Source organism: uncultured Desulfovibrio sp., from assembly GCF_944324505.1.
In the GTDB taxonomy this organism is placed as follows: domain Bacteria; phylum Desulfobacterota; class Desulfovibrionia; order Desulfovibrionales; family Desulfovibrionaceae; genus Desulfovibrio.
This window is the reverse complement of record NZ_CALUWO010000002.1, coordinates 168,291-281,914: the sequence shown is the minus strand read 5'-3', so window position 1 is coordinate 281,914 and position 113,624 is coordinate 168,291. Positions and strand designations below refer to the sequence as shown.

General features: G+C 65.5%; 98 protein-coding genes and 2 tRNA genes (1 of these 100 only partly in view). 69 read left to right on the top strand and 31 right to left on the bottom strand.

The window, feature by feature from the left end; genetic code table 11:
• The 7 genes from Q0J57_RS03905 to gcvPB all read left to right on the top strand — a co-directional run.
• On the top strand, positions 1–2,071 hold the 3' portion of the coding sequence (locus Q0J57_RS03905) for a heavy metal translocating P-type ATPase (RefSeq protein ID WP_297217281.1). Its footprint begins 302 nt before the window's first position; the window shows 2,071 of its 2,373 coding nt (coding positions 303–2,373); the start codon falls outside the window, past its left edge; the stop codon is at positions 2,069–2,071.
• A gap of 75 nt (positions 2,072–2,146) precedes the next feature.
• The gene (locus Q0J57_RS03900; RefSeq protein ID WP_297217278.1) at positions 2,147–3,364 is read left to right on the top strand and encodes a bifunctional 3,4-dihydroxy-2-butanone-4-phosphate synthase/GTP cyclohydrolase II; all 1,218 of its coding nucleotides are present in this window, start codon (positions 2,147–2,149) and stop codon (positions 3,362–3,364) included.
• 117 nt (positions 3,365–3,481) lie between these two features.
• The gene (locus Q0J57_RS03895; RefSeq protein WP_297217276.1) at positions 3,482–4,468 is read left to right on the top strand and encodes a lipoate--protein ligase; all 987 of its coding nucleotides are present in this window, start codon (positions 3,482–3,484) and stop codon (positions 4,466–4,468) included.
• Positions 4,469–4,636: 168 nt separating this feature from the next.
• Positions 4,637–5,725 (top strand): glycine cleavage system aminomethyltransferase GcvT, encoded by a 1,089-nt coding sequence (gene gcvT / locus Q0J57_RS03890; RefSeq protein ID WP_297217274.1) that lies wholly within the window; start codon positions 4,637–4,639, stop codon positions 5,723–5,725.
• Positions 5,726–5,809: 84 nt separating this feature from the next.
• Positions 5,810–6,193: a glycine cleavage system protein GcvH gene (gcvH, locus tag Q0J57_RS03885; protein ID WP_297217272.1), complete on the top strand. Its 384-nt coding sequence runs from the start codon at positions 5,810–5,812 to the stop codon at positions 6,191–6,193.
• Between the two features lie 118 nt (positions 6,194–6,311).
• Positions 6,312–7,643, top strand: a complete 1,332-nt coding sequence (gene gcvPA / locus Q0J57_RS03880) for an aminomethyl-transferring glycine dehydrogenase subunit GcvPA (RefSeq protein WP_297217270.1) — start codon at positions 6,312–6,314, stop codon at positions 7,641–7,643.
• Positions 7,640–9,091: an aminomethyl-transferring glycine dehydrogenase subunit GcvPB gene (gene gcvPB / locus Q0J57_RS03875; RefSeq protein ID WP_297217268.1), complete on the top strand. Its 1,452-nt coding sequence runs from the start codon at positions 7,640–7,642 to the stop codon at positions 9,089–9,091. The genes gcvPA and gcvPB overlap by 4 nt, the downstream gene beginning before the upstream one ends.
• Positions 9,092–9,291: 200 nt before the next feature.
• On the opposite strand, the gene panB is transcribed toward gcvPB, so the two are convergent.
• The 4 genes from panB to Q0J57_RS03855 all read right to left on the bottom strand — a co-directional run bounded on the left by panB (position 9,292) and on the right by Q0J57_RS03855 (position 12,748).
• Positions 9,292–10,116, bottom strand: a complete 825-nt coding sequence (panB, locus tag Q0J57_RS03870; RefSeq protein ID WP_297217266.1) for a 3-methyl-2-oxobutanoate hydroxymethyltransferase — start codon at positions 10,114–10,116, stop codon at positions 9,292–9,294.
• Between the two features lie 136 nt (positions 10,117–10,252).
• Positions 10,253–11,143 (bottom strand): agmatinase, encoded by an 891-nt coding sequence (gene speB, locus Q0J57_RS03865; RefSeq protein WP_297217264.1) that lies wholly within the window; start codon positions 11,141–11,143, stop codon positions 10,253–10,255.
• A gap of 346 nt (positions 11,144–11,489) precedes the next feature.
• Complete coding sequence (locus Q0J57_RS03860; RefSeq protein WP_297217262.1) at positions 11,490–12,152, bottom strand: class I SAM-dependent methyltransferase; 663 nt, start codon at positions 12,150–12,152, stop codon at positions 11,490–11,492.
• Positions 12,152–12,748, bottom strand: coding sequence for a hypothetical protein (locus Q0J57_RS03855; protein WP_297217260.1), 597 nt, complete (start codon positions 12,746–12,748; stop codon positions 12,152–12,154). Before Q0J57_RS03855 ends, Q0J57_RS03860 begins: the two co-directional genes overlap by 1 nt.
• A gap of 122 nt (positions 12,749–12,870) precedes the next feature.
• On the opposite strand from Q0J57_RS03855, the gene Q0J57_RS03850 reads away from it, so the two are divergent.
• From Q0J57_RS03850 to Q0J57_RS03840, 3 genes are read left to right on the top strand one after another with little or no spacing between them, the layout of a single operon-like run.
• Positions 12,871–15,147, top strand: a complete 2,277-nt coding sequence (locus Q0J57_RS03850) for an ATP-dependent helicase (RefSeq protein ID WP_297217258.1) — start codon at positions 12,871–12,873, stop codon at positions 15,145–15,147.
• On the top strand, positions 15,147–16,190 hold the full coding sequence (gene thiL / locus Q0J57_RS03845) for a thiamine-phosphate kinase (RefSeq protein ID WP_297217256.1): 1,044 nt from the start codon (positions 15,147–15,149) through the stop codon (positions 16,188–16,190). Before Q0J57_RS03850 ends, thiL begins: the two co-directional genes overlap by 1 nt.
• Positions 16,190–16,837, top strand: coding sequence for a class II aldolase/adducin family protein (locus Q0J57_RS03840; protein WP_297217254.1), 648 nt, complete (start codon positions 16,190–16,192; stop codon positions 16,835–16,837). Before thiL ends, Q0J57_RS03840 begins: the two co-directional genes overlap by 1 nt.
• A gap of 87 nt (positions 16,838–16,924) precedes the next feature.
• Here Q0J57_RS03840 and Q0J57_RS03835 read toward each other — a convergent pair whose 3' ends face one another.
• Both Q0J57_RS03835 and Q0J57_RS03830 read right to left on the bottom strand, forming a co-directional pair.
• A complete protein-coding gene (locus Q0J57_RS03835; protein WP_297217252.1) occupies positions 16,925–17,314 on the bottom strand; it encodes a rhodanese-like domain-containing protein in 390 nt (129 codons plus the stop codon).
• A gap of 8 nt (positions 17,315–17,322) precedes the next feature.
• Complete coding sequence (locus Q0J57_RS03830) at positions 17,323–18,510, bottom strand: pyridoxal phosphate-dependent aminotransferase (protein WP_297217250.1); 1,188 nt, start codon at positions 18,508–18,510, stop codon at positions 17,323–17,325.
• Positions 18,511–18,601: 91 nt separating this feature from the next.
• Between Q0J57_RS03830 and Q0J57_RS03825 the strand changes: the two genes are divergently transcribed.
• The gene (locus tag Q0J57_RS03825; protein ID WP_297217248.1) at positions 18,602–19,084 is read left to right on the top strand and encodes an MbtF; all 483 of its coding nucleotides are present in this window, start codon (positions 18,602–18,604) and stop codon (positions 19,082–19,084) included.
• Positions 19,085–19,201: 117 nt separating this feature from the next.
• On the top strand, positions 19,202–19,735 hold the full coding sequence (locus Q0J57_RS03820) for a nitroreductase family protein (protein WP_297217247.1): 534 nt from the start codon (positions 19,202–19,204) through the stop codon (positions 19,733–19,735).
• Positions 19,736–19,829: 94 nt separating this feature from the next.
• Here Q0J57_RS03820 and Q0J57_RS03815 read toward each other — a convergent pair whose 3' ends face one another.
• Complete coding sequence (locus Q0J57_RS03815; protein ID WP_297217245.1) at positions 19,830–21,515, bottom strand: 3-phosphoshikimate 1-carboxyvinyltransferase; 1,686 nt, start codon at positions 21,513–21,515, stop codon at positions 19,830–19,832.
• A gap of 152 nt (positions 21,516–21,667) precedes the next feature.
• Positions 21,668–22,777, bottom strand: a complete 1,110-nt coding sequence (locus tag Q0J57_RS03810) for a TOBE domain-containing protein (RefSeq protein WP_297217243.1) — start codon at positions 22,775–22,777, stop codon at positions 21,668–21,670.
• Between the two features lie 151 nt (positions 22,778–22,928).
• Here Q0J57_RS03810 and modA point away from each other — a divergent pair, with 151 nt between their 5' ends.
• The 5 genes from modA to phnX all read left to right on the top strand — a co-directional run bounded on the left by modA (position 22,929) and on the right by phnX (position 28,433).
• Complete coding sequence (modA, locus tag Q0J57_RS03805) at positions 22,929–23,702, top strand: molybdate ABC transporter substrate-binding protein (protein ID WP_297217241.1); 774 nt, start codon at positions 22,929–22,931, stop codon at positions 23,700–23,702.
• A 128-nt stretch (positions 23,703–23,830) separates the two neighbouring features.
• Positions 23,831–24,571: a molybdate ABC transporter permease subunit gene (modB, locus tag Q0J57_RS03800; RefSeq protein WP_297217240.1), complete on the top strand. Its 741-nt coding sequence runs from the start codon at positions 23,831–23,833 to the stop codon at positions 24,569–24,571.
• Complete coding sequence (locus Q0J57_RS03795) at positions 24,568–25,308, top strand: ATP-binding cassette domain-containing protein (RefSeq protein ID WP_297217238.1); 741 nt, start codon at positions 24,568–24,570, stop codon at positions 25,306–25,308. The genes modB and Q0J57_RS03795 overlap by 4 nt, the downstream gene beginning before the upstream one ends.
• Before the next feature lie 297 nt (positions 25,309–25,605).
• Positions 25,606–27,348 carry a sulfoacetaldehyde acetyltransferase gene (gene xsc, locus Q0J57_RS03790; protein WP_297217235.1) on the top strand — a complete coding sequence of 581 codons (1,743 nt, stop codon included), beginning with the start codon at positions 25,606–25,608 and terminating at the stop codon, positions 27,346–27,348.
• Between the two features lie 245 nt (positions 27,349–27,593).
• Complete coding sequence (gene phnX / locus Q0J57_RS03785; protein WP_297217233.1) at positions 27,594–28,433, top strand: phosphonoacetaldehyde hydrolase; 840 nt, start codon at positions 27,594–27,596, stop codon at positions 28,431–28,433.
• A 466-nt stretch (positions 28,434–28,899) separates the two neighbouring features.
• Here phnX and Q0J57_RS03780 read toward each other — a convergent pair.
• A tRNA-Ser gene (locus Q0J57_RS03780) sits at positions 28,900–28,994 on the bottom strand.
• Between the two features lie 173 nt (positions 28,995–29,167).
• Between Q0J57_RS03780 and Q0J57_RS03775 the strand changes: the two genes are divergently transcribed.
• Positions 29,168–30,880 carry a glutamine--tRNA ligase/YqeY domain fusion protein gene (locus Q0J57_RS03775; protein WP_297217231.1) on the top strand — a complete coding sequence of 571 codons (1,713 nt, stop codon included), beginning with the start codon at positions 29,168–29,170 and terminating at the stop codon, positions 30,878–30,880.
• 168 nt (positions 30,881–31,048) lie between these two features.
• A tRNA-Lys gene (locus Q0J57_RS03770) sits at positions 31,049–31,124 on the top strand.
• Positions 31,125–32,234: 1,110 nt separating this feature from the next.
• Here the strand turns inward: Q0J57_RS03770 and Q0J57_RS03765 are convergent.
• Genes Q0J57_RS03765 through Q0J57_RS03745 form a run of 5 tightly spaced genes read right to left on the bottom strand, consistent with a single transcriptional unit; the run spans position 32,235 to position 37,451 of the window.
• A complete protein-coding gene (locus Q0J57_RS03765) occupies positions 32,235–33,101 on the bottom strand; it encodes a prephenate dehydrogenase/arogenate dehydrogenase family protein (protein ID WP_297217229.1) in 867 nt (288 codons plus the stop codon).
• Positions 33,098–34,486, bottom strand: coding sequence for a 3-phosphoshikimate 1-carboxyvinyltransferase (locus Q0J57_RS03760; RefSeq protein WP_297217227.1), 1,389 nt, complete (start codon positions 34,484–34,486; stop codon positions 33,098–33,100). Before Q0J57_RS03760 ends, Q0J57_RS03765 begins: the two co-directional genes overlap by 4 nt.
• Positions 34,479–35,666, bottom strand: a complete 1,188-nt coding sequence (gene pheA, locus Q0J57_RS03755; RefSeq protein WP_297217224.1) for a prephenate dehydratase — start codon at positions 35,664–35,666, stop codon at positions 34,479–34,481. Before pheA ends, Q0J57_RS03760 begins: the two co-directional genes overlap by 8 nt.
• Positions 35,667–35,668: 2 nt before the next feature.
• Positions 35,669–36,652 (bottom strand): 3-dehydroquinate synthase II family protein, encoded by a 984-nt coding sequence (locus Q0J57_RS03750; protein WP_297217223.1) that lies wholly within the window; start codon positions 36,650–36,652, stop codon positions 35,669–35,671.
• Position 36,653: 1 nt separating this feature from the next.
• Positions 36,654–37,451 (bottom strand): 2-amino-3,7-dideoxy-D-threo-hept-6-ulosonate synthase, encoded by a 798-nt coding sequence (locus Q0J57_RS03745; RefSeq protein ID WP_297217221.1) that lies wholly within the window; start codon positions 37,449–37,451, stop codon positions 36,654–36,656.
• A gap of 442 nt (positions 37,452–37,893) precedes the next feature.
• Here Q0J57_RS03745 and Q0J57_RS03740 point away from each other — a divergent pair, with 442 nt between their 5' ends.
• Positions 37,894–39,132 (top strand): dicarboxylate/amino acid:cation symporter, encoded by a 1,239-nt coding sequence (locus Q0J57_RS03740; protein ID WP_297217219.1) that lies wholly within the window; start codon positions 37,894–37,896, stop codon positions 39,130–39,132.
• 88 nt (positions 39,133–39,220) lie between these two features.
• On the opposite strand, the gene Q0J57_RS03735 is transcribed toward Q0J57_RS03740, so the two are convergent.
• Positions 39,221–40,288, bottom strand: coding sequence for a DHH family phosphoesterase (locus Q0J57_RS03735; protein WP_297217217.1), 1,068 nt, complete (start codon positions 40,286–40,288; stop codon positions 39,221–39,223).
• Between the two features lie 229 nt (positions 40,289–40,517).
• A complete protein-coding gene (locus Q0J57_RS03730) occupies positions 40,518–43,439 on the bottom strand; it encodes an insulinase family protein (RefSeq protein ID WP_297217214.1) in 2,922 nt (973 codons plus the stop codon).
• 869 nt (positions 43,440–44,308) lie between these two features.
• Here Q0J57_RS03730 and rpsB point away from each other — a divergent pair.
• The 10 genes from rpsB (at position 44,309) to tsaB (ending at position 54,495) form a co-directional block, all read left to right on the top strand.
• Complete coding sequence (gene rpsB, locus Q0J57_RS03725) at positions 44,309–45,064, top strand: 30S ribosomal protein S2 (RefSeq protein ID WP_297217212.1); 756 nt, start codon at positions 44,309–44,311, stop codon at positions 45,062–45,064.
• A 152-nt stretch (positions 45,065–45,216) separates the two neighbouring features.
• Entirely contained in the window at positions 45,217–46,074 is an 858-nt protein-coding gene (tsf, locus tag Q0J57_RS03720) for a translation elongation factor Ts (RefSeq protein WP_297217211.1), read from the top strand.
• 151 nt (positions 46,075–46,225) lie between these two features.
• The gene (locus tag Q0J57_RS03715) at positions 46,226–47,779 is read left to right on the top strand and encodes a transporter associated domain-containing protein (protein WP_297217209.1); all 1,554 of its coding nucleotides are present in this window, start codon (positions 46,226–46,228) and stop codon (positions 47,777–47,779) included.
• A 265-nt stretch (positions 47,780–48,044) separates the two neighbouring features.
• Complete coding sequence (pyrH, locus tag Q0J57_RS03710) at positions 48,045–48,761, top strand: UMP kinase (protein ID WP_297217206.1); 717 nt, start codon at positions 48,045–48,047, stop codon at positions 48,759–48,761.
• 143 nt (positions 48,762–48,904) lie between these two features.
• Positions 48,905–49,465, top strand: a complete 561-nt coding sequence (frr, locus tag Q0J57_RS03705) for a ribosome recycling factor (RefSeq protein ID WP_297217204.1) — start codon at positions 48,905–48,907, stop codon at positions 49,463–49,465.
• Positions 49,466–49,534: 69 nt separating this feature from the next.
• Positions 49,535–50,257: a polyprenyl diphosphate synthase gene (gene uppS / locus Q0J57_RS03700; RefSeq protein WP_297217201.1), complete on the top strand. Its 723-nt coding sequence runs from the start codon at positions 49,535–49,537 to the stop codon at positions 50,255–50,257.
• Positions 50,247–51,053, top strand: coding sequence for a phosphatidate cytidylyltransferase (locus Q0J57_RS03695; RefSeq protein ID WP_297217200.1), 807 nt, complete (start codon positions 50,247–50,249; stop codon positions 51,051–51,053). The genes uppS and Q0J57_RS03695 overlap by 11 nt, the downstream gene beginning before the upstream one ends.
• Positions 51,054–51,228: 175 nt before the next feature.
• A complete protein-coding gene (gene dxr, locus Q0J57_RS03690) occupies positions 51,229–52,551 on the top strand; it encodes a 1-deoxy-D-xylulose-5-phosphate reductoisomerase (RefSeq protein WP_297217199.1) in 1,323 nt (440 codons plus the stop codon).
• Positions 52,545–53,654 (top strand): RIP metalloprotease RseP, encoded by a 1,110-nt coding sequence (gene rseP / locus Q0J57_RS03685; protein ID WP_297217198.1) that lies wholly within the window; start codon positions 52,545–52,547, stop codon positions 53,652–53,654. The genes dxr and rseP overlap by 7 nt, the downstream gene beginning before the upstream one ends.
• A gap of 4 nt (positions 53,655–53,658) precedes the next feature.
• On the top strand, positions 53,659–54,495 hold the full coding sequence (tsaB, locus tag Q0J57_RS03680) for a tRNA (adenosine(37)-N6)-threonylcarbamoyltransferase complex dimerization subunit type 1 TsaB (protein ID WP_297217197.1): 837 nt from the start codon (positions 53,659–53,661) through the stop codon (positions 54,493–54,495).
• Between the two features lie 176 nt (positions 54,496–54,671).
• Here the strand turns inward: tsaB and hisG are convergent, their stop codons facing one another.
• Together hisG and hisI are read right to left on the bottom strand one after the other, a co-directional pair.
• Positions 54,672–55,565: an ATP phosphoribosyltransferase gene (hisG, locus tag Q0J57_RS03675; RefSeq protein ID WP_297217196.1), complete on the bottom strand. Its 894-nt coding sequence runs from the start codon at positions 55,563–55,565 to the stop codon at positions 54,672–54,674.
• A 65-nt stretch (positions 55,566–55,630) separates the two neighbouring features.
• Positions 55,631–56,017, bottom strand: coding sequence for a phosphoribosyl-AMP cyclohydrolase (gene hisI, locus Q0J57_RS03670; RefSeq protein WP_297217194.1), 387 nt, complete (start codon positions 56,015–56,017; stop codon positions 55,631–55,633).
• Positions 56,018–56,311: 294 nt separating this feature from the next.
• Here hisI and Q0J57_RS03665 point away from each other — a divergent pair, with 294 nt between their 5' ends.
• The 4 genes from Q0J57_RS03665 to Q0J57_RS03650 are packed head-to-tail and all read left to right on the top strand — an operon-like array spanning position 56,312 to position 60,384.
• Positions 56,312–58,069 (top strand): DEAD/DEAH box helicase, encoded by a 1,758-nt coding sequence (locus Q0J57_RS03665; protein WP_297217192.1) that lies wholly within the window; start codon positions 56,312–56,314, stop codon positions 58,067–58,069.
• 5 nt (positions 58,070–58,074) lie between these two features.
• Positions 58,075–58,593 (top strand): hypothetical protein, encoded by a 519-nt coding sequence (locus Q0J57_RS03660; protein ID WP_297217191.1) that lies wholly within the window; start codon positions 58,075–58,077, stop codon positions 58,591–58,593.
• Positions 58,594–58,615: 22 nt separating this feature from the next.
• A complete protein-coding gene (locus Q0J57_RS03655; RefSeq protein WP_297217189.1) occupies positions 58,616–59,557 on the top strand; it encodes a bifunctional riboflavin kinase/FAD synthetase in 942 nt (313 codons plus the stop codon).
• 11 nt (positions 59,558–59,568) lie between these two features.
• Positions 59,569–60,384, top strand: coding sequence for a histidinol-phosphatase (locus Q0J57_RS03650; protein ID WP_297217187.1), 816 nt, complete (start codon positions 59,569–59,571; stop codon positions 60,382–60,384).
• A 121-nt stretch (positions 60,385–60,505) separates the two neighbouring features.
• Here the strand turns inward: Q0J57_RS03650 and Q0J57_RS03645 are convergent, their stop codons facing one another.
• The 3 genes from Q0J57_RS03645 to Q0J57_RS03635 form a co-directional block, all read right to left on the bottom strand.
• Positions 60,506–60,751: a DUF4911 domain-containing protein gene (locus tag Q0J57_RS03645; protein ID WP_297217185.1), complete on the bottom strand. Its 246-nt coding sequence runs from the start codon at positions 60,749–60,751 to the stop codon at positions 60,506–60,508.
• A gap of 139 nt (positions 60,752–60,890) precedes the next feature.
• A complete protein-coding gene (locus Q0J57_RS03640; RefSeq protein ID WP_297217183.1) occupies positions 60,891–61,232 on the bottom strand; it encodes an AzlD domain-containing protein in 342 nt (113 codons plus the stop codon).
• Entirely contained in the window at positions 61,229–61,948 is a 720-nt protein-coding gene (locus tag Q0J57_RS03635) for an AzlC family ABC transporter permease (protein ID WP_297217181.1), read from the bottom strand. Before Q0J57_RS03635 ends, Q0J57_RS03640 begins: the two co-directional genes overlap by 4 nt.
• Positions 61,949–62,071: 123 nt before the next feature.
• Here Q0J57_RS03635 and Q0J57_RS03630 point away from each other — a divergent pair, with 123 nt between their 5' ends.
• The 14 genes from Q0J57_RS03630 (at position 62,072) to Q0J57_RS03565 (ending at position 78,228) form a co-directional block, all read left to right on the top strand.
• Entirely contained in the window at positions 62,072–63,385 is a 1,314-nt protein-coding gene (locus tag Q0J57_RS03630; protein ID WP_297217179.1) for an MFS transporter, read from the top strand.
• Between the two features lie 35 nt (positions 63,386–63,420).
• Complete coding sequence (locus Q0J57_RS03625; RefSeq protein ID WP_297217177.1) at positions 63,421–64,008, top strand: flavin reductase family protein; 588 nt, start codon at positions 63,421–63,423, stop codon at positions 64,006–64,008.
• 209 nt (positions 64,009–64,217) lie between these two features.
• Entirely contained in the window at positions 64,218–64,934 is a 717-nt protein-coding gene (locus tag Q0J57_RS03620) for a ribosome maturation factor RimP (RefSeq protein WP_297217175.1), read from the top strand.
• Between the two features lie 81 nt (positions 64,935–65,015).
• Complete coding sequence (gene nusA, locus Q0J57_RS03615; RefSeq protein WP_297217173.1) at positions 65,016–66,341, top strand: transcription termination factor NusA; 1,326 nt, start codon at positions 65,016–65,018, stop codon at positions 66,339–66,341.
• Positions 66,328–66,582 (top strand): YlxR family protein, encoded by a 255-nt coding sequence (locus Q0J57_RS03610; RefSeq protein ID WP_297217171.1) that lies wholly within the window; start codon positions 66,328–66,330, stop codon positions 66,580–66,582. Before nusA ends, Q0J57_RS03610 begins: the two co-directional genes overlap by 14 nt.
• Complete coding sequence (gene infB, locus Q0J57_RS03605) at positions 66,575–69,559, top strand: translation initiation factor IF-2 (RefSeq protein ID WP_297217169.1); 2,985 nt, start codon at positions 66,575–66,577, stop codon at positions 69,557–69,559. Before Q0J57_RS03610 ends, infB begins: the two co-directional genes overlap by 8 nt.
• A 155-nt stretch (positions 69,560–69,714) precedes the next feature.
• Entirely contained in the window at positions 69,715–70,005 is a 291-nt protein-coding gene (locus Q0J57_RS03600; protein WP_297217432.1) for a DUF503 domain-containing protein, read from the top strand.
• Complete coding sequence (locus tag Q0J57_RS03595; protein ID WP_297217167.1) at positions 69,992–71,017, top strand: bifunctional oligoribonuclease/PAP phosphatase NrnA; 1,026 nt, start codon at positions 69,992–69,994, stop codon at positions 71,015–71,017. The genes Q0J57_RS03600 and Q0J57_RS03595 overlap by 14 nt, the downstream gene beginning before the upstream one ends.
• Before the next feature lie 550 nt (positions 71,018–71,567).
• Positions 71,568–71,861 carry a hypothetical protein gene (locus tag Q0J57_RS03590; protein WP_297217165.1) on the top strand — a complete coding sequence of 98 codons (294 nt, stop codon included), beginning with the start codon at positions 71,568–71,570 and terminating at the stop codon, positions 71,859–71,861.
• A gap of 39 nt (positions 71,862–71,900) precedes the next feature.
• Entirely contained in the window at positions 71,901–73,235 is a 1,335-nt protein-coding gene (locus Q0J57_RS03585; protein ID WP_297217163.1) for a PqqD family peptide modification chaperone, read from the top strand.
• Between the two features lie 137 nt (positions 73,236–73,372).
• Positions 73,373–74,284 (top strand): tRNA pseudouridine(55) synthase TruB, encoded by a 912-nt coding sequence (gene truB, locus Q0J57_RS03580; protein ID WP_297217161.1) that lies wholly within the window; start codon positions 73,373–73,375, stop codon positions 74,282–74,284.
• A 29-nt stretch (positions 74,285–74,313) separates the two neighbouring features.
• Positions 74,314–74,577 (top strand): 30S ribosomal protein S15, encoded by a 264-nt coding sequence (rpsO, locus tag Q0J57_RS03575; RefSeq protein ID WP_297217430.1) that lies wholly within the window; start codon positions 74,314–74,316, stop codon positions 74,575–74,577.
• Positions 74,578–74,763: 186 nt separating this feature from the next.
• Positions 74,764–77,025, top strand: coding sequence for a polyribonucleotide nucleotidyltransferase (gene pnp, locus Q0J57_RS03570; RefSeq protein WP_297217159.1), 2,262 nt, complete (start codon positions 74,764–74,766; stop codon positions 77,023–77,025).
• A gap of 117 nt (positions 77,026–77,142) precedes the next feature.
• The gene (locus Q0J57_RS03565) at positions 77,143–78,228 is read left to right on the top strand and encodes a hypothetical protein (RefSeq protein WP_297217157.1); all 1,086 of its coding nucleotides are present in this window, start codon (positions 77,143–77,145) and stop codon (positions 78,226–78,228) included.
• A 227-nt stretch (positions 78,229–78,455) separates the two neighbouring features.
• Here Q0J57_RS03565 and Q0J57_RS03560 read toward each other — a convergent pair whose 3' ends face one another.
• Positions 78,456–79,331 (bottom strand): MarR family transcriptional regulator, encoded by an 876-nt coding sequence (locus tag Q0J57_RS03560; protein WP_297217156.1) that lies wholly within the window; start codon positions 79,329–79,331, stop codon positions 78,456–78,458.
• A gap of 261 nt (positions 79,332–79,592) precedes the next feature.
• Complete coding sequence (gene serS / locus Q0J57_RS03555; protein ID WP_297217154.1) at positions 79,593–80,870, bottom strand: serine--tRNA ligase; 1,278 nt, start codon at positions 80,868–80,870, stop codon at positions 79,593–79,595.
• Between the two features lie 239 nt (positions 80,871–81,109).
• Between serS and Q0J57_RS03550 the strand changes: the two genes are divergently transcribed.
• Entirely contained in the window at positions 81,110–81,691 is a 582-nt protein-coding gene (locus tag Q0J57_RS03550; RefSeq protein ID WP_297217152.1) for a hypothetical protein, read from the top strand.
• An 88-nt stretch (positions 81,692–81,779) separates the two neighbouring features.
• Positions 81,780–82,124, top strand: a complete 345-nt coding sequence (locus Q0J57_RS03545; RefSeq protein ID WP_297217150.1) for a hypothetical protein — start codon at positions 81,780–81,782, stop codon at positions 82,122–82,124.
• Positions 82,125–82,189: 65 nt separating this feature from the next.
• On the opposite strand, the gene mutL is transcribed toward Q0J57_RS03545, so the two are convergent.
• A complete protein-coding gene (gene mutL / locus Q0J57_RS03540; protein WP_297217149.1) occupies positions 82,190–84,274 on the bottom strand; it encodes a DNA mismatch repair endonuclease MutL in 2,085 nt (694 codons plus the stop codon).
• Here mutL and Q0J57_RS03535 point away from each other — a divergent pair.
• Entirely contained in the window at positions 84,257–84,718 is a 462-nt protein-coding gene (locus tag Q0J57_RS03535; RefSeq protein ID WP_297217147.1) for a hypothetical protein, read from the top strand. The two genes, mutL and Q0J57_RS03535, sit on opposite strands and share 18 nt — an antisense overlap.
• A gap of 71 nt (positions 84,719–84,789) precedes the next feature.
• Here the strand turns inward: Q0J57_RS03535 and Q0J57_RS03530 are convergent, their stop codons facing one another.
• On the bottom strand, positions 84,790–86,121 hold the full coding sequence (locus tag Q0J57_RS03530; protein WP_297217145.1) for an RsmB/NOP family class I SAM-dependent RNA methyltransferase: 1,332 nt from the start codon (positions 86,119–86,121) through the stop codon (positions 84,790–84,792).
• 152 nt (positions 86,122–86,273) lie between these two features.
• Here Q0J57_RS03530 and Q0J57_RS03525 point away from each other — a divergent pair, with 152 nt between their 5' ends.
• The 4 genes from Q0J57_RS03525 to Q0J57_RS03510 all read left to right on the top strand — a co-directional run bounded on the left by Q0J57_RS03525 (position 86,274) and on the right by Q0J57_RS03510 (position 91,179).
• Positions 86,274–87,962 (top strand): VCBS repeat-containing protein, encoded by a 1,689-nt coding sequence (locus Q0J57_RS03525; RefSeq protein ID WP_297217143.1) that lies wholly within the window; start codon positions 86,274–86,276, stop codon positions 87,960–87,962.
• Between the two features lie 189 nt (positions 87,963–88,151).
• Positions 88,152–89,447, top strand: coding sequence for a phosphoribosylamine--glycine ligase (purD, locus tag Q0J57_RS03520; RefSeq protein ID WP_297217141.1), 1,296 nt, complete (start codon positions 88,152–88,154; stop codon positions 89,445–89,447).
• Positions 89,448–89,455: 8 nt separating this feature from the next.
• Entirely contained in the window at positions 89,456–89,956 is a 501-nt protein-coding gene (gene purE / locus Q0J57_RS03515; protein ID WP_297217139.1) for a 5-(carboxyamino)imidazole ribonucleotide mutase, read from the top strand.
• Positions 89,957–90,507: 551 nt separating this feature from the next.
• Positions 90,508–91,179 (top strand): outer membrane beta-barrel protein, encoded by a 672-nt coding sequence (locus tag Q0J57_RS03510; protein WP_297217138.1) that lies wholly within the window; start codon positions 90,508–90,510, stop codon positions 91,177–91,179.
• 363 nt (positions 91,180–91,542) lie between these two features.
• Here the strand turns inward: Q0J57_RS03510 and hypF are convergent, their stop codons facing one another.
• Positions 91,543–94,035 (bottom strand): carbamoyltransferase HypF, encoded by a 2,493-nt coding sequence (hypF, locus tag Q0J57_RS03505; RefSeq protein ID WP_363315452.1) that lies wholly within the window; start codon positions 94,033–94,035, stop codon positions 91,543–91,545.
• A 192-nt stretch (positions 94,036–94,227) separates the two neighbouring features.
• On the opposite strand from hypF, the gene Q0J57_RS03500 reads away from it, so the two are divergent.
• The 3 genes from Q0J57_RS03500 (at position 94,228) to sppA (ending at position 97,882) form a co-directional block, all read left to right on the top strand.
• On the top strand, positions 94,228–94,818 hold the full coding sequence (locus Q0J57_RS03500) for a cupin domain-containing protein (RefSeq protein ID WP_297217136.1): 591 nt from the start codon (positions 94,228–94,230) through the stop codon (positions 94,816–94,818).
• 138 nt (positions 94,819–94,956) lie between these two features.
• Entirely contained in the window at positions 94,957–96,636 is a 1,680-nt protein-coding gene (locus tag Q0J57_RS03495) for an AMP-binding protein (RefSeq protein ID WP_297217134.1), read from the top strand.
• A 265-nt stretch (positions 96,637–96,901) separates the two neighbouring features.
• Positions 96,902–97,882 carry a signal peptide peptidase SppA gene (sppA, locus tag Q0J57_RS03490; protein ID WP_297217133.1) on the top strand — a complete coding sequence of 327 codons (981 nt, stop codon included), beginning with the start codon at positions 96,902–96,904 and terminating at the stop codon, positions 97,880–97,882.
• Positions 97,883–97,924: 42 nt separating this feature from the next.
• Here the strand turns inward: sppA and rdgB are convergent, their stop codons facing one another.
• Entirely contained in the window at positions 97,925–98,584 is a 660-nt protein-coding gene (gene rdgB / locus Q0J57_RS03485; RefSeq protein ID WP_297217132.1) for an RdgB/HAM1 family non-canonical purine NTP pyrophosphatase, read from the bottom strand.
• Between the two features lie 15 nt (positions 98,585–98,599).
• Positions 98,600–99,502: a DMT family transporter gene (locus Q0J57_RS03480; protein WP_297217131.1), complete on the bottom strand. Its 903-nt coding sequence runs from the start codon at positions 99,500–99,502 to the stop codon at positions 98,600–98,602.
• Between the two features lie 260 nt (positions 99,503–99,762).
• Between Q0J57_RS03480 and Q0J57_RS03475 the strand changes: the two genes are divergently transcribed.
• Together Q0J57_RS03475 and Q0J57_RS03470 are read left to right on the top strand one after the other, a co-directional pair.
• Positions 99,763–100,893 carry a tetratricopeptide repeat protein gene (locus Q0J57_RS03475; RefSeq protein ID WP_297217129.1) on the top strand — a complete coding sequence of 377 codons (1,131 nt, stop codon included), beginning with the start codon at positions 99,763–99,765 and terminating at the stop codon, positions 100,891–100,893.
• Between the two features lie 119 nt (positions 100,894–101,012).
• Positions 101,013–102,725, top strand: a complete 1,713-nt coding sequence (locus Q0J57_RS03470; protein ID WP_297217127.1) for a 30S ribosomal protein S1 — start codon at positions 101,013–101,015, stop codon at positions 102,723–102,725.
• Between the two features lie 216 nt (positions 102,726–102,941).
• On the opposite strand, the gene Q0J57_RS03465 is transcribed toward Q0J57_RS03470, so the two are convergent.
• Positions 102,942–103,943 carry a DMT family transporter gene (locus Q0J57_RS03465; RefSeq protein WP_297217125.1) on the bottom strand — a complete coding sequence of 334 codons (1,002 nt, stop codon included), beginning with the start codon at positions 103,941–103,943 and terminating at the stop codon, positions 102,942–102,944.
• 125 nt (positions 103,944–104,068) lie between these two features.
• Positions 104,069–105,238 (bottom strand): MFS transporter, encoded by a 1,170-nt coding sequence (locus Q0J57_RS03460; RefSeq protein WP_297217123.1) that lies wholly within the window; start codon positions 105,236–105,238, stop codon positions 104,069–104,071.
• 214 nt (positions 105,239–105,452) lie between these two features.
• Here Q0J57_RS03460 and hcp point away from each other — a divergent pair, with 214 nt between their 5' ends.
• The 9 genes from hcp (at position 105,453) to Q0J57_RS03415 (ending at position 113,033) form a co-directional block, all read left to right on the top strand.
• A complete protein-coding gene (hcp, locus tag Q0J57_RS03455; RefSeq protein WP_297217121.1) occupies positions 105,453–107,042 on the top strand; it encodes a hydroxylamine reductase in 1,590 nt (529 codons plus the stop codon).
• Positions 107,043–107,097: 55 nt separating this feature from the next.
• Positions 107,098–107,796 carry a Crp/Fnr family transcriptional regulator gene (locus tag Q0J57_RS03450; RefSeq protein WP_297217119.1) on the top strand — a complete coding sequence of 233 codons (699 nt, stop codon included), beginning with the start codon at positions 107,098–107,100 and terminating at the stop codon, positions 107,794–107,796.
• On the top strand, positions 107,789–108,460 hold the full coding sequence (locus Q0J57_RS03445) for a flavodoxin family protein (RefSeq protein WP_297217118.1): 672 nt from the start codon (positions 107,789–107,791) through the stop codon (positions 108,458–108,460). Before Q0J57_RS03450 ends, Q0J57_RS03445 begins: the two co-directional genes overlap by 8 nt.
• The gene (locus Q0J57_RS03440) at positions 108,423–108,869 is read left to right on the top strand and encodes a pyridoxamine 5'-phosphate oxidase family protein (RefSeq protein ID WP_297217117.1); all 447 of its coding nucleotides are present in this window, start codon (positions 108,423–108,425) and stop codon (positions 108,867–108,869) included. Before Q0J57_RS03445 ends, Q0J57_RS03440 begins: the two co-directional genes overlap by 38 nt.
• Before the next feature lie 353 nt (positions 108,870–109,222).
• Positions 109,223–109,423: a sulfur carrier protein ThiS gene (gene thiS / locus Q0J57_RS03435; protein ID WP_297217116.1), complete on the top strand. Its 201-nt coding sequence runs from the start codon at positions 109,223–109,225 to the stop codon at positions 109,421–109,423.
• A gap of 150 nt (positions 109,424–109,573) precedes the next feature.
• Positions 109,574–110,344 (top strand): thiazole synthase, encoded by a 771-nt coding sequence (locus Q0J57_RS03430; protein WP_297217114.1) that lies wholly within the window; start codon positions 109,574–109,576, stop codon positions 110,342–110,344.
• Positions 110,345–110,358: 14 nt separating this feature from the next.
• A complete protein-coding gene (thiH, locus tag Q0J57_RS03425; RefSeq protein WP_297217112.1) occupies positions 110,359–111,477 on the top strand; it encodes a 2-iminoacetate synthase ThiH in 1,119 nt (372 codons plus the stop codon).
• Positions 111,478–111,599: 122 nt separating this feature from the next.
• Entirely contained in the window at positions 111,600–112,211 is a 612-nt protein-coding gene (gene thiF, locus Q0J57_RS03420) for a sulfur carrier protein ThiS adenylyltransferase ThiF (protein ID WP_297217428.1), read from the top strand.
• A gap of 30 nt (positions 112,212–112,241) precedes the next feature.
• Entirely contained in the window at positions 112,242–113,033 is a 792-nt protein-coding gene (locus tag Q0J57_RS03415) for a YkgJ family cysteine cluster protein (RefSeq protein WP_297217111.1), read from the top strand.
• Positions 113,034–113,086: 53 nt separating this feature from the next.
• On the opposite strand, the gene Q0J57_RS10150 is transcribed toward Q0J57_RS03415, so the two are convergent.
• Entirely contained in the window at positions 113,087–113,419 is a 333-nt protein-coding gene (locus Q0J57_RS10150) for a hypothetical protein (RefSeq protein WP_363315454.1), read from the bottom strand.
• Positions 113,420–113,624: the final 205 nt, after the last annotated feature.

The window sequence follows — 113,624 nt, the reverse complement described above, 5'->3', positions numbered from 1 at the left end:
GCTGGGCAGGCTGCTGCCCATGCTGCTCTTTGCCCTGCCGCTGCTGGTGCTGAGCATGGGGCACATGCTGGGCATGCCCCTGCCTGCCTGGCTGGAGCCGCATCAGTCGCCGCGGGCCTTCATGCTGGTGCAGCTCTGTCTGACCCTGCCCGTGGTCTGGCTGGGCCGGCATTTCTATGTGGAGGGTCTGCGTTCGCTGTGGCGGCGGGCGCCCAATATGGACAGCCTGGTGGCGGTGGGCACAGGAGCGGCGCTGCTCTTCAGTCTGGGCAATACCCTGCTGGGGCTGGCGGGCAGCCAGCCTGCGGACAGGGCCATGAACCTCTACTATGAATCCTGCGCCGTCCTGCTGACCATGATCGAGCTGGGCCAGTTTCTTGAGGCCACGGCCCGGCAGAAGGCCGGCGACGCCATGCGGGCGCTGCTGCGCCTCACGCCCGACACGGCCCTGCGCCTGGAGGAAGACGGGAGCAGCCGCGAGATCGCCCTGGGCGACGTGCTGCCCGGCGACCGCCTGCTGGTGCGCCCCGGCGCGCGCATTCCCGTGGACGGCGAGGTGCTGGAGGGCAGCAGTGCCGTGGACCTTTCCCTGCTCACGGGCGAATCCGTGCCCGTGCCTGTGACCGCAGGGGACGAGCTGGTGGCCGGCAGTGTCAACGGGCAGGGGCCGCTGACCATGCGGGCTGTCCATGTGGGGCAGGATACCCGCCTGGCCCGTATCATCCGTCTGGTGCGCGAGGCTCAGGGCAGCAAGGCGCCCATTGCACGGCTGGCCGACAGGGTGAGCTTTTTCTTTGTGCCGGCGGTCATGCTGCTGGCCCTGCTGGCGGGCCTGGGCTGGCTGCTGTTCAGCGACGAACCGGTCAGCACGGCCGTGACGGTCTTTGTGGCGGTGCTGGTCATGGCCTGCCCCTGCGCCATGGGGCTGGCCACGCCCATGTCCATCATGGTGGGCACCGGGCGCGGGGCACAGCTGGGGGTGCTCATCAAGAACGGGGCGGCTCTGGAACAGACCGGCCGTCTGGATGTTATTGCTGTGGACAAGACCGGCACCCTGACCACGGGCAAGCCCGTGCTCATGGCCCTGGAGCGCTGCCTCGGGGCGCCGGACGCCCTGGACGAGACGGCTTTGCTGGCGCTGGCCGCCTCGCTGGAAGGGCGGTCAGAGCATCCGCTGGCCCATGCGCTGGTGACGGCCGCCAGGGAGCGGCAGTGCCCTGTCTGCCCTGTGGAGGACGTGGAGGTGCTGCCCGGCCTGGGCATTGCGGGCAAGGTGACCCTGCATGATGCGGTCTGGCGCGTGGCCGTGGGCAGCATGGCCTTTCATGCCCGTCTGGGCCTGGAGGCAGATGCCGCCCTGCCCCGGCGGCTGGAGGCCATGGCCCAGGAAGGGCATACGCCGCTGCTGCTTTCCGTGGCGCCCGCAGGCACAGAGGCGGCCCCGTGCCCGGCGGCGCTGCTGGCCCTGGCCGATGCCCTGCGTCCCGAATCGGCGGCAGTGCTGCGCCGCCTGCGGGACATGGGCCTGCGCGTGGTCATGCTGACGGGCGACAATGCGCGCACGGCCCAGGCCGTGGCCCGCAGGGCTGGCCTGTCGCCCGACGATGTGCAGGCCGGCCTGCTGCCGCAGCAGAAGGCTGAGCATATCCGCGCCCTTCAGGCACAGGGGCACGTGGTGGGCATGGTGGGTGACGGCATCAACGATGCGCCGGCCCTGGCCGTGGCCGATGTGGGCATGGCCGTGGGCAGCGGGGTGGACGTGAGCGCCGAGGCCGGGGACATTGTGCTCATGCGTGACGGCATGGAGGCCGTGCTGGTAGCCCTGGCCCTTTCCCGGGCCACCTTGCGCAACATCCGTCAGAATCTGGGCTGGGCCTTTGGCTACAATATCATCGGCCTGCCCGTGGCTGCCGGCCTGCTGCACGTTTTCGGCGGCCCCATGCTGTCGCCCATGATTGCCGGCACGGCCATGGCCCTGTCGTCCTTCTCCGTGGTGAGCAATGCCCTGCGTCTGCGCTTTTTCCGTCTTGACGGGGCAGACGGGCAGGGGAGCGGACGGCAGACGAGTTGACACGGAAGGGGACGGTGCCTACCTTTTGCCTATTCATACCATAAAAACGCCGCCGTGTGCGGCAGGAGAAAATACATGCCTCTGTGCACCATTCCCGAAGCCATTGCCGAGCTGAAACAGGGCAGGATGATCATTCTGGTGGACGATGAAGACCGCGAGAATGAAGGCGACCTGACCATGGCTGCGGAGTTCGTGACCCCTGAGGCCATCAATTTCATGGCCAAGTTCGGGCGCGGGCTCATCTGTCTGCCCATGGCTCCCTATATGGCAGACCGTCTGGAGCTGCCGCTCATGACCCAGCGCAACGGCTCGCGTTTCGGAACCAATTTCACGGTGTCCATCGAGGCCCGCGAAGGAACCACCACCGGCATTTCCGCCGCGGACCGTGCCCGGACCATCAGCGTGGCCGTGGCCGATGGCGCGCGCCCCGAGGATATTGTGACGCCCGGTCATGTCTTTCCCCTGCGCGCCCGGGCCGACGGCGTGCTGGCCCGTGCCGGCCAGACCGAAGGCAGCGTGGACCTGGCCCGTCTGGGCGGCCTCAAGCCGGCTGCCGTCATCTGCGAGATCATGAAGGATGACGGCACCATGGCCCGCATGCCCGATCTGGAGGTCTTTGCCGCCGAGCACGGCCTGAAGATCGCCGCGGTGAAGGACATCATCCGTTACCGCATGGAGCGGGGACAGGTGTCCGTCAAATGCGTGGCCAAGGCCCATCTGCCCAGCCAGTTCGGGGATTTTACCATCTGCGCCTACGAGAGCGAGCGGGAACCCGGAACGCATATTGCCCTCATCAAGGGCGACATCAGCGGGCCGGAACCCGTGCTGGTGCGTGTGCACAGCGAATGCCTTACCGGCGATGCCCTGGGATCGCTGCGCTGCGACTGCCGGGCACAGCTGGCGGCGGCCATGTGCCAGATCGAAAAGGAAGGGCGCGGCGCGCTGCTCTACATGCGGCAGGAAGGCCGGGGCATCGGGCTGAGCAACAAGATACGCGCCTATGCCCTGCAGGATCAGGGCTATGACACGGTGGAGGCCAACCGCAAGCTAGGCTTCCCCCCGGACCTGCGCGACTATGGCACCGGCGCCCAGATTCTGGTGGACCTGGGCATTCACAAGGTCCGTCTGCTGACCAACAATCCCAAGAAGATCGTGGGGCTTTCCGGCTACGGCATCGAGATTGTGGAGCGTGTGCCCATCGAGGTGGATGCCTGCCCGGAAAACGAGGACTACCTGCGCACCAAGAAAGAAAAGATGCATCATCTGCTGACCCATATCTGCGGCCATCATTAACCGTCCGCGGGCGTGCCCGGAGAATGCCGGGAATGTCCGTTCCGTCTGCCGCGAGAGATGGCGGGTGCCTGCCGCAGGGCGCCCGCCATTTTTCTTGCTTTCCGTACAGGAGGCGCCATGCGCTGCTATCAGGTTTCCGGCACGGACCCGGCCTGCAATCTGGCTCTGGAAGAAGTTCTCTTTTCCCGCCTCGGGCCACAGGAGCCGGGCATTTTTCTGCTCTGGCAGAATGCCCCCGCCGTCATTGTGGGCCGTCATCAGAATACCCTGGAAGAAATCGACCGTCCCTGGCTGCTGGCGCAGGGCATTCCGGTGGTGCGGCGCAATACGGGGGGCGGCGCTGTCTATCACGATCTGGGCAATCTCAATTTTTCCTTCATGGAATACGCACCGGAGCGCAGGCGGGTGGACTTCGGCCGTTATCTGCGGCCGGTCTGCGCCGCCCTGGAGGAACTGGGCGTTCCGGCCGTCATTACGGGGCGCAACGATCTTGAGGCGGGAGGCCGCAAGATATCGGGCAGTGCCCAGTGCCTGCGGCAGGGGCGCGTGCTGCACCACGGGACCCTGCTGGTGGACGTGAACCTGGAGCACATGACCGCGGCCCTCAGTGTGGACCCGGAAAAATACCGTTCCAAAGGCGTGGCTTCGGTGCGGGCGCGTGTGGCCAATATCAGCGAGTTCTGGCAGGAGGGCAGCAGCATGGCCCGGCTGCGCGCGGCGCTGGCGGCCTGCTGCGCCCCCCATGGTCCGGCACAGGAGGTGCCGGCGGAGGTGCTGGCCGAGGCCGAAGCCCTGGCCGACCGCAAGTATCGCACCTGGGAATGGAACTTCGGCGCATCGCCGGCCTATACCGAGCGGCGGCGGCAGCGCTTTGCCTGGGGAACGGTGGATGTGCGCCTGGATGTGGTCCGCGGGGTCATCCGTTCCTGCCATGTGAGCGGCGATTTCTTTGCCGTTGCCGAGGTGGAAGACCTGGAGCGGCGCCTTGCGGGGGTGCGGCATGAGCCGCAGGCGCTGGAACAGGCCCTGGAAGGCCTGGACTGGGAGGCGCACTTCAGCGGCTGCGATGCGGCGGTCATGCAAAAATTCTTCACGTACAGGTGAAGAAATAGAAACCGTTGCAAAACGCCCTCCTACTTGAGAAAGGCCGTTTTTTCAGGTACGCTGCGGAAAAAAAGAAAAAGCCGTCACCTGTCCTTTGCGGGGCGGGTGACGGCCTCATGATTTAACCGCCGTTCCCCACCGTTGTTCGGCGCAGAAAGAGGAGCTGCCATGTCCGAAGAACTTCGCAAAACGCCGCTGTGCGCGTGGCATGAGGCCCACGGCGCCAAGATGGCGCCCTTTGCCGGCTGGCTCATGCCCATACAGTATGAAGGCATCCTGGTGGAACATCAGCATACCCGCAGCGAGGCGGGCCTGTTCGACATCTGCCACATGGGTGAATTCCTCATTTCGGGCGAAGGCGCGGCCGAGGCCCTGGCCGCTGCCGTCAGCCACAATCTGGCCACCCTCAAGGAGGGCAAGTGCCGCTACGGCTTCATTCTCAACGAAAAGGGCGGCGTCATGGATGACTGCATCATCTACCGCTTTGGCGCCGATTCCTTCATGATCGTGGTCAATGCGGCCTGTGCGGCCACGGACTACGCGGCCCTGCGCGCCCGTCTGCCCCAGAGCATCCGCCTTGAGGATGTGTCCGACGCCACCGGCAAGGTTGACCTCCAGGGACCCCGCTCCCTGGACGTGCTGGAAGCCGTGCTGGGCGAGAACTTTCATGATCTGGGCTATTTCAGCTTCCGCCGCACCACGTGGCAGGGCGTTTCCCTGCTGGTGAGCCGCACGGGCTATACCGGCGAGCTGGGCTATGAACTCTATGTGCCTGCCGACAAGGTTCTGGCCTTCTGGGAAACCCTGCTGCAGGACAGCCGCGTCAAGCCCGTCGGTCTGGGCGCGCGCGATACCCTGCGTCTGGAAGCCGGTCTGCCCCTCTACGGGCATGAGCTGGACGAAAACCACAGCCCTGCCGAGGCCGGCATGGGCCGCATGCTCACCAGCGAAGCCCCCTATGTGGGCCGGGAGGGTGCGCAGCAGGTGTGCCAGAAGCTGCTGCCCCTGCGCATTGACGGACGCCGCGCCGCCCGTGGCGGCGACGTGCTGACCCTGCCCGACGGCACGGAAGTGGGCGTGGTCACCAGCGGCTCCTTTGCGCCGTCCCTGGGCTGTGTCATTGCCTTTGCCTGGGTGGATGCCGCCCACGCCGACGCCGGGGAATACCGTATCAAAACGGCCCGTGCCGAGCTGGTGGCCAGGGTGGAGGAGCTGCCCTTCTACAAGAACGGCACGGCCCGCATCAAGCTGAAGTAGCTTTCGTTGCGCCGGCGGCCCGCCGCGGCGAGGCCCTCCCGGCGCCTTTTTTTCTGCAACGCAACCCTTCCAGTGGAGGAAACCATGTCCAATCCGACCGATCTGCTCTACAGCGCCAGCCATGAATGGGTGAAAGTCAATGGCGAGGATGCCGTGGTGGGCATTACCGACTTTGCCCAGGAAAGCCTGGGCGACATTACCTACGTGGACCTGCCCGCCGTGGGCGACAGCGTGACCGCCCAAAGCGAATTTGGTTCCGTGGAATCCGTCAAGGCCGCCAGCGACCTCATTTCTCCCGTGAGCGGGGAAGTGGTGGCCATCAATGACATGCTGGCCGACTCCCCCGAAAAGATCAATGCCGAAGCCTTTGGCGAGGGCTGGCTCATCCGGGTGAGGCTGTCCGCCGCGCCCCAGGGCCTCATGGACGCCGCTGCCTACGAGGAACACTGCAAAAACGAACAGCACTAGGTCGTGACCTGCCGTCGGCCAGCGGGGCAGAGCAGCCTGCCGCCCCGTGCCCTGTTCCGCCCGCGCCCGCGCCTGCCGGAGCAGGGCAGGCCCCAGGCTCTCGCACAAGGAGGATCCCATGCCTTTCATTCCTCACACGCCCGAAGAGACGGCGGAGATGCTCTCCGTTGTCGGCGTGCGCACGCTGGATGACCTGTTTGCGGACATCCCGCCGCAGATGCGTCCCGCGCACTTTGACCTGCCCAAGGGCCGGAGCGAAGCTGCCGTGAGCAGCTATTTTGAAAAGCTGGCTGCCAAGAACCGGGCGGACATGGTGTCGTTTCTCGGGGCGGGCTTCTATGCCCACCGGGTACCGGCCGCCGTGGATGCCCTGGCCGGCCGCAGCGAATTCTACACGGCCTATACGCCCTATCAGGCCGAATGCTCGCAGGGCACGTTGCAGGCCATCTTTGAATACCAGACGGCCGTGAGCCGCCTGCTGGACATGGAATGCGCCAATGCTTCCGTCTATGACGGTGGCACGGCCCTGTTTGAAGCCTGCATGACGGCCGTGCGCGTGAGCCGGCGCCATGTGCTGGTGGTGGATGAAGGCGTCAATCCCTTCTGGCGCGCCCAGCTGGCCACCTATACGTCCGACCTGGCGCTGGAAGTGAAGGTGGTGCCCCACAAAAACGGCCGCAGCGACAAGGACGCCCTCATGGCGGCCATCACGGACCAGTGCGCGGCCGTGGTGGTGCAGAACCCCAATTTCTTCGGCGTGATCGACGACTATACCGAGCTGTTCGCCCATGCCCGCAGCAAGAAGGTGCTGAGCATCATTTCCGTCTACCCGGTCATGCAGGCCGTGCTGCGGACCCCCGGCGAAATGGGCGCGGACATGGCCGTGGCCGAAGGCCAGAGCCTGGGGCAGGCCCTGAGCTTCGGCGGTCCCTATCTGGGCATCATGACCTGCCGCAAGGAGCATATCCGCCAGTTCCCCGGCCGCATTGCCGGCCGGACCACGGATGTGGACGGCAAGATCGGCTATGTGCTGACCCTTCAGGCCCGCGAGCAGCATATCCGCCGGGCCAAGGCCACGTCCAATATCTGCTCCAATCAGGCGCTGTGCGCCCTGCGTGCCCTCATCTACCTGTCCCTCATGGGGCCGGAAGGGCTGAGCCGTCTGGCCGAAAACAATATGGCCCTTGCCCGCTACGCGGTGCAGCGCCTGACGGCCCTGCCCGGCGTGAGCCTGCTCAATGATGCGCCCTACGGCAATGAAGTGGCCCTGCGGCTGCCCGTGCCGGCGGCGCCGCTGGTGGAACGCCTCTGCCGCACCGGCTGCGTGCCCGGCTATCCCGTGGGCCGCCACTATGCGGGCATGGACGACGTGCTGCTGCTGGCCTGCACGGAAAACAATTCCCGCGAGCAGATCGACGCCCTCGCACAAACTCTGGGAGGCCTGCTGTGAAAACCATTTTTGCCAAATCCGTAACAGGCCGTCACGAGGCCGGCCTTGTGCTGGACCTGGCCGAAGACGCTCCCCGCGCCGCGGACATGCTGCCCGCAGGGCTGCTGCGCAAGCAGGCGCCCCGCCTGCCCGAATGCTCCGAGCTGGACGTGGTGCGTCACTTTACGGCCCTTTCCCATCTCAACTACTGTGTGGATGCCAACTTCTACCCCCTTGGCTCCTGCACTATGAAATACAATCCCAAGTTCACGGAACAGGCCGCCGGTCTGCCCGGCTTCAGCCGCCTGCATCCCCTGCTGGCCCAGCTGGATGCCGGCAGCGTGCAGGGCGCTCTGGAGGTACTCTATGAGGTGGAGCAGTGGCTCTGTGAGCTGACGGGCATGAAGGCCTTCACCCTGCAACCCATGGCCGGCGCCAATGGCGAATACACGGGCGTCAAGCTCATTGCGGCCTATCACAAGGCCATGGGCCGCAAGCGCACCAAGATGCTCATTCCCGATTCGGCCCATGGCACCAATCCGGCCTCTGCGGCGCTGGCGGGCTTTGAGATCGTGAACATCCCGTCCCGCGACGGCATGGTCGATCCGCAGGCCCTGGCCAAGGCCATTGCCGAGCATCCCGATGATGTGGCCGGTCTCATGATGACCTGCCCCAATACCCTGGGCCTCATCGAAACCCATCTGGCCGATATTGTGGCCGAACTGCGCAAGGTGGATGCGCTGCTCTACTATGACGGCGCCAACATGAATGCCATCATGGGCAAGATGCGCGTGGGCGATGTGGGCTTTGACGTGGTGCACCTCAATGTGCACAAGACCCTGTCCACCCCGCACGGCGGCGGCGGCCCCGGCGCCGGTCCTGTGGGCGTGAGCGAACGCCTGCTGCCCTTCCTGCCCGTGCCGCGCGTGGTGCGTCACGAGGACGGCACCTATGGCATGGAAGCGAACCTGCCTGCCTCCGTGGGACACATCGGCCCCTTCTACGGCAGCTTTGCCGTGCTGGCCAAGACCCTGGCCTATATGATGCGCCTGGGCGGCGAGGGCCTGACCCGTGCCTCCGAATACGCGGTGCTCAATGCCAACTATCTGCGCAAGCGCCTTGAAGGGGTGCTGGACATTCCCTTTGACCGCATCTGTGCGCACGAGTTCGTGGCCTCCGCTCCCGAAGGGCTGCGTGCCCTTGACATTGCCAAGGGCCTGCTGGATCGCGGCATCCATGCGCCTACCATCTATTTCCCGCTCATCGTGCGGGAATGCCTCATGGCCGAACCCACGGAAACGGAAAGCAAGGAAACCCTGGATCAGTATGTGGCCGCCCTTGAAGAGATTGTGGCCCAGGGCAAGGCCCATCCCGATGAGCTGGCCCAGGCGCCGGTGACCACGCCCATCCGCCGTCTGGACGAAACCACGGCCGCCCGCCACATGGTGCTGACGGAAGACATGGCCTAATTCTGACACCAGACACGTGAAAAAACGCTGACGGGGGAGGGGAAACCTTCCCCCGTTTTTTCATGCGCGTCGGCCTGTGCGGCAGGTCCTGCCAGCGGGAAATGCCCTGCTGCGCTGCCATGGCGGGACGCTGCTGCCTGCAAAAAAAACGGGCCGTCCCGCATGCGGGGCGGCCCGGTCCGTTGTGGCACGGGGGGCGGCTAGCGCAGCTTTTCCAGCACTTCTTCGTCCATGCCGTAGCAATGCTCCGGCGCGGGAAAAGTGCCGTTCTGGACGGCCTGGGCATAGGCATTGAAGGCCTGCTGCATGGTCTCGCCGCCTTCGGCAAAGTGGCGCACAAACTTGGGGGAAAGGCCGCTGACCATGCCCAGCATGTCCTGCCAGACCAGCACCTGCCCGTCACAGTCCGGGCCGGCGCCGATGCCGATGGTGGGCACGTTGACACGCTGGCTCACAAGGCGGGCCAGAGGGGCCGGCACGCATTCCAGCACAATGGAAAAAACGCCGGCCGCTTCCAGGGCGCGGGCATCATCCAGCAGTTTCTGGGCAGCTTCGGGGGCCTTGCCCTGGACCTTGAAACCGCCCAGCGCATTGATGGACTGCGGCGTCAGCCCCAGATGGCCCATGACCGGAATGGAAGCCCGCACCATGAGGCGGATATGCTCGGCAAAGTCTGCCCCGCCTTCCAGCTTGACGGCCTGGGCGCGTCCTTCCTTGAGCAGGCGTCCGGCATTGGCGCAGGCCTGTTCCGGCGAAAGGTGATAGCTCATGAAGGGCATGTCGCAGACAATGAGCGGCCGCGAGGCGCCCCGGGCCACGGCGGCGCAGTGGTGGATCATGTCCTCCATGGTGACGGAAAGGGTATCGGCATAGCCCAGCATGACCATGCCCAGCGAATCGCCCACCAGCAGGGCATCGATCTGGCAGGCATCCATAAGTCTGGCCGTGGTGTAGTCGTAGGCCGTGAGCATGCTCAGTTTGCGCTGCCCCTTGGCGGCGCGGAAGGAAACGGCAGTGGTTTTCATGAGTTGACCTCCTCGTGAGCAGGGTTATGCCGCGCATGCGGCAGAACCGGCAGCCTGCCCCCGCCCCTTGCGCAGGCAGGGCAGGGCAAACGAAAGCAGAAGCCGCCCCGCCGGCATGGCGGACCGGCCGGGGCGATCACGCCCGCTGCGGGTCGTGGCTGCGCTGGGCAAAGCCCATGAGCGCATGCACCAGCTTGGCGGCCGTGAAGTCCGCATGATGCAGGCCGGCAATGGGCGCCAGCTCCACCACATCCAGGCCCACCACCGTGCGGCGGCCGGCAAGGCAGCGTTCCACCAGTTGCAGGGCCTCGTGCCAGAAGAGGCCGCCGGGCGAAGGCGTGCCCGTGGCAGGCATGAGCGAGGCATCCAGGCCGTCCACGTCAAAGGTGATGTAGAGACGCTGCGGAAATTCCGGCGGCAGGGGCGAGACGGGCAGGCCGTGGCGGGCCAGATGGGCGGCATCATAATGGATGACATTATGGCGCAGGCGCACATCGCCCTCTTCCCGGCACATGTCGCGCACGGCAAACTGGGCCAGCGGCAGGCCGAGATCGGCCACGGCCCGGTGCATGACCGAGGCATGGGAATAGATGGACCCCTCATACTGAGGCCGCAGGTCGGCATGGGCATCAAACTGCACCACGCCGAAGGTCTCGCCCGTGGCGGCGGCGCGGGCAGCCAGCGCCCGCAGAGCGCCGAGGGTTACCGTATGCTCGCCGCCCAGCAGCACGGGCAGGGCGCCGGCATCCAGTGCCCGCCGGGTGGCGGCCTCAATGCGGTCCAGCACCGTTTCCACAGGGGCGTCACAGTCCACGGCCGGGGCCGTGTACAGGCCCTGCTCGCCCGGGGCGCTGATGCCGTCCCAGGCTTCCAGCTGCTGCGAGGCGTCCAGAATGGCCGCAGGGCCGCGGCGCGTGCCGGCCCCGTAGGAAACGCTTTGTTCCAGCGGCACGGGAATGATGTGAAAGGCGGCGTCTTCCGGCCGGGAAGGAGTGTATTCGCTGGCAAGAAAGGCAGACTGGGGCATGGTTCCTCCGTAGGCGTGCAGGTCAGGGGCAGGGGACGCTCCGCCTGACATAAAAGAAAGCGCCGCACTTGTCCATGAAGCCGCGGCCGCGCGGGGAAACAAAAACGGCCCGTCAGGGGAAACGGGCCGTTGGTTTGAAAACTGTCAGGAAGAAAGGAAGGTACTTCAGGCGTAGCATACAGCATGCCAATACGAACAAGATGTATAACTCTTGAAAAATGCTGTATTTTTTCAAAAAATACTGCCGCTGTGCCGTTAAAGATATTGAACGCTTTCCGCCTCGGGCCGGCAGCGGGCCGCAGGAGCGAACAAGATTTTGTACAGGCAGCAGGGGAACGCCCCCGCATCAGCCCCGTTTTGCAGAGACAGGCAGGCGTTCTAGCAGAATCAGGCTTTCGGCGCGTCCGGGACCGGGCAGGCGGTTGGCATCACGGCAGTGGAGTACGCGCCAGTGGCGCGGCGGCAGGGCGGCCACACGCTCCAGAATGGCGGCTTCTTCTTCCGCGCCGCCGGTATTGCCGGTATAACAGTGCAGGCTGATGCAGCCCTGCGGGGCCAGGCGCGGCACAAGGGCATCCAGGGCGGCCACGGTGGTGGCGGCCTGCGTGAGGCAGGTCTTGTCCCCGCCGGGCAGCCAGCCCAGGTTGAAGACCGCCGCCATGAGGGGGCGCTGGCGGTCTTCCCGGGGCAACGTTTCCCACAGACGGGCAAGGTGCTCGTGCCCCTGGCAAAAAAATTGAACCCGCACGTCCGGCCGGGAGATGCCGGCCAGGCGTGCGCGTGCGGCGTCCAGGGCCTGCGGCTGCACGTCCAGACCCAGCAGCAGGGAGTGGTCCGGCGCACAGCGCAGCAGAAAGGCGCAGTCATGCCCATTACCCAGGGTGGCGTCCAGCAGCAGGGGGGCAGCGGCGGCCGCAAGGGCGCGCCGCAGGGCGGCATGCACCAGGCTGTCCAGCAGGCTGGCGCGGGTGGGGCGCAGGGATGCCTCCGACGGGCCGGGCAGGCACATCAGCACGGGTCCCGCAGGTCGCTTTGCACGTCCTGGGCCGTGAGGCCGTCCACATGGGCGGGCGCCGCAGGGTCCGTATCCGCGCCGGCAGCCCGGGCGGCCATGGCAGGCCGCAGGGCCTGGTCCACCTGTTGCAGCAGGTCCGGCCGCGTGCGCCACTGGCCGAACTTGATGCGCCAGTCCGCAAAGTCGTGATAGGTGCGGTCCAGCACGGTTTGGTGCTCCTGCAACCAGTTGTGGAAAAGCTGGAGCCGGGCCTGGAACTGCGGGCTTTCCAGCAGGCCGGCGGCCATGCCCTGCGGCAGGCGGCTGCCGTCCAGCTCGTCAATCAGGTAGCGGCATACGGCATTGCGGGAGGTGGCAAAGCCGGCTTCCTGGCCGTCCACCAGACGGATCAGGGGAAAGAGGGCCGGCTCGCGCCGGGACAGGTCCTGCCGTTCCTCCTCTGTCAGGCGCACGCCGACGGGGCTGTCCCCGTTGTCGGCGGAAGGGCTGTCCTGCAGATCACGCAGAAAATAGAAGCGCAGCCAGCTTTCAAACATGACGGCTTCCAGAATCAGGTCAACGGCATCCTGCGGGCCGGGAAATGACGTCATGGGGAGCCTCCTTGCGGAAATGGGCTGAAGTGTACGGTGCCGGAGGGGCCGGCGTCAAGGCGGCGGTGCCGGCCTGGCACAAGGCTGTGGCGGGCCGGCGGGCTTTATGCTAGCCTGTTTGCATGATTGATTATGCCAAAGCGCTCAACGAGGCCCAGTATGCGGCCGTGACCTGCGGAGACGGCCCGGTACTTGTGGTGGCCGGTGCCGGCAGCGGCAAGACCCGGACCATCACCTACCGTCTGGCCTGGCTGGCGGAACACGGCGTTGCGCCGGAATCCATGCTGCTGCTGACCTTTACGCGCAAGGCCGCGCAGGAAATGCTGCACCGGGCGGGGCTGCTGTCCCGTCAGGCGCTGGCCCAGGTGCAGGGCGGCACCTTTCATGCCTTTGCCTACGGCATCCTGCGGCGTTTTCGTCCGCCCTGGCTGGGGGACCGCCCCTTCACGGTCATGGACGGGGCAGACATTACCGCAGCCGTCAAGGCCTGCCGGGACGAACTGGGCGTGGGCAAGGGGGATCGTTCCTTTCCCAAGACGCAGGCCGTGGTGGGCCTGCTGAGCAAGGCGCGCAACAAGGAACAGTCCCTGGAAGACATCCTGCAACGCGAGGCCTTTCATCTGCTGCCCTATGCCGAGCAGCTCACGGCCCTGGGCGAGGCCTATGCGGCCTATCGCCGGGAAATGGGCGTGCTGGATTATGACGACCTGCTCTTTGAGCTGGAAGACCTGCTGCGGCACAATGAGCAGGCCGCCCGCCTGCTGCGCCAGCGCTACCGGCATATCCTGGTGGACGAATACCAGGATACCAACCGGGTGCAGGCCCGCATCGTGCGGCTGCTGGCCGGGCCAGAAGAGCAGGGGGACGCACCGGGCAACGTCATGGCCGTGGGAGACGAAGCCCAGTCCATCTATGCCTTTCGCGGCGCCGATGTGCGCAATATTCTGGATTTTCCCAGGCTCTTTCCCGGCACGCGCATCATCCGTCTGGAAGAAAACTACCGTTCCACCCAGCCCATCCTGTCCGTGGCCAACAGCCTGCTGGAAAACGCGGCCCAGTCCTTTCGCAAGACCCTCTACACGCGCCGGGAAGGGGGAAATCCCGTGCGGCTCGTGGCCCCGCTCAGCGACAAGTCGCAGGCCCGGCTGGTGGTGGAGCGCATCCGCGAGCTGCTGGCCTTTCATGCGCCGCACGACATTGCGGTGCTGTTCCGGGCGGGCTTTCATTCCTTTGCCCTGGAAATGGCCCTCAATCAGGCGGGCATTCCCTTTCGCAAGTACGGCGGCCTGCGCTATACCGAGGCGGCCCACGTCAAGGATGTCATTGCCTATGCCCGCCTGCTGCTCAATCCCCTGGACATGCCCGCCTTTGAACGTATGGCGGCCCTGCATGAGGGCATCGGCCCCAGGACGGCCCGGAAACTCTATGATGCCATGGTGTCCGGCCAGCCGGAGCGCCTGAAAAAAGCCTTTGCCCGGCATGCGGGCTTTTATGAGGATATCCGCTTCATCAACGAGCTGCGCGCCCGCAATCAGTCGCCGTCCGTGACGCTGGCCGCCATTCTGGAGCATTACCGCCCCCTGCTGGAGGCCGGCTATCCCGAAGACTGGCCCCGGCGGCAGCAGGCCCTGGAAGAACTGCTGCAGATGGCTGCCGACCAGAAGGACCTGGATGTCTTTCTGGCCGAGCTGGCCCTGGAATCGCCCGAGGAGGACGAAAGCGATGCCGGGGAGCGCATCACCCTGTCCACCATCCATTCGGCCAAGGGCCTGGAATGGGACGTGGTGCTGCTCATTGATCTGGTGGAGGACCGCTTTCCGTCCCGGCATGCCCTGGCCCGCCCCGACGATTTCGAGGAGGAGCGCCGCCTCATGTACGTGGCCTGCACCCGTGCCCGGCAGCAGCTGGACCTGTATGCGCCCTCGTCGCTGTACAGCCGGGCGGAACAGGGCATGACCCATGTGAACCAGAGTCCCTTTGTGCGGGAGCTGCCCTCCGGGCTGGCGGAAACCTGGTGCGAGGAATACGGCGGCCAGTTGCGGCGGGTCCGGCAGTCTTCCCCGGAAGACATGCCTGCGGCACGGGCGGCGGCGCCCCGCTCCGCCTTTGGCGGCGGCCGGGGCCTCCGGCGTACCGTCGCCATGCCGGAGACGGCGGCCGATGACGACAGCCAGCTTTCCCCGGAAGAAGCCGCGGAAGTGGCCGGACGCCGCCAGGCGGCTCCGGCGGCCACGGCTGCGGGCGCGAAGGGCGCACTGCCGCAGGGCTACTGCCGGCACCGCATTTTCGGGCGCGGCAAGGTGGTGCGCCTCATGCCGCCGGACAAGGTGCAGGTGAATTTTCCCGGCTTCGGCCTCAAGGTCATTCTTGCGGAATATCTGCTCATGGAGGACGACTGATGCCCCAGCATACTGCCGGCGCTCCGCTTTCCGAGGACGCCATCCTGAAAATTCTGGCGCGTCATTTCCCGGCCACGCATCCTTCCCTGCTGCTGGGCCGGGGGGATGACTGCGCCATTCTCAAGGCGGAACAGGCGCTCTGTGTCAGTTCGGACCTTTTTCTGGAGGACGTGCACTTTCGCCGGGCCTATTTTTCGCCGGAAGACCTGGGGCACAAGGCGCTGGCCGTCAATATCAGCGATGTGGCGGCCTGCGGCGGCCGTCCCCTGGGCTTCACCCTGGGGCTGGGCCTGCCGCGGGATGTGGACGTGCCCTGGCTGGAGGCCTTTTTCGGCAGCATGGCCGCACTGGCCGGCAAATATCGCATGGTGCTGGCCGGCGGCGATCTGTCCCGTGCCGACCGGCTGCACATCAGCGTGACCGTCTGGGGCGAGGCCATTTCCGCCGGAGCGCCCTTTCTGCTGCGGGGCGGCTCCCTGCCCGGTGACAGTCTGTTTCTGGTGGGCCTGCCCGGTCTGGCCCGTGTGGGCCTTCAGGAGCTGGAAGCCCAGGGCCGTGCCGCTCTGGCGCAGTGGCCCGCGGCCTGCGCCGCCCATCTGCGTCCCGAACCGCAGGTGGATGCGGGCCTCATGCTGGCCCGTCTGGGTCTCAATTCCCGCCCGCCGGCGCTCATGGACCTTTCCGATGGCCTCATACGCGATCTGCCTCGTCTGCTGGGACATACGGGCGAGCTGTGCGAGGGCGGCGAGGGGCGCCGGAACAGGCTGGGCGCCTCGCTGCTGCTGCCGCAGGGCCTGCTGCATCCCGAAGTGGTGCGCCATGCCCTGGAGCAGGGCAAAAACCCTGTGCACGAGGCCCTGCTGGGCGGGGAAGACTACTGCCTGCTGGGTTCCTGCGCCCCGGACATCCTGCCCATTCTGCATACGGCCATTCCCGGTTTTCACAGCATCGGCGTCATCACCGACAGCGGCAGCATCGACTGCAACAATGAAAACCTGGATGAGCTGCACGGCTTTGACCACTTTGCCGCGGAGGATGCCTGATGCCGTCCCTTACGGTTCCGCCTGCGGACACGCTGCCGCAGGACCTGGTGCAGGACATGCTGTTCTGCTGCCGCGAGGCCTGGCTGGGCGGCGGCCTGCTGGGCTTCAACGGCAATGCCAGCTGCCTGTGGGAAAGCGAGGACGGCCCGCGCCTGCTCATGACCCGTTCCGGCGTCTGCAAGGGGCGCATGACCGCCGCGGACATCTGCCTGCTGGATGCCCGCAGCGGTGCGCTGCTGGCCGGCGGACCGGCCTCGTCGGAAAGCGCCATGCATCTGGCCGTCTATGCGGCCCGCCCGGACTGCCGGGCCATTCTGCATACCCATCCGCCGCGCCTGCTGGCCCTGGGGATGCGGCTGGCCGGTCATATGGAAGATTTTCTGCGCCTGCCCCTGTTTGAGTCCCAGGTCTGGCGTGCCCGTCTCGGGGTGGCGCCGGCACAGGCTCCCGGCAGCCAGGCCCTGGCCTGCGGCGTGGCGGAAGCAGCCAGACAGCACCCCGCCGTGTGGATGTGCGGGCACGGCCTGTGCGCCTGCGGCGGCAGCCTTGCCGAGGCCCTGGGGCTGACGGAGCAGCTGGAGCATCTGGCAACGGTGCAGCTGCTGGCCCTGGGGGCAGGAGGTCCGGCCCCGGCAGGGCACGGATAGCGCTCCGGGGGCATGCCGCTGGTGGCAGAGATACAAAAAAGGGCATGCGCCATGGCGCATGCCCCGTAGACGGCAGGAAGGGCGTTTTCAGCGTTCCACGGGATGCCCGCTCTGCATCCAGGCGGAAATGCCGTGGGAGAGGTGATAGACCGTTCCCGCTGCCGACTGTGCAAAATGCGGCAGGGCCTGCGACGAGCGGTTGCCCGTGCGGCAGTAGAGCAGCACGGGTGCCCCCTGGGGCAGGCTGTCCACCTGCATTTCAAAGCGCGGTCCGAAAAAGTCCATGTTGACGGCTCCGGGCAGATGGCCGCTGCGGAATTCTTCCGGCGTGCGGATGTCCACAATGGTCAGGCCCGCGGGCGGCTGCCGCAGCAGGGCTGCGGCCTCGTCAATGCTGGTTTCCCGGATTTCGGCAGCCTGGACGGCAGCGGCGCAGAGCAGCAGCAGTACCAGGCAGAAACTGCACAGCAGGCGCATGACGGCTCCTAGAAGGCCGCACGGGCGGCGGCAAAGCCGTCGGCCGCATGGCGGATAACGCTTTCATCCACGCAGAAGGCCAGGCGGAAGTGCCCCGGATAGCCGAAGCCGCTGCCCGGCACGGCCAGCACGCGTTCTTCCAGCAGGCGGTTCACAAAGGCCACGTCGTCGCCGCCGGGCGCCTTGGGGAAGAAGTAGAAGGCCCCGGCCGGCATGAGGAATTCATAGCCGGCGTTGGTGAGGACCTCGGCCATGGCCTTGCGCCGTGCCGCGTAGATGGACACGTCCACCTCGCTGCCCAGGGCGGCCTTCATGATATACTGGCCCACCACCGGGGGATTGACGAAGCCCAGGATGCGGTTGGTCAGGGTCAGGGCGGCCATGAGTTCTTCGTGTTCGCGCAGCAGGGGAGAAATGACCACATAGCCCAGGCGCTCGCCCGGCAGGGACATGTTCTTGGAGAAGGAACTCACGGCCACGCTGTAGCGGTAAAAGGCCAGCGGGGTGGGCACTTCCGCTCCGTCATAGGCCAGGAAGCGGTAGGGTTCGTCGGAGAGCAGCCAGATGGGCTTGCCCAGTTCCCTGGTCTTGCGGTCCAGCAGATCGCACAGGGCCTGGATTTCGTCGCGGCTGTAGATGACGCCGGTGGGGTTGTGGGGCGAGTTGATGAGCACCACGCGGGTTTTGGGCGTAATGGCGGCTTCCAGGGCCTCAAGGTCCGGGGCAAAGGTATCGGCCTTGCTCATGACGGTGCGCAGGGTGCCGCCGTGGTTGGCCACGTAGAAGCCGTATTCCACAAAGTAGGGGGCAAAGGTCAGCACCTCTTCCCCGGGATTGAGCACTGCGCGCAAAAAGGCATTGAGACCGCCGGCGGCCCCGCAGCTCAGCAGGACCTGACCGGCATGCAGGGGCAGGCCCCAGTCGCGGCTCAGATAGGCCGCCAGCTGGGCGCGCGCCCACGGGAAACCGGCATTGGACATATAGCCGAAGGCAAAGGGTTCGGAAGCGTGGTCGGCAAAGGCGCGCAGGCCCTGCTCCACCGCGGGCGGCGCGGGAAGATCGGGATTGCCAAGGCTGAAATCATAGACCTTGTCGGCGCCGTATTTGGCCTTGAGCTGGCCGCCGGCCTCGAACATGCGGCGAATCCAGGAGGCATGCTCCAGGTAGCCTGCAACACTGTCGGAAAGAATGGACATGGTTTGCCCTCCTAAACAAGTTGTCAATCTGTCGGGGATTGGTTATAGCTCTTAAGCATGGTCTATGGCAATTGCTACCAGGGAGGTTGTCATGCGGAATTTCCTTGTCCGTCGCGGGCTGGCGCCATGCTGCCTGCTGGCCGGAATGCTTCTGGGCGCCTGCGCCGGCAAAGAGGAGGCTCCGGCTCCGGAACCGGCACCTGCCGACATGAGCGTGGCCGTGGAAGTGCTGCCCGTGCATCAGTGCTCGCGTCTTTCGCCCCGCATTACGGTACGCAATGCCCCGGAAGGAACAACGCACTTTGATGTGCGCCTGCTGGAGAAGGCCCCGGTGGAACGCCTGCTGGGCGGCGGCTCCTGGACCAATGACGGATCGGGCGAGATTCCCGAAGGCGCGCTGACCAGGCTGTATTCCGGCCCCTGTCCGCCCAGTGGCGAAACGCGGCCCTACGTCTTTGTGGTTTCGGCCATGCGCACGGGGCTTGCGCAGCCCCTGGCCGTCCGTGTGTGCGAAGTCAAGCTGGAAGGCATGGAAAAGCGCAGCGGGAGCCTGTGGGGCGAAATCATGCGATAGTTTCCTGCCTTTGATGGTCATGACCGCTCTTCGGAGCGGTTTTTTTGTTTCCGCCGCCGGAAGCCGGTCCTGCGGGATCGCTGCGGGCGGCCCAACAGGCAGACAAGGAGGTTTGCCATGCTTGATCTTCTGCGGCGGCGCCGCAGCATCCGGCAGTTTACGGAAAAAGCCGTGGAGCCGGAAACGGTGCGTCGCCTTCTGGAGGCCGCGCTGCTGGCGCCGTCGTCCATGGGGCGGAAAAGCGTGGAACTTGTGGTGGTGCAGGACAGGAAGACCCTGGATCGACTGCGGGCCTGCAAGGCGCCGGGCACCGTGGCCCTGGCCACGGCACCGCTGGCCGTGGTGGTGGTGGCGGATACCTCCCGCAGCGATGTCTGGGTGGAGGATGCCTCGGTGGCCGCCATGCTCTTGCAGCTGGAAGCCGAAAGCGAGGGGCTGGGGTCCTGCTGGATACAGCTGCGCCTGCGCCGCAGCGCGGAAGAGCCGCCGCGTTCCTCGGAAGAGGCGGTGCGCGCCCTGCTGGGCATTCCCGACCACTATGGCGTGCTGTGCGCCCTGGCCGTGGGCTACCCGAATGAGCAGAAGGCCCCGCAGGACGCGGTGGATTTCTCCCGCGTGCATGAGGAGGGCTTTGCCCGGACCATGCGCTGACGCGCCAGCATATCTTGCCAGCAAGAAAACAGCCCCGCTGCCGGCACGGTATTCGTGCATGCAGCGGGGCTGTTCTTTTTTGCCGAAGGCGGGCCTAGTCCTCGTCGGGCATGTCGGGGATATCGGCCAGAGCCGAGGTGATGATGCGGCGGCGCTGGCGCTGAGCCGGAGCCGGAGCCGTTTCCGCCGGCGTGCGCTCCATCTGCGGGGCAGGCAGGCTGTTGTACAGCTGCCAGAAGGCCGGGAAAAGGGCCGTGATGTCACCGGGATTGCCCAGCCGCACCTGCTGACGGGGACCGCGGGCACAGGCGGCAATGGCCAGGGCCATGGCCCATACGGGCGTGGGCGCGTTCCAGCCGCGTCCCTGCGGGGTGTCTGTGTCGGTCGCGTCGCTGCGGTGCAGGGTGGCATCCTCGTCCAGCCGCAGTTGCAGGGCGTGGAAGAAACTTTCGGCATCGGTGCGGAAGGTTTCGTCGTGCAGCAGTTCCCGGGGCAGGCTGGCCGTGCCGGAGCGCAGGGCCGCCAGGGCCGCCATGGCCAGGACCAGCGGCTGCCAGCATGCCGGGAAGGCCGGCGGCAGGGCCACGGTGGGCAGTGTGGTCAGGGGCGCGTCCATGCTGAGAGAGAGGGCGCCATGCTCGCAGGCGGGGGCCATGCCCAGCAGGCGCAGCCAGTCCAGGCCGGCCTGCGCATCGGGCGTGGCGGGCCAGCGGCCTTCCAGGCGCACGCTGCCGCCCAGGGCCGGCGCCAGGGCCAGCAGACCCATGCCCAGCTCGGCTTCCAGCGGCAGGTCGGGATGCTGCGGGATGGACAGGCGGGAGGGCACCACGCGAAGCACCGTTCCCGTCTGATGCACATCGGCGCCGGCCTGTTGCAGGACAGGCAGTATGCGGGTCAGCAGCATGTCGCGCTGGGCAAGGTCTGTCAGGTCCAGCGACAGGGGCTGCGCATAGAAGGGCGCAGCCAGCAGCAGGCCTTCGGCCAGTTCCACGGGGGCATCGGCGGGCAGGCGCACGCTGTCCGGCAGCACGCCGGAACATTCCAGCCGCACGGGCAGACCGTCGCAGCGGGGGACGGCCTGGACCATGCGGGCGCCCATCTGGCCCACAAAGCGGCGGGCTACGGAAAAGTCCGCCAGGCGCAGGCTGGCATCCCCGATAAATTTGGCCCGTGACGGACGGCCCAGGAAATGCCCCAGCATCATGTAGAAATTCCATGCGCTGTCCCCCACGTGGATCACCTTGTCGGGCGTTCCCAGGGGCGGAGCCGGCAGCACGCTGACGCCGCTGCCCTCGCGCGTGAGGGCAGCGCCCAGCTGATTGAGCATTTTCACACAGTCCACGATGGGATCGTTCATAAGGCAGGGCGACAGGCGCAGGGGCTGGCCGGCGGCCGCAGCCAGATACAGCCAGGCGCGGGTGACACGGCAGGCCAGGGGAGCGCGCATGCTCAGGCGTACCGGCGCGGAGGCGGGAGCCAGATTGAAGGCCGGGCGCTTTTCGGCGGGTTCCTCATCGGGACGGGGCAGAAATTCCACTTCCTGCATGAGGGTGAAGAAGCGGCTGCTCAGGCGCGGGTCGCGGCTGAGGCGGGAGGCGGCGGCTTCCCAGGTTTCGCGCAGAAATTTTTCTTCGGCCGGATCCAGGTGGCCCTTGGCGTTGTACATGCGGCGCAGGAGATTATGGCGGCGCATGAGCAGGCGCAGAATGTCCCGGTCAATATCGCAGACAGATTCCCGCAGGGACTTGCGGGGGCGGGTATCGGTGGCGTGTTCGCTCATGAGTGCTCCTTGTGAGGGAGGGAGTCCCTACCGTGAGAACGGGCTGTCGTCAAGCTGTGGCACATGCTGTTAGCCCGAATTTGCGCGGCTGGCAAGCCATGACGGCAGGGAGAGCGTGCGGGAAAGCGCGGCAGACAGGCCGGCGTGACGACCTATTCCTGCAACAGAATGACGCTCAGCGGGCTGAACCAGGCATTGATTTCATTATCCGGCGCCAGTGCCGGCAGGCGTATGCCGTCTTGCAGCACACAGAGCTGCGTGCCGTCGGAGAGGCGGAGCAGAATTTCGCGCCAGCGCTCATCCTGCCGCACCTGCGTGATGCGGGCGCGAAAGCGGGTGGCATCGGGAGGCGGCGTCACGCCGTCCCCCACAAGATGGATAAGCGGCGACTTGATGTGCGCCACAAGGCGCTGTCCGTTGTGAATGTGCATGCGCCGCCGGCTGCCTTCCGTAATATAGGCCAGCAGGCTGAGGCCGCCGGGGGTGAGCAGTTCCACCGCCGAGACCAGGCCGCAGGGGCGGCAGCCGGTCACGCGGCCGTGCAGGCGGTTGCGGGCACTGCTTTTCCGGCCTTCCACTTCCTCTTCGGTCACATATTCGCACAGCAGGCCCTGTGCGGTATGGGGGGAACAGCGCAGCGATGCCGGGGCCTCCGGGCGGCTGCTGCGGCCAAGAAAACGGTCCAGAAGCGGGGCGGGCAGCCCCTGGCGCAGCAGCTCCCGTGCTCTGCCGAGGCGCAGCTGCCGCGCCGAAAGCAGACCGGGGGGAAGGCCGCAGTCCCTGGCGCAGCGGGCAAGGCTGCGGCGGATAAGGCTGGCATCGCAGCGCAGTTGCAGGGGCGCGCCAAAGCTCTGCGGGTCCGCGAGGGTGGTCCGCAGGCTGCGGGCCACGTGCGGCGGCAGGGGAACGGTGCGCGCATGCCTGCCGGCAATGTGCAGGCTGGCGCGTTCCCAGTCCAGGTCTTCCTCGCGCAGGGCGAAGATTTCCACCAGGCGCAGGCCCCCGTAGCGCAGCAGCAGAAAAATGATCCAGAGGCGCAGCCGGGCGCTGCGTTCCGGCAGGGTGCGGGCCGTCAGACAGCGCTGGCGGAACCATTCCTCCGCGGCCCGGCACTCGTCTGCCGCCAGCTGCGGGGCTTCCTCCGTCAGCGCGTGGGAGACCCGGCGCTGGAGGCGCTGGCGCAGCCACTGCCTGTCGCGGCTGCTCAGGGAGCGCCAGAGGGTTTCCAGCCTGTCACGTTCAGAAGCAGCATTTTTTGCCATGCGGCATCTTAGTATGAAAAATCAGCAGGCTGCAAGCATATTTCCCTGTCACGCTTTTGGGGGGAAACGTGAGCTGCTTGTCAGGATGCGGGGGACAGGGCATGACAGACGCATGGTTTTTTGGTGCAAACATAGTGAGGGGAGAGCACATATGCGAACATGGTTTGTTTTGACCTGGCGGCGTGGCGGCGTGGCGGCCCTGCTGCTGGCTGTCCTGCTGCTGGCGGCTCCGGCTGCGGCCATGGCCGAGGAAATGATCGTTTCCGGTGCGGCCAGTCTGACCAATGCCTTTGGCGAGCTGAAAAGTCTGTTTGAAAAAAAGAACCCTGGTCTGGTGGTGCATACCAATTATGCGGCGTCCAATCCGCTGCTCAAGCAGATGCAGGAAGGCGCGCCGGTGGACGTTTTTGCCTCGGCTGACCAGGAGACCATGGACAAGGCCGTGGCTTCCGGGGTGGTGGACCCGGCCACGCGGCGTGATTTTGTGCGAAATGAACTGGTGCTCATCGTGCCTGCCGGCAGCAAGAAGCTGGGCAGCATGGAGGACCTGAAGGGCTGTAAGCGCATAGCGGTGGGGAATCCCGACTCCGTTCCCGCCGGCCGCTATGCGCGGCAGGCCCTGACCCATGCCGGTCTGTGGGATGCCGTGCAGCCCGCGCTGATCATGGGCAACAGTGTGCGTCAGGTACTGGACTACGTGGCGCGCGGTGAGGTGGACGCGGGCTTCGTCTACGCCACGGATGCCAGGCAGATGGCACAGAAGGTGGACGTGGCGCTGGTGGCGCAGGGGCATACCCCCGTGCTCTATCCCGTGGCCGTGGCCACCACCGGCAAGAATCCCGCGCGCGGCAGGGACTTTGTGGAATTCCTGTTCTCGGAGGAGGGGGCCGCCGTTCTGGCGCGCTATGGCTTCTCCCGTCCGTAAGGACGACCGCCGCCGGCAGGAACTGTTCTGCCGTATTCCATTCTTTTGCTGCACGCACATGACGGACGGGCGGACCTCCCCCTGGGGAGGCTCCGCCCTCCGCTGTATGGTGCGAGGTGTCTTTCCGTATGGATGATCAGCTTGCCCTGTTCTTTCCCCTCATGCTGTCGCTCAAGGTTGCGGCCCTGGCCACGTTTTTTTCCTCGATCGGCGCCCTGGCCCTGGCTCGTCTGCTGCTGCGGCGGTCCGGCCCCCTGCCGGCCGTCATCGATGCCCTGTGCTCCCTGCCGCTTGTGCTGCCGCCCACGGTGGTGGGCTATTATCTCATCATGCTGTTGGGCCGGCGGGGAGTGCTGGGGCAGTGGCTGGCCGATGTGGGCATCACGCTTATCTTTTCCTGGCAGGGGGCCGTGGTGGCCGCCACGGTGGTGGTCTTTCCCCTCATCTACAAATCGGCCCGCGCGGCCCTGGAACAGGTGGACGAACGCGTGGAGAACGCCGCCCGCACGCTGGGGGCATCGGAATGGCGCGTTTTTGCCAGCGTGTCCCTGCCGCTGGCCGCGCGCGGCATCATCGCCGGTCTCATGCTGGCCTTTGCGCGCGGCATGGGCGAATTCGGCGCCACGCTCATGCTGGCCGGCAATATTCCCGGCCGGACGCAGACGCTGGCCCTGGCCATCTATGATGCCTTTCAGGCCGGAAACGATGCCCGCGCCACGCTGCTTGTGCTGGTGACATCGGGACTGTGCATCGGCCTGCTGGCCTCGGCCGAGCTGCTGCGCTTCCGGCGCAGGCGGGCCGCACTGCCCGCGGGAGACGGACGGGCACCCGTGAAAGATGGCACAGGTGCCGGGGAGGACGCGGCATGATCGATCTGTCGCTGCACATGAATCTGTGGGCTGGGGGCAGCCGCTTCCGCCTGGATGTGGATTATGGCCTGGACCTGTCCTGCGGACCGGCGGTGCTCTTTGGCCCGTCGGGATCGGGCAAGACCCTGACGCTGCACTGCCTGGCCGGGCTGCAACGCCCGCAGCAGGGGCGCATTGCCCTGGACGACGAATGCCTTTTTGATTCGGCACAGGACATCTGCCTGCCGGCCAGGCAGCGCCGCCTGGGCTACATGTTTCAGGATTATGCCCTTTTTCCCCACCTGAGCATTCTGCACAATGTGGCCTATGCCCGGACAGGGCTGCTGCCCTGGCGCCTGAGCCGCGAGGTGCAGGACGAGGCCATGAACATGCTGGAGCGTTTCGGGCTGGCCGCCATGGCCCGACGCCGGCCGGCGGAGATTTCCGGCGGGCAGCGGCAGCGGGCGGCCCTGGCGCGTGCCCTGTTTTCCCGCCCGCGGCTGCTGCTGCTGGATGAACCCTTTTCGGCCCTGGACCCGCTCTTGCGCGAACGCCTGCGCCTGGAGCTGCTGCACAGCGTCCGGGAGGCCGGCATTCCGGTGATCATGATTACCCATGACCCGGAGGACGTGGAAGTCTTTGCCACGTCGCTGGTGGTGTACCGTGGCGGCCGGGCACATACGGTGAAAAATTACCGCCAAATCCGGCGCCAGTACGCGGACAGCGCTACTTGTCTGAAAAATCTCATGAAGGTTTGATTGTCGGGACAAAGTTTATAACTATGCTTAATCATTATATAAAATCATTTTATCTTTCTGGGCAGAAAATGTTGTGAAAAAAAATTTTATTAGGTAATTCCGCAAGTTACGTCTATTTTTTTGGAATGCTGTTGACATGGCTCCTGAAAAGCCGTATGAAGGACTCATGCGCCCCCAAGCTCGCGCGGGGGAGGCATGGCAAGCCTGAGGCTGCCACGCACCGCACGGTGCTCTGGTCCCGGACAGTCCCCCTGTCCGGCTGTGTTCACAATAAACAGTGTGCATAAGGAGCGTTTTATGCCCAAGATGACTCCCAGTGAGGCGATGGCCGAAGTTCTGGTGCAGGAAGGTGTCAAGCACGTCAGCGGTATCCTGGGTTCTGCGTACATGGACCTGCTGGACCTGTTCCCCGCTGCCGGCATCGATTTCATTTCTGTGCGCCACGAGCAGACCGCCGGCCACATGGAAGATGCTTTCTGCCGTCTGACTGGTAAGGCCGGTGTGGTTATCGGCCAGAACGGTCCCGGCATCACCAACTACGTGACCGCCGTGGCGACCGCCAATATGGCCCACACCCCCATGGTCATCATTTCGCCCAGCGCCGGCTCCGCTTCCATCGGTTGGGACGGCTTCCAGGAATGCGACACGTGGAATCTCTTCAAGCCCGTGACCAAGGCTTCCCTGCGCGTGCCGCATCCGAAACGTGCTGCCGACGTGCTCCGCACGGCCTTCCGCTCCGCCTATGCCCTGCGTGGCCCCGTCCTCGTGGACATTCCGCGCGACTACTTCTACGGCGAGCTGGATGAAGAAATCCTGCAGCCCAGCCAGTACCGCGTGGCCCCCGGCGGCATCGGCAATCCGGAACAGTTCAAGCATGCTGTGGAAGTGCTGAAGGATGCCAAAAAGCCCGTGGTCGTGGCCGGCCGCGGCGTGGTTGACGCCGACTGCGTGGAAACCGTCAAGGCCCTGGCCGAACACCTCGGCGCCCCTGTGGCCTGCACCTACCTGCATAACGATGCCTTCCCCTGCGATCATCCGCTGTGGGCCGGCCCCATCGGCTACATGGGTTCCCATGCCGCCATGCGCCTCATGCAGGAAGCTGACGTTATCCTGGCCATCGGCACCCGCCTGTCCTACTTCGGCACCCTGCCCCAGGACGGCATCAACTACTTCCCCAAGACCGCCAAGATCGTGCAGATCGACATCAACCCGCTGCACATCGCCAAGACCCATCCCATCACCGTGGGTCTGTGCGCCGACGCCGGCGACGCTTCCGTGGAACTGCTGAAGCAGCTGCGTGAAGGCACCAAGCCCTGCGCCGACCTCTCCGCCGTGTACAACCGCGTGAAGGCCGAGCTGGACATCTGGCACAAGGAAATTGACGAGATCGCCAACGAGCCCACCCTGGAAGGCCGCATGCATCCTCGCAAGGCCCTGGAAGTGGTCGGCAAGTTCGTCACCGACAGCAATGCCATCGCGACGACCGACATCGGCAATACCTCCTCCACGGCCAACAGCTACCTGCGCTTCAAGAACCCCAAGCGCCACATCGCTACCCTGACCTTCGGCAACACCGGCTTTGCCTACCAGGCCGCCCTGGGTGCGCAGCTGGCCTGCCCCGACGATGTGGTCCTCTCCATTGCCGGCGACGGCGCCTGGGGCATGAGCCTGTTTGAAGTGCCCACCGCCTGCCAGTTCAACCTGCCCGTCATCGCCACCGTGTACAACAACGGTGCCTGGTGCGCGGAAAAGAAGAACCAGGTGGACTTCTACAACAACCGCTTCGTGGGCGCCGACATCTGGTCCAAGTCCTACGCCAAAATCGCCGAAGCCATGGGCGCCGACGGCTACACCGTCAACACCCAGGCTGACCTGGCCGAAGCTCTCGACACCGCCAAGAAGAACCGCCGTCCTGCCGTGATCGAAATCATGACCGACGGTACCCGTCTGGCTCCGCCTTTCCGTCGTGACGCTCTGGCCCTGCCCACCCGCTTCCTGCCCAAGTACGAGCACCTGGACAAGAAGCACTTCGCGAAGTAAGTCCCTGAACAGAATGCGGCCCCGCTCCGGCGGGGCCGCCATAGGGCGGGAAGCGATTCCCGCCCTTTCTGTTTTACGGCAGCCTGTGCAGACAGGTCTGACAGCCCTCCGGCAGGTGGCGCCGTGCCCTGTCGCCGGCATACGCTCGCCGCGAGACGACGCGTACCGGGCCTGTCTGTGGCAGTCGCCTGCGTGAATCGCCGCCAGCCGGGGGCTGGGTCCTGCGGCGGCAAAGGAGCAGCATCATGAGCACGCCTTTTCTGAAGCGCACGGCCTATACCGGTCCCGTACAGGCCATTATTCTTGACTGGGCGGGAACAACCGTTGACCACGGCTGCCGTGGCCCGGTGGCCGTATTTTCCCGCGCTTTCGCGCAGTATGGCATTGACCCCACCGTGGAGGAGGTGCGCGGCCCCATGGGCTGCGACAAGCGCGAGCATGTGCAGCGCATGCTGGCCATGCCCCGCCTGGCTGCCCTGTGGCAGGAAGCGCACGGCGCGTTGCCCGACGATGCCGCAATCGACACGATTTATGCACGGGTGCAGGAACTCATGCCCGAAACCCTGGCCGACTATGCCACACCTGTTCCGGGCTGGGTGGATGCCTGCGCTGCCCTGAAAGCCCGCGGCATCAGGATCGGTTCCTGCACCGGCTATACCCGCGACATGGTGGTACGCCTGGAACCGCGCGCGGCAGCCCTGGGCTATGTGCCGGATGCCTTCGTCACCTCGGATGAAGTGCCCGTGGGCCGCCCCTGGCCCTGGATGGCCTACCTCAACTGCCAGCGCCTGGGCGTGCATCCGCTGGAAGCCTGCATCAAGGTGGGGGATACGGTGGCGGACGTGGAGGAAGGCATCAATGCCGGCATGTGGGTAGTGGGGGTCACTCGCACCAGCAATGCCCTGGGCCTGACGGCAGAGGAAGCCGCGGCCCTGCCTGCTGCGGAGCTGGCCGCGCGGGAAGCGGCCTTTGCCAGGGTGCTGCGCGAGGCCGGTGCCCAGTATGTGCTGCACAGCGTGGCCGAGCTGCCCGCGCTGGTGGATACGGTGGAAGCCCGCCTGGCCAGAGGTGAGCGCCCCTGGTAGACGGCGTGGACACGGCAGCATGCCCTGCCCGGGCACGCCGCGCATTTTTGATGCGGTCTGTTTCTGGCCGCATGCCACACGAGGGAACGGCGCCATCTGGTGATGGCGGCCGTTCCCGCTGTTTTGCAGGTGCCCGCATGGGCATGCAGGGGAAACGTGGCAGTGAATCTCACATTGTGCGTTTACGGGGCGGGGGGTGAGGCAGCTGGCCCGGTGGCCTGATAGGCAGGGGGCCGGCCCTCACCGACAACGGCGGTAGCCGGAATGCCGGCAAATGTGGCGCAGTGCGTGTGCATCATGCGCATCATGCGCAGCATGGGCCACCATGGGCACAACGGGCCGTCATCGGGCACCATGTCCCCATGACCACAGCAGGGCGGCAGAGGAAGTGGCGCACGGCGCAGAAACGGGACGAAGAGACAAAAAAACGGCGGGTATCGCTGGATACTCGCCGTAATGCTTTCCGTGGCGGAGAGGGAGGGATTTGAACCCTCGATACAGGTTTAAGCCCGTATACTCGCTTAGCAGGCGAGCTCCTTCGGCCGACTCGGACACCTCTCCGCAGCCTGACAAAACGTCAGGTACAGGCGGCACTATAGCCGCGGCGGGGCGGTGTGTCAAGCAAAATGCCGCAAAAAGGCGTCTGCCCTTCGGCGGCCGGCCCCGTACAGACATTGACCACTATGCGCGGCTGGCGTAAACTTTTCGGCTCAATACCTGTGCGAGGATATGACATGACCGAATCCGTTTCCCAGAATGTGGCCGGCGGCGAAACCGCCGACAAGGCCGGGGTGGACTTTGTCCGCGCCCGCATCATGGACGACAATGCGTCGGGGCGCTTCGGCGGGGTGGTGCATACGCGTTTTCCCCCGGAACCCAACGGCTATCTGCACCTCGGGCACGCCAAGTCCATCTGTCTGAACTTTGGTGTGGCGCGTGAATTCGGCGGCCTGTGCAACCTGCGCTTTGACGATACCAACCCCACCAAGGAAGAAACCGAATATGTGGACGCCATCCGCGAGGATGTGCGCTGGCTGGGGGGAGACTGGCAGGACAGGGAATTCTACGCCTCCAACTATTTTGAACAGCTGTACGCGTATGCCGAGCAGCTCATCCGCATGGGCAAGGCCTATGTGGACGACCTGAGCGCCGATGAAATCCGCGAATACCGCGGCACCCTCACCAGTCCGGGCCGGGAAAGCCCCTGGCGCAACCGCAGCGTGGAGGAAAACCTGGACCTTTTCCGCCGCATGCGCGCCGGCGAATTTGCCGATGGCGAGCATGTGCTGCGGGCCAAGATCGACATGGCCTCGCCCAATCTGGTCATGCGGGACCCCACCATCTACCGCATCCGGCATGCGTCGCATCATCGCACCGGCGATGCGTGGTGCATCTATCCCATGTATGACTTCACGCACTGCCTGTCCGACTCCATCGAGGGCATTACCCACTCCCTGTGCACGCTGGAATTCGTGAACAACCGCGAACTCTACGACTGGGTGCTGGATACGCTGGGTGTATACCATCCCCAGCAGATTGAATTTGCCCGACTGAGCCTGACGCATACGGTGCTTTCCAAGCGCAAGCTCATCCAGCTGGTGCGCGAAGGCCACGTGCGCGGCTGGGATGATCCGCGCATGCCCACCCTCTGCGGCCTGCGGCGGCGCGGCGTGCCCCCGGAAGCCCTGCACGATTTCTGCCGGCGCATCGGTCTGGCCCGGACCGACTCCACGGTGGAATATTCCCTGCTGGAATTCTGCATCCGCGAATATCTCAATGCCCATACGGCACGCGTCATGGCAGTGCTGGACCCCGTAAAGGTGATCATCGACAATTACCCCCAGGGGCAGGAAGAATGCTTCGAGATGCCGTATCATCCCGAAGACCCATCCTACGGCAGCCGCACGGTACCCTTTTCCCGCGAGCTGTGGATCGAGCGGGACGACTTCCGCCAGGATCCGCCCAAGAAGTATTTCCGCCTGGCGCCCGGGGCGGAAGTGCGCCTGCGCTATGCCTACTTCATCACCTGCCGCGAGGCGGTCTACGACGAGGCCGGAAATCTGAAGGAACTGCACTGCACCTATGATCCCGCCAGCCGCGGGGGGCAGAGTCCCGACGGACGCAAGGTCAAGGGCACCATTCACTGGGTCAGCGCGGCGCATGCCCTGCCGGCCACGGTGCGCCTGTATGACCATCTCTTTGCGGCGGAAAATCCCAATGCCATGCCCGAAGGCCAGACCTTCCTGGATGCCCTGAATCCTCACTCCCTGCGGGAAGTGACCGCCATGCTGGAACCGGCCCTGGCGGATCTGCCCGTGGGCAGGACAGTGCAGTTCGAGCGGCTGGGATATTTCTGCAAGGACAAGGACAGTACGGACAGCCTGCCCGTGTTCAACCGTACCGTGGGCCTGCGGGACAGCTGGGCCAAGATGGAAAAGAAGGGCTAGGCGCTGCCTGCCGTTCAGGCCGTGGGGCGGCTGGCTGCGATGTGGCCTTTGTCGTGCTGCGGCATGCGCCTGGCCCTGCTGCCGGACGGAAAACGCTGGAAGGAAGGGCGCTTCCGGGCCGGAGGGCTTGACAGGGCAGTTCGCCTTGGGTATGAATATGCCCTCAACGGGTCGTTAACTCAGTAGGTAGAGTATCTGCCTTTTAAGCAGAGAGTCGCAGGTTCGATCCCCGCACGACCCACCATGCGCATAACGCCCCCTGCCATGACTATGGCAGGGGGCGTTTTTCGTCATTCTGCCTGCACGTCGTGCGCTGCCCTGCGGGGGGTGCGTGTTTCTCTTGCGGGGCATTGCCGCCGGGAGTGCTGCCGGAGGCGCTGCCCTGTCCGTGCTGTGGCCCTGCCGTGGGCCTGCCGCGGCGTGTCAGGGCAGACTATTATCTACAGCAGGACGTGCCGAGGCCCTGCGGGCGGCCTATTGGCGGGAGCGCAGAGAGCGAGCAGGCATTGCTGCTCATGGGCCTGCGCATGGGAGTTTGCCGCAAGGGCGTTCCGGGCCTGTTCAGGCCGGTTGCGGCCGTTACCAGCCGGGAGGGCACGGCGTGCTTGGGCGGCAGAGGATAGGGCAGAACGGGGTAACGGTGCGCGCAGAGGCAGGCCGGCGGTTTTTGCCGTCACAGGGCCGGCAGGTGAGGGAAAAGCAGATGGACCTGCGGGAGTATTATAGTAACAAACTGTATTGAAAAAAACTATTTAGTAGAATACTTCATTGATTTTTCAAGAAAATTTTAGAAGGCGTGATCTCTGCCATGGCGAGCACCGTCTGCGCGTCTGGTGGTTCCGGCATGCCGGTGCGCCGCTGACGGGCTGCGCAAGGCAGCGTTGTGCCTGTCATGCAGCGTCGTCACCATGCCGGTCACAGCACGGGCTGAGGCGAAGAGCGTGTGGAGACTGGGGGCGCAGGGAAGGTCAGCGCAGGCGGATCAGGTTTTCAGTCGGGAGAAGATGGCTGCGTGGCGATGCGGCTGTCCGGCACAGGCGCACGTGTGCCCATGTGCCGGGGCAGGGAAGAGGGGGCAGATGAGGTGCAGCGGCGCTGCCCCGCCGGGCCGTCAGCCCGCGTCGGGGGCATCAGAAAACCGCACGGGGGGAAACATCCCGCGGGGCACGCCATTATCCAGGAAGAGGGCCGCCCGCAGGGCTGCGGACGGAAGCGGCATCAGCCGTGCTCCACGGGCAAAGCTGCCCGTGGCCTGCCGTACGGCTGCGGTACGGCCGCTGACGGGGGGATGGGGGGGCGCAGAGGCTGTCCGCCCGCTGCGGCGGCACGGGCGGACCTGGCGGGACAGGCTTTTTCAGGCGGATGCCGGTGCGGCGGCTCCGTCGCGTGGGGCGTCTGTTTCGTCCTCGTGCTGCCACCACCAGCGGGCACGACGGCAGAGCAGGTCAATGTCGCCGCCGGCCGCCACGTTGAGCATCTGCCGGTACTGGCGCACGGCCTCGTGGCTGTAGGCATTGGCTTCAAACAGGGCGCTGAACATGGCCCCGTCCTCGGTCAGCATCTTTCGGGCAGCGGCCTGCCGCCGCCGGAAGGAGGGCGTGATATAGGGCAGCAGCTCGTCATGCCCGGCCAGCAGGGCAAAGTAGGCCAGGGTGGTAATGAAGTTCATGTTCTGCACACGGGCCATGGCCCTGTCATGGGCCTCGGCGGTGGTGCGGAACGGGCGGCAGCCCAGGGCAGTGAAAAAGTCCTCCACCAGGGCAATGGCTGCTTCCGGCGTGCCGTCCGCCGGCGTCACGGCCACGGGCAGGTCCGCATCGGCCGTCTGGGGGCCGAAAAGCGGATGGGTGCCCACGATGGCGCCCTGCCAGCAGGCCCGCATGTGCCGCAGGGGCTGTTCCTTCACGCTTACGATGTCAGACAGTACAGCCGTGGGCGGCAGGTGCGGGCAGAGCGCGGCCGCCGTGGCACGCAGCGCGGTTGCCGGCACGCAGAGCAGCACCAGGGCGGCATCCCGTGCGGCCTCCCGCAGGCGCAGGGGGTCAAAGGGGGCTGCTTCGCCGTGCGGCACGGCCACACCGGGAGCCTCCGCCGGCGGCAGGGTCTGGTCGATGTCCAGCGTGGCCGGGTGCAGTCCCGCTGCGGCAGCGCGGATGCAGAGCATGCTGCCCATGCGCCCGCTGCTGCCCACCAGCAGAATTTTCCCGAAGGAACGGCTCATCGTATCTGCTCCCAGCATTGCCAGAAGTCGGGGAAGGACTTGTCCACCACCGAGGGATTGTCCAGCCGTTCCCGGATGTTGATGGCAGAATCCCGCAGCGACAGCAGGGAAAGGGACATGGCCATGCGGTGATCGTTATGGGTGCTCAGGGCCACCTCGTCCGGCAGAATGGGTTCCCGCAGGCCAAAGCTGCGGCCGCCCAGGCCATGGATGAGCAGGCCGTCGTGCAGTTCGTCCACCACCACGCCGGTTTTGGCCAGCTCTTCGGCCGGGGCGTGCAGGCGGTCGGATTCCTTGTGGCGCAGGTGGGCCACATTGTCGATGCGCGTGGACCCCTGGGCAAAGCCGGCCAGGACGGCCACAGTGGGCACCAGGTCCGGGCAGTCGTGCATATCCAGCTGGATGCCGTGCAGGGCCGAGGGATAGACCGTGATGCCGCCGTAATCGTCCGTTTCCACCCGGGCGCCCATGCGTTGCAGGATGTTCACGATGGCGCGGTCGCCTTGCAGCGAGTCCTGCCGCAGGCCCTGCACGCGCACCGGATGCCGCCCCACGGCGCCGGCGGCTAGCAGGTAGGAGGCGCCGGACCAGTCCCCTTCGATGGTGTGCTGTCCCGGCTGGTAGGCGCCGGGCTGCACCGTGACGCGCAGGCAGCCGGGAACGGCTTCGCGCAGCTTGCGCCAGTCCTGGCCGGACATGCGCTGCCAGGGGGCATCAGGGCTGGGACGCTGTTCTACCACAAAGGTGATGCCGAAGTCTTCCAGGCACTGGAGCGTCAGCCCCACATAGGGCCAGGACATGGCCTTCTGGCCGCCCAGTTCCACGGTGATGGGCGCGGGGGCCAGGGGGGCAGCCAGCAGCAGCCCCGAAAAATACTGGCTGGAGGTATCCATGCCCAGGTGCACGCAGCCGCCGACCTTTTCGGGCTTCAGGCCCGTGGTTTCCAGCAGCAGGGGCGGGCAGCCTTCCGTCTGTTCATAGGTGATGCTCACACCCAGGGCGCGCAGCACATCCACCAGCTCGCCAATGGGGCGCTGGTGCATGCGCGGCGCCCCGTGGATGCGGAAACAGCCCTGCCCGGCAGCCAGAACCGCCGTGAGCAGGCGGCAGGAAGTGCCGGATTCGTGCACGTCGCAGGAAAGGGGGTGCGCCTGGGGGCCGCCCTGCGGCCGGGGCATGCCCGTCACCAGCCAGGCGGCCGAGGCTGCGCCATCGTGCGGCAGGCCGTCAAAGCTGGCGCCGCAGGCGGTCAGGATGGCCCGGGTCTGTTGCAGGTCGCGGCTTTCCAGCACATGAAACAGTTCGGAGCGGCCCTCGGCCAGGGCGGCACCGATGCAGTAGCGGTGCGAAAGGGACTTGGAGGCCGGGGCCGTGACATTACGCATGATCATCTTCCTTGTGGTCTGCGGTCTCCAGGCGATCCAGCTGGGGGCCGGTGGGATAGCAGCCCAGGATACGGAAGCTGGTACAGACTTCGCCCAGGCGTTGCAGCAGTTCGCGGTGTTCCGGCGCTTCCAGATCGCTTTCCACGTCGGCAAAGAAGACATATTTCCAGCACTGTCCGCGCAGGGGGCGGGACTCCAGCTTGCGCATGTTGATATGATGCACGGCCAGCAGTTCCAGAACGGCGGACAGGGCGCCGGACTTGTCCGGCAGGGTGAAGAGCAGCGAGGTCTTGTCCGCGCCGGTATGCCCGGGAACGGGGGTACGCATGCAGCCGCCAAGCTGCTTGCGGGCCGGCTTGGGACCAATGATCACAAAGCGGGTCCAGTTGCCGGAATGATCCTCGATGCGCCGGGCCAGGATGTTCAGGCCGTTGAGGTCGGCCAGCTTGCCGTTGCCGATGGCCGCGCTGTCCGCCTCATGGCGGGCGCGCCGGGCCGCGGCCGCGGTGGATTCCACCGGAATCAGGCCGGCATTGGGCAGGTGGGCGCGCAGCCAGCCGCTGCACTGGGCCAGGGGTTGCGGGTGGGAATACACCGTGCGGATGTCCGCCAGGGAATTTCCCTGACTGAGCAGACAGTGCGATATGCGCGAGAACAGCTCGGCCTGGATGTAGACATCATGATTGAGGAACAGGTCGAAACTGGCGCCCACGGTGCCTTGCAGGGAATTTTCCAGCGGCACCACCCCCAGTTCGCACTGGCCGCTGACCACCTCCTCAAAGATCTGCTTCAGATCGTTGCAGGGATGGAAGGTAGCCGAATGCCCCAGGTATTCCACGCCGGCAAAGTAGGAGAAGGTGCCTTCGGGGCCAAGATAGGCCACGTGCTGCGGTCGTTGCAGGGCTCGGGAAGAGGAAAGGATTTCCCGCCAGATGGAAAAGAGGTGCTCATCGGGCAGGGGGCCGGCATTTTCGCGGGCCAGACGGTCCAGCACCTCGCGTTCGCGCAGGGGCTTGAAGATGATGCCGGGATCGTGGGCCTTGAGGCGCCCCACCTCCTGGCTGAGGGCCGCCCGCTCGTTGAAAAGGGCCAGCAGGCGGTGGTCCACATCCTCGATCTGGGCGCGAATGGTGCTCAGGCGTTGTGCCGCATCGGAAACAGAGGAATCGGAAGGCGCCATGGCTAGACCTCCCTGATCTCTTCGCGGATACGCATGCCGAAGTGCCGTCCGGCCTCGTCCGTGCGGCAGAGCACCGTATCGCCGGGCTTGAGGCTCACCACGCTCAGGGGCGTGCCGTCCGGGCCGGTAAGGCGGATGGTTTCGGCATTCTGCAGAAAGACGGCGCCCCGCTGGACCCCGTCGGCGCCGCGCACTTCGGCCTCGATGAGCAGCATGGGCCGCACCTCGATCTTGACCCGGCCCAGCGTGGCCACGGTGGTCTGGCCGTCGGCATCCACAATGAGCACTTCCTGTCCGGCGGTCAGTTCGCCCAGGTAGCAGGTCTTGTCGTGCGGCAGGCGGGTATAGGCATGCACGGCCCCGGCATTGACCCGGAAGGGGCGAGCCGCCACGTATTCGTTATGCTCGGTCTCGGCATGCACCAGAAAGGTGAAGGCGCTGGAATTGCCCACCAGCATGCCCTGACCGCGCCGGAGCAGCGAGAGGGTGTCCGCGCAGACGCGGTGCCCCAGGCCCACAGGCTCCACACGGGTGATGACCGCTTCCTGCAGCATTTCCCGCCCCTGCGACAGCTTGCACTGGGCCACAATGGCCTTGAGATCGGCCAGGGCAGCGGGCAGAACCACAATGCCGTCCACGCCGCGTTCCAGAATGCCGGCCGCCAGGCGGGCTTCCTCCAGCGAGCCGGCTTCGGCCAGCACGTGATCGCTCTGGGCCAGCAGGTTTTCCACCGGGATCACCTCCCAGCCGCGGGCCAGCACCACGCGTTCTCCGGCCTGGAGACGGGCCAGCACGGCCTCTTCATCAGCCTTGGATGTCAGCACGGCTGCCGGCGTTTCCTCCGCGGGCCAGACCGTGCAGCGGGACAAGCCCGCTACGGCCTCCATCTGCTCACGGGGAACAATGACCCCGTCCACGCCCGACTCCAGCGCCAGGGTCACGGCCGCCTTGTCGAACGGTTCACAACGAAAATATACCCGGGACATGCTATTCTCCCACAATGGCCAGCGCCTGATCCACGTCGGCATTGTCATGCACGATGGCGCGCATGGCCCGGACCAGTTCGATGCGGCGGGGGTGCTGGAACACATTGCGCCCGATGGACACGCCCGCACCGCCGGCCTGAACGGCATCGTGGACCATCTGCAGGAGCTGGCGGGTGGAATCCATGAGTTCCCCGCCCGCGATGACCACCGGCACGCAGCAGGCTTCCACCACGCGGGAGAAGCTTTCCACATCGCCGGTGTAGGGAACCTTGACGATGTCGGCGCCCAGTTCCACCCCGACGCGGGCGCAGTGGGCCACCATCTTGGGATCGTAGGTATTGGCGATCTGCGGGCCGCGGGCGTAGACCATGGCCAGCAGGGGCATATGCCAGTTGTCGCAGGCTTCGGCCACCTTGCCCAGATCGGCCAGCATGAGGCGCTCGTTGGGATCGCCCAGGTTCACATGCACGGACACGCAGTCGGCGCCGTGCTTGATGCCTTCTTCCACCGTGCCCACCAGGGTCTTGGTATTGCCCATGGGCGAAAGGGCCGTGGAGGCGGAAAGATGCACGATGAGGCCGATGTCCTTGCCGGCGCTGCGGTGGGAGCAGCGCACCAGGCCCTTGTGCATGAGCACGGCATCCGCGCCGCCGATGGCCATGTCGTTGACGGTTTCACGCATGTCCACCAGGCCGTCCACAGCGCCGATGGTGACGCCGTGATCCATGGGCACAATGATGGTACGGCCGTTTTCACGATTGATGATGCGTTCCAGGCGGACTTTTTTGCCGAGGTACATGGTCTTTCTCCTTTTGCGGTTCCGGGCCTTCCGGCGGATAAAAAAAAGGGCCGCCGGCGGATTGCCTGCGGCCCTGTGGATTCGGTTGACGAATGGTTGTCAGCAACGACCCCGGCCGCAGGCTTCGGTAAAGTACGCAAAAAAGCACCAGCCATAAAAGCCGGTGGCGTAGGAAGAAGCGAGGGCAAAGGTGGAATGCGACATGCTATAAATCTCCGATGCGTTTTTTGCTATCCTTGTCGGGCAGCCTTTGTCAAGGGGAGAGGGCGGATTTTTTGAAAAAAGAATATATGCAGGCATTTCAGTCCGTTGCTTTCCGCCCTGGGCGAAGTGTCTTGTGAATAAATGTTCATGAAAAGGAAAGTGCCCGGAAATATTGACAGGACGGCCTGTCGTGGGCATGTGTGGTTTCGAATGTATTGTAGTGCAGGAGGAGAATGCCATGAGCACGAAAAAACACATGAGCCTGCCCGCCCAGATGGGAGCGGGCATGCTGCTGGGGATACTGGCTGGTGCTGCCATCCAGTTCTACGCCATTCCGACCAGCTACTTTCAGCCCTTTGGTCAGCTGTTCATCAACCTGGTCCGCATGGTGGTGGTGCCGCTGGTCATTGTTTCGCTTATTTCCGGTGCGGCCAGCGTGGGGGATGTGGGACGCCTGGGGCGCATGGCCGGCAAGACCCTGATCTATTATTTTCTGACCACGGCCGTGGCCATCATCATCGGCCTTCTTCTGGGCAATCTGTTCCAGCCCGGCGCCGGTCTGAACCTTGCCCAGGATGTGGCGTCCGTCAAGGTGTCCACACCGCCCAGCATGGTCAAGGTGCTCATGGACATCGTGCCCGTGAACCCCGTGGAGTCGCTGTCCAAGGGCAATATGCTGCAAATCATCTTCTTTGCCGTCATGCTGGGTTTTTCCCTGAGCCTTTGCGGCGAGAAGGGCCAGCCGGCCATAGCCTTCTTTGACAGCATGACCGAGGCCATGCTGCACCTGACCCGCCTTGTCATGTACTATGCACCCATCGGTGTCTTTGCCCTCATGGCCGTGGCGGTGGGGCGTCATGGTCTGGGCGTGCTGCTGCCGCTCATCAAGCTGGTGGGCATCATGTACCTGGGCTGCATCATTCATGTGCTGCTGGTCTATATTCCCATTGTCCGCTGGGCCGGGCTGCGTCCTGCCCATTTCTTCCGGGTGCTGAGCGCGCCCCTGCTCATCGCCTTTTCGTCCTGCTCCAGTGCGGCGGCGCTTTCCTCCAATATGGAAGGCGTGCAGCGTCTGGGGGCTTCCCGCTCCGTGTCCAGCTTTTCCATTCCGCTGGGCAATACCATCAACATGGACGGTACGGCCATCTACATGGGCGTGGTAGCCATTTTTGCGGCAGAGCTGTACGGCGTGCCCATGCCCTTTGACAAGCAGCTTTCCGTGCTGCTCATGGGCATTCTGGCCTCTGTGGGAAGCATGGGCGTTCCCGGCGCCGGCCTGCTCATGGTCACCATGGTCTTCACGCAGGTGGGCATTCCGCTGGAAGCCGTGGGCATTGTGGCCGGCATCGACCGTGTGCTGGACATGGCCCGCACCACCATCAACGTGCTTGGCGATGCCACGGGCGCCATCTGTGTTTCCAAGCTGGAAAATGATCTTGACCCTGAACGCGGGGCACGCATGGAATCCACGCTGTAATTCCTGACAGGCACGCGTTGCCGTCAGGCAGACAAAAGCCGGGTCGCATTGCGGCCCGGCTTTTTTGCGGTACTACAAGGATCAGGGGTTATGACGAGACTTCCGCCATTTCGTGGTCCCGGGTATCGGGGGTGGGGTCTGCCGGCGGTGCGGAGCGCACGGCCGTGATGGCCCGGAGCTTGCGCGTTTGCAGGCGGTGCAGCACAAAGTCCTGCGGCTTGGTCCCCGCCGGAATGGCGGATACGGGAAATTCGGCCCGGGCCAGCCGGCGGTGCCCTCCGGCGGAACCCACATCGTAGAAGCAGGCATCGGCCATGCGGCCGATGTCGCGGCCGCCGTCACCGCGGAAGATGACCACCACGGTGGTCTTGCCCACGATGCCGCTGACGGCAATCCAGCGCAGGCCATGCACCCGGGTAAAGAAGTCCGCCACGGCCACCAGCAGATCGGCGCTGCTCACATCGCCCAGCCAGGCCTGGGCGCCATTGCCCCGGCAGTCCACCAGCGAGCGGAAGGCGCGGGAAAAGAGCGGCAGCCAGTCCCGCAGGTATTCACTGCGCAGGATGCGCCGCAGCACCGCCGTATCCGCATGGCGCGAGAGCCACTGATAGGCGCGGAAGTCGTCCTCGCCGCCGCTGCGCTCGAAACTCGCCGTATCGGTACGGATGCCATAGAGCAGGGCCGTGGCCAGCAGGGGGGACGGGGTGATGCGCAGCCCCTGGAGGTAGCGGGTCATGATGCTGCTGGTGGCGCCCACATTGGGGCGCACATCGTAGAAGGCGGCAGCGGTATAGGGTTCCGCCGGCAGGGGGTGATGGTCGATGACCAGATCAAAGGTGATGTTCTTGAAGCAGGCGTGATGATTGGGCTGGGAGTCCACCACGGCAAAATGGTCATAGGTTGACAGCTTTTCCACCTGCAGGGGCTTTACCGGAATGCGCAGATAGCGGATCATGGCCAGATTGTCCGGCCGGGTGACCTCGTTAACGCGCACAATGTCCACGGATTTGACGCGGTGCTGCATGATGCGCTTGAGGGCCAGGGCCGACGCCAGCGCATCGGGGTCTGCCACGATGAGGATGCACCAGCGGTGATCCTTGCAAAGGCCCTGGCGCCACTGGCGCATGGCTGTCAGGTAGGTATTGGTGCCGCCCATGACAGACTCCTCACTGTGGAATACATGGAAAACGGCCGGGCAGAGATGACCAGGAGGCCGAACGGTGCGTTCCGTCCGGCCTCATCCTCTGCGGGACGCCTTCACCATAGTCCAGAAGCGGCGGAGCGTCCAGCCGGAAAGGGGAGACTTTTCACGACAGATCGCCGGGAGCAGGGCAAGAAGCCCCGCCCCCGGCGGTATTTTTTTGTGCCGGTGCCCATCCGGGCCGTTAGCCGGCGGGCACGATATCCTGGCCGGCCCAGCCCAGGGCGGCCGCGGCCTCACGGGTTTTGGCGCCGCCCACCACGCAGGTCACTCCCTGATGGGCCACGGCGTCCAGCACGTCGGCCACGTCCCGAAAATCCCTGGCCGTGGTGGACAGGATTTCCTCGCGGAAGCGCTGGCGGTCTTCCTCGCTGTCGCCGGCCAGGTAGCGGGCCAGGGCGCGCGCGCCTTTGGCATCGGGCAGCAGGTAGGCATCCATGTCGCCGATGGCACCCACGATGGCCTGTTCCAGCTGGGCCGCATCCGGGGCACTGTCCCGCAGATAGGCGGCCATGCCGTCATAGACAGCCAGGGTTTCTTCCACATTGGGGTCCCGGTAGGAGGCCAGCACCAGATTGCCCCCCAGTCTGTCCAGGGTGCACATGGCCCCGTAGGCTCCACCGCGCACGCGCACGCGCTCCCAGAGATAGCCCATGCGCAGGGAACGCAGCACCACGTTCAGCGAGCCGGTGCAGGCATAGCCAAGATCGATGATATTGGCGGCCTTGCCCACATAGTTGACCTGGGCCGGAGCAAAGAAGGCTTCGCCCGCCGGCAGCTCCAGGGGGCGGGGGGCGACGGCGTTGCCTGTGCGGCTGGCCGGCAGATCGGCCAGCAGCTCATGGCCCAGGCTCTGCACCCGGGTCAGAAGGGCGGCATCCCCTGTGCAGTCCAGCAGGGCGCCCGGCCGGGCAATGATGCAGCGCCGCAGGGTTTCCATATCCTCCAGCAGGCGTTGCGGCTGGGTTTCCAGCTGCCGCAGGAAGCCGCGCACGGCCTGGAGCTGGCTGAGGCCGCCCGTGCGTTCGGCCAGGCGGCCGGCCTCGGTAAAGTGCGCCCGCAGGCGGGTGGACACCGTGGCGTGGCCGGCAGCCACCAGGCCGTGTTCCAGCCGGGCCTTGTCTTCCAGCAGCATCTGCCCCATGCGTTCCCGCAGCACGTCCGTATCCCGCAGGGGTTCCAGCAGAATTTCATGGAAGATAGCAAAAAGGTCAGGGAGCTTGTCCTGCACGGCCTTGCCCATGATGCCCAGGTGACGCAGCGCCGTGCGGTAATGGCTCCGGGTGCCCAGAATCACGTCCGCCCCCACGCCGCCGGTCTTGGCGGCTATGCGGGCGCCAAGCTGGCCGAAGTCATGCCGGGCCGTGCCGGCTTCGGTGAGGCAGCGGGCAAAGAGCGGCAGCAGGGCTTCCAGGTGCGGCGGCACCGTATCCAGCGGCAGCAGCAGCCCCGCATAGGCAATGCCCTGCGTGGGCAGTTCATGGGCCAGAAAGGTGGCGTCCTGGTCCAGTGCCTGCTCCCGCAGGGGCAGGAGGCTGTTGTGGCGCGGCATGTCCGCCACCCCGAGCTGCGGAATGGTGGCCAGGGCTTCGGGACTGTCCGGCGCTTCCTGTGCGGCCTGGAGATGCCGGGTCACCTCCACCATCTGTTCCCGTGCACGGCTGTCGCAGCCGGCCTGTACGGCGGCCAGCCGGTCGGCTTCGGCGCGGTCGCGCGTGGCGGCCAGGGTCGTGTCCGGCAGCAGGATCACCGTGGCGCGGTGCTCGTTGTGCAGAAAGTGCTCGCGGATGGCGTTTTCAAAGACGGTTTCGCCGGCGGCCAGCCGGGCCTTGATGTCGTTCAGCGGCGCTTCCCAGGCCAGGGCGGCCAGGGGGTCGCCGTCATACAGCCAGGTGGAAAGGGCCTGAATCATGGCGGAAAGTCCCCGGGGGAAGCGTCCGGAATTGTTTTCGCGATAGGCAAATTCCACGGTATTGACAGCAGCTTCCACGGCCGCGGGATCGATGCCCTCATCCGCCAGGCGGGCCAGGGTTTCAAAAATGAGCAGTTCCGCCTGCGGCACGTTGCGCGGCTCCACGCCCTTGAGGCCCGTGGAGTAGTACATCTGGCGCAGGTCGGTTTCCAGGCCGCAGCCCGTGGTATCCTCGCCCAGGCCGGAGCTGATGAGCGCCCGGCGCAGGGGCGAGCCGGGCAGGCCCTCCAGAATGTGTTCCAGCATTTCCATGAGCAGGGCCTGCCGCACGTCGCCGCGCTCGCCCAGCAGCCAGTTTACCGTGAACAGGGCGCGCTTTTCGCCCTCGGTGGCGGCATAGGGCACCTCCACCTGTCGCGGCGTATGGCGGCGGGCCTGCAGGGGCACGGCAGAATCCACGGGCCGGGCCGTGTAGCCCGCAAGGGCCTCGGCCACCCGGCGCAGGCGCTCCTCTTCCGGATCGTCGCCCCAGAAGAAGAAACGCGCATTGGAGGGATGATAGTAGCGGCTGTGGAAATCCCGGAAGGCCGCGTAGGTCAGGTCCGGGATCACGGCGGGATTGCCGCCCGAATCCAGGCTGTAGAGCGTGTCCGGGAAGAGGGCCTGCTGGCTCTGTTCGGCCAGGATGGAATCGGGCGAGGAATAGACGCCCTTCATTTCATTATAGACCACGCCCTTGTAGGTCCACGGCCCGTCGGTGCTCAGGGCCTCCACATGCCAGCCTTCCTGGCGGAAGATGTCCTCGCTGATGCGCGGATGAAAGACCGCATCCAGATAGACATCCATAAGATTGTAGAAGTCCTGCAGGTTGGCGCTGGCCACGGGGTAGCAGGTCTTGTCCGGAAAGGTGAAGGCATTGAGGAAGGTCTGCAATGATCCCTTGAGCAGCTCCACGAAGGGTTCCTTGACCGGGTAGCGGTCGGAACCGCAGAGCACGGAGTGCTCCAGAATATGGGCCACGCCCGTGGAATCCGTGGGCGGCGTGCGGAAGCTCACGCCGAAGCATTTGTTTTCATCGTCATTGACAATGGAGAGCAGTTGCGCGCCGGTGGCCGTGTGCTGCCAGAGGCGCGCCGTACCGTTGACTTCCTTCATGACCCGTTCGGTCAGAAGGCTAAAACCATGGGTGTGCATGCGCTGTCCTTGAAGGTTGAAGACTGCGTTTCATGACGGTGGGGGCAAGGCCCTTTCCCGCCTCATGGCCGCAGTATACGGATTGCGCCGCGCATTGCAACGGCCGGCAGACGTGCGCAATTTTTGTACAGTGTCTGCCCGCGGAAGGGCGGCCTGGTCAAATTTTGGACAGGGGGGCGGCGGGGCAGGGCGGAAAGGAGCGCCTGGCCGCCTCTGGCACGATATATGCTTCTTTTGCAGCAAACACTGAACGCCCCGGAGACGGGCAGAAGGAGGCTACTATGAATCGCCGGCAGTTTTTTGGAACCCTTGGCCTGTCTGTTATGGGACTGGCTCTCATGAAGGCTTTTCCTTCCGTGGCAGAAGCGCGCAATGGCGACGGTACCGGCCCGGACGGGCGCGGTCCGCGTCCCGGCTCCCCCTGTGACGGGGGAAGTCCGCGCGGCAATGCTCCCTGCGGCGGTCAGGGATGGCGCAGGTCCCCCAGTGGCGAAGATTCCCGTCCCCGGAGAGACGGACGCGGCTACGGGCCGCGTGATGGGTCCGGGAACGGCTACGGCCGGCGCGATGGCAGCGGTCCTCGGCATGACGCCTACTAGCGCTGTGAGGCTTCCCGCTTTCTGAGCGCGGCCCAAGGCTTCCCGACAACGGGAAGCCTTTTGCGTGTTGTACGGCAGGCATGGCGGGAAAACCCGCATGTCCTGCTTGCCTTTCGGGGACTTTTGGGCTAGGAAAGCCTGTTCATCAAGCACACTCCGGCAGCGGCCCGGGGTGCCCGCGGCGGTGCCTGTGGCGCTGCCTTCCCCCTGGGGAGCGGGTTGCAGGGTCAGGGCCGGGGTGGAAGACAACAACCCTTTGGAGGATTGAACATGGCCTATGTCAGCATGAAGCAGATGCTGGAAACCGGCGTGCATTTCGGTCACCAGACCCGCCGCTGGAACCCCAAGATGCGCCCCTATATCTTCGGCGCCCGCAACGGTATCCATATCATTGACCTGCAGCAGACCGTGAAGCTGTTCCGCGTGGCCTATGACAAGGTGGTGGACACCGTGGCCAAGGGCGGCAAGGTGCTCTTCATCGGCACCAAGCGCCAGGCGCAGGAAGCCGTGGCCACTGAAGCGGCCAAGGCCGGTCAGTACTATGTGACCAACCGCTGGATGGGCGGCACCCTGACCAACTTCGTGACCATCCAGAAGAGCGTGGAACGCCTGAAGAAGCTGGAAGGCATGTTTGCCGACGGCAGCATCAACCGTTATCAGAAGAAGGAAGTCCTGCTGCTGGAACGCGAAATGCAGAAGCTGGAACAGACCCTGGGCGGCATCAAGAACATGGATCGCCTGCCCCAGCTGGCCTTCATCATCGACCCCAACCGCGAAGACATCGCGGTGAAGGAATGCCGCAAGCTCGGCATCCCGATTGTGGCCGTGACCGATACCAACTGCGATCCCGATGTCATCGACTACATCATCCCCGGCAATGACGACGCCATCCGCGCCATCAAGCTCTTTGTGACGGCCTTCTCCGAAGCCTGCCAGGAAGGCGCTGCCATGAGCAAGAGCGGCGAGGACAATGCCGAGGAAGCCATGCAGAAGGCCGCCGAAGCGCCCGAAGCTGCTGCCGAATAAGGTTCTTTGCGGTGCGCCTTGCGGGGCGCACCCTTTTTCTGCGGCCTGCGGGTTCCCCAGGGACCGGGGCCGCAGAACACATGCCGGATATCCGGTACTGCCCCATTTTTTAGTCTGCAATCCCGGTTCCGGCCGGGAAACTGGAGAATATTATGGCTATTACCGCTAGCTTGGTGAAAGAACTGCGCGAAAAGACCGGCGCGGGCATGATGGACTGCAAGAAGGCCCTGGTTGAAGTGGCCGGCGACCTGGAAAAGGCCGTGGACTGGCTGCGCCAGAAGGGCATGGCCAAGGCCGCCAAGAAGGTGGGCCGTGCCACCAGCGAAGGTCTGGTCTGCGTGGCGGCCAGTGACGACGGCAAGCACGTGGCCATGGCCGCCCTGCTGTGCGAAACCGACTTTGTGGCCCGTGGCGAACAGTTTGAAGCCATGGCCAACAAGGTTGCCCAGGCCGTGCTGGACGGCAACCCCGCCGATGCCGATGCCCTTCAGGCCCTGGTGGGCGAGGATGTGACCCAGCTCATCGCCTCTGTGGGCGAAAACATGCAGCTGGGCAAGTTCACCCGCCACAGCAAGACCGGCGAAAACGATGTCATCGGCCAGTACATCCATGCCAACCGCAAGATCGGCGTGCTGGTGGATCTCCAGTGCGGCAAGCCCGAAACCGCCAGCCGCGAGGAAGTGAAGGAACTGGCCAAGAACGTGGCCATGCAGGTGGCCGCCACCAGCCCCATGGCCCTGGATGCCGACAGCCTGGATCCGGCCGCCGTGGAACGCGAACGGGAAGTGTACCGTCACAAGGCCCTGGAAGAAGGCAAGCCCGCCCAGATCGTGGACAAGATTGCCGATGGTGCCGTGAAGAAGTTCCAGAAGGAAGTGTGCCTGATGGAACAGCCCTACATCCGCGACGACAAGAAGAGCGTGGCCGATGTGGTGCGTGAGGTGGCCAAGGCCGTGGGCGACGACATCAAGGTACGCGCCTTCACCCGCATTCAGCTGGCGGCTGACTAAGGGGACGCCGCTGCGACGGACAACACGCATACCGGCGCAGGCCATAGGTGATACCAAGGGGGCTTTTGCCCCCTTTTTTTATGCGCAACATACCGTAACAATCTTGCAGCATGCCGTAACAAGGGCGGCATGAGAGGAGCTGCTTGCATTTATGTGGGATATGACATGGATCGCCGATCCCTCGGCCTGGGCCGGTCTGGGCACCCTGGTACTGCTTGAGGTGGTACTGGGCATCGACAACCTTGTCTTTATTTCCATTCTGACCCAGCGGCTGCCGGAGCAGCGGCGGCGGCAGGCCTTTTTGTGCGGGCTGGGGCTGGCGCTGGCCATGCGGCTGGTGCTGCTGTCGGCCATTGCCTGGATCGTGAGCCTGACGGAGCCGCTGTTCAGCGTGTGGGGCAGGGATTTTTCCTGGCGGGATGTCATCCTCATGGGCGGGGGGGCCTTTCTGCTCTTCAAGGGCACCATGGAACTGCACGAGCGGCTGGAAGGGCAGCTTTTCGACTACAGCCAGCAGGACGGCCAGGCGGGCTTCTGGCAGGTTATCATTCAGATTCTGGTGCTGGATGCCGTGTTTTCGCTGGACTCCATCATTACCTCTGTAGGCATGGTGGACCATGTGCCGGTCATGATGCTGGCCGTCACGGCGGCCATGGCCGTCATGGTGCTGGCTGCCGCGCCGCTGACCAGCTTTGTGGAGCGTCACCCCACGGTCATCATCCTTTGTCTGGGCTTTTTGCTCATGATCGGCCTGAGTCTGGTCATGGATGGTCTGGGCTTTCATATTCCCAAGGGCTATCTGTATGCGGCCATCAGCTTTTCCATTCTGGTGGAATGCTTCAACCAGATTGCCCTGCGCAACCGGCGCAAGCGCATCAGCATGCGCGATATGCGCGAGTCCACGGCCCGGGCGGTGCTGGGGCTGCTGGGCGGCAGCCGCTACGGCGAGGAGGATGCCCGCATGGATGCCGCGGCCCTGGCCACGGAGCCGGATGGCGAAGCCGTCTTTGCTCCCGAGGAACGGGATATGGTGGCGCGCGTCATCCGGCTGAGCGGCCGCACGGCCCGCTATATCATGACGCCGCGTCAGCGGGTGCGCTGGCTGGACAGCGAGGCGGACCGGGAAGCGGCCTGTGCCTTTGCTGCGGCCTCCACCCTGGCCTGGCTGCCCGTGCTGGATACGGACCGGGACGAGGTGCTGGGCGTGGTGCATGCCGGGGACCTGGCGGCCATGTCTGGCGGTGCGGCCCCCTGGGACCTGTTGTCGCTGGTGCGGCCGGCGCCGGATGTTTTCGAATACACCAGCCTGCCTGATCTGCTGGAAACCTTCCGCAACGAACCTGTGCCCCTGGCCTTTGTGCGCGACGAATACGGCAGTGTGGTGGGCATCATCACGCCGGCCGAGCTGGTGTCTGTGCTGGCCGGCCAGATGGGGGACATGCCCGCCGGCCCCGAAGCCTGCCGGCAGGAGGATGGCAGCTGGATCATGCCCGGCCGCCTTTCCGTGGATGCCGTGACGGCCTGGCTCAATATCCGCGTGCCGGCCCGCAGCAGTTCCGCCACCCTGGCGGGCCTGCTGCTGGAAAAACTGGGACACATTCCCCGCGAGGGCGAGACCTGCCGCATGGATGACTGGATCATGGAAGTGCGGCGCATGGATGGGCCGCGCATCGAGGAAGTCCGCGCCGTCCGCCACGAGGACTGACGGCTGGCGCATCTGACGCACGGCCGGTTTCGGCGGGGGAAGGAGGACGCGCAGTGTCGTGGCCGCCCTTCCCCGCGCCATTTTTTACCGCACAGGGCGGCGTTCCCGTATTTTGTGCCGGGCAGGGCATGCCGCGCACCGGGGCAGGAGCAGAGCGCGGCACGCGGCGGGAGGGGGCGGGCAAAAACGCTTTGAGATACGCGGCGATTCTGCTATGCTGTCAACGCCTTGCCCGAAAGCGCAAAACCTCAACAAAGGTGGCATCATGTCGACTCTCAAGTACAAGCGGGTCCTGCTCAAGCTCAGCGGCGAAGCCCTTGCCGGCGAGCAGAAGACCGGTATTGACCCTGATACCGTGTCAGCCATCTGCAAGGAAATCGGAACCCTTCTGGAAATGGGCGTGGAGCTGGCGCTGGTCATCGGCGGCGGCAATATCTTCCGCGGGCTGTCCGGCTCCGCCAAGGGCATGGAACGCTCTTCGGCCGATTACATGGGCATGCTGGCCACGGTGCTCAATGCCCTGGCCGTGCAGGACATGCTGGAAAAGCAGGGCTATCCCACCCGCGTGCTGTCGGCCATCAATATGCAGGAGGTCTGCGAACCCTTTGTCCGGCGCCGTGCCCTGCGGCATCTGGAAAAGGGGCGGGTGGTCATCTGTGCCGCTGGCACGGGCAATCCCTATTTCACCACGGACACCACGGCGGCCCTGCGCGGCATGGAGCTGAAATGCGATGCCATCATCAAGGCCACCAAGGTGGACGGCATCTATGACAAGGACCCCACCAAGCATCAGGATGCGGTCAAGTTTGACAGCATCAGTTATGACGAGACCCTGTCCCGGCATCTGGGCGTCATGGATGCGGCGGCCTTTGCGCTGGTGCGTGACAACAATGTGCCCATTATTGTGTGCCGCATGTTCGGCGGGGACATCCGCCGGGCCGTGCTGGGCGAGCCGGTGGGCACCATTGTGCACGACTGCTGAGGCGCTCCGGCCTCTTTCGGCGCTGTGAGGGCGCCCCGCAGGCAGGAAAACCGCTGTCATCCCGTGCGAAAAGGGCGCCATGCGCTGCCCGTTTCCGGGTGATGGCGCCATGAGCATTTGTTGCATACTTCAGGAGAAACGGAATGGATATTGATACCCTTCTTCTCGATACGGAAGACCGCATGGAAAAGGCGCTGGTTGCGCTGGAGCGTGAATTTGCCAAGCTGCGCACCGGCCGCGCCTCCACCGCGCTGGTGGACGGCATCAAGGCCGATTACTACGGCACCCCCACGCCCATTTCGCAGATGGCGTCCGTGGCCGTGCCGGACAGCCGCACCATCACCATCCAGCCCTGGGACAAGGGCGGCATCGGCGTGGTGGAAAAGGCCATCCTCAAGTCCGACCTGGGGCTGACCCCGGTCAATGACGGCAAGATCATCCGCATCAGCATTCCCCCGCTCACCGAGGAACGCCGCAAGGACCTGGTCAAGGTGGCCCGCAAATACGGCGAGGAAGCCAAGGTGGCCGTGCGCAATGTGCGCCGTGATGCCAATGATACGCTGAAAAAGCTGGAAAAGGACAAGAGCATCACCGAAGACGAGCAGAAGAAGGCCGAGGCCGACGTGCAGAAGCTCACCGACAAGTTTGTGGGTGACGTGGACAAGAAGTGCGCGGCCAAGGAAAAGGAAATCATGGATATCTAGGCGGCCTTGCCGCTGTGCCCGCCGCCGGTGCCCTGCATGGTGCCGGCGGCGGGCACGCATCTACATGCCATGGAACAGCAATTTCCTTTTCTTCCCCGCCATCTGGCCATCATCATGGACGGCAACGGCCGCTGGGCGCAGGCCCGCGGGCTGAAGCGCGTGGACGGGCACCGGGCCGGCGCGGACAATGTCCGCGTGATTGTGACCGAATGCCGGCGTCTGGGCATTCCGTATCTGACGCTGTACGCCTTTTCCAGCGAAAACTGGAAGCGCCCCCCCGCCGAGGTGGCTGCGCTGTTCAGCCTGCTGCTGGACTTTCTGGGTACGGAAGTGGCGCGCATGGAGCGCGAGGGCATACGCCTCATGGTACTGGGCGACGTGGAAGGGCTGCCGCTGGCCCAGCGCACGGCCCTGAAGCACGCCATGAAGCGCACGGCGCAGGGCCGGGACATGACGCTCAACCTGGCGCTCAACTACGGCGGCCGCGAGGAAATCGTGCGGGCCGCCCGGCGCATGGCCGAGGCCGGCCTGCCCCCCGAACAGTACACCGAAGCGCGCTTTGCCGACTTCCTCTATACCCAGGGGCAGCCGGACCCTGATCTTCTGGTGCGCACCAGCGGCGAACTGCGCCTGAGCAACTATCTGCTCTATCAGTGCGCCTACAGCGAATTTTATTTTACCCCCGTGGCATGGCCGGACTTCGGCGTGGATGCGCTGCATGAGGCGCTGCGGGCCTATGCCGGACGATCCCGTCGTTTCGGCCAAACGCAGGAGCAAGTCAATGGCTGTTGATCATGCAACCGATATCCGCCGCACCCTTACCGGTGTGGCGCTGGGCGCCCTCATTCTTCTGGTACTGGCCGTGCGCGGCTGGCCGCTGCTGGCGGTGATTCTGCTGGTGGCGGCGCTGGGCCTCTGGGAATTCTTTTCCCTGTTCTGGGGCAAGTCCGGGCGCATCCCCAGCCGCATCTGCGCCATAGTCCTGGGCTGGGGCATGCTGGTGCTGAGCTGGATGCACCGCCCGCAGGATGCCCTGGTCTGCCTGGGGGCCGGCTTTGTGCTGGCGGCCATGAGCTTTCTGTTCCGCTGGGATGTCATCGAGGAAGACGCCTTTTCCGCCAGCGGCATCTTCATGGCGGGGCTGGCCTATGTGCCGCTGCTGCTGCTGCCGGCCACCTATCTGTCCACGGTAAAGCTCATCTTTGTGCTGGCGGCTGTTTCCATTTCCGATACGGCGGCCTATTTTGTGGGCACGCGCTTCGGGCATCACAAGCTCTGGCCCAGGGTCAGCCCCAACAAGAGTTCCGAAGGCGCCGTGGGCAGTCTGGTGGCCTGTGTGCTGTTCTGCATCATTTACGGCGCCGTCTTCGGCAAGGTCAACTGGTTTGCCTTTGCCCTGCTGGGGGTGGCCATCAATGCCTTTGCCCAGGTAGGGGACCTGTTCGAATCGGCGCTCAAGCGCTCGGTGAACGTCAAGGATTCGGGCAATCTGCTGCCCGGACACGGCGGCATCCTGGACCGGGCGGACAGCATCCTCTTTGCCATGCCCATGTTCGCCGTGGTGGACCAGTGGTTCTTTTTCTTCTAGCCGGTATTGGCAGCGGCGCCGTCTGCCCCGCTGCCGCCGGAGTGCTTCTGCCCGGCTAGACATCCGGGAACGTCCGCGTGGGGGAGGGGGGTATGTCCGCATGCCGCCTTCCCCCACGCGGCATTGCTGTTCCCCAACATCTGATGGCCGCGTGTCACGCGGCAAGGTATGTGCTATGTCCAACTGCTGGCCGGGTCGGGAAGGCCCGGCAATCAACTACATATCGGCCCCGCCTTCTCTGGACTGGCAGGGGCTGCAACGGCATGAACTGGTCATTCTGGGATCCACCGGCTCCATCGGCCGCAATGCCCTTGGCGTGGTGGACAGCCAGCCCGGGCGCTTCCGCATTGCGGGCCTGTCCTGCGCCCGTAACGTGGACATGCTGTCCCGGCAGGCCATGCGCTACCGGCCGCGTGTGCTGGCCGTGCTGGACGAGGAATCGGCCTATGACCTGCGCGCCCTGCTGCCCGCCGACTACCGGCCGCATATTCTCGTGGGACCCGACGGCTATGCCGCCGTGGCCTCCCTGCCCGAGGCCGATACCGTGCTTTCCGCCCAGGTGGGTGCTGCCGGGCTGCGGGGCACGCTGGCGGCTGCCCTGTCGGGCAAGGTCATCTGCCTGGCCAACAAGGAATCCCTGGTGCTGGCCGGCAATCTGCTCCGGCAGGTCTGCGCCCGCACGGGCGCTGCCATCCTGCCCGTGGATTCGGAGCACAATGCCATCTTCCAGTGCCTGGCGGCACGGGGGCAGGATGTGGCCCGCCTGGTGCTCACGGCGTCGGGCGGCCCCTTCCGGGACATGCCTGCCGAGCAGCTGGCCGGCGTCACGCGCGAGCAGGCCCTGAAGCATCCCAACTGGGTCATGGGCGCCAAGATCAGCATTGATTCCGCCAGCATGATGAACAAGGCCCTGGAAGTGGTGGAGGCCTATCATCTCTACGGGGTTCCCAGCGAGCGCATCGAGGTGCTGGTGCATCCGCAGTCGCTGGTGCATTCCATGGTGCAGCTGCGCGACGGCAGCCTGCTGGCCCAGATGGGCACGGCAGACATGCGCCTGCCCCTGGGGCACTGCCTGCTGTGGCCGCATACGCTGGACTGTGGCGTATCTCCCCTGGACCTGGCCCATGCGCCGGCGCTGGAATTCCGCCAGCCGGACACGCAGCGCTTCCCGGCCCTGAACTTTGCCCGCCGTGCCCTGCGGGAACGGGGCGGGCAGTGCGTGGTCATGAATGCGGCCAATGAGGCGGCGGTGGACCTGTTCCTCAACAGGCGCTGTTCCTTCCCTGACATGTACCGCTTCATTGAGGCGGCCATGGATGCCCATGCCCGGACCAGGCCGGATGCCGACGTGTTCTGCGAACCGCTGCGCAGTCCGGCAGGGGATACCCTTGCCTTGCGGCAGGAAGTGGCTACCGTAGTGGAGCGTATGGAACGCCTCGACCAACAAAGCCGCGCCCTGGTCTATGATCTGGCGCGTGACGGAGCCTCTGCATGCTGACGACCATTGTTGCCGCCGTACTTGTGCTGGGCGGTCTCATCTTCTTTCATGAACTGGGTCACTTCTGCGTTGCCCGCGCCCTGGGCATGGGGGTGACCACCTTTTCCCTGGGCTTTGGCCCCAAACTGCTGAAGGTCAAAAAGGGCAAGACGGAGTATGCCCTGTCGCTGGTGCCCCTGGGCGGCTACGTGGCCCTGGTGGGCGAAAGCCGCGAAAGCGACCTGCCCGCAGGCTTCACCCGCGAGGAAAGTTTTTCCCTGCGGCCGGCCTGGCAGCGTCTGCTGGTGGTGCTGGCCGGTCCGCTGGCCAATGTGCTGCTGGCCTGGTTGCTCTGCTGGGTGCTGGGCTTCGGCTGGGGGCAGGCCATCCTGCTGCCGCAGGTGGGCAAGGTCATGCCCGAAAGCCCGGCGGCCATGGCCGGCCTGCAGAAGGGCGATACCATTCTGCGGGTGGACGGGCAGGAAACCCCTGACTGGCAGAGCATGGCCGAGGCCATCGGCGCCAGCAACGGACGCCCCCTGATCCTTACCATCCTGCGGCCCGCGCCCGCGCCGGAGGACGGCAGCTCGCTCCGGGAGGTGGGGCAGGAGCTGCAACTTTCCATGACGCCCAAGCGGGCCACCCGCAAGACCATCTTCGGGGAGGACGAGGAGGCCTGGCTCATCGGCATCACGGTGAGCGGCGCCATGAGCTACCGCGAACTGGGCTTCTGGGACGCTGCCGTGGCCGGGGCACAGCATGCCTGGGGCATGGTGGAGCTGACGGCCGAAAGTTTCCTCAAGCTGGTGCAGCGCGTGGTGCCCCTGGATCAGGTGGGGGGACCCATCATGATTGCCCAGATGGTGGGCGAGCAGGCCCAGCATGGTCTGGCCGGCGTGCTGGGACTGGCGGCGCTCATCAGCATCAACCTGGCCATCCTCAACCTGCTGCCCGTTCCGGTGCTGGATGGTGGAACGGCCCTGTTCTGCCTTGTTGAAATGGTCTTTCGTCGTCCTGTGCCGGAAAAGGTGCAGGACTGGGGCATGCGCGTGGGGCTGGCGCTGCTGTTGTCCCTCATGCTGCTGGCCACCTTCAATGATGTGGCCCGCATTGTGACAGGGTAGCATCATGGCGCTTTCCACCGGTCTGGAGCTTGTGCTCAATGCGGCCGAAGGGCCGTTGCAGATACTGCTGACGGAAAACGGCGACCTGCTCTGCGCCCAGGAATGGCACCGGGCCGACAGGGCCACGGAAATCCTGGCGCCGGCACTACAGGAACTGTGCGCCCGCCTGGGCATTTCCCTCATGGATGTGCGGCGTATTGCCTGCGTGCGCGGCCCGGGGTCCTTTACGGGCATCCGTCTGGTGCTGACCACGGCGGCGGCCCTGCGCCGGGTCACGGGGGCGCGGCTGGCCGCGCTGGACTACATGCAGGCCCTGGCCACTTCGGCCGTCATGGCCCGCGGCATGCTCTGGGGCGGGCAGGTTCACGTGCTGACCCATGCCCGCCGCAATCTGGTGCACTATCAGCCCTTCATGGCCTACGGACCGGTCATTCCGGCCTATGCCACGGCCCCGGTGCAGTTGATGCCGCCGCAGGAGGCCCTGAAGGCCGTGGAAGCGGCCGTGGCCGATCGCGCCGCACGGGAACCCGCCGCCTGCCGGGCCGGGGTGCCGCTGCTCTGCGGCAGTGCCCTGCACCGCAATGTACGTCTTTTTGCCCCTCTGGACGAACGGCGCGATCTGGATGCCATGCCCCGCCTGGTGACGCCGTCGCTGGATGCCCTGCGCCTGCTGGCCCGGCACGGGGACTATTTTGCCCGCGATGTGGAGCCGCTCTATGTGCGGCCTTGTGATGCGGTGGAAAATCTTCCGGAACTGGCCCGACGGCAGGGACTGGATGGCGATGCCTCTCTGGCCCGGCTGGAAAGCCTGCTGCATGCGGCGCCGCACAGCCAGTGCTGAGGGCAGCCCCGCCCGACCAGCCGGACGGCACGGCAGCCGGTCCGCCGCACGTGCTGCGTCATGCGGGCCGTTGCGCTGTCACGACGTATGAAAAAAAAACGGCGGTCCTTCCCGCAGAGGAAGGGCCGCCGTTGTGCGTTCGCCATGGAGCGGGCGCGGCGTACGCGTGGTGCGGATCAGATGACCTTGTTCAGGGAATATTCGATGATGCCTTCGGCGCCGGCGCTGCGCAGGCGGGGAATGAGGTCGCGTACCACGTCAATGTGGATAACCGTTTCCACCGAAAGCCACTTGTCATCGCGCAGGGGCGAAACCGTGGGAGAATTGAGGGCGGGCAGCATTTCGAGAATGGCTTCCAGATTGGCCGCAGGGGCGTTCATCTTGAGCGCCACCAGGTTTTCGGCCCGCAGGGCGCCCTGCAGCAGCAGGTCCAGCTGCTCGATCTTGGTGCGCTTGCGCGGGTCCGCCCAGGCGTCCTTGTTGGCAATGAGCACCGGGTAGGAGCACATGACCTCATCGATGATGCGCAGGCCGTGGGCGCGGATGGTCGTGCCGGTTTCGGTCACTTCCACGATGCCGTCCGCCAGCCCTTCCACCACCTTGGCTTCGGTGGCGCCCCAGGAATAGAAGATGTCAACGTCAACGCCCAGCTTGTCAAAGTACTTGTGGGTCAGGCCCTGCAATTCCGTGGCAATGCGCTTGCCCTTGAGGTCCTGCGGCGTCTGATAGGGGGAATCGCCGGCCACGGCCAGCACCCAGCGGCAGGGGCGGTTGGACGTCTTGGAATAGGTGAGCTTGGAGATGATTTCCACGTCCTTGTCATGTCCGCATTCATGCAGCCAGTCCAGGCCCACAATGCCCACATCCAGAATGCCGGCGGCAATGTAGCCGCCGATTTCCTGCACACGGCAGAGCGAGGCCGTGATTTCGGGGTCGTTGATGTCGGGAAAGTAGTTGCGGGTATGCTTGCGGATTTTCCAGCCCGCGCGTTCAAAAAGATTGATGGTGGCTTCTTCCAGCGAGCCTTTGGGCACGCCCAGCTTGATGATGGCATTGGAATGTGGGTTCATTGCATGCTCCGGGCCTGTGGCCCTGTTGTTCAAAAAAGAGCGCCCGCCAGGGCGCGTCGTGTCGGTTAGCGGCCGTAAACCGTGCGGGGATCAAAAACCATGGGCGAACAGTAGCGCACCTGTCCCTTTTCCCACTGCCGGTAGAAGCAGGAGCGCCGGCCGGTATGGCAGGCCGCGCCGCCGATCTGTTCGATGCGCAGCACAATGGCGTCGCTGTCACAGTCCAGCAGGATGGCGTGAACCTTCTGCACATGGCCCGACGTGCCGCCCTTGTGCCACAGCTCGCCGCGGCTGCGGCTCCAGTAGTGGGCCTCGCCGGTGGCCAGCGTGCGCTGCCAGGCTTCTTCGTTCATGTAGGCCAGCATGAGCACTTCGCCGGTGGTCACATCCTGTGCCACGGCAGGCAGAAGGCCCTTGCTGAAATCCGGGGCGAAATCGACGGGCGTGTCCATGAAAACTCCTTCTTTTTCCGTTTGCCGCCGCAACGGCAGGCGTTCCTTCCGCCATGGCAGGCAGAAGCGGAACAGATGTACGCTAGCCGCAATCGGCAGCGGACGCAAGGTCTCTCTGTGACAGGAGGGTTTTCTCTGCGGGCTTTTTGTGTGACAGGGGAGGCCGTTCCGCCATGCCCTGCCGCGCGGCGGGCGGGAGCACCCGCGGCGGCTTCCTTGCGGGATGCCATGAAATGGGCTATGCTGATGCGTTGTGATATAAAATACATAACTGTGTTGCCCATCGAGAAGACTATGTCCCAAGAGCTTGAAAAAGAATCCGCTGCCCCCGCTGACGAAGGGAGCTGTTCCCCTGTGACCGGCGATGAATCCGGAGAAACGCTTGCGGTGGAAGAGCCGGAAAACGCCCTGCCCGCCGTAACCCTGGAAGCGCTGCCCGACGCCATGCGCCAGGCCTGCGCACGGGCCGGCTGGACCCGGCTCATGCCGGTGCAGTCCCTGGCGCTGCCCTATCTCATGGCCCGCCGCGACATCATGGTGCAGTCGCGCACGGGCAGCGGCAAGACCGGGGCCTATCTGCTGCCCATGCTGCCCGAACTGGACCCGGCCGAGCAGCGGCCGCAGGCCCTGGTGCTGGTGCCCACACGGGAACTGGCCGTGCAGGTGGAGCACGAGGCCGGCATCATTTTTGACGGAACGGGCATCCGCCATGTGGCCGTCTATGGTGGGGTGGGCTACGGCAAGCAGATGGACGCCCTGCGCGACGGCGCCCAGCTCATCGTGGGCACGCCGGGCCGCGTGCTGGACCACCTGCTGCGCCACACCCTTTCGCTGGACAGCCTGCGCCTGCTGGTCTTTGACGAGGCTGACCGCATGCTGTCCATCGGCTTCTACCCCGACATGAAGGAAGTGCAGCGCTATCTGCCGCGCCGGCGGGTGCACACCTGCATGTTTTCGGCCACCTATCCGCCGCACGTGCTGCGCCTGGCCGGGGAATTCATGGAAGACCCCTCCATGCTTTCCCTGTCCTGCCGGACGGTGCATGTGGCCGAGGTGCAGCATCTGTTCTGCGCCTGCCGCCCCATGGACAAGGACCGCGTGCTGGTGCGCCTGCTGGAGACGGAAAATCCGGCATCGGCCATTATTTTTTGCAATACCAAGGCCAATGTGCACTATGTGACCAGCGTCCTGCAGGGCTTTGGCTACAATGCGGAGGAACTGTCGGCGGACCTCTCCCAGAACCGCCGCGAGGCCGTGCTGGACAAGATCCGCCGGGGCGCTCTCCAGTATCTGGTGGCCACGGACGTGGCCGCGCGCGGCATCGATATTCCGGCGCTGTCCCATGTGTTTCTGTATGAACCCCCGGAAGATCACGAAAGCTACATCCATCGTGCCGGCCGTACCGGCCGCGCGGGAGCGGCGGGTACGGTGATCTCGCTGGTGGATGTCATGCAGCGCATGGAGCTGGAGCGCATTGCCCGGCACTATCATATTGCCATTACCGAGATTCCGGCGCCCACTGACGAGGATGTGGCGGCCGTGGCCGGCGCCCGTCTGCTCACGGTGCTGGAGGCGCGTTTCCGCAAGCTCACCGGTCTGGAGCGCGAGCGCGTGGCCCGCTATCTGCCGCTGGTGCGCGATCTGTGCCGCCAGGAAGAGGGGGACGGCGAGCGTATGCTGGCCATGCTGCTGGATGCCTGTCATCAGGAAATCCTGCGCGAAAGCCGTTTCCCCGAAGGACGGCCCCAGGCGCCTGCCGGTGACAGAAGGAGCGGCTCGCGGGAAGAGGGTGGCCGGTCGTCACGTTCCCGCCGGCGTCGTTCGGAACGCAAGAGCGAAAACCGGGAAGGCGCGCCGGCAGTACAGAGCGGGGACGAGGCTGCGGCTTCCGCCCCTGAGGCAGCGGTCCCGGACGGGCAGGAGACGCCGGCATCGACGGCAACAGCGGGCCATGAGGGTTCCCGGCGGCGGCGTTCGGGACGCCGGCGTCGCGGGCGCGGCCGGCAGGACACGGAGGCTGCCGCACCGGCGGCAGTGCCGGAAGAGGACTAGCCGCCATGCCCGAAACAGCCGGCGGGGCGCCGGAGGCCGCGGCCATGCCCGTGCCGCAGCACAGCGCACCGGGAGGGCAGGCCGCCCTTGTGCAGGAAGCCCTGGACAATTTTGCGGTGCTGCTGGATGATGCCGATTTCGAGGCCACCTTTCGCATCATGGGCCTGGGCCGGCTGCATGTGCTCCGGCGGCGGCAGATGCTGGCGGAATGCCGGGGGCTGTATGTGGGCCTCTGGCGTCTGGCCTTGCAGCGCTCCTTTCCCGGCGATGCCGACAGCATGCTGGAAGCCTTCAGCCTGCGTTACCGCCAGCAGCACCCGGACAAGGCGTCGGCGGCAGCCCTGGACAGGGCCGTGCCCTACTGGGACATGCTGCGCATCCGCGGCGAAAGCGACTTTACGGAAGTGGCCCGGCATCTTGCGTCTTTTTTTTCCCTGGATGACAGGGCGGAGCGGAGCATGATTCTGCGTCTCGTCCTGCACATTCGCAAGCTGTATACCGAAATATTTCGACGTCTCATCTGAAACCCGCAGGTAACTCATGCACATGGATCCGCGTTCTTCGTCATCCCGCAGGGAGTCGGGCCTGACCATCGGCAATTTCGACGGCGTGCACCGGGGGCATCAGGCCCTCATCGGGCGCACGGTGGAAGTGTGCCGGGGGGCCGGACTGCGCTGCTGCGTCCTGACGTTCTGGCCCCATCCCCGTGCCGTGCTGGGCAGCGGACAGGCCCCGCCCCCTCTGACGGATCGCACGGAGCGCCGGCGCCGCATCCTGGCGCTGGGGGTGGATGAGGTGCTGGAGCTGGAATTCACGCCGGACCTGGCCTGCACCGCCCCGGAGGACTTTGTGCGGCAGCAGCTCATGCCGCTGCACCTGCGGGCGCTGGTCATCGGGCATGATTTTTCCCTGGGGCGCGGTCGCAGCGGAGACCCCGATGTCCTGCGCCAGCTGGGGCGGCGGTACAGCTTTGGCGTGGAGCAGCTGGACCCGGTGATGCTGGATGGCGACATCATCAGCTCGTCCCGCATCCGGCGCTGCGTGGCCGAAGGCAATGTGGCCGCCGCGGCGCGCCTGCTGGGCTGCTGGCACAGCTGCCGCGGTCCGGTCATTCACGGCGACGGCCGCGGGACTGGCCTGGGCTTTCCCACGGCCAATATGGGCCTGCCGGATACGCTGGTGCCGGCGCCGGGGGTGTATGCCACCCTGGCCAGGCCGGAAGATGGCCAGCGGGTGTGGCCGGCCGTGACCAATATCGGCCGCAAGCCCACCTTTGACGGTACCAGCATGAGTATTGAAAGTTTTCTGCTGGACGCGCATGCCGACCTGTACGGCCGCACCCTGCGTCTGGATTTTGTGGAACGCCTGCGCGATGAGCGCCGCTTTGCCTCCGTGGAGGACCTGACCCGCCAGATCAGTCTGGATGTGTCCCGTGCCCGCGTCATTCTGGACTGGGCGGTGCGCCGCGGCGTTGCCCCTGCAAACTGATGGGAGGTCGCATGATTCGCGCCGACATCCATATGCACACCTGCATTTCCCACGGGCAGGCCACGGTGGAGGAAATGTATCAGGCAGCCTGCCAGACCGGGCTGGACTATGTGGGCTTTTCCGAGCATTCCCCGCTGCCGGAGGGCTTTTTCTGCCGCCTGTACCGCGAGGACTTTGCCGCCAGCTTTCCCGGCTACTGCCAGGAGGTGCTGGCGCTGAAGCAGCGGGAGACGACCGGTCCGCAGGTGCTGCTGGGGACGGAATTGGACTGGATTCCCTCCAATATGCCCTATATGCGGCAGCTGCTGGCGGCTCATCCCTTTGATTACGTCATCGGTTCGCTGCACTATCTGGACGAGATGTCCGTGGGCTACAATGCCAACTGGAACTGCTCCGAGGAAGAAGCCTTTGCCCGTTTTACGTATTATTACCGGGTCATGGCCCATATGGCCCGTTCAGGGCTGGTGCACATCGCCTCGCATCCTGACTTCATCAAGCTGCATTGTTTTGACCTGTTCAATTACTGGTTGTGGCAGCCCGGCAGCCGGGAGGTCATCGGCGAGACCCTGGCGGTCCTGCGTCAGTGCGGTGTGGTCATGGAAGTCTCTTCCGCCGGCCTGCGGCAGAAATTTTGTGAACCCTATCCGGGTCCCATGATCATGGACATGGCCGCACGGGAGGGTGTCCTCATCTCGCTGGCATCCGATGCCCACCGTCCCCAGGAGGTGGCCTATGCCTTTGACGAGCTGGCCCGCTACGCCCGCAGCTACGGCTATCGGGAAAGTGCCATTTTCATCGGCGGCCAGCGGACCATGCTGCCGTTCTAGGGCGTAATTCGCCGTACCGTCAGGCCCCGGAGCCTGGCAGGCATGCCACACGGAACACATACGGCCGTTCCCCGTCTGGGGGGCGGCCGTTTTGCGTGGCTTATGGCTGCGAGGGTTGCGGTCAGCGTGGCATGCCGGTATCGTCCCCGGCAGCGTCCTTCCCGGCCGCAGCGGGCAGGTGCAGGATTTCCAGCGGAAGGCTGCGCTGCATGTCCTCCAGGGCCAGCAGCACCATGGGACGCATGTGCGGGGAAAAGACGACCTTGAGCAGGGCCTCCCGTCTGTCCAGCACCGTGAAGTAGGCCAGGTTTTCCCGGGCTTCCAGCAAAAAGCGGAACAGGGCCGTATGGCAGGCGGGCAGGCGCACGTACAGGCAGTCCGTGTGCCGCGCCGGGGGCAGGGCAGGGGCCGCGCTGCGCCGCTGCCGCAGAGCCGGGGGACGCTGCGGGCGGTCTGTGTGGCCGGCGGGAATCGGGCAGGACGGAAGGGACGGGCCGTCGCTCATCTCAGTACCAGCCGAAATAGCGCATGCCCGCCACAAAGAGCATGGCAAAGAGAATGGTGCCGAAGAAGCTCCTGGTCTTCCAGGCCACCAGCAGGGAAGGAATGGCCGCCACCAGGTAGAGATTGGACGGACCGGGATTGAACCTGTCCTCATAAAAGAATATCTGCGCAGACAGCAGGGCGGCCATGACCGAAACCGGCACAAAGGACAGCCAGTGCCGCAGCAGGGGGGGCAGCTTTTCGGTTTTCAGAAACATGACCGGCACAATGCGGGGAATGAGCGTGACCAGCATGCAGCCCGCGATGCACCAGAGCAGTTCGGCGTTCTGGGTGAGCCAGTTCATGCCTCTTCCTCCGTGGCGGCCTCCCGGACCGTCTGGCGGCGTGTGAGCAGCCAGGTGCCGGCACAGGCGGCCAGCACCGTGGCAATGACCACATTCCACTGGCCCACACCGGCCACCTTGAGGCCCAGCGACAGGATGCCCGCCAGCAGGGCCGTGACCACGTGCAGACGGCTGGTACACTGCGGCACCAGCAGGGCCAGAAACATGGCGGTTAGGGCATAGTCCAGGCCCAGCGGCCGGACATCGGTCACCAGTTCACCACAGAAGACCCCCAGGGCCGTCCCGCCCACCCAGGCACTGTGCGCCGTGATATTGCAGGAAAACAGGGTAACCGCCGAAAGCTGCCAGCCTTTCTGAAAGGCGCCGATGTGCACGCCGAAGGTTTCGTCCGTCAGTTCGCAGCCAAAGAGAAAGCGCTGCCAGCGCCGCAGGGGTGCCAGATAGGGCGCCAGCGCCGCGGACATGAGCAGATGCCGCAGATTGACCACAAAGACGGCCACGATAATGGACAGGGCACCGGCTCCCGCCCCCCACAGTCCCGCTGTCACAAACTGGCCGGAACCGGCAAAGTGCAGCACGGACATGAGCACCGCCAGCGAGGGCGGAATGTTGTTCTTGACGGCCAGCACGCCAAAGGCGAAACCTACGGGCACGTAACCGAGAACGATGGGCAGGGCACGGCGGATGCCCGCCGCAAGGGGCGATGAAGACGGCATGATTCCTCCACAGGGGCAGTCTGGCTGCCCGGAATGCAGGGCGGGAGGTTAGCGCGATAGAAACGGTCTGGCAAGGCTCCGGCGCGGGGAATCTCTGCCGTCGTCACCGGAAAGGAGAAAGACATGATCATGACAGCAGCCAGGGAGCGTTCTCTCGTCAGCCTGTCCCTGCTCTGTTTTGCGCTGGCCGATGTGCGGGACGGCCTGGGGCCGTTTCTGGGGGTGTATCTGCAACAGTGCGGCTGGACGCCCGATGCCATCGGCTATGCCATGACCCTGGGCGGTCTGGTGGCCGTGGGGTCCGCGCCCCTGCTGGGCGCCCTGACCGATGCCACACGGCACAAGCGGCTGTGCATGGCCGTGGTGGTGCTGGGCCTTGTGCTGGCGGCCGGCAGCGTGTTTCTGCATCCGGTGCCGTGGCTGGTGGGCATGAGCCAGCTGGGGCAGGGCGTCATGGGCGCCGCGGTGGCCCCCCTGCTCAGCGGGCTGACCCTGGGCATGGTGGGCCAGGCCGGGCTGCCGGCCCGCCTGGGACGCAACGAGGCCTGGAACCATGCCGGCAATGCCACCAGCGCCGTGCTGGGCGGCCTGGTAGGCTGGTTCTGCGGACTGGCCGGGGTGTTTCTGGTCATGGCCGGCATGGGCGTGCTGGCCCTGCTGGCCGTGCGGGGCATGGACCCGGCCTGCATTGATCACAATGTGGCCCGCGGGCTGGAAGCGGAGCCGCAGGGCCATGCCGCCCACGAGGTCCGCACGGAAGGGTGCCTGGCCTCGTCCTTCAGGCTGCTGCTGGGCAACCGGGCCTTGTTCTGCGTGGGCCTTATTCTGCTGTTTTTTCATCTGGGCAATGCGGCCATGCTGCCCCTGCTGGGGCAGTCCGCCGTGGCCCGTTTTGACGTGAATCCCGCTGTCTATACGGCCTGCACGGTGGTGCTGGCCCAGCTTGTCATGGTGGGGGCCGCCCTCTGGACGGCCCGGCTGGCTGCCCGGCGCGGTTATGGCCCGGCCCTGTTCTGCGCCCTGCTGGTCCTGCCCGTGCGGGGCTGCATTGCGGGTTTCTGGCACAGCCCGTGGAGCATTGTGCCCGTCCAGCTGCTGGACGGCATGGGCGCCGGTGTGCTGGGCGTGGTGACGCCCGGCGTGGTGGCCGTGCTGCTGCGCGGCAGCGGGCACGTGAACTTGGGGCTGGGCATGGTCATGACCATGCAGGGCATAGGCGCGGCATTCAGCACCACCTGGGGCGGCCTCTTTGCCCAGTATGCGGGCTACAGCGCGGCCTTTCTGGCACTGGCGGCCGCGCCCTGCGTGGCCCTGCTCTGCCTGCTGCGAGGGCTGCGCCGCCTGCCTGCCCTGCGGCGTGCCCTGGCCCGGCAGGGGGGTGGCAATCCTTCGGGAGAGGCGGCGGCAAGGCCGCTGGACAGTGCCCGGCCTGACTGATAGCACAGAAAAAACCACATTTCGGGAGGAATATCATGCAGCGTCATCATTTTGGTCCCCGTACCTTGACCTATCCCATGCCTGCTCTGCTCATCGGCTCCTATGATGCCGAAGGCCGGGCCAACATCATGACGGCCGCCTGGGGCGGCATATGTTGTTCCACCCCGCCCTGCATGGCCGTTTCCGTGCGGCACGAACGCTGGACGCACAAGGCCATTCTGGAACGCCGGGCCTTTACCGTGAACGTGCCCTCCACCGCGCTGGTGGCGCAGACCGACCTGGCCGGCATGGTCAGCGGTGCGGTCATGGACAAATTTGCGGTCACGGGCCTGACGGCCGTGCGCAGCACGCTGGTGGATGCGCCTTATGTGGCCCAGTGCCCGCTGGTGCTGGAATGCGAGCTGATCCAGACCCTTGACCTGGGCAGCCATACGCAGATGGTGGGCAAGATTCTTGACGTGAGCGCGCTGGAATCCTGCATGGACGGCGACCAGCCGGATATTTCCAGGGTGGACCCCCTGGTCTATGACGGCGCCAGCCGGCGATATTACGGTCTGGGCCGGGAGGTGGCGCAGGCCTATGCCGCAGGCCGCATCTATCTGGACGACAAGGATAAAAACTAAGCCGGGACCGCGGCCGGCAGCACCGGCTGCGTCCCGTTGGGGACGTGCCTCCGGCAGCGGAAAAAACCCTTGACAGTATTTTCTGAAAGGGATACAAACATCGAAATCAGCATCGCTGGATCCTTGGCGATGACATCCTGAATTCACGGGGTGGCCTGAAAAGGCCCCCTTTTTTTTATCCCGGCGAAAGTCCCGAAGCGAGGTCCGCCATGAGCCAGAATCCTGTTACGGAAGCCGTTGTCCGGCTTGCGGCACCTGTGGTGCGCTCCCTGGGGCTTGTGATCTGGGGCGTGGAAGTCGTGCAGGGCGGGCGCATGATCGTCCGCCTTTTTGTGGATGTGCCGTCCGACGGTCGCAATCCCCACCATGTGGCCGGGCAGGACGCGGAAGCGGATGTCTCCGCTGCGCCGCTGTCGGCCAGCATTGAACAGTGCGAGGAAATTTCCCGCCACCTGGGCCTGGCGCTGGAGGTGGAGGATGTGGTGCCTCAGGCCTATGTGCTGGAAGTGTCCACCCCCGGTTTCAACCGGCTGTTCTTCCGGACGGAGCAGATGCGGCCCTACGTGGGCGACATGATCGAGGCCCGCATGACCGCCGCCTGGCAGCCCGAAGGCGCCCCTGCGCCCCGGCGGACCTGGAAGGGCCTGCTGCGGGCCGTGGAGGGGGAAGCCTTTGTGCTGGAGCCGGCCAGCCTGACCCCGGAAGGCGAGGTGCTGCCCGAGGCCCTGCCCGCCGTGCGCATTCCGTGGGAACGCACCCGGCGCGTGGCGCGGGTCCATATTTTCCGCACCCCGGCAAAACCCGGCAGGACCGGCCGCCAGACCCCGCGCAAGCCGGCCGCTCCGGCTGCCGAAAAGCCCGCCAGACCCCGGCGCCCCCGCAAGAACGAGGCCCTGGACGATGACGTGGCATCGGCCATCCAGTAAGGCGTAACAGACCCGGCAACGGGCATGCCGTCCCCGTTGGGACAAGATTGCCGCCGCATCCGGCGGCACGGAGGCAGACGTATGAATCTTGAACTCAAGAAGGCCATCGAGCAGATCAGCAAGGACAAGGGCCTTGACCGCGAGATGCTCATCGAAACGCTGGTGGAAGCCGTGCGCACCTCCGTCCTGCGCCGCTTCAGCGAAGACATGGACGTGGAAGTGTCCTATAACGACGATACCGGCGACATCGAAGTCTACCAGTTCAAGATTGTGGTCAAGGATGGCGAGCTGGAAGACCCGGATACGCAGATCGAGCTGTCCGATGCCCGCACCCATGATCCCTCCGTGCAGGTGGATGATGAAATGGGCTTTCGCGTCAAGGTGGAAGACCTGGGGCGCATTGCGGCCCAGTCCGCCAAGCAGGTCATCATCCAGCGCATGCGCGATGCCGAGCAGGAAATCATCTATGACGAGTACAAGGACCGGGTGGGCGAAATCATTTCCGGCATTGTGCAGCGTCGCGACAAGGGCGGCTGGGTGGTCAACCTGGGCCGCACCGAAGCCATCCTGCCGCGCGAGGAGCAGATTCCCCGCGAGCACTACAAGCGCAATGACCGCGTGCAGGCCCTGATCATCGAGGTGCGCAAGGAGGGCCGCGGCCCGCAGATCGTCATTTCCCGTGCGCATCGCGACTACATGGCCGCGCTCTTCCGCCGCGAAGTGCCGGAGGTGGACGACGGCGTGGTGCAGATCATGGGCGTGGCCCGCGATCCCGGCTCCCGCGCCAAGGTGGCCGTGCTTTCCCGCGAGCGGGATGTGGACCCTGTGGGCGCCTGCGTGGGCGTGCGCGGTTCGCGCATCCAGAACATCGTGCAGGAACTGCGCGGCGAGCGCATCGACATTGTGGTCTGGAGCGCGGATATCGCCACCTATGCCCGCAATGCCCTGGCCCCGGCCCTGGTGTCCCGCATTGTGGTGGATGAGGAAGAAAACCTGCTGGAAGTCATTGTGCCCGATGACCAGCTGACCAACGCCATCGGCCGCAAGGGCCAGAACGTCAAGCTGGCGGCCCGTCTGCTGGGCTGGAAGGTCGATATCTTCACCGAAAGCCGCTACAACGAGGCCAATGCCATCGGCCACGGCCTGCAGCAGGTGGCCAGCGTGGCCGAAGTCTCCATCGAAGCCCTGCTGGAAGCCGGGTATTCCTCGCTGGAAAAGCTGCGGGAAGCCACGGACGAGGAGCTTGCCGATAAACTGACCATTTCTGCCGGGCGTATTGCGGACCTGCGTTCGGCCATCAATTTCCTTGCTCCGGTGGTGGAAAAGGATCCCGAATCCTCCGCTGTGGAGCTGCTGAAGGTCGATGACGCCGGAGCGTCCGCAGAAACGTCCCATGACGACAAGTAGTGCCGGTCCCGCAGATGCTGCCGCGCCCCATGTGCCGGTGCGCATGTGCGTCATCTGCCGGGAACGCTTCGCCAAGGCAGCGCTCACGCGCTATGTGAAGGATGAGCACGGAAATTTGAGTATCGATGCGTCCATGACCAGCCCGGGCAGGGGATGGTATGTGTGCGACAAGCCGGAATGCGCAAGACGCTTTGCCAGCTACCGGCCTGCCGCCCGGCGCAAGGGGGGGAAGAATGCCTGATAGCAAGTTGAAAGTAAGAGATCTGGCCAGCGAACTGTCTGTACAGCCCAAGGATGTGCTGGCTGTGCTGCGTGAGCTGGAGTTGCCCGGCAAGACGGCCACGGCCGCCGTGGCTCCCGAGGACGCCGCGCGCGTGCGCGAGGTTTTTGCCGCCAGGCAGGACGGGGGCCGCAAGGAACCGCAGCCCGGTGATGTCATTGTGCGCCGCCGTCGGGTAAAGGAACCCGCTGCGGCCGAAAAGGCCCCGGAAGCGGCGCCTGCCCCGGAAGCCCCCGTGGCGGAGCAGACCGCTCCCCGCGAGGAAGCCCCCCGGAAGGACACGGAACCGGCGGCGCCCGCTGCCGCAGCGCAGGCGCCGGCACCCGCTGAGGAAGCCGCCCCGGCGCCCCAGCCCGAGGCCAGGCCGGTGGAAAAGCCCGCCGCCCGGCCGGCAAAGGCCGCGCCCACCATGCGCAATGCGCGCATTGTGACGCCGGCGCGCGTCATCAGCCGTCCCGGAGATGCCGTGGCGGAAACGCACGCCGCGCCCGCTGCCGCTGCTTCCGCCCCCAGGCCGGTGGAAAAGCCTGCGGAAAAGGCCAGGGTGGCAGAGGCTGCTCCCGTGACGCCGGCGCCGGCCGCCGAGGCCGGAACCGCCGAAAAGGCGCGGCCTGCCCGCCACGCCCGCCCCGATGCGTCCGCCATGCCGGAAGGTTCTTCCGCGCCCACGCTGCCCCCGCGCGCGCCGGAACAACGCGAACGGGAAGCCGAGGCGGCGCCTGTTCAGGAAGAGGCCACGCCGCAGCGTGCCCGCGTCATTGCGCCGGCTCCCGCGCCGCAGGTACGTATCATCAGCCGGCCTGCGCCCGGCAGCGCCCCTGCCCATGCCGCCGGCCATCATGACCGTAACGAACGCGGCGCCCGCCATGACAATCGTGCCGCAGAGGGCAGGGAAGGGCGCGACAGTCGTCCGCCCCGTTCCGGCGGTCGCCCCGGTGGCGACAGCCGCGGGCCGCGCACCGGCGGCTATGCGGCGCCTGCCCAGCCGACCCCGGCCGACAGTCGCGACGGCCAGAGCAAGAAAAAGCGCAACAAGGGCCGCCGCACGGTGGACTTCCAGCAGGGGGATTTTGGCCGCAACGACGATGATGATGTGCCGCGCATGAACCGCGGCAAGAGCCGCCGCAAGCCCGGCAAGGCTCTTCCCGCCGCCCAGCAGGCCACCCAGCCGCTCAAGGCCGTCAAGCGCAAGATTCGCGTGGACGAGGCCATCCGCGTGGCGGACATGGCGCATCAGATGGGCCTCAAGGTCAATGAGATCATCAAGGTGCTCTTTGGTCTGGGGGTCATGGCCACCATCAACCAGTCGCTGGATATTGACACGGCTACCCTGGTGGCGGCCGAATTCGGCTATGAAGTGGAAAAGACCGGCTTCTCCGAAGAGGACTACCTGCTGCCCTCCGAGCCTGACCGGCCCGAAGACCTGAAGCCCCGTCCGCCGGTGGTCACCATCATGGGCCACGTGGACCATGGCAAGACCTCCCTGCTGGACGCCATCCGCAAGTCCAATATCACCAGCGGCGAAGCGGGCGGCATCACCCAGCATATCGGTGCCTATCACGTCAAGACCAAGCGCGGCGAAATCGTCTTTCTTGACACGCCCGGGCACGAGGCCTTCACGGCCATGCGCGCCCGTGGCGCCCAGGTGACGGACCTGGTCATTCTTGTGGTGGCGGCCGATGACGGCGTCATGGAACAGACCCGCGAGGCCATCAACCACGCCAGGGCGGCCGGTGTGCCCATCATGGTGGCGGTCAACAAGATGGACAAGCCCGGTGCCGACCCGGACCGCGTGCTGCGCGAACTGTCCGAACTGGGTCTGCAACCCGAAGAGTGGGGCGGCGATACCATTGTGGCACGCGTGTCCGCCAAGACCCGTCAGGGCCTGGACGAACTGCTGGAACTGGTGGCCCTTCAGGCAGAAATCCTGGAACTCAAGGCCAATCCCAACAAGCCTGCCCACGGCCGCATTGTGGAAGCCAAGCTGGACAAGGGCCGTGGCCCCGTGGCCACGGTGCTCATCCAGGAAGGGACGCTGCGTCAGGGCGACAACTTTGTGTGCGGCCAGTTCTCCGGCCGCGTGCGGGCGCTGGTCAACGACCAGGGCAAGAAGGTCAAGGAAGCCGGCCCCTCCATTCCCGTGGAAGTGCAGGGCTTTGATGGCGTGCCCGAAGCCGGGGAGGAATTCTTCTCCGTGGCGGATGAAAAGCTGGCCCGCCGCATCGCCGATGCCCGTGCCATCAAGCAGCGGGAAAAGGACCTGGCCAGCGAATCGCGCGTGACTCTGGAAACCTTCCTCTCGCGCCGTGCCTCGGATCAGGAGGCCCTGACCCTCAACCTGGTGCTCAAGGCCGACGTGCAGGGCACGCTGGAAGCCATCACCGAAGCGCTCACCAAGCAGAGCACCGACAAGGTGCGCATCAGCGTGGTGCATGGCGGTACCGGGGCCATTACGGAATCGGACATCCTGCTGGCCAGTGCCTCGCAGGCCATCATCATCGGCTTCAACGTGCGGCCCACGGCCAAGATCAAGGATGTGGCCGAACGCGAGAACGTGGATATCCGCTTCTATGACATCATCTACAAGCTGGTGGATGACATCAAGAGCGCCATGGCCGGTCTGCTGGCTCCCGTGCAGCGCGAGGTCTACCTGGGCCAGGCCGAGGTGCGCAATACCTTCAGCGTGCCCAAGGTGGGCATCATTGCCGGCTCCTACGTGGCCGATGGCAAGATTGCCCGCAATGCCGGCGTGCGCCTGCTGCGTGACGGCGTGGTGGTCTATACCGGCAAGGTCAGTTCCCTTCGCCGCTTCAAGGACGACGTGCGCGAGGTGGTCAAGGGCAACGAATGCGGCGTGGGTCTTGAAAACTTCAATGACATCAAGATCGGCGACGTTATCGAGGCCTTCGAAACCGTGGAAGAAGCCGCAACCCTGTAAGCACTTGCCACGGCCCGTGGCGGCCGCGGATGACAGAGGGGAACTCCCGCGCGGGGGTTCCCCTTTCTGTTGCCGGGCAGGCGGCTTGCGGGCGGCGGGCCTTTTGGGGCATAGTGGCAGTAACGGACAAGGAGCAAAAAAGCCCTATGGCGGAAATGTTTGTGGCAGTGCTGACCGTGGAATTTGCCCTGCACGGCAACGACAATCTCAAGGCCAAGCGCCGCGTGGCCAACAGTCTCAAGCAGAAGGTGCGCAACCGCTTCAACGTGGCCGTTGCCGAAGCGGGGACGGAAGAAAGCCTTACGCGCTTGCGCCTGGCCGTCACGTCGCTGTCCAATAACGAAGGCCATCTGCGCAGCCGCATGGACAAGTGCGTGCTCATGATGGAGGCGGTCTGTCCAGAAGAAATGACCGACAGCGAGGTGGAAATCTATGCCCTTGACTGATCTTGTGCCCGACGGCTGGCGCGAGCCGGCCCGGCAGGTGGTAACGGCTCTGCGCGGGCTGGACCGCATCATCATTGCCGCTCACGTCAACCCCGATGGCGATGCCCTGGGTTCCATGGCGGCGGCCGGCTGGCTGCTGCGGGCGCTGGGGCGGGAATGCGTGCTGTACAGCCGCAGCGGCGTGCCGGACTACCTGCGCTTTCTGCCCCTGCCCGGGGTCATGCACGACACCGTGCAGCACCTGCCTTTTGCGCCGCAGGCGGCCCTGCTGCTGGACTGCGGCGAGCCGCACCGCCTGGGCGATGAGCTGGCCAGGTGTCTGCCCGGCCTGCGCACCGTCAATGTGGACCATCACCTGGGCGGCGGCATGGGCAGCGAGTTTTCCTGGATACAGCCCGAGGCGGCGGCCACGGCCCAGCTGATGGCCTGTGTGGCGCTGTGCGCCGGCGCGGCCTTGCGCGGTCCGCTGGCCGAGGCCATAGCCTTGGGGCTTGTGACGGACACGGGCGGTTTTGCCCACGGGAATACCAGTGCCCACGTGCTGCGGCTGGCCGCCCATCTTGTGGAAAACGGCTGCGATATTCCGCTGCTGCGGCAGCGGCTGGAGCATTGCTGGAGCATGGCCCGCATGCGGCTCTGGGCGCGCCTCATGGAGCGGCTGGATCTGCACTGCGGCGGCCGGCTGGTTTCCTGCCTGGTGCGGCTGGAAGACCTGCGCCGCAGCGGCGCCTGCAAGGAGGACCTGGAAGGTTTTGTGGAGCAGATGCGGCGTCTTGCCGGCGTACAGGCTGCCATCCTGCTGCGCGAGGATGCGCCGGGCGTTTACAAGTTCAGCCTGCGTTCCTTTGGCAGCATTGATGTGCGCAGTGCCGCCATGCAGCTGGGTGGGGGCGGTCATCTCAATGCCGCCGGCGGGACCTTGCACATGGACGCAACTCGAGCTATGGAACAGGTTGTGGATTCTGTTGCTGCCATTCTGAAAGAACATACGCAAAGTAGGAATCTTTGCTAAGGAGGACATTATGGCGGAACATGCAAATGAGACGTCCTGTCGTGAAGCAGGGCAGGGGGCGATCAGTCGCCGTCGCTTTCTTCTCGGGCTTGTGGCTGCGGGGATGGCCTATATGGCGCCTGCCCTGCTGGGCCTGGATGAGGCGGAAGCCGCTCCGGGAAGACCCACCCGGCGTTCCCGTCCGGGCAGACGTCCGTCCCGTCCGGGCCGTCGTCCGTCGCGCCCCGGCAGGCCCGGCCGACGTGGCCCCTCGCGCCCCGGTCGCCGCGGACCGTCCCGTCCTGGGCGGCGTCCGTCACGTCCCGGCAGGCCCGGCAGACCCGGTCCTTCCCGTCCTGGCAGACCCGGCAGACCCGGTCCCTCGCGGCCCGGCAGACCTGGTGACCGCGACGGGCGTCGGCCACCGTTTGGCATCTAACACCTGAAAAAAAGGGACGGGACCCCGCAGCCGCGGGCTGTCCCGTCCCGTCGTTTTGGGGCAATGTCGGTCATGTTCTCCCGAAGCGGGAAAACGCCGGCATTGCCTCCATGCTTCAGGAGAGAGACGTTCATGCACGCATCCTCTGTTCACCTGTCTCGAAAAACGACACGCAGCAGTCGCCGGCATTTTTTGCTGGGACTGGTGGCTGCCGGACTGGCCTATGCCGCACCGACCCTTACCGGTCTGGACGAGGCGCAGGCCCATTCGCACAGGACCCGCCGTACCCGGCGCACCCGCTATACGGCACATACGCGCTACACGCGGCGCAGCCGTTACAGCCGTTATGACGACTATCCTGCCCGCCATGACCGCGGCTACCGTGACGACCGCCGCATGGATACTGGCGGTTTCCGCCGTGACTGATGCCGGGAGGCCGGTGTGCCCATGAGCGCGGCGGTGGATATGCGTTTTGCCTTTCTGCCGGGCGTGCTGCGCTTTCTGCCCGGCAGGGGGCAGGCCGAGGCTCTGACGGCCGTTGGCCGCATGCTGGCCCGCTGGCCCGTGCAGCTGGCAGCGCCTGCCGCAGACCAGCAGCCGCTGCTTGTGGTGCAGCCGCTGGACGGGGGAGGCTTTCGCCTGCACGGCGTCAGTCCCGAAGCCACGGCCTTCACGCCGGCCCGGCCTGGGCAACGGGGCTGTCTGCTGGCGCCGGGCTACAGTTTTGAACCCACACTGGCCTGTCTGGCCTGCACCCTGGCCATCGAGCTGGTGGCCGTGCACGAGGCCCTGGCCGCCCCCTGCATGGGGGTGCATGGCGCCGCGGCCACGCGCCATGGCCTGACGCTGCTTTTCTGCGGGCAACACCGAGCAGGCAAGAGCGCTCTGCTGACGGAACTCATGCTCGCCGGCTGGCAGGGCATTGGCGATGACATGCTGGGGCTTTCGCCGCAGGGGGAGGTGGTGGCCTACGGACTGGCGCCACGCCTGCGCCTGCCGCTGCCGCCGTCCCGCCGTCTGCCCGCCTTTCTGGCCCAGGCCGAGCACGTGGCCTGTGCCGACAGCGACTATCTGTGCTGTGATCCCCTGGCGCTGCCCCTGTGCCCCACGGGGGCACGCCTGCCCGTGGACGGCATTGTGCTGCTGGACCGGCAGGACAGCGGGAAGGATACCGCCCCCGCTGCCCTGGAGGCGCCGGCCGGAAGTCTTGGCCTGCGGGCCATGTTGCAGCGCTTTCTGCTGCGGGACGGCAAGGCCGGGCAGGCCCTGGTCACGGCCAGCCGCCTGGTGGAGCAGGTGCCCTGCCGCATACTGCGCTACACAAGCCTGGAAGAGGCCGTGACCTTGCTGGACTGTTGGCCGGGAGAAGGCGTGAGCGCGCCCGGCCTTCCGGCGGCAGACCCTGCCGTGCCGCCTGGCCTGACCGGGCTGCGGGGGGGAAGGGTTCTGCGCCGGCGCACTGCCCGGCGTCCCCATGACAGGCGCGTCGCCACGGAGGCGGCCGCGGCCTGGAGGCAGCGGCCGGGCACAGTTTTTCGCAAGAAGGGCGAGGGCGGCTTTCTGGCCAGGGACGAACGGGCCTGCGGGCCGGAAGGGCGCATTTTTCATCTCAACAGCATGGGCTGTGTCCTCTGGCAGCTCTGGGAGACGGCAGGCAGCGAGGCCGAACTGGCGGAGCTGCTGGAAGAGGCCTTTCCGGGAACAGCCCCCCGCACTATCCGCCGGGATGTTCGCCGCCTGCGGCAGCAGCTGTGCGCGGCCGGCTTTCTGGAGGCGGCCCCGCTGCCCACAGAGGAATGAGGGCCAGGCGGCCCGTGCCGGGGAGCAGGCAGGGATCGCTTTGCGGTACGTCGTCAGCCGGGCCGGGCGGAAGAGGGGCCGGTGAGGAAAAGGCTTTGACTTGAGCGCCCTTCGCGGCTATTCTCCCTGTCTGCGCTATGACGAACCGTGATCCGCAACCTGCCTCTCTGCCGCAACTGCATGGCGTGCTGGTGCTCGACAAGCCTTCCGGGCCGACATCGGCCCGCTGTCTTTCCATGCTCAAGCGCCTGGGGCAGAAGAAAATCGGCCATGCCGGCACCCTGGACCCCATGGCTTCGGGCGTGCTGCTGGTGCTGCTGGGGCAGGGCACCAAGATCGCCTCGCACCTGCTGGCGGACGGCGGCAAGGTTTACCGCGGTCAGCTGCGCCTCGGGCAGGAAACCGATACCTGGGACATCCAGGGACAGGTGCTGCGCGAGGCCCCGTGGCAGGACATTGACGAGGAGGCCGTGCGGGCCGAAGTGGCCCGCTGGCAAGAGCTGACCGAGCAGGAAGTGCCCGCCTATTCTGCGGCCAAGCATCAGGGGCAGCCCCTGTACAAGCTGGCCCGCAAGGGGCAGGCCGCCCCGGTGAAGGTCAAGCGCATGGAAATTTCGCAGGCGGAGGTGCTGGACATGCACCTTCCTTTTGTCCGCTTTCGGGTTGCCTGCAGTTCCGGCACCTACATACGCTCCCTGGCCCACAGCTTGGGGAAGCGACTCGGGTGCGGAGCCGTGCTCACGGAACTGACCCGCGAGTACAGTCACCCCTTTGGTCTGGATGCCGCCGTTTCGCTGGATGATGTGCTGGCCGACCCTGTCCGCATGGTCCGCGGGCTGCGCCCCATTGCCGAGGCGCTGCCGCACTGGCCCCGCGTGAGCCTTTCGGCTGACGAGGCCCGGCAGGTGCGCAACGGGCATGCTGTGCCCTGCCATGAGGAGGGCACACGCGCCCTGCTTATGGAAAACGGTTGCGAACTGGCCCTGGCCCGGCGTCAGGACAGTCCGTCCGGCCCGTGCTGGACCATTGTGCGGGGACTCTGGAACTAACTTCATCCTCAAGGAGAACTGCTGTGGTGATGGACGCTAATCAGAAAAAGGCCGTTATTGAAGCCCATGCCAAACACGAAGGCGACACGGGTTCGCCGGAAGTGCAGGTGGCCCTGCTTACCGCCCGCATCGAAGGGCTGACCGGCCATTTCAAGGTCCACAAGAAGGACTTCCACTCCCGCACGGGTCTGCTCAAGCTGGTGGGCCAGCGGCGCAATATCCTGAACTACCTCAAGCGGAAGGATATTCAGCGTTACCGCGCCCTCATCGAAAAGCTGGGCCTGCGCAAGTAAGTCCGATTTTTGGCTGGGGGAGTCGCCGGGCGGCTCCCCCTTGCCGCATTTTGCGGCAGAAAAACGCCCCCGCCCGGGGGCATAACGCAGGAAGGGGGGTCCGGGAAAAGCAGGCAGCAGACCCCGCAGACGCCGGTGGCCGGCCGCTGCCCGTTTTTGTCGGAATCCCCTTCATTCGAGGCTATCATGTCTGACATGCTCAATCCCACCCGCGTGACCGCCATGGTCGGCGGCAAGGAAATCATCCTGGAAACCGGCCGTCTGGCCAATCAGGCCCACGGCGCCGTCTGGATGCAGTGCGGCGGCACGGTGGTGCTGGTCACGGTCTGCTCCCAGCCCCTGGAATTCGACAAGGGCTTCTTTCCGCTGACGGTGGAATATTCCGAAAAGATGTACGCCGCCGGGCGCATTCCCGGCAGCTTCTTCCGCCGTGAAATCGGCCGTCCTTCCGAGCGCGAAACCCTGGTTTCCCGCCTCATCGACCGGCCCATCCGTCCGCTCTTCCCCAAGGGCCTCAATGAGGACGTGCAGGTGCTGGCCGGCGTCATCTCCGCGGATACGGAAAACGATCCCGATGTGCTGGCCCTCACCGGCGCTTCGGCGGCGGTGCTGCTGTCGCCCCTGCCCTTTGAAGGGCCGGTGGCCGGCGGGCGCATCGGCCGCATCAACGGCCAGTTTGTGCTCAATCCCTCCTACGAGGAGCAGGAGCGCAGTGATCTCAACATCGTTTTTGCCGCGTCTGCCGATGCCCTGACCATGGTGGAAGGCGAAGCCCGCTTTGTGCCGGAAGAGGTGATCATTGAGGCTCTGGAATGGGGCCGCAAGGAAATCCAGCCTCTCATTGCGGCGCAGCTGCGCCTGCGCGAACTGGCCGGCAAGGAAAAGATGCCCTTTACCCCGCATGAGGACAATCCCGTGCTGGTGGCCCGCGTGGAAGAACTGGCCCGCGCGGCCGGCATTGACGAGGCCATGCGCGTGCCCGAAAAAATGGCCCGCAAGGATGCCCGCAAGGTGGTGAAGGACAAGGTCATGGAAGCCCTCAAGGCAGACCCGGCCTGGGCCGAAAGCGAAGACCTCAAGGAAGTGGGCGAGATCATCGGTGCGCTGGAAAAGAAGATCGTGCGCGCCCGCATTGTCAATGAGGGCATCCGCATTGACGGCCGTGACACCAAGACCGTGCGCCCCATCACCATCCAGACCGGCCTGCTGCCCCGCGCCCATGGTTCGGCCCTGTTCCGCCGCGGTGAAACCAAGTCCATGGTGGTGACCACGCTGGGATCCTCCACCGATGAACAGCGCGTGGACAGCCTGGTGGGTGACGTGACCAAGCGCTTCATGCTGCACTACAACTTCCCGCCCTTCTGCGTGGGGGAAGTGAAGCCCGTGCGCATTTCCCGGCGTGAAATCGGCCACGGCGCCCTGGCGGAAAAGTCCCTGCGCCCGGTGCTGCCGGCCGAAGCGGACTTTCCCTTCACCGTGCGCGTGGTGGCTGAAACCGTGGAATCCAACGGCTCGTCGTCCATGGCGGCCGTCTGCGGCGGTTCCCTGTCGCTCATGGACGCCGGCGTGCCGGTGAGTGCGCCGGTGGCCGGTGTGGCCATGGGGCTTATCAAGGAAGGCGACAAGTTCATCGTGCTGACGGACATTCTGGGGGACGAGGACGCCCTGGGCGACATGGACTTCAAGATTGCCGGCACGGCTGAAGGCGTCACCGGCGTGCAGATGGACATCAAGATTACCGGCCTGACCACGGAAATCATGCGTCAGGCCATGCAGCAGGCCCACGAAGGCCGCCTGCATATCCTGGGCGAAATGGCCAAGGTCATTGCCGAACCGCGCAAGGAACTTTCCCGCTATGCGCCCCAGCATGCCGAACTCTATGTCAATCCCGACATCATCCGCCTCATCATCGGCCCCGGCGGCAAGAACATCAAGGCCATCACCTCGGCCACGGGTGCGTCCGTGGACATTGAGGACTCGGGCCGCGTCTCCATCTTTGCGCCCACGGCCGATGCTCTGGAAAAGGCCCGCGAGATGGTCAGCTACTATGACCAGCGCCCCGAACTGGGCAAGAACTATACCGCCAAGGTCAAGAAGATCATGGACATTGGCGTCATTGTGGAAGTGCTGCCCAATGTGGAAGCCCTGGTGCATGTCTCGCAGCTGGACGTGAACCGCGTGGAACAGCCCAGCGACGTGGCCCGCATCGGCGAAGACATGGTGGTGAAGGTCATCGAGATCAATGGCGACCGCATCCGCGCCAGCCGCAAGGCCGTGCTGCTGGAGGAACAGGGACATCCCTGGAATCCCGAGGAAACCGCCCGCCCGCAGCGCGACCGTCGCGACCGTGGTGACCGCGGGGACCGGCGCGGGCATGGCCGTGACCGCGGCGATCGTGGAGATCGCGGGGATCGCGGTGACCGCGGGGACCGTGGCGAGCGCCGCTAGCTCGTGATGTGCCGGGGCCGCCATGCGGTCCCCGGACCGCAGGACATGCAATGAAAACTCCCGTGCGCGGCGCGCCCTGCGCCAGCGCAGCGGGAGGGGAAACAAGCAGGGGACCCTATGTCCAAGAAAACGGAAACGCCCGAACAGCCCGTGGAACAGAAGAAAGGTCGGAAAACTGCCGGAACGGCAGGGGCCGATGCCGCCAAGGCGGCCAAGGCTCCCCAGGCCGGCACTTCCGGGCAGGAAGCGCTAGAACCGCTGGATGCCGAACATCCCGACATGACCCCCGAAGAAGTGGAAGCCCTTGTCAAGGGGACCCATCGTACCCATGCGGAAGGTCTGGGTGATGCCTGGGCCGTGGTGCTGGGCCGGAATCCCGCGGCACTCATGCCGCAGGTGGTGGGCACGGTGCTGCATGACGGGGGGACGCGCCCCTCCTGGCAATGGAAGCGCAGCGGCAAGGAATATGTGCTCATGGCCTGGCCCAAGGATCAGGCCCTGCGTGCTGCCGTGCTCATGCGTGCCGAGGAGGAAGGGGGCCAGATGAAGCCCTTTTCCGCCACGCCGCTGCTGGAAGGGCTGCCCAATGACCTGACCGTGGAAGATGTGCAGCCGTGGGAAAACGGCGGCGGCGCCGATGTTGCCGTGAGCATGATGGAGGGCAGGAATCCCATGTGGTTCTATGATCCGCTCTATCTGCGCGACAAGGATGACCTCACGCCGGGCATTACCCACACCTTTTCCCTGGCCGGTCTGTGCTTTGCGCTGCGCAAGGCCCTGCTGGACGATGTGACCATTACCCACGGACCGCAGTTTGAAGTCTATGCCGAGCGCTGGCTGGCCGACAATCCCGGCAAGAGCCGTCTGGATGTGCCGCCGCTCAAGGTAAGCATGAAGGGACGCCGCATGATCATGCCCGGCCGCCGCTTCTGCGAATATCAGCTGCGTGCCGAGGTGGAGCGGGTGCAGCAGGGGGAACTGGAAAAGATGCCCATCACCATCCTGTATCTGCGCTTCCCCTTTGACAACCGCCCGCCCATGCTGCTGCCGGTGTTTGCCTCCCGGATGGTTCTGGGGAACTACGAACCCCAGGTGGGAGACGAGGTGGATGCCTACGTCTGGTTGCAGGGCCGGGTCATTGATTTTGACCCGCAGGCCCCCGACGCCGTGGACGAGGAAACGCCGGCCGCACCGGTGCAGTAGACGACGGCAAGACCCTTAAAAAAGCACACGCAGCGCGCAGTCCTTTTGACTGTGCGCTGCGTTTTTTCATTTCTACCCCCTTACCCGGTCTGCCCGGCGCTTTCTGCAGGACGGCCATGCCGAGAGAACAGGGCATTTGTGGCACGTCGATGTCCTGCGTCCCTGTTCTCCCGGCGTCTTGCAGAGCAGGCGGCTTTTCGCGGATGGTATGCGCTGGCGCTCCGGGGCTAGAGCCAGCTGGGCTTGGCCGCATCCGCAGGCATGAGGCCGTCGGTCATGGTGTAGCCTTCCAGGCTGCCGGCTTTGGTCTGGATGCAGAGATAGTGCAGGGCCTGTTCCGGCGAGGCACAGAGGCAGCGCATGCCGGCCGGATCAATGCGGATGCAGTCGCCCTTGCTGATGGGCATTTCCTGACCATCCACAAAGAGCGTGCCGGCTCCGTCGAGAATGATATACAGTTCTTCATTGTGCTTGTGCGCATGCACAAAGGGAATGCTGGCGCCCTTGGGCAGGGTGTTGCAGGAAACTTCACAGCCTGTCAGCTGCAACAGGTCGTGCAGTTCCGTGCGGCTGGCCTGAAGATCAATATGCGCGGTACGGTAGTTGCTCATGGATACCCTCCTTTGGGTAGGGGATGTGGTGTGCGCAGCCGCCGGAGAGGGCTGCGGCGCTTCGTCGGCATCCGGTGATTGCAGGCATTTGGCCAGAAGGCGTTCCAGCTGCGCCGCCTCGTCATCCGTCAGACGCCGGGACACCAGGGCGGCCAGGTCGGCGGATATCTGCGCAAAGACCGGCTGGAGCGCCCGTCCCTGCGGGGTGAGAAGCACGCGCCGGCCCCGGCCATCGCTGGTATCAGTCAGCTGCTGTACATAGCCTGCCTGTTCCAGTTTGCGCACCAGCGCCGTGACCGTGGACCGGGTGCGCCCGATGCGGCGGGCCAGTTCGCTCATGGTGCAGCTTCCGTCATGCAGCAGGATGTGCAGAATGTCGCCGTGGCTGGGCACAATGCCCACCACGCCGTGCCGGCGCAGACCGGCAAGAATAATCTCGTTGCCCAGGGTGCGCAGGCGGCTGGCATAGGAAAAAAGCTGACGGTAGCGCATGTGTTGAAAATAGTTCGATATCGAACTAATTGTCAAGAGCGCCATTCACCGGCACACGGCATTTCCTGACCTGCGCGGCAAGACGGTCGTTGCCGTCAGCGCCGGGGAGGTACGCCGGGGTGAGAGACGCGGGGCAGGCGTCAACGCATAGGGCAAAACATCCCTGCCGGCCGCGGCATATGCTGCGGCATGCCGCGCCCGGGGCAACAAAAAAGGGGGGCATGTGCCCCCCTGTACAGGATGCGGATGCGCAGAAGGCGCCTAGCGGCGCGGTTCGATGACTTCCACACCGTCCATATAGGGCACAAGGACCTTGGGCAGCACGATGCTGCCGTCCTTCTGCTGGCCGTTTTCCAGAATGGCGGCCGTGGTGCGTCCCGTGGGCAGGCCGGAACCGTTGAGGGTATGCAGATAGGCGCTTTTGCCGCCCTTGGGCTTGAAGCGGATGTCTGCCCGGCGGGCCTGGAAGTCCACGCAGTTGGAGCAGGACGAGATTTCGCGATAGGTCTTCTGGGCAGGCAGCCAGACCTCAAGGTCAAAGGTCTTGGCCGCGCCAAAGCCCAGGTCGCCGGTGCACAGGGCAATGACCCGATAGGGCAGCTCCAGCTTTTCCAGCAGGTTGCGGGCATGCCCCACCATGATGTCCAGCTGGTGGAAGCTGTCGTCGGGGTGGGAGAAGCGCACCATTTCCACCTTGGTGAACTGATGCAGGCGGATGAGGCCGCGCGTATCCTTGCCCGCGGAGCCGGCCTCGGAGCGGAAGCAGGGGGTGGCCGCGCAGTAGGCGCGGGGCAGGTCGCTTTCGTCCAGCACTTCGCCGGCGTGCAGGTTGGTCAGGGGCACTTCGGCGGTGGGGATGAGATAATAGCCCCAGTCCGGCATCTTGAAGAGGTCTTCTTCAAATTTGGGCAGCTGGCCCGTGCCGGTCATGGTGGCGCGGTTGACCATGAAGGGCGGGCAGACCTCGATATAGCCCTCATGCTTCACATGTTCATCCAGAAAGAAGTTGACCAGCGCCCGGTCCAGACGGGCCGCCCAGCCGATGGACAGGGAAAAGCGGCTGCCGGCCAGGCGCGTGGCGCGTTCAAAGTCCAGGCCGCCCAGCTCCGTGCCCAGCTGCCAGTGCTCCTTGACCGGAAAGTCGAAATGGCGCGGCTCGCCCCAGCGCATGACTTCCACGTTTTCGGACTCGTCCTTGCCCACGGGGGTGCTCACGTCGGGGATATTGGGCACGCCCATGAGCCATTCCTCCACGGCGGCCTTGGCCTCGGCGGTCTGCACATCCAGGGTCTTGATGCGCTCGGCAAGGGCGCCCAGCTCTGCCAGCATGGCGGAGGCATCCTTGCCCTCGCGCTTGAGGGCCGCTACCTGGCTGGACGCCACATTGCGCTGATTCTTCAGGGTTTCCACTTCGGCCAGCAGCGCGCGACGGCGACCGTCGAGGGCCAGAAAATCATCCACGCTCAGGCTCGACTGGCGGTCGGCAAGGGCCTTGGCCAGGATGTCGGGCTGTTTTTGCACCAGTTTGAGATCGATCATGAAAACTCCCGCTTGGAAAATTTGTGGGCATCAGGCTACCACGGGGCATAATGCCTTGCAAGACACGGTTTTTCGCTATATTTTTTCAGAGAAACCGTGCTATTGTCAGCACCGCTTCCCTGTCACGAGGGATGACCAGTACCCCGGCTGTCGCACGCTGTGAGGCATGTTTCCACAGGGCCGTGCGGGGCGGGGCGCTTTTTTGTCCGCCTTTTTCAAACGATTTGTGAGGATGCCCCATGCTTTCCCGAATTTCCGCTCTTGTCATGCTGCTTTTTGCCGGTCTGGCCCTGACTGCCTGCGGTCCCAGCAATACGGTGCCGCTGGTGACGCCCGGCGTGCCCAGCACGGTGCTGCCCGCCCCCAATGCCCCCCGCGTGAGCGTGGTGGCCTTTGCCGACAAACGCGATTCCCAGGACCTGGGCGTGCGCCGCGACGGCACGGCCTTCATCGGCAGCCAGAATGCCGCCCAGTGGGTGGGGCAGTCCCTGGCCGACGAGCTGCGCCGCGACGGTCTGCAGGTGACCTATGCCCAGAATGCCGACCAGGCCCGCAGCGGCAATCCGGACTATATCGTGACCGGCAGCCTGCAGAAGGCCTGGCTCAAGGAAATGTCCTCCACCGAGCTGATCAGCAGCATGCAGGCGTCCTTCCAGGTGGTCAGCCGCAACGGGCGCAAGTCCGGGGTGGAGACCCTCAATGCCGGCCAGACCTACAAGTCGCTGCCCAGCAGCGATGTGGCCAAGGATGTCATGAGTTCCACGCTGCGTGAGCTTATCCGGCCCATGGGACAGAAGATCATGAATTTTGTGAAGAACTAGTCGCCCGCGTCCCACAGGTGACGTTTTCTGCTGCCCCGGTTTTCCGGGGCACATTTTTTGGGCGGCCCGGCCGCCCGGGAGGCATGCCATGCCCCGTGATCCTCTGTGCAAGGTTTATGGCCACGTCTATCCCGTGACAGAGGCCCTTCATGCGGCCCTGGAACAGGCGTTGGCCGGCGCTCTGGCCGATGACCCCAGCGAGGCCGTACTGTGCCGCGAGGGCGATATGGACCGCATCTCCTTTGAGGGCGTGTATTTTCCTGAAGAGGAGGTGCTGGCTGCCCTGCGGCAGCACCTTGGCCCGGACATGCAGGGCAAGCTGGACTATCTGGACCTCGAAAACTGGCGCATGAGGCGGCATCGCTTTGTGCAGGGGCGCATCGTGTCCTCGTCCGCGCCCCTGAACAATGTTCTGGACTATTCCGGGCATTGATGCCGGGGCGCCGGGAGCGGCCGCCGCCTGCTGCGGGCGGGGCTGTCCGCCGTTTGCCGACGGTCTTACTGCCGGCGCTTGAAGAGATGCTCCAGGGCGGCAGCGTCCCAGCGCAGCACGGCGGGGCGCCCGTGGGGGCAGTACTGGCGCTGCGGCGTCTGAAGCCACTGCTGCACCAGGCCGGCGGCCTCGTCATCCGTCAGGCGCTGCCCGGCCTTGATGGCGCTTTTGCAGGACAGGGAAATGAACATGGCGGACAGATCGTCCCGGCGTCCGGCAAGGGCCTCGCGCAGAAAATCCCTGGCCTCGGCCCGGCTGAGGCTGGGCGGGATGCTGTGCACCACCAGACGGCCCCCTGTGGCGTGCAGCGCAAAGCCCAGGGAACACAGGCGCTGATGCAGTTCCAGCAGGCGTTCTTCTTCCGCAGGGTGCAGGTCCAGTTCCAGGGGCAGGGCCAGGCACTGGCCCGTTCCGCCAAAAAGGCCGCGGGCCAGACGCTCGTAAAGCACGCGCTCGTGGGCGGCATGCTGGTCCAGCAGCAGCAGGGCGCCGCTTTCGTCCCGCAGCACCAGATAGGTCAGGGCCACCTGGCCCAGATAGGTCAGGCCGCCGATGCAGGGGCGCTCCTCTGCGGCGCTGCCGGGCAGGGGCGTATCCGGCGGCGGGACAGATTCCGGAGAAGTGCTGTCCGGCACGGCGGGGAAGGGGGCCTGCGCAGGCGATGCGGCGGGGCCGCGCTCTGGAGACTGTGCGGCAGGCGGCGGGGTGGGCGCAAAGACTTCCGGCGCCAGGCGGGCGTCCGGCGCAGGGCAGGCAGCAGGGGCCTCCGGCGTGTCCGGGACCGGCGTCGTGGCGTCGGGCAGGAGCGCTGCCGGGGCGGTGCTGCCGGAGTCCGGGCCGTAGGGGGCGTCGTCCTCGGCCAGTCCGCCCTGCCGGTATATCTGCCAGGAACTTTCCGGCGGGCTGTCCTCGTTGTACGGGCGCTGGCGCAGCAGGGGAGGGCTGTCCACCGTGCCCCAGAAGCCGCGGGGATGACGGGGGGCTGGCGTTGCCTGCTGTGGGGCAAGCGTGTATTGTTCCTGCGGCTCGCCGGGGGAAGATGCTTGCCGCAGATCGGCTTCCGCCTGATCCAGCACCTGCCCCAGGGCGGTGTTGAGCGATCCCTGGATGGCGTGCAGAACAGCGGAAAAGACGGCGGATTCGTCACGGAAGCGCACTTCGCTCTTGGCCGGGTGGACATTGACATCCACTTCGGCGGGATCCAGCTCCACAAAAAGCACCACCTGCGGATAGTCCCGGCTGGTCAGGCGTCCCTTGTAGGCCTCACGCACAGCGGCCATGAGGCGCCTGTCCGTGACGGAGCGGCCATTGACATAGAGCAGGATGCGGTCCCCGCGCTGCTGGCTCACTTCGGGCAGGGCGGCCACGCCGTGTGCCCGGATGCCGTGGCGGGTGGCATCAAAGGGCCGCAGGGCCGTTGTGACCAGGCGCGGCCAGAGCTGTTCCAGGCGTTGCAGCAGGGTCTGGCCGGGCAGAAAGCGCAGGACCTCACGTTCTCCGGCGCAGAAGCGAAAGCCCACGTCCGTGCGGGCCAGGGCCAGGCGGGTGAGCCATTCCTGGGCGCGTTTCAGCTCCGTGGCCGGGGATTTGAGAAATTTGAGCCGGGCCGGTACGCTGGCAAAGAGGTCGCGCACTTCCACCAGCGTGCCGCGCGGCAGGGCCGCCGGACGGGCTGCCTGAAGCTGACCGTGTTCCACCGTGACGCAGTGGGCCGTGTCCTGCGCGCCGGCATCCCGCGGTATGGACGTCATGCGAAAGCGCGAGACCGAGGCAATGCTGGGCAGGGCCTCGCCCCGGAAGCCGTAGGAGCGCACATGCTCCAGATCATCCATGCTGGCGATCTTGCTGGTGGCGTGCCGGGTGATGGCCAGTTCCAGCTCCCCGGCGGCAATGCCCGCCCCGTCGTCCTGCACGCGGATGAGGCTCTGCCCCCCGTTTTCCAGGGTAACCTCGATATGCCGGGCGCCGGCATCGAGGCTGTTTTCCACCAGTTCCTTGACCACGCTGGCCGGGCGTTCCACCACTTCTCCGGCGGCGATCTGATTGCGTAACGCAGGCGGTAAGAGACGAATATGAGAAGATTGAGACATGCAGGCAGTTTATCCGGCAGAACCGGCCAGCGCAAGCCGGCCCGCGGGCTGATCCGTGCCGCGGTTACGGGCAGCCGTGCCGCAGGCAGGCATCTGCTGGGGCGTCGTCATGCGCCGTGGCGGCGTCTGCCATCCCTGGGCCGGCGGCGCAGGGAGGCCGTGCACTGGTTTTGCGTGCCGGACCCTGTGCTTCCCCGGGCCATGGACCCGGAGCTGCTCTATGTGGAGTGCGGCCACTGCGGCGCCCCCATTGTCTGGGAACCGGGGCGCATGACCCGTCTGCTGGCCCAGGCCGGGGTGGATCCGCTGGAGCTGACGCCGTCCTGTGTGCTGCTCACCGACGGCTGCCCCATCTGCCGGCCGGCCAGTCTGTATTCCGTGCAGATATTCCGCGTCAGCACGGCGCACGAGGGCCTCATGCCCCTGCTGGCGGGGCATGCCTGAGCCGTGCGGCGGGGGGCGTCCCGCCTTTGTGCGGCGCCATGCTGTTGCGGTGTCGTGGCGGCCGGGGCGTGTCAGCTGAAGGATGCCACGGCGCGGCCCTGCTTGAGGGCAATGCGCCCCAGGGGCAGATCGCGCCACCACAGGGCGGCCTCGCGTCCGGACAGTCCCGTCTGGCGGCTCTGGCCGCAGAGCAGGGCCGCAATATCCTGCACATCGTCGAGCACAAGGGCGGTGCCCTCCTGCGGCTGCCGGGGCAGCAGAACGCGCAGGCGCGGGGCAGAAATCAGCCGCCCGCCGCTGAACTTGCCCAGCAGGCCCCCCTGCCAGATGATGTCCTCGGGCAGCAGCCGGGGGGCATCCTCGGGAATGAAGCGCACCTGATCGCCAAAGAGCACGGCCCTGCCGGGCGGCAGCAGGGACGGGTCGCAGCAGGGACCGGCCAGGGCCTCCCCGGGCAGCACGTGGGCGCTTGCCCGGTGCTGCCGCTGTCGTCCTTTGCCGAGGGCTGGGGCCGGACTGTCCGGCGGCATGTCCTCCGCTGCCGGGGCATCCGCGGGCTTGCGCAGCCGGGCCAGGTAAAAGCCCTGGGCGGCGGATTTCTGGCCGTCCACCCGCAGGGTGCCTTCGCCGCCGGGGCGCTCTTCCCATACAAAACCGGGAAAGGGGGTCAGCGGCTCGCGGACAAGGCCCAGCTCCGCCTCGGCATAGCGGACCTGTTCCTCGTTTTCCGCCGTATTGGTGGTGCAGGTGGAGTAGACCACGCAGCCGCCAGGCGCCAGCAGCCGGCAGGCCATGCGCAGCAGGCGGCGTTGCAGGGTGATGAGCGTATTCAGCTTGTCGCCCTGCCACAGTTCCATGACGCGGGGATTCTTTTCCACCGTTCCCCAGCCGGAGCAGGGCGGGTCCAGCTGGATGCAGTCCCAGCTGCCGGCACGGAGGGGCAGATGCTGGCCCTCGTAGGTGCAGGTGCCGATGTGGAGCAGGTTGCAGGCCTGCATATTGGCCCGCAGGGTGGCCAGGCGCGCCCGGGACGGTTCATTGCCCAGCACAAAGCCCGCTGGTCCCACCAGCTGCCCCAGGAAGCCCGTCTTGCTGCCGGGGCTGGCGCACATGTCCAGCACACTCTGCCCCGCCTGGGGAGCCAGGGCCAGCGGGGGCAGCATGGACGAGCGGTCCTGGATGTAGACATAGCCGAAAAAGGCCGCCAGAGAGGACCCCAGGGGGCGCGGCTCGTACAGCAGCCGCCGGCAGAAGGGGGAAAAGGGTTCGGGCGCGAAGACATAACCCTGGGCATGCAGCAGGGCTTCCACACGGGGCATGATCTCCGGGGCACAGACCAGGCGGAAGGAGCGGCCGCCCCTGGCGGCAGCGTCCGAAAGGGGGGCAGGAGCGTTGTCAGTCATGGGCATTGCATAGCCTCTCCCGCCACGCCGGGCAAGTATTTTGCCGGCGGTCCCGTATTGCGCATGGCGTCAAGTGCAGGTATAGTCGGCGCGTGTCGTCGGGGTACGGAGTCCCGGATTCACCCGGCGCGGCCCTTCTCAAGGAGAAATACATGAAACGTGCCATGCAACTGGCCCTTGCGGCCTGCCTGATGCTGGTCATGAGCCTTCAGGCCTCGGCGGCGCTGGCCGCCCAGAAATCCGTTGTGGTTCTGCCGTTTGCGGTCAATGCCCCGCAGAGCTACGCCTATCTTTCCAAGGCCCTGCCTTCTACCATCGTGGCCAAGCTCAACCGGCCCGGTGTCCTGTCCGCCCGTATGGGATCCACCAAGGCCGCGTCTGCGGCGCATGCCCGCCAGGCCATGGGAGGGTCCGATTACGCGGTCTGGGGTTCGGTCAAGGTGGCGGGCAACGACTGCACCGTGGAACTGAACAGCGTGGCCCGTGACGGCCAGCAGTGGAGCAAGGCGGCCTCCGGCCCGGTGAGCGGCCTGACCAGCAGCGTGCAGCAGCTGGCCAATGCCCTGACGGCGGAGGCCTTCGGGCTGGGCGGCCGTGCAGCTGGCGGGTCCGGCGGCAGTGTGGTCATGCCCGGCCGCAGCTATTCTGCCACAGGCAAGCGCAGCGACATCATCGTTAATGAAACGGGCCAGAACCAGGCCTACCTCAATCCGCAGTTCCGCTATCAGGGCGCCGGCAGCACCGACGGGTCCCGCCTGCGTACGCAGCGCATCCCTGATGCCATGGTGGACATGGCCGTGGGTGATTTCAACGGCGACGGCAAGAATGAAGTGGCCGTGCTGACGGACCACAAGCTGCTCCTGTACAAGTGGGACAGCGATGGCCGCCTGAAGCCCCTGGCGGAACACCGCATCAGCGCCACCAACCTGTGTTATTCCATGCGCAGCATGGATTTCAACCGTGACGGCGCCGATGACCTGGTGGTGGCGACCTTCAGCGAGGAAGACAACCGCCCCTACAGCTACTTCTTCACTCTGCGCGGCAACAAGGTCAAGGAATATACCCAGCGCATTCCCTACTTTGCCAGCGTCATGAAGCTGCCCCCCCACTTCACGCCCACCCTGGTGGGCCAGGGCTGGGATTCGGTCAATCTCTTTGCCCGCGGCGTGCATGTGCTGGTCAAGACCCGCGACGGCTTCAGCCTCGGGCAGCGCATCAATCTGCCCTCCGGCGCCAATGTGTTCAACTGTGCTTGGATTCCGGCCAAGGGCAGCAATCACAGCGACCAGCTGGTCATGCTTACGGAAAACGATCAGCTCAAGGTTTTCCAGGGCAGCCAGAATACCCTGGTGCACACCACCATGGAGCGTTTCTCCGGTTCTGCCACGGGCATGGACCACTACAAGAGCATGCCCGGTCTTGGCGTGGACAAGACCTATCAGCTGCCCAGCCGCTACTATGCGCCCATGCGCCTCATTGTGGCGGATATCGGCAATACCGGCGAAAACTGCCTTATCATCAACAAGCCCATTTCCACGGCGTCGCAGCTCTTTGACCGTTATCGCTACTTCCCGCAGGGGGAAATTCACGCCCTGTTCTGGGACGGCGTGGGCCTGGCCCTCAAGTGGAAGACCCGCCGTATCCGTGGTTCCGTGGCCGAGGCCGATCTGGGCGATGTGAACAATGACGGCGTGCTGGACCTGGTGGTGGGGGTCAATACCTCGCCCTCGCTGGGTGTGGGCAGCCGCCAGAGCATGCTGCTGGCCTATCCGCTGGATGTGAGCAAGGTCGACCCCAATACCCCGGTGGATATGAGCGACTTTGAAGTCAATCCCAACTAGGTGGTGGCTGCGGGAGCAGGCGCCCGCGTCCGGCAGCCGGGGAAGAACGGCATGCTTCACGGCGGGCGGGCAGCGATCAGGCCGGCGTGCGCAGCACCCGGCACCTGAGAGGCTCCAGTAACGTACCGGCCGCCCGAAACTGTTCGGGCGGCCTTCTGTATTTGTTTTTCAACCCATGGAGGAGGCAGCGTGCGCGTACTCGTCATCGGTTCCGGCGGCAGGGAACATGCCCTTGTCTGGAAGCTCAAACAAAGTGCCGCGGTCACGGACGTGCTGGTGGCGCCGGGCAACGGCGGCACCGCCGCCGAAGGTGCCCGCAATGTGCCCGTGAAGGTGGATGATCTGGACGGGCTGGTGGAACTGGCCCGCCGGGAAGCGGTGGACCTGGTGGTTCCCGGCCCGGAACTGCCCCTGACCCTGGGCATCACCGACCGCATGCGCGAGGCGGGTATCCCCTGCTTCGGTCCCGACAGGTACTGTGCCCAGCTGGAAGGCAGCAAGGCCTTTGCCAAGGCCATCATGCAGCGGGCCGGCGTGCCCACGGCGGACTGTGCCGTCTTTACCGATGCCGAGGCTGCGCTGGCCCATGTGCGGGCCAAGGGGGCGCCGCTGGTGGTCAAGGCCGATGGCCTGGCCGCGGGCAAGGGCGTGGTGGTGGCCCGCACCACGGAAGAGGCCCTGGAAGCCGTGCGCAACATCATGTGCCAGCATGCCTTTGGCGCCGCCGGGGATCGGGTGGTCATCGAGGAATGCCTTGTGGGAGAGGAAGCCTCCTTCCTCTGCTTCTGCGATGGCGAAAAGGCCGTGCCGCTGCCTTCCGCGCAGGACCACAAGGCCATCTATGATGGCGACCAAGGCCCCAATACCGGCGGCATGGGGGCCTACAGCCCTGCGCCGGTACTGCCCGACAGCGAGGCCCGGCGCATGGCCGATCTGGTGGCCCTGCCCATTCTGCGGGAACTGGCCCGGGACGGGCACCCCTTTGTGGGCATTCTCTATGCCGGTCTCATGATGACCGCCCAGGGGCCGCGTGTGCTGGAATACAATGTCCGCTTTGGCGATCCCGAATGCCAGCCCCTGCTCATGCGGTTGGAGGCGGACCTGCCCGCGGTGATGCTGGATTGCGTCAATGGCCGGCTGGACCCTGCCACCCTGCGCTATACCCCGCGTACGGCCCTGGGGGTGGTGGTGGCGGCCAGCGGCTACCCCGGTACCTACAGCAAGGGCATGCCCATCACCGGCATTGCCGAAGCGGATGCCCTGCCCGGCGTCAAGGTGTTTCACAGTGGCACGGCCCTGCGGGACGGGCAGGTGGTTTCCGACGGTGGCCGGGTGCTCTGTGTCACGGCGCTGGGGGATACGCTGGCCCTGGCCAGGGATGCCGCCTATGCCGCGCTGGAACACGTCCACATGCCTGACAGCTACCACCGCAGCGACATCGGGCAGAAAGGTATTGATCGTCTGGCCCGCGAGGCCGGCAAGTAGGAGGAAACATGGCGCAAGTCGTCATCATGATGGGGTCCGCCTCGGATGAGGAAAAGGTCAGCCCCTGTGTGGATGTGCTCCGTTCTCTGGGCATTTCCTATGTGTTTACTGTAAGCTCCGCGCATCGCACGCCGGAGCGCACCGAAAAGCTGGTGCGTGAGGAAGAAGCCCGCGGCGCCCGTGTCTTCATCTGTGCGGCCGGTATGGCGGCCCATCTGGCCGGCGCCGTGGCGGCCCGCACCACCTGCCCGGTCATCGGCATTCCGGTATCCGGCGGCGTCATGGGCGGTATGGATGCCCTGCTGTCCACGGTGCAGATGCCTCCGGGATTCCCGGTGGCCACGGTGGCCATGGACAAAGCCGGCGCCCGCAATGCCGCCTGGCTGGCGGCCCAGATGCTGGCCCTGGCTGATCCGGCCCTGCGGGAGCGGATTGAGTCCGCCCGTGCCCGCATGCGCGCGGATGTGGAAAAGGCCGCCGCCGATGTGGAGGCCCGCTACCGGGCCTAGCATGGCGCGCCGGTATGCCGGCCCGGCTGATGCCGTGTCTGCGGGAAATGCGTATGCCAGGGGGAGCTGCCATGGGGCGGTTCCCCCTGTTTTTGCTGTCCGGGGCAGGGATCAGGGGCCACTGGCCCGGCATCTGCGGACGGCCCGGTGCCGTCTGCGCGGGCAGTGCGACCGGGCGCGGGCGCTCGACACGGTTCCGGCCCGGCAGCCGGGCTGTTGCCGCTCATGTCGGGCGCACCTGCCGGGTGAGCGACGCCGGCGCAATCGGCGATGCCGTGCCCTTCCCCGTGAACGGGCGCTGCGGCAGCACAGGCAAACGGGAAAGACCGGCTGTGGCACCGCACGGGCAGGGGGCAGCGTTCCCGGCGTGGGGCGGTCCTGCGGCATGGTCAGGAGGGTGCCCTGCGTCCCCGGCCTGTCCTGTGACGGCGTGTGCGTAGAGGGAATATATAAATAGTTGAATATAAAAATATATATTATTTTCTTGCCATCTGTAGCGGATTGTGCTTTTCTTTCCCTGGTTCAATTTTTTTAACGAGGGAGAAGGTCTCATGTTCAAAAAAACCCTGTGCGCTCTGGCGCTCACCCTGGCTATGGCGACTTCCGCATTTGCGGCGGAGAACGGTTTTTATGTTGGCCTGAAATTCATTGACTCCATCCAGAGCACCGGCACCATGTCCAAGGGGGGCGGCGCCAACCTGTTTGACATCAGCGATTACACCCAGAACACCATTGGCGGCGGGGCCTTCATCGGCTATGACTTTTACCCTGTGTACCAGGTGCCTGTCCGCGCCGAAATTGAATACGCCATCCGCACCAACTCCACGACCAGCTGGGACGACAAGTTTGGCGCCGGCGCTGACGTGCAGGGCGAATGGGGCCTGCAAACCCTGTTCCTGAATGCCTACTGGGACTTCCACAACAGCACCAACTTTACCCCGTACATCGGCGCTGGTGTGGGCATGGCCTTTATCAACAGCAAGTATGAAGTCGAGATGGATGGCTGGAGCGACAGCGTGCAGGAAACCAATACCGTCTTTGCCTGGAATGCCGGCGTCGGTTGCGCCTATGCCTTTACGGACAATCTGTCCGCTGATCTTGCGTACCGCTTTGTCGGCCTGGGCTATACGGAAACCGAAAAGACCTTTGACGGTGTAAAGACCTCGCTGGGGCATGCCCCCTACGCCAATGAATTCAGCCTCGGCATTCGCTATACCTTCTAGGGCGGGGCGCCTCTTTTCCTTGCGGTAACGACGCAGGCACAGGAACCGTGATTCCTGTGCCTGCGTTTTTTTCTGTTCCGCTGGTCGGGGGACAGCTCCCGCCGGCCTGTGCCTGCGTGGCGCGGCTGTTCCGGCGGGGGTGGGCAGGGCGCCTGCGGAGGATTTTTTCATGGTTCTGCCGCTCTCCCTTCTCCGAGACAGCACAGGAAAGCGAACGGCTGCAAGAGGAGACGCTTCTGCAGGCATCCCAGGCGGATCATGCCTGCCGGGGAAAAGACAGGCAGCGCATGCTCAGGTGCCGTGATGGCTGTGCCCGTGCCGTGCGTGTGGCAAGATACCCTGCGGCCGTGGGCATTTCCGCTGTTATACGTTCTGTTCCACGTGCCGGCTGTGCAGCAGCTGGCGACCCCACATGGCCTGCCCGAGGCACAGGCCGCCATCACCGGGGGGCAGTTCCTCCTGCAGGAGCGGGCTCAGCCCCTGCCGTCGCAGCGCAGCGGGCAGCAGGCGGGCCAGAAGCAGATTTTGCAGGCAGCCCCCGGAAAGGCCCACGTGCCGGCAGCCGGTCTGCCGGGCCGCATGGCCCGTGAGCAGGGCCAGGGCCTGGGCCAGGCGCTGGTGAAAGCGCAGGGCGGCCGCGGCCGCGCCCAGGCGGGGGGCATCGTCCAGCACGCGGGCAAAAAGGGCCGCGCTGTCCAGCTGGGGCAGGAGCCCATGCGCCTCCGCCGGCAGCAGCAGGCCGTCGGCCTCGTCCGGCGGCAGCGGCGGCAGGGCCGGGGCCTGCCGGGCCAGGGTTTCCAGGCGGATGGCGGCCTGTCCTTCATAGCTGGTGACCAGGCAGTAGCCCAGCTCGGCGGAAACCGCGTCAAACAGGCGGCCACAACTGCTGGTGGCCGGGCAGTTGACCTGCCGGGCCAGCATTTCGCGGATGATGGGCGCACCGCTGCGGGCTTGTCGGCGGGCGTGCAGCAGCGGGCTGTCCTGCGTCCAGGCGGGCAGGGGGGCGTCATCCTGCCAGGCAGGGGGCAGGTCGTCGCGCCCCAGCCGGGCGCGCAGGGCCAGGGCCAGGCGCCAGGGCTGGCGGATGGCGGCCTCGCCGCCGGGCAGGGCAAAGGGCGCAAGGTGCCCCAGCCGCTGCCAGCGGGGGGCGGCCAGCTCCACAAGCAGCAGCTCGCCGCCCCAGATGCTGCCGTCATCGCCCAGGCCCGTGCCGTCCAGGCACAGGGCCAGGGACGGTTCCAGGCAGCCGTGTTCGGCAAGCACGGCGGCGGCGTGGGCGGCATGGTGTTGCAGGCGGAACAGAGGCAGCCCTTCCCGCTGTGCGCGCTGCTGCGCCCAGCGGCTGCTGAAGAAATCGGGGTGCGCATCACAGACCAGGGCCTGGGGGCGGACTTCCAGCAGGTTTTCCAGATGGGCGGCCACCTCCTCGAAAAAGCGGCCGGTGGGCACATTTTCCAGATCGCCGAGGTGCTGGCTCACAAAGGCTTCCCGCTCCCGGACAAGGCAGAGCGTGGCCTTGAGTTCCGCGCCGGTGGCCAGCACCACCGGCGGCTGACCCGGCCCCTGCCACGGCGGCAGGCGCACGGGGCGCGGCACATAGCCCCGGGCACGCCGGTAGAAAAAGGGGGAAGCCACGGCACGCGCGGCGTCCGTCTGGCCGGCGGCGGGCACGGCAGCGGGTACGGCCGCGACCACGCTGTCATCCACACGCACCAGAATGTCCCGGTCATGCAGCAAAAAGGCATCGGCCACCTGGCCCAGCCGCTGGAGGGCTTCGCGGTTGCCCAGGCAGAGGGGTTCGCCGCGGGCATTGGCCGAGGTCATGACCAGCGCGGGGGGCGACCCGTCCGGCCGGTCCAGCTGATCAAAAAGGGCCACATGCAGCGGTGTATAGGGCAGCATGATGCCCAGGCTGTCCGTATCCGGGGCCAGCAGGGGCGAAAGCGCATCCGGCGCCGTGGTCCGCGGACGCAGGGGGCAGAGCACAATGGGCTTTTCCGGCGAGGTGAGCAGGGCCTCGTGCTCGGGGGTCAGGCAGCAGAGCCGGTGCGCCGCCTCCACATGGGGCAGCATGACGGCCAGGGCCTTGTGTGGCCGTTGCTTGCGCTCCCGCAGGCAGCGCACGGCCTGGTCCTGGCGGGCATCGCAGGCCAGCTGAAAGCCGCCCAGGCCCTTGAGGGCCAGCAGGCGCCCCTGGCGCAGCAGCGCCGCCGCCCGTTGCAGCGCCCGCGTGGCGGCCCCGGCATCCTGGCCGGCAGGGCAGGTCGTTGCCGGCGAGGGCAGCAGAGGGGCGTCCTGGCTGCGTTCCACCAGCCAGAGGCGCGGGCCGCAGTCCGGGCAGGCCACGGGCTGGGCATGAAAGCGCCGGTCCAGCGGATTTTCGTATTCGGCAGTGCAGCGCGGGCACAGCGGAAAGCAGGCCATGCTGGTACTGACGCGGTCATAGGGGATGGAACGGGTGATGGTATAGCGCGGCCCGCAGTTGGTGCAGTTGGTAAAGGCGTAGCCGTAGCGGGTATTGCCGGGCTGGCGCATGTCGTGCAGGCAGTCCGGGCAGATGCCCACATCGGGGCTGACCAGCACATGATGCCCGCTGTGCCCGTGGCTGGGCACAATGCGAAAGGCCGTAAGGGCGGGATCGGGGGGCAGCTGCGCCACGTCCAGGTCCGTGATCCGGGCCAGGGGCGGCAGCTCCGCCCGGAGACGGCGCAGGAAGGCGTCCACGCGCGGGCGGGGTCCCTGCAAATGAATGGTGACGCCGTCGGACGTATTGCCCACGCTGCCGTTCAGGCACTCTTCCGTGGCAAGACGATAGACAAAGGGCCGGAAGCCCACGCCCTGTACCTGGCCGGCCACGAGACAGCGGCAGTGAAGGAGAGATGCGGGTGACATGGGCCGCAGTGTAGCCGCAGAAACAGCCTTTCGTAAAGCGGCGCCGGCACAATGCGGGCTGCCTGGGCGCGCCTTGCCTGCTCCACAGTTATCCTGTAATATAAAAAAGATGCAGGCTGTCCGGCCAATGAACTGCCCGGCAGCGGGAGGAATGTTATGTCGGATACAACACAGAAGGGCGGAAGCGCCACGGTGGGCAATCGCGTGCGCTCGTTTCGCGAGGCGCGCGGCATGGACAGGGAAACCCTGGCCAGGGATGCCAGCCTGAGCGTGGAATTTCTGGAGCGGCTGGAAAATGGCGAAGTCTATCCGTCCATCGGTCCCATGCAGAAGGTGGCCCGTGCCCTGGGCCTGCGGCTGGGAACCTTTCTGGACGACCAGTTTACCCGTGACCCCATCATCAGCAGCATCAATGGCAGCGAGGCCGTCATCTGTCCGCATACGGGCAGCATGCCGCCGCCGAGCTATATTTACCATGCGCTGGGCAAGGGCAAGAACGACCGCAACATGGAGCCGTTCTTCATCGAAATCTATCCCAATGCCGAAGGGGCGGTGCGCAAGACCAGCTCACACCAGGGCGAAGAGTTCATCTTTGTGCTGGAAGGCGAGCTGCTGGTGGTCTACGGCCGGGAAAATCACATCCTGCGGCCGGGGCAGACTATCTATTATAATTCCATTGTGCCCCACTATGTGGGGCCGGCCAATGACAAGCCGGTGCGCATTCTTGCGGTGACCTACAATCCCTAGGCCCCGGCAGGGGCAGCCTGCGGCACGCAGGCGCGGCAGCGCCCGGCGGCGGAAGGCACGGGCCGGACGCGGAGCATGCCGCATGGCGGCATTCTGCACGGGCAGACAGCATGGGCACCTGAGCCGGGAGGGCTGAGCATGGATGAAAAAGTACGCGAGCGTCAGGCGCAGTTCGTGCTGCGGGAAAAGACGCTGGGCCAGATTCTGGACGAGACCGTGGCACGCTTCCCCGACAGGGAGGCCCTGGTCTATGCCGACCGCAATTATCGCAAGACCTGGAGCCAGTTTGCCGAGGATGTGGACACCCTTGCCCGCGGCCTCATGGCTCTGGGCGTGCAGAAGGGCGAAAAGGTGGCCGTGTGGGCCACCAATGTTCCCTACTGGGTGACCCTGCAATTTGCCACGGCCAAGATCGGCGCCGTGCTGCTGACGGTCAATACCAATTACCGCGAACACGAGCTGCGCTATCTGCTCAAGCAGTCCGAGTGCGAGAATATCTTTCTCATCGACAGCCTGCGGGATCATGACTATGTGGATACCCTCTACAAGATTGCGCCGGAACTGCGCGTGCAGTCCCGCGGCGATCTGCGTTGCCACGATCTGCCGCATCTGAAGCGCGTCTGCTTTCTGGGGGCGGAAAAGTACCGGGGCATGTATTCCATTCCAGAAATCATGGCCATGTCCGTCATGGTGGACGATGCGGACTACCTGGCCCGTCAGCGCAGCCTGGACCCGTGGGACGCCATCAACATGCAGTATACCTCCGGCACCACGGGCTTTCCCAAGGGGGTCATGCTTACGCATGTGGGGGTGGGCCTCAACGGCTACTGGATCGGCCGCCATCAGCGCTTTACGGAAGAGGACCGCGTGTGCCTGCCCGTGCCCCTTTTCCACTGTTTCGGCTGCGTGCTGGGGGTCTCGGCCTGTGTCAATCACGGTTCCTGCATGGTCATTCTGGAGTCCTACAATCCCTTGCAGGTGCTGGCCGCGGTAGACAGCGAGCGCTGCACCGCCCTCTACGGCGTGCCCACCATGTTCCTTGCCGAGCTGGAGCACAAGCTGTTCAAGCGCTTTGACGTGTCCAGCCTGCGCACGGGCATCATGGCCGGTTCCGTCTGCCCCGAACCGCTCATGCGGCGCGTGGTGGACGAGATGAACATGAAGGAAATCACCATCTGCTACGGCCTGACCGAAGCCTCGCCGGTCATGACGCAGTCTGATGTGCATGATCCCCTGGCCCTGCGCTGCGAGACCGTGGGCTGCGCCATGCCCGGCATCGAGGTGCGCGTGGCCGATCCCGAGACCTGCGAGGAACTGCCCCGGGGCGAGGTGGGGGAAATCCTCTGCCGCGGTTACAATGTGATGAAGGGCTACTACAATATGCCCGAGGAAACGGCCAGAACCATCAGCCCCGAGGGCTGGCTCCACTCCGGCGATCTGGGCACCATGGATGAAAACGGCTATGTGCGCATCACCGGGCGCATCAAGGACATGATCATCCGCGGCGGGGAAAACGTCTATCCCCGCGAGGTGGAAGAATTTCTGCTGACCATGGACGGCGTGCTGGATGTGCAGGTAGTGGCCGTGCCCAGCCGCAAGTACGGGGAAGAGGTGGGTGCCTTCATCGTGCCCCGTCCCGGTGTGGAGCTGGGCCAGGAAGACGTGCGCGCCTTCTGCCGCGGCAAGATCGCCTGGTACAAGATTCCGCGCTATGTGGCCGTGGTCTCCGGCTTCCCGCTCACGGCCAGCGGCAAGATTCAGAAGTTCAAGCTGCGCGAGATGGCGGCCGAGCGCTGGCCCGAAGCCATGGAGGGCTAAGCGCAGGCACGCATGGGCCATGCCGCTGCCGCACGCTGCCCTGCCGCCCCGGCGTGACGGCCCTGTCGGGAGCATGCCTGTCTCTGCGGCACATCCGCAGCCGGTGCAGGCTGCCGCCGCGTAACATCTGCCAGCAGCGGCGTGACCCGCTGCCGGCGCTGGCTGACATACAGACGGGGGAGGGAAACCTTCCCCGTTTTCTTGTGCCGGCGCACAGGGGCGCGGGTGCTTTTCTCCCGTGGCGGAGCATGCTATGCAGGGACGCATGGAAAATGAACATCCTTCTTCCGCTGCCGGCGCGGCATCTTCTGCCGGCTGTTCCGCGGCCTGTCCGCTGGCGCGTCTGCCGGAATCCTTCTGGCTGGGGCTGGTGCGGCGCCCCTTCCGCAGGCGTCATCCCGTCATCTTCTGGCTGCTGATACTGCTGGTTCTGCTGGCCCTGCTCCTTGTCTGGCTGGGCAGCAGGGACGATGCCTTCGGCGGGCCGCGCCTGGCCGTGCTGGAGGTGAACGGCACCATTGACGACGTGCGGCCGCATCTGGAATGGCTGCGCAGGATTGCCCGGCAGGATCAGGTAAAGGGGCTGCTGGTGCGGGTGGATTCGCCGGGAGGCGGCGCCGCTGCCTCGCAGGAACTGTACGAGGCCGTGCGTCATCTGGGCGAACGCCTGCCCGTGGCCGTTTCCATGGGTGGCATGGCGGCGTCGGGCGGTCTCATGGTCAGTATGGCCGGGCAGCGCGTCTTTGCCAATGCGGGAACCGTGACCGGTTCCATCGGGGTGCGCATGGATATTCCGCAGATACGCGCCCTGCTGGACCGGATCGGCGTGGACCGTCAGACCCTGACCACCGCGCCCTACAAGGATGCCGGCTCCATGCTGCGCCCCCTGTCTGATGAGGAACGGGCCTATTTTCAGGGCGTGCTGGACGATATGCACGGCATGTTTGTGGATATTGTGGCCCGGGGGCGGCACATGGCGCGGGAACAAGCGGCAGCTCTGGCCGACGGCCGCATCTTCACCGGCCGGGAGGCCCTGCGGCTGGGGCTGGTGGATGAGCTGGGCGGCATGGAGGCCGCTCACCGCTGGCTGGCAGAGCAGAGCGGGGTGGATGTGCGGCGCCCGCTGCTGGAGCGGCCGCGCAAGGAACGATGGTGGCAGGACCTGCTGGAAAGTACGCTGTCCCGCTGGCTGGGCCTGGATGCCGCAGCTGTGCGCAATGCCACGCCTGTTTTTTTGTATCAGTAAACATGTCAGGGGCGACTCCTCAGGGAGCCGCCCCGTTTTTGTCTAGTCTGCTGAGGGTTGCGCGGCCCCGTGCATGAAGGCTTCCCAGCGGGCCAGCAGGGCGCGCAGGGCCTGGCCGCGGTGGCTGCGGGCAAGTTTTTCCTCGCGGCTCAGTTCCGCGGCGCTGCGCCCCAGGTGCGGATCAAGAAAAACAGGGTCATAGCCAAAGCCGTTGCTGCCGCGCCGGGCCGTGAGCAGGCGGCCGTCCCAGGTGCCGCGCACCACCAGCTCGCCCCCGCCCAGACAGGCCGGGCGCACGGCGGCCATGCAGCACACAAAGCGGCCGCTGCGCTGTGCGTCGGGAACCTGACGCAGGGCGTACAGCAGCTTGCGGATGTTGCGGTCGTCGCGGTTTTCGCCGGGCAGCAGCTCCCAGTCATTGCCGTAGCGGGCGGAATGAATGCCCGGGGCGCCGTCCAGGGCGTCCACCTCCAGGCCGGAATCGTCGGCAATGCTGACCAGGCCGGTTTCGGCGGCCACGGTGCGGGCCTTGATGAGGGCGTTTTCCTCAAAGGTCAGCCCGTCTTCCACAATGTCGCCAATGTGGGGAAAGTGATCCAGCCCCACCACGTCCACGCCAAAGTCAGCCAGCGGACCGGCCAGTTCCCGGACCTTGCCGGCATTGGTGGTGGCCAGTACGGCGCGCATGCGCTGTGATGTCATGATGCCCTCCTGATATCAGTGCCGGTGCTCGCGGGGAAGCTGCACGGTGGCGGTGATGATGCCGCCGATGATGAGGGCGCCGCCCGCAAGCTGCGCCGCATTGACGGCTTCTCCCAGGACCAGCCAGGCCCCGACGGCCGCAAAGACCGGCAGGGAATAATAGACAATGCCCGCCCGCACCGGGCCGATGGCGGCGATGGCACGGGTCCAGAGGCAGAAGGAAACAAAGGAACAGCCCACCCCGGCATAGAGAATGCCCACCAGCACCGGCATGGACCAGGTGACCGGCGGCAGCAGGAGCCATTCCGCGACCACGCAGGGCAGCGTCAGGGCCGCGCCCAGGCCGAAGGTGGCGGCGCTGAAACCCAGGGTGGAGATTTCCGGCGCGCGGAAGCGCATGAACAGGGAATAAAGGCCAAAGCTGAAGGCCCCGCCCAGCGACCAGAGGTCCCCGCGGGCAAAGCTCAGGGTGGCCAGGCGCTGCCAGTCGCCCCGGCTTACCAGAATGACGATGCCCGCCAGCACTACCAGCATGCCCAGCAGGCGCCGGGGGCGGATGGCCTCGCCGTAGAGCACGCGGGACAGCAGCAGGATGACAATGGGGGCCGTGGGCGCAATGAGGGCCATGTTCAGGCTTTCGGTGCTTTGCCCGGCCTTGTAGAAAAAGGTGTTCATGAGCGAAACCCCCAGCAGGGACATGAGCAGCACGTGCTTCCAGTGCCGGCGCAGGGCCGGCCAGTCGCGGCGCAGGGCCGGCCAGGCAAAGGGCAGGCAGACCGCAAAGGCCGTGACCCAGCGCCAGAAATTGCACTGCCAGGGCGGAATCATGTGGGCCACGGCGCGGGCCACCACGAAATTTCCTGACCAGATGACCGTGGCCAGCAGGGCCAGCAGGGTTCCCGTTGTGGCTTCCCGCATGCTACCTTCCTCCAGATTGCCGGACCATGCCCCCCGGGGGCGGACGGCCATAGGTTGTAGCTGCCGGTGCGAAAGGCGTCAATGCGCGCGGCGGCGGGCCGGGCGGGGCCGTGGCGGGCGGGAAAAATGAGCCATGCGCGCAGCGGGGGGAACGGCTCTTTTCTTTTGGCCGTGAAACAGCTATTGCTGAAAACCGTGTCGTATGTGCCGGCGGCCGGACAGAGCCGCACCGGCGGGAACTTGCCACAGGAGATGACAGCGTGAAAAAGGGGTTTTTTCCGGGACTGCGGACCGGGGGGCGTCAGGCCCTGACGGGGCTGCTTTGTGCGGGACTGCTCTGGGTGGGGCAGGCGCCGGTTTTTGCCGCCGACAAGGTCCCGGATGCGCCGGCAGCGGCGCCGCAGGCCACCGCAGAACAGGCTGCGGAACAGTCCGCAGAACGGGCCGCAGAACGGGCCGCCGAGGATGCCCGCACGGCTGCCGCACTCCGGCAGGTGCAGCAGGCGCTGGATGCCGGCAAGTATGAGCAGGCCGTGTCCCTGCTTGGTCCCCTGGCCGAGAAGGAGGGCAATGGCGAGGCCCTGTATGTGCTGGGAACGCTGACCATGCAGGGTAAGGGGGTGAAGCGCAGTCCGCAGCGCGGTGCCGCCCTGCTCAGAAAGGCGGCCGAAAAGGGCGAGCTGCGGGCACAGAATGCCTTGGCCACGGCCTATTGCACGGGAAACGGCGTGCGCCGCAATTTTCGGGAGGCTGCCCGCTGGTATCGCAAGGCGGCAGAGCAGGGCCTGGCCGAGGCGCAGTTCTCGCTGGGCTATCTCTATGCCAACGGACGCGGCGTGCCCAAGCGCGAGGACATGGCCATCGACTGGTACAGCCGCGCCGCCAATCAGGGGCTGGCCGATGCCCAGTATTCGCTGGGCTGGACCTATATGAACGCCAAGGGATCCAATCAGAGCGACACCAAGGCCGCTCACTGGTTTGAGCGGGCTGCCCAGCAGGACCACAAGAAGGCCATGAACAATCTGGCCTACATGTACGCCGAGGGGCGCGGCTTTGCACAGGACAATGCCAAGGCCATCCAGTGGTATACCCGCGCCGCCGAGGCGGGCTATGCCGAAGCGCAGTACAATCTGGGCTTCATGTACGAACAGGGGCGCGGCGTGGCCCAGGACTATGCCAGAGCCGTGGAATGGTACCTCAAGGCGGCCGAAGCGGGCGAACCGGCGGCCCAGTACAGCCTGGGCCTCATGTATGACCAGGGCACGGGCGTGCAGCGCAACCTCAGCGAGGCGCAGCGCTGGTATGAACTGGCGGCCAAAAACGGCGATCCCGATGCCCGCGCGCATCTGCGCGCCCAGGAGCGCAGCGCGCCCTCCCGCAAGAAAAAATAGGCTCCGTGCCCCTGTGCCCGCAGCCGGGACGGGGGAAAATCACCTTGTGTTCCGCAAAACTTTCTGATACGGTCTCTCACTCCCGGAAAACGGGGAAATTTTGTTTGGAGGCATGGCTGATGGCTGACAAGGAAACCGGGCACGACAATGAAATGAATTTCGAGAGTGCCCTCGAAAACTACCTCAACTCCGACTTTGGCGACCTGGAAGAAGGCTCCATTGTCAAGGGCGAAATCGTCCGCGTTGATGACGACAATGTGCTGGTGGATGTGAACTTCAAGTCCGAAGGGCAGATCCCGGCCAGCGAGTTCCGCGATTCCGCGGGCAACATGACCGTCAAGGTGGGCGATACGGTGGATGTCTACGTGGTTCGCAAGAACGAAGGCGAAGGCACCATCACGCTCTCTTTTGAACGAGCCAAGCGCATGCAGGTCTTCGACAAGCTGGAAGACGTGCAGGAGAACAATCAGGTCATCAAGGGCCATATCGTGCGCCGTATCAAGGGCGGCTACACGGTGGATATCGGTGGTGTGGAAGCCTTCCTGCCTGGCTCCCATGTGGACCTGCGCCCCGTGCCGGACATGGACGCGCTGGTCAATCAGGAATTTGAATTCCGCGTGCTCAAGATCAACCGCCGCCGCAGCAACGTCATCGTGTCCCGCCGCGTGCTGCTGGAAGAAGAACGCGATTCCAAGCGCCAGGATCTGCTCCGCACGCTGGAAGAAGGCCAGATCGTGCACGGCAAGGCCAAGAATATCACCGAATACGGGGTGTTCGTGGACCTCGGCGGCCTCGACGGCCTGCTGCACATCACGGATATGAGCTGGAAGCGCATCCGCCATCCCAAGGAAATGATCACCATGGGGCAGGACCTGACCCTCAAGGTGCTTTCCTTCGACCGCGAAAACAACAAGGTCTCCCTGGGCCTCAAGCAGCTGGTGCCCGATCCGTGGCAGGACATCTCCGCCCGCTTCCCCGAAGGCACCAAGCATGTGGGCAAGGTCACCAATCTGGTGGACTACGGGACCTTTGTGGAACTGGAACCCGGCGTGGAAGGCCTGGTGCACATCTCCGAAATGTCCTGGACCCGCAAGCTGCGTCATCCTTCCCAGATGGTGCACACCGGTGACGAAGTGGAAGTGGTCATCCTGGGCGTGGATGGCGAAAAGAAGCGCATCAGCCTCGGCATGAAGCAGGTTCGTCCCAATCCCTGGGAACTGGTGGCGGAAAAGTACCCCGAAGGCACCATTCTTGAGGGCGTCATCAAGAACATCACCGAATTCGGCATGTTCATCGGCATTGAAGACGGCATCGACGGCCTCATTCACGTGTCCGACATCAGCTGGACCAAGAAGGTGCGCCATCCCAACGAACTGTACAAGGTGGGCGACACCGTGCAGGCCAAGGTGCTCACCGTGGACCAGGAAAACGAAAAGTTCACCCTGGGCATCAAGCAGCTGGTGGATGATCCGTGGGGCCATGTGCCCAGCACCTACCCCGTGGGCTGCACCGTCAAGGGCGTGATCACCAATATCACCGACTTTGGCCTGTTTGTGGAAGTGGAAGAAGGCATCGAAGGCCTGGTGCATGTGTCCGAACTTTCCGGCAAGAAGGTCAAGACCCCTGCCGAAATGTACAAGGAAGGCCAGGAAATCGAAGCCAAGGTCATCCATGTGAGCGCCGAGGAACGCCGTCTGGGTCTGTCCATCAAGCAGATCAAGGACGAGGAAGAGCGCCGCAAGCCCAAGGAATTCCATGCCGGTCCCCAGGAAACCGGCCAGAGCCTGGGCGATCTGCTCAAGGCCGCTGCCCGCGAAAACAGCGAAAACTAGTTCGCACACCCATGACCATCAGGGGGGGAGCTTCGGCTTCCCCCCTTTTTTTATGCCCGCGTCAGGGTGCAGCCGCTTCTGCCCGGAACCGGCACGGGAACAGGCGCAGGAACAGGAGCGCGGCAGGCCGCCCGCCAGCGCCTGGCGCGGAAGCGGCCTGTCCGGACAGCGGTGGCATCAGGCGTCCCCGTCCCCTAGGCGTCCCGCAGGCAGTTTTCAGGCGTCGTTGTCCGCCGGATTGCGGGTGCGGTCCTCTTCGGGGGGCGTGTCCTGTGCCCGTGCCGCCGGCGGCCCGGGCGGAATGATCTGTCCGGCGGCGGGCAGGGCATGCGGCGGGCGCTCCGTGGCCAGGATGGCCATGCCGGCCACCAGCAGGCCAAGGCCCGCCAGCTGCACGGCGGAGAGCCGCTCATGCAGAAGAAAAATCCCCCAGCAGGCAGCGGCCAGCGGCTCGGCAAGGGCCAGTGTGGCCGCGGTGGCGGCGCGGGTCAGGCGCAGACCGGCCGTGGTCAGGCTGAAGGCCAGGGCTGCCGTCACCGTGCCGAGGTAGAGGGCGGTTGCCGTTCCGGCAGGGCTGACCAGCCAGTACAGGGGAGAGGCAGGCAGGACAGGCAGCAGGGCCAGACCGCTCAGTCCTGTGAGCACCAGCATGATGCTGTCCGGGGCATACTGCCGGCCCAGCGGCCGGGTGCAGACAAAATAGAGGGCATAGCCCGTGCCGGCGGCCAGGGGCAGCAGCAGACTGGTCCAGGGTACCGTGCCGTCAGCGCCGCTCAGGCAGCACAAACCGGCCAGGGACAGGAGTGTGGCGGCATACCAGCGCGGGCCGGGCCGTTCGCCCAGCAGCAGCCAGGCCAGAACGGCGGCCGCAAGCGGAGAAAAGCCGATGGAGGCCACGGTGCCCACGGCAACCCCGGTGAGCTGGACCCCGCGAAAAAAGCAGAGCTGGAAAAGCACCAGCCCGCCCGCAGCCGGCAGCAGCCAGCGCAGGGGCCAGTGATGCAGCTGCTGCGGCAGGCGTTTGCGCAGCAGGCACCAGACCAGCAGGGCCAGAAAGGCCACCTGCATGCGCAGGGCGCCGATGACGTAGGGCGTGGCGCCTTCCGGGGCCAGCGCCTGGGCGGTGCCGGACGTGCTGAAGCAGAGGGCGCCCAGCAGAACAAGGCAGGCGCCGCGGCCCGGAGCGGGCGCAGCGGGGGAGGGGGGCGTGTGCGACATGGGAGCCTCCGTTTCCCCAGCATGACAAATTTTGCACAAGATGCCAATTGCAGGTAACGGCACAAAAAAGGGCCGGTTCCCTTTCGGAAACCGGCCCTGCTCTCGGCAAGGATCAGGCGTGCGGGCTAGCGGTTGCGCCGGGGCCGGATGCGGGCGTAGACCAGCAGGCAGGAGGCGCAGAGCAGCGCCATGGCAAAGTACATGCCGCCATAGCCGGTGAAGGGCTGCAGAATGCCCAGCACGGCGGGACCAAAGCCCACGGCAATGTCCAGAAAGACAAAGTAGGTGGAATTGGCCAGGCCCACGTGTTCCGGCGGCGTGGCCTGCACGGCGATGGTCAGGCCGCAGGACTGGATGACGCCGATGCCTGCGCCGATGAGGCCGCCCGACACCAGCATCATGGTGCCGTTGCTGCAGAAGCTCAGGGTCAGCACGCCCAGGGCCAGGCAGGCGATGGACGGAAACATGACGAAGTCCGGGCCGCGCCGGTCAAAGAGCTTGCCGGCTTCCGGCCGGGAAAAGAGCATGGCCGCCGAATAGACCACAAAGAAGAAGCTGGCCGTTTCCGTCAGGTCCAGCTCTCTGGCATAGGGCGGCAGGAAGGTCATGATGCTGGAATAGGCAATGTAGACGAGGAAACCCAGGCAGCTGATGGGCAGGGCGCAGGGTTCAAGAAAATTGCGCCACAGGGGCCTTATGAAGACGACGCCCACGGCGCTGGGCGTGCCGCGCCAGAGTTCGTGAGAAACCATGGCCAGGGCCAGACTCACCACCATGAAGGCAATGCAGAGCCAGAACTGGATGGAAAAGCTGCCCGTCTGCATGAGGCTGACGCCGATGAAGGGACCGACAGCCGTGGACAGGGCATAGCTCAGCATATAGTAGCCCAGGCCCTCGCCGCGGTGCGCCTCCGGCACCATGCGCGAGACCATGGTGCTCAGGGAGGTGGAGGCCATGCCGTAGGCCGCGCCGTGCAGCAGGCGTACTCCCAGCAGCACGATCATGGACTGGGCCAGAAAATAGGTGCAGCTCAGGATCAGGTTGCTGCCGAGACCCAGCAGGCAGAGGGCGCGATGCCCGTAGCGCTCGATGAAGGCCCCGGTGAAGAGGCGGGCTATCAGAGCGCCCACCATGAACATGCCGCTGGCGGCGCCGGCCATGGCGGGCGAGGCCTGAAAGGTGCTCATGGAGTAGTCTGCCATGACGACGAAGAGCATGAAATAGTTGATCATCAGAAAGAAGTTGGCCAGTGTGATGACAATGAAGTCCTTGGTCCAGAGGCGTTCGTCGCTCATAGAGTCTCCTTGTGCACCGGAATGCGAGGGGGGGGGAATACGTGGATGCGTGCCCCCCTTGTAGGCTTATGTGCGGGGGCATGGCAAGTCTGTTTCCGGCCCCCTGCCGGGCAGGGAGATTCAGGGAACGTTGTTTTGTGACTGTGCTCACAGATCAAGACCCGTAAATATGCGTAAGCTGTTAGCACAAATCGTTTACGCAGGAGGAATCATCATGTTCTGCAATCAGTGTGAACAAACTGCCAGAGGCAGGGGCTGTACCGTGCTGGGCGTCTGCGGCAAGAATGAAGCCGTGGCGGCACAGCAGGACAGGCTTGTGGCTGCGCTGCGCCGTCTTGCTGCCGTGGCGCTGGCTGCCCGCGCATGCGGCATGGTGGACGAACAGGTGGATGATTTTGCGTTCAAGGCCCTGTTTGCCACGCTGACCAATGTGAATTTTGATCCTGCCGATCTTGTGGCGCTGGAAGAGGCCTGCCGCACGCAGGCAGCCGGTCTGGCCGCGAAGGCGGGACTGCCTGCCCCCGAAAGCGGAGCAGACGCCTTCATTGCCGGTCTGCCCGTGGCGACGGACAGCCTGTCCCCCAACGAGGACGTGCGCTCGGCCATGCAGCTGCTGCTGTACGGCCTCAAGGGCGTGGCGGCCTATGCCGACCATGCGGCCGTGCTGGGACGGCGTGATCCGGCGGTGGCGGCCTTTCTGTATACCGGCCTGGTGGCGGGAACGCCCCTGAGCCAGACGACCTATGATCTGGACGGCTGGCTGGAACTGCTCATGGAATGCGGCCGGACCAACCTGCGGGCCATGGAGCTGCTGGAAGACGGCAATACCGGCACCTTTGGTCATCCCGTGCCCACGCCGGTTTCCCTGGGACAGCGCAAGGGGCCGGCCATTCTGGTGTCGGGCCATGATCTGCCGGACCTCATGGCCCTGCTGGAGCAGACCCGCGACACAGGCATCCAGGTCTATACCCACGGGGAAATGCTGCCCGCTCACGGCTATCCCGCGCTGCATGCCTTCCCGCATCTGGCCGGGCACTACGGCACGGCCTGGCAGAATCAGCAGAAGGAGCTGCCGCATTTCCCCGGCGCGGTGCTCTTTACCACCAACTGCATTCAGGAGCCGCGCGGCTATGCGGACCGGGTGTTCACGTCCGGCAATGTGGGCTGGCCCGGCTGCGTGCACTGCCAGGACCGCAACTTTGCCCCGGTCATCCAGAAGGCCCTGGAACTGCCCGGCTTCCCCGAGGACGTGCCCGGCGGCACCGTGCTGACGGGCTTTGGCCGCCAGACGCTGCTTGGTGCGGCTCCCGCCCTGCTGGACGCCGTGGGCAAGGGTGCCGTGCGTCACATCTTCCTGGTGGGGGGCTGCGACGGCGCCCGGCCCGGACGGAATTACTATACGGAGCTGGTGGAAAAGATTCCGGCCGACTGCCTGGTGCTTACCCTGGCCTGCGGCAAGTTCCGCTTCTTTGACAAGGACCTGGGCCGCATCGGCGACCTGCCCCGCCTGCTGGATGTGGGCCAGTGCAATGATGCCTACGCGGCGGTGCGCACGGCCCTGGCACTGGCCGAGGCCCTGCACTGCGGCGTCAATGATCTGCCGCTGTCCCTCATTCTCTCCTGGTACGAACAGAAGGCCGTGAGCATCCTGCTGACCCTGCTGGCCCTGGGCGTGAAGAATATCCGCCTTGGCCCCAGCCTGCCGGCCTTTGTGTCGCCCAATCTGCTCCAGATTCTGGTGGAGCGCTGGGGCATCCGGCCCATTGCCACGCCGGATGCGGATCTGAAGGATATCCTGGGCTGAGTGCCCGCCGGTGACATGCGCGGGGCGGCCGGACCGCCCCGCAAAGGAAGGTGCCATGATCCGCAATGACAATGGTCCCGAGCAGCGCCTGCGCACGGCATTGCAGGGGCGCGCGCTGGCCGGGGTGCTGGATGACAGAGACTGGCGGGAGCTGGCTGCCCGCATGCGCGTGGCGGACTTTGCGCCCGGCGAGATTCTGTTTCATGAAGGCGGCCCCTGCGAGGCCCTGCCCCTGGTGCTGTCCGGCGAGGTCAAGCTGGTCAAGGCCGGACCGGAAGGCCGGGAACATGTGCTGCATCTGACCCGGCCGGGGGCCTTTTGTGATGTGGGGGCACTTTTCTATTCGGGGGGCCTGCCCTGCACGGCCGAGGCCGTGACCACCGGTCGCGCCCTGTGGCTGGACAAAAAGACGCTCCAGGACAGCGTGACGCGCAATCCGGCGCTGGCGGGCTATCTGCTGCGCGTGCTGGCGCACCGGCAGCGCCTGTTCATCAACAAGGTGGCCGGTTCGCAGGGCGTCATTTCCGTGGCGCGGCGCGTGGCGGGCTGGCTTCTGCACCGCAGCAGAATGGAAAAGAGCGACAGCATTGCCCTGTCGGGCACCAGGGAACTCTGGGCGCGTCTGCTGGGCGTGAGCCGGGAAAGCCTGAGCCGTGAACTCAATGCCCTGGCCCGGGCCGGCGTCATCCGTCTGGAACGGCGGCGCGTGGAGCTGCTGCGCCGGGATATTCTGGAGAAGAACGCCCATGAATAGCCCGGTGACGCCGGCGGGGCTGCTGCATCCGCCCTATGCCCGCTGTGCCGACGGCCGGGATATTTCCCGCCCCGTGCAGGTGGACCTGCGGCACTGGCGGGAACAGGCCTGTGTGGTCTCCTCGTCCGTGACGGGCAATACCTGGCGCGTGGGCGAAGCCCTGGCAGGCGGCATTCTGCCGCATGTGGCGCCGGCGGCGGCACAGGCACTAGCCGGACGCCGGGTGCTGGCCCTGGGTTTCTGGGTGCGGCGGGGCCTTCCCGATGAGGAAAGCCGCCGCTTCTGGCAGCAGCTGCGCGGCAGACAGGTCTTCCTTTTCGGCACGCTGGGGGCCTGGCCCGACTCCCCGCATGCGCAGCGCTGCCTGGAGCAGGCACGGGAACTGCTGGCAGAAGGGGGCAATCATCTTCTGGGCGAGTTTCTGTGCCAGGGAAGGGTGCGCCCCCGGCAGGACATGCCGGGCAGGGGGCATCCCATGACAGAGGCGCGTGCGGCCCGCCTGGCAGAGGCCGCACATCATCCCGATGAGCGGGACTGCGAGCTGGCCCGCACCTGCTGGCTGGCCGCACTGGACAGTTTGACGGCGCGGAACCCCGTTCCGGCGCCCGGTGAGTGGAGATGTGGAAATGCAGGCGAAATTGCGTACGGACGCTGCCTTTTATGATGACGTTTTTGCCAAGCTGGAAACCCTGTACGTATCCTTTTCCGGCGAGGAATATCCCTATGTGCTGCCCCTCAATGCCGTCTGGCTGGACGGGCACCTCTATGCCCACACCGGCCTCAAGGGGCACAAGCTGGACTGTCTGGCCCGTGATGCCCGGGTGGGCTTTGCCGGCGCGGTGGATGTGACCATCGCCCGCGAGCACAGCACGGCCTATTTCCGCAGCATCAGCGGACACGGCCGCATGTCGCTGGTGACGGATGATGCGGAAAAGATACGGGTGCTGGACGCCATGAGCGATCATTATCAGGCGCGCTGTCCCCGCCCCACGCCCCCGGCCGCGCTGCGCCGGGTCAATGTGCTGCGCATTGACATCGAGGAAATGTGCGGCAAGGACCGCCTCCCCGACTAGACGTTCGCGAGCTTCCGGCAGACGTGCGGGTCTGCCGGTGAGTCTGGCCCCGGTGTGCCCCTTGGCGGCCCGCCGGGGCTTTCCGCAGCTGTGTCCGGCGCAGAAAAATCCCTTGCATTTGTCCGGCTCCGCAGCTATTCTGATTCCGTTCCGGCTGGGGGAGCCTACTGTATGGCTGAGAAAGGGTGAGAGCGCCCTGACCCCTAGGGCGCGCGGATGCGCGCTCCTGTACCTGAAGCAGATAGTGCTGACGAAGGGAAGCTGGCGACCCGTGTTTCGGGTCTGTGCACTGCCCGCTTCTTCTGAACGCGGGTTTTTTTTGTGCGTGACGGGCAAGACCGTCGGGAGGCCGTATGCAGCTGACAGTCAATGGACAAGATGGAGACTATGCCGACAACATGAGCGTGGCCGACCTGCTGCATGAGCGTGGCCACGATGCTGCCGTTGTGGTGGTGGAGCGCAACGGGGAAATTGTCCCCGCGGCGGATTTCGCCACCACGCGCCTGTGTGCCGGAGATGTGCTGGAACTGGTGCAGTTCGTGGGCGGCGGCTAGCCGACGCACTGCCGTATGGTCTCGGGAGGCGCTGCTCCCTTACGGGGCAGCGGCGGGACGGCTGCCATGCCGCAGAAGGCAGCGGTCTGCTTCGGTACGTTCTGCAGCGGCGTGAGCCGGCATGCAGTGTGTGACAGAGGGAGAAGTACAGTGGAAGACAAGCTCGTTATCGGCGGCGTGGAACTGAAGAGCCGCCTGTTTATCGGTACGGGAAAATACAGCGCTGACAAGCTCATTCCCGGCGTCTGCGAGGCCAGCGGAGCGGAAGTGATCACCGTGGCCATGCGGCGCGTGGAAAAGGGGCAGCAGGGCATTGTGGCCCATATTCCCCAGAGCATGCGCCTTCTGCCCAATACTTCCGGCGCCCGCACTGCGGAAGAGGCCGTGCGCCTGGCCCGTCTGGCCCGCGCCGCCGGCTGTGGCGACTGGATCAAGATTGAAGTGATTTCCGATGTGCGCCACCTGCTGCCCGACGGCTACGAAACCGCCAGAGCCACCGAAATGCTGGTCAAGGAAGGCTTTACCGTTCTGCCCTACATCAATCCCGATCTGTATGTGGCCCGGGCCTGCGCCAATGCCGGGGCCGCCGCCATCATGCCCCTGGGGGCGCCCATCGGCACCAATCGCGGCCTGCGCACCAGGGAAATGATCGGCATCCTCATCGAGGAAATGGACCTGCCCATTGTGGTGGATGCGGGCATCGGCCGTCCTTCCCAGGCCTGCGAGGCCATGGAAATGGGGGCCGCCGCCTGCCTGGTGAATACGGCCATTGCCTCTTCCGCCGATCCGGTGCGCATGGCGCTGGCCTTCCGGGCCGCTGTGGAAGCCGGCCACAATGCCTGGCTGGCCGGTGCCGGGGTGGTCAAGGCGCCGGGTGAAGCTGCCGAAGCCTCGTCGCCGCTTACCGGTTTTCTGCGTTAGTGAGGAGGATGGTCATGGAAAATTTTCAGCAGTTTCTGGAAAAATGGCCGCGTGAACGCCGGGCGGAGCTGGCCGCCAATGCCACCGAGGAACAGGTGCTGGCCGCCCTGCGCAAGGACAGCCTGCAACCCGCCGACTTCATGGCCCTGCTGTCGCCCGCCGCGGCGCCGCATCTGGAAGACATGGCCCAGCGCGCCCATGAACTGACCCTGCGCTACTTTGGCCGCGCCGTGAACCTGTTCACGCCGCTCTATATTTCCGATGTCTGCACCAATCAGTGCCGCTACTGCGGCTTCAATGCCAATAATACGCAGCCCCGCCGGCATCTGACCCTGGACGAGGTGGAAGAAGAGGGGCGCGCCATCGCCAAGATGGGCCTGCAGCATGTGCTGGTGCTCACCGGCGAGGCACCCAAGCTCTCCTCGCCGGAATACATCGCCGGGGCGGCCCGCCGCCTCAAGCCCATGTTTGCCTCTGTGGGTGTGGAAGTCTACTCCCTTACCGAAGAGCAGTACCGCCTGCTGGTGGACGCGGGCGTGGACGGCATGACCATGTTTCAGGAAACCTACAATCCTGAACTCTATGCCTGGCTGCATCCCGCCGGCCCCAAGAAGGACTACGGCTTCCGCCTCAATGCGCCGGAACGCGCGGCCCGCGCGGGCATGCGCTCGCTGGGCGTGGGCGCGCTGCTGGGTCTGGACGAATTTGTGCAGGATGCCTTCTGCACCGGCCTGCATGCCTGGTGGCTCATCCGCAACTATCCCGGCGTGGACGTGGGGGTTTCCATCCCGCGCATCTGCTCGCACGAAGGCAGCTTTGACATTCCCCATGCGGTCAATGACCGGCAGTTCGTGCAGTATGTGACTGCCGTGCGCTGCTTCCTGCCGCGGGCGGGCATCACCTGTTCCAGCCGCGAAAGCGCCTTCATGCGCAACCACCTGGTGCCCCTGGGGGTGACCCGCGTTTCCGCCGGGGTGTCCACGGCCGTGGGCGGGCATGCCGGCGAGGCGGACAATTCCGGCCAGTTCGACATTACCGACCACCGCAGCGTGGAACAGATGACCGATGCCCTGGCCAGCATCGGCTATCAGGCCGTGATCAAGGACTGGGAACACCCGGTGGCCTGCGTCTAGCCGTGGCCGCTCGCGTGCCCGGCACGCTTGTTTTCTGACACTCCTTATGCATGGCCCCGGCGCTGTCCTTCTGGCGTCGGGGTCATCTTCTGTTTTCCGGGAGTCTGCCTGTGAGTCATGCTATGCTGTTGCGGCGCGGTCTGACGCGCTATCTTTCCCCGGAGCAGCTGGAACGTCTGCGTAGCGTGCGCGTGGGCGTGGCCGGTGCGGGGGGGCTGGGGTCCAATGCGGCGCTCATGCTGGCCCGCAGCGGGGTGGAGCATTTTCTGCTGCTGGATCATGATGTGGTGGAGGCTTCCAACCTCAACCGCCAGCAGTACTGGCCGCGCCATGTGGGCCGCCCCAAGGTGGACTGCCTGGCCGAACTGCTGCACGAACTCAATCCCGCCGTGCAGACGGATTGCCGTCAGCTCCGCCTGGGGCCGGACAATCTGCCCGATCTGCTGCCCCTGTGCCCCGTGTGGCTGGAAGCCCTGGACGGCGCGGCGGACAAGCGCCTGCTGGTGGAACAGGCCATGCTCGGGGAGCGCTGGGTGGCCAGCGCCTCGGGCATGGGCGGCTACAACGGGGCGCCCATGCAGAAGCGTGCCCTGGGCCGGCTCATGCTGGTGGGGGATTTTACCACCGATATTTTGCAGGCGCCGCCGCTGGCGCCGCGCGTTACCGAGGCGGCTGCCCTGCTGGCTGATGCGGCCCTGACCATTATTCTGGACAGGGACTGGCAGACCGCCTGACGGTACGTGCCCTTTGCGCAAGGAGAACCCATGGCTGATGACGACACCCTGTGCCCGGACGAAGCGGCCGGGCCGCTGGAGGAACTGACGGCGGAGCAGACCTTCCGCTTTTCCTGCCATCCCGGCATATCCTGCTTCAATCGCTGCTGCCATGATCTGGCCCTGCCCCTGACGCCCTATGATGTCATGCGCCTGTGCGCGCATCTGGGCATGGACGGCGAGACCTTTCTGGAGCGCTATGCCGCGGTGCGCACCTTTCCCGAAACGGGCTTTCCGCTGCCGTTTCTCCTCATGGATGACGTGGAGGGTGCGCCCTGTCCCTTTGTGGGGCCGGAGGGCTGCACCGTCTATGCCGACAGGCCCGGCGCCTGCCGCAGCTATCCGCTGGGGCGGGGAACGCGGATGGGCCGTGACGGTATTGAGGAACGGCACTATCTGGTCCGCGAGGCGCACTGCCGCGGCTTTGCGGCCGGTCCGCTCTGGACGCCGCCCAACTGGCAGAAAAGTCAGGGACTGGAAACCTACAATGCCTTCAATGACCGCTACATGCGGCTCATGACCATGGTGCAGGCGTCGGGGCGCCCGCTGGAGGCCAGCCTGTCCACCCTGGCCCTGCTGTGCCTGTATCAGCTGGAAGCCTTCCGCGGCATCATCAGGGAAAAGAAGCTGCTTGCCCATGTGGAGGTGGATGCCCAGCGCGCCCGTGCCGTGCTGACGGACAGCGCCGCCACCCTGGAATTCGGGCTGGACTGGCTGGAGCTGGTTATCTTCGGGCGTTGTCCGCATCTTGCCCCACGTCGCGGGGACAGCGCGGGCACGTAGGCCGGCGCACACCACAGACGTTTTTTGAAAGGAGGAAGGGAATGCCCCCGTGCTTAAGGGGGCGTTCCCTTCCTCTGTGCGTTTTTTTGGGGGAAAAGACACGTTGCCGCGGGCGTATTGCCCGTCAGCCGGCAGCGGGACGCCGCACGGGCGCAGGATGCTGTGCCCGGATGCCGCCGGGCCACAGCGGTTGCGCGCTTCTCTCCCGGAAAGCGGCCGGCGGCGGGCAGCTGCTCTATGGCCCGGACGGCGGCATCGTATGCATGCGTTATGGACGGCATGATCCGGCTGCCTTCCTCAAGGTCGTCGGCGCGCAGGGCCGCCAGCTGCTGTTCCAGCAGCTGGAACAGCTGGTCCATGGCCAGGTTGCCGCATACGCCCTTCATGGTGTGGGCCGCTTCCTCCGCCGTGGGCATGTCCGCGGAGGATATGGCTGTGGCAAGGCGTACATAGGTGGGATCCAGCAAAAACTTTTGCAGCAGCCGTATCATGAATGGCTCATTTTGCATGCAGCGTTCCAGCAGGCTGTCTGCATCAATACCACCACTATTCAGGATTTCTCGGATACGCGTGTTCATCAGAATTACCAAA

Coding starts and splice junctions, on each gene's coding strand:
- Q0J57_RS03530 (WP_297217145.1), bottom strand. CDS start 86,121: ATGACTGACAACGCTCCTGCCCCCCTTTCGGACGCTGCCGCCAGGGGC.
- serS (WP_297217154.1), bottom strand. CDS start 80,870: ATGATCGATCTCAAACTGGTGCAAAAACAGCCCGACATCCTGGCCAAG.
- Q0J57_RS03840 (WP_297217254.1), top strand. CDS start 16,190: ATGCCGTCCCTTACGGTTCCGCCTGCGGACACGCTGCCGCAGGACCTG.
- Q0J57_RS03860 (WP_297217262.1), bottom strand. CDS start 12,152: ATGTGCCTGCCCGGCCCGTCGGAGGCATCCCTGCGCCCCACCCGCGCC.
- Q0J57_RS03730 (WP_297217214.1), bottom strand. CDS start 43,439: ATGCACACCCATGGTTTTAGCCTTCTGACCGAACGGGTCATGAAGGAA.
- thiS (WP_297217116.1), top strand. CDS start 109,223: ATGCAGCTGACAGTCAATGGACAAGATGGAGACTATGCCGACAACATG.
- Q0J57_RS03465 (WP_297217125.1), bottom strand. CDS start 103,943: ATGTCGCACACGCCCCCCTCCCCCGCTGCGCCCGCTCCGGGCCGCGGC.
- Q0J57_RS03610 (WP_297217171.1), top strand. CDS start 66,328: ATGACGACAAGTAGTGCCGGTCCCGCAGATGCTGCCGCGCCCCATGTG.
- Q0J57_RS03765 (WP_297217229.1), bottom strand. CDS start 33,101: ATGAGCCGTTCCTTCGGGAAAATTCTGCTGGTGGGCAGCAGCGGGCGC.
- tsf (WP_297217211.1), top strand. CDS start 45,217: ATGGCTATTACCGCTAGCTTGGTGAAAGAACTGCGCGAAAAGACCGGC.
- rseP (WP_297217198.1), top strand. CDS start 52,545: ATGCTGACGACCATTGTTGCCGCCGTACTTGTGCTGGGCGGTCTCATC.
- thiF (WP_297217428.1), top strand. CDS start 111,600: ATGCTGTTGCGGCGCGGTCTGACGCGCTATCTTTCCCCGGAGCAGCTG.
- tsaB (WP_297217197.1), top strand. CDS start 53,659: ATGGCGCTTTCCACCGGTCTGGAGCTTGTGCTCAATGCGGCCGAAGGG.
- Q0J57_RS03470 (WP_297217127.1), top strand. CDS start 101,013: ATGGCTGACAAGGAAACCGGGCACGACAATGAAATGAATTTCGAGAGT.
- Q0J57_RS03835 (WP_297217252.1), bottom strand. CDS start 17,314: ATGCGCCTGCTGTGCAGTTTCTGCCTGGTACTGCTGCTGCTCTGCGCC.
- Q0J57_RS03625 (WP_297217177.1), top strand. CDS start 63,421: ATGCAGCGTCATCATTTTGGTCCCCGTACCTTGACCTATCCCATGCCT.
- Q0J57_RS03600 (WP_297217432.1), top strand. CDS start 69,715: ATGTTTGTGGCAGTGCTGACCGTGGAATTTGCCCTGCACGGCAACGAC.
- Q0J57_RS03565 (WP_297217157.1), top strand. CDS start 77,143: ATGTCCAAGAAAACGGAAACGCCCGAACAGCCCGTGGAACAGAAGAAA.
- rpsO (WP_297217430.1), top strand. CDS start 74,314: ATGGACGCTAATCAGAAAAAGGCCGTTATTGAAGCCCATGCCAAACAC.
- nusA (WP_297217173.1), top strand. CDS start 65,016: ATGAATCTTGAACTCAAGAAGGCCATCGAGCAGATCAGCAAGGACAAG.
- Q0J57_RS03585 (WP_297217163.1), top strand. CDS start 71,901: ATGCGTTTTGCCTTTCTGCCGGGCGTGCTGCGCTTTCTGCCCGGCAGG.
- Q0J57_RS03665 (WP_297217192.1), top strand. CDS start 56,312: ATGTCCCAAGAGCTTGAAAAAGAATCCGCTGCCCCCGCTGACGAAGGG.
- hisI (WP_297217194.1), bottom strand. CDS start 56,017: ATGGACACGCCCGTCGATTTCGCCCCGGATTTCAGCAAGGGCCTTCTG.
- Q0J57_RS03695 (WP_297217200.1), top strand. CDS start 50,247: ATGGCTGTTGATCATGCAACCGATATCCGCCGCACCCTTACCGGTGTG.
- phnX (WP_297217233.1), top strand. CDS start 27,594: ATGAGCACGCCTTTTCTGAAGCGCACGGCCTATACCGGTCCCGTACAG.
- Q0J57_RS03660 (WP_297217191.1), top strand. CDS start 58,075: ATGCCCGAAACAGCCGGCGGGGCGCCGGAGGCCGCGGCCATGCCCGTG.
- thiL (WP_297217256.1), top strand. CDS start 15,147: ATGCCCCAGCATACTGCCGGCGCTCCGCTTTCCGAGGACGCCATCCTG.
- Q0J57_RS03850 (WP_297217258.1), top strand. CDS start 12,871: ATGATTGATTATGCCAAAGCGCTCAACGAGGCCCAGTATGCGGCCGTG.
- Q0J57_RS03415 (WP_297217111.1), top strand. CDS start 112,242: ATGGCTGATGACGACACCCTGTGCCCGGACGAAGCGGCCGGGCCGCTG.
- Q0J57_RS03820 (WP_297217247.1), top strand. CDS start 19,202: ATGCTTGATCTTCTGCGGCGGCGCCGCAGCATCCGGCAGTTTACGGAA.
- Q0J57_RS03560 (WP_297217156.1), bottom strand. CDS start 79,331: ATGCGCTACCGTCAGCTTTTTTCCTATGCCAGCCGCCTGCGCACCCTG.
- purE (WP_297217139.1), top strand. CDS start 89,456: ATGGCGCAAGTCGTCATCATGATGGGGTCCGCCTCGGATGAGGAAAAG.
- Q0J57_RS03590 (WP_297217165.1), top strand. CDS start 71,568: ATGCACGCATCCTCTGTTCACCTGTCTCGAAAAACGACACGCAGCAGT.
- Q0J57_RS03650 (WP_297217187.1), top strand. CDS start 59,569: ATGATTCGCGCCGACATCCATATGCACACCTGCATTTCCCACGGGCAG.
- Q0J57_RS03510 (WP_297217138.1), top strand. CDS start 90,508: ATGTTCAAAAAAACCCTGTGCGCTCTGGCGCTCACCCTGGCTATGGCG.
- Q0J57_RS03855 (WP_297217260.1), bottom strand. CDS start 12,748: ATGACGTCATTTCCCGGCCCGCAGGATGCCGTTGACCTGATTCTGGAA.
- truB (WP_297217161.1), top strand. CDS start 73,373: ATGACGAACCGTGATCCGCAACCTGCCTCTCTGCCGCAACTGCATGGC.
- rdgB (WP_297217132.1), bottom strand. CDS start 98,584: ATGACATCACAGCGCATGCGCGCCGTACTGGCCACCACCAATGCCGGC.
- pheA (WP_297217224.1), bottom strand. CDS start 35,666: ATGGCGCCTTCCGATTCCTCTGTTTCCGATGCGGCACAACGCCTGAGC.
- modA (WP_297217241.1), top strand. CDS start 22,929: ATGCGAACATGGTTTGTTTTGACCTGGCGGCGTGGCGGCGTGGCGGCC.
- Q0J57_RS03740 (WP_297217219.1), top strand. CDS start 37,894: ATGAGCACGAAAAAACACATGAGCCTGCCCGCCCAGATGGGAGCGGGC.
- infB (WP_297217169.1), top strand. CDS start 66,575: ATGCCTGATAGCAAGTTGAAAGTAAGAGATCTGGCCAGCGAACTGTCT.
- hisG (WP_297217196.1), bottom strand. CDS start 55,565: ATGAACCCACATTCCAATGCCATCATCAAGCTGGGCGTGCCCAAAGGC.
- hcp (WP_297217121.1), top strand. CDS start 105,453: ATGTTCTGCAATCAGTGTGAACAAACTGCCAGAGGCAGGGGCTGTACC.
- Q0J57_RS03480 (WP_297217131.1), bottom strand. CDS start 99,502: ATGCGGGAAGCCACAACGGGAACCCTGCTGGCCCTGCTGGCCACGGTC.
- Q0J57_RS03895 (WP_297217276.1), top strand. CDS start 3,482: ATGCGCTGCTATCAGGTTTCCGGCACGGACCCGGCCTGCAATCTGGCT.
- Q0J57_RS03450 (WP_297217119.1), top strand. CDS start 107,098: ATGATCCGCAATGACAATGGTCCCGAGCAGCGCCTGCGCACGGCATTG.
- Q0J57_RS03620 (WP_297217175.1), top strand. CDS start 64,218: ATGAGCCAGAATCCTGTTACGGAAGCCGTTGTCCGGCTTGCGGCACCT.
- Q0J57_RS03535 (WP_297217147.1), top strand. CDS start 84,257: ATGAGAAGATTGAGACATGCAGGCAGTTTATCCGGCAGAACCGGCCAG.
- Q0J57_RS03445 (WP_297217118.1), top strand. CDS start 107,789: ATGAATAGCCCGGTGACGCCGGCGGGGCTGCTGCATCCGCCCTATGCC.
- gcvH (WP_297217272.1), top strand. CDS start 5,810: ATGTCCAATCCGACCGATCTGCTCTACAGCGCCAGCCATGAATGGGTG.
- Q0J57_RS03525 (WP_297217143.1), top strand. CDS start 86,274: ATGAAACGTGCCATGCAACTGGCCCTTGCGGCCTGCCTGATGCTGGTC.
- Q0J57_RS03550 (WP_297217152.1), top strand. CDS start 81,110: ATGCTTTCCCGAATTTCCGCTCTTGTCATGCTGCTTTTTGCCGGTCTG.
- frr (WP_297217204.1), top strand. CDS start 48,905: ATGGATATTGATACCCTTCTTCTCGATACGGAAGACCGCATGGAAAAG.
- pnp (WP_297217159.1), top strand. CDS start 74,764: ATGTCTGACATGCTCAATCCCACCCGCGTGACCGCCATGGTCGGCGGC.
- mutL (WP_297217149.1), bottom strand. CDS start 84,274: ATGTCTCAATCTTCTCATATTCGTCTCTTACCGCCTGCGTTACGCAAT.
- Q0J57_RS03795 (WP_297217238.1), top strand. CDS start 24,568: ATGATCGATCTGTCGCTGCACATGAATCTGTGGGCTGGGGGCAGCCGC.
- Q0J57_RS03595 (WP_297217167.1), top strand. CDS start 69,992: ATGCCCTTGACTGATCTTGTGCCCGACGGCTGGCGCGAGCCGGCCCGG.
- Q0J57_RS03715 (WP_297217209.1), top strand. CDS start 46,226: ATGTGGGATATGACATGGATCGCCGATCCCTCGGCCTGGGCCGGTCTG.
- uppS (WP_297217201.1), top strand. CDS start 49,535: ATGGAACAGCAATTTCCTTTTCTTCCCCGCCATCTGGCCATCATCATG.
- sppA (WP_297217133.1), top strand. CDS start 96,902: ATGGAAAATGAACATCCTTCTTCCGCTGCCGGCGCGGCATCTTCTGCC.
- modB (WP_297217240.1), top strand. CDS start 23,831: ATGGATGATCAGCTTGCCCTGTTCTTTCCCCTCATGCTGTCGCTCAAG.
- xsc (WP_297217235.1), top strand. CDS start 25,606: ATGCCCAAGATGACTCCCAGTGAGGCGATGGCCGAAGTTCTGGTGCAG.
- Q0J57_RS03635 (WP_297217181.1), bottom strand. CDS start 61,948: ATGCCGTCTTCATCGCCCCTTGCGGCGGGCATCCGCCGTGCCCTGCCC.
- Q0J57_RS03760 (WP_297217227.1), bottom strand. CDS start 34,486: ATGCGTAATGTCACGGCCCCGGCCTCCAAGTCCCTTTCGCACCGCTAC.
- gcvT (WP_297217274.1), top strand. CDS start 4,637: ATGTCCGAAGAACTTCGCAAAACGCCGCTGTGCGCGTGGCATGAGGCC.
- panB (WP_297217266.1), bottom strand. CDS start 10,116: ATGAAAACCACTGCCGTTTCCTTCCGCGCCGCCAAGGGGCAGCGCAAA.
- pyrH (WP_297217206.1), top strand. CDS start 48,045: ATGTCGACTCTCAAGTACAAGCGGGTCCTGCTCAAGCTCAGCGGCGAA.
- dxr (WP_297217199.1), top strand. CDS start 51,229: ATGTCCAACTGCTGGCCGGGTCGGGAAGGCCCGGCAATCAACTACATA.
- Q0J57_RS03735 (WP_297217217.1), bottom strand. CDS start 40,288: ATGGGCGGCACCAATACCTACCTGACAGCCATGCGCCAGTGGCGCCAG.
- speB (WP_297217264.1), bottom strand. CDS start 11,143: ATGCCCCAGTCTGCCTTTCTTGCCAGCGAATACACTCCTTCCCGGCCG.
- rpsB (WP_297217212.1), top strand. CDS start 44,309: ATGGCCTATGTCAGCATGAAGCAGATGCTGGAAACCGGCGTGCATTTC.
- Q0J57_RS03830 (WP_297217250.1), bottom strand. CDS start 18,510: ATGTCCATTCTTTCCGACAGTGTTGCAGGCTACCTGGAGCATGCCTCC.
- Q0J57_RS10150 (WP_363315454.1), bottom strand. CDS start 113,419: ATGAAGGGCGTATGCGGCAACCTGGCCATGGACCAGCTGTTCCAGCTG.
- gcvPA (WP_297217270.1), top strand. CDS start 6,312: ATGCCTTTCATTCCTCACACGCCCGAAGAGACGGCGGAGATGCTCTCC.
- Q0J57_RS03900 (WP_297217278.1), top strand. CDS start 2,147: ATGCCTCTGTGCACCATTCCCGAAGCCATTGCCGAGCTGAAACAGGGC.
- Q0J57_RS03750 (WP_297217223.1), bottom strand. CDS start 36,652: ATGTCCCGGGTATATTTTCGTTGTGAACCGTTCGACAAGGCGGCCGTG.
- Q0J57_RS03825 (WP_297217248.1), top strand. CDS start 18,602: ATGCGGAATTTCCTTGTCCGTCGCGGGCTGGCGCCATGCTGCCTGCTG.
- Q0J57_RS03640 (WP_297217183.1), bottom strand. CDS start 61,232: ATGAACTGGCTCACCCAGAACGCCGAACTGCTCTGGTGCATCGCGGGC.
- Q0J57_RS03440 (WP_297217117.1), top strand. CDS start 108,423: ATGCAGGCGAAATTGCGTACGGACGCTGCCTTTTATGATGACGTTTTT.
- thiH (WP_297217112.1), top strand. CDS start 110,359: ATGGAAAATTTTCAGCAGTTTCTGGAAAAATGGCCGCGTGAACGCCGG.
- Q0J57_RS03775 (WP_297217231.1), top strand. CDS start 29,168: ATGACCGAATCCGTTTCCCAGAATGTGGCCGGCGGCGAAACCGCCGAC.
- Q0J57_RS03545 (WP_297217150.1), top strand. CDS start 81,780: ATGCCCCGTGATCCTCTGTGCAAGGTTTATGGCCACGTCTATCCCGTG.
- Q0J57_RS03495 (WP_297217134.1), top strand. CDS start 94,957: ATGGATGAAAAAGTACGCGAGCGTCAGGCGCAGTTCGTGCTGCGGGAA.
- Q0J57_RS03630 (WP_297217179.1), top strand. CDS start 62,072: ATGATCATGACAGCAGCCAGGGAGCGTTCTCTCGTCAGCCTGTCCCTG.
- Q0J57_RS03460 (WP_297217123.1), bottom strand. CDS start 105,238: ATGAGCGACGAACGCCTCTGGACCAAGGACTTCATTGTCATCACACTG.
- Q0J57_RS03655 (WP_297217189.1), top strand. CDS start 58,616: ATGGATCCGCGTTCTTCGTCATCCCGCAGGGAGTCGGGCCTGACCATC.
- Q0J57_RS03745 (WP_297217221.1), bottom strand. CDS start 37,451: ATGTACCTCGGCAAAAAAGTCCGCCTGGAACGCATCATCAATCGTGAA.
- Q0J57_RS03500 (WP_297217136.1), top strand. CDS start 94,228: ATGTCGGATACAACACAGAAGGGCGGAAGCGCCACGGTGGGCAATCGC.
- Q0J57_RS03810 (WP_297217243.1), bottom strand. CDS start 22,777: ATGGCAAAAAATGCTGCTTCTGAACGTGACAGGCTGGAAACCCTCTGG.
- Q0J57_RS03815 (WP_297217245.1), bottom strand. CDS start 21,515: ATGAGCGAACACGCCACCGATACCCGCCCCCGCAAGTCCCTGCGGGAA.